We start from the raw sequence: 115343 nt of genomic DNA on the forward strand, positions 1-115343 counted from the left end.
AATAATACCTCCATAGGTATATTTAAACACATTTAACCATATTAAGCAATATATTTAGTTACTTATAAATTCCTCCTACATTTAAAGCTGCTTCCGGCACAGCTCTTTTACTTTATCCAGAACGCTGTCCATCGTTGCTTTTTCAGACATCCAACTCTGCATTCCAAGCTCATCTGTTGCCTGCTTCGTCTGTTTTCCGATGCATACTGCCCGGACAAGGGAAAAATCAAGCCCTTTGGTTGCCTGTGCGAACCCTCGCACGGTCGATGCACTGGTAAAGACCGCAAAATCAATTTTCCCCTGTTCAAATTCTGCCTTTTGATCGATCAGTTCTGAGCTTTCGTACAGAGTGCGGTAGGTTGGAACATCATCGATCTGCACATCCGGTACTTTCTGAAGTTCCAGTATCAGTTCCTGATTTGCAGTCTCTGCCCGCGGTATCAAAATCCGCTCTTCCCCCGTGCAGGCCCCGGCAAGGCTGGATCCCAGATGTTCTCCGTCAAAAATTTCCGGTTTTAAATCTGCCAGAATACCATGCTTTTTCAGTTCCTTTTCAGAACCGCTTCCTATAACAGCAAATTTCGCCGCCGCAAGTTTGCGGATATCCGCTTCATGTTCTGCCAGTTTTTCAAAAAAGACTCTCACTCCGGTCGGGCTGGTAAATACGATCCAGTCATAACTTTGAATAGCTTCCATACTTTGCTTCAGTTTTTGATTTTCTGAAATCGCTTCTGTTTTGATCGCCGGAAGTTCCAGCACTTCTGCCCCTTCTCTTCGAAGCTTTTCCGCCATTTGGGAAATCAGTTCTTTTGGTCTTGTGACCAGGATTTTACGTCCTGCAAGCGGCAGTGCTTCATGCCATGCAAATCTATCGGCCAGAGCACATACTTCGCCAACCACGATGATGGCCGGTGTCTGAATCCCCTGCTTTTGTACCTCTTCCGGCAGTGTTGAAACGGTTGCACTGATCCGTTTCTGTCCTGCCGTGGTTCCCTGCTGTAAAATGGCAGCAGGCATATCTGCAGGCATACCCGCCTTTAAAAGTCCATCGCAGATATCTGCAAGTGCCGTCACTCCCATCAGAAAAACCAGGGTTCCCTTTGTCCTTACCAGTGCCTCAAAATCAATATCATAGGTATCGCCTTTTTTCTTATGCCCGGTAATGATATGTACCGAAGAGCAGAAATCCCGGTGCGTGACCGGAATCCCGTTGTAGGCAGGGACTGCAATCGCAGAAGTCACACCCGGTACAACCTCATACGGTATCTGATGTGCCTTTAAAAGCTCCAGTTCCTCCCCGCCTCTGCCAAACAGAAACGGATCACCGCCTTTTAACCGCACAACCCTCTTGCCTTCCAATGCTTTTTTCACAAGGATTTTGTTGATCTCTTCCTGCGGCATCAGATGATGGCTTGCCCGCTTGCCGACATTGATCTTTTCGGCATCCTCCGGAATCATACTTAAAATAGCCTGACCTGCCAGTGCATCATAAACAACAACTTCTGCCTCCTGAAGCACACGCTTTCCTTTCAACGTAAACAACCCCGGATCGGAAGGACCTGCTCCTACCAGCCAGACTTTTCCCGGTTTTATATCATCTTCTTTTACAGCAGTGCAGCTTTGTGCATGACATTCTTTTTTCAGCCCTTCTGCGAGCAACATGCCCATTGTTTCGGCATCTTCCGGATTTCCTTCGATCTGACCTTTTTTATATATTCCGGTTGCTTCCTGGTAATACAGGCCACGGAGCAGAAGTTTTCCGTTTTTCATTTCTGCATAGGCAGCGATCGGTGAACTGCACCCGCCATTTAAATATTTTACAAAAGCCCTCTCTGCTGCCTGTGCTGTCTGTGCCGCCGGATCGTTATAGGCTTTCAGAAAAGCATAATCTTCTCCTTTTCTTCCCTGAACCGCCAGAATCCCCTGCCCTGCTGCCGGAATGATCTCATCCGGCTCAAAATAGCGATAAATGCGGTTTTCCAGGCCAAGCCTCTTTAAACCTGCTGCTGCCAGGATCAGTGCTCCGTATGCTCCTGACTGAAGTTTCTGCAGCCTGGTCTGGATATTTCCTCTCACCGGAAGAAAGATTACATCCGGATACAGCTCTTTAAGCTGCAGCATCCGTCTCTGGCTGGAACATCCGACCGGAAGCGTTCTGTCCCATTTTTCTGCTCCTTCCGGAAGCACCAACACATCTCTTGGATCCTCTCTTTTGGAAAATGCAAGCAGCGGCAGCTCTTCGGAAAGTTCCATCGGCATATCTTTTAGACTGTGTACGGAAAGATCGCTGCATCCATCCAGAAGTGCTTTATCCAGTTCCTTCACAAACAGACCTTTGCCGCCGATTTTCTCCAGCGTGCGATCCAGGATTTTGTCACCGGTCGTTTTCATGGTCAGAATTTCTACCTGACATCCCGGTTTCTTCTCTCTGATAAAATCCCGGACCATCTCACTTTGGATCACCGCCAGACGGCTTCCTCTGCTTCCTATGACAATGTTATGCTCTGTCATATTTTTATTCTCCTTTTTCATTAAAGTCAAACGCATTTGAAACCTGGCACGCATAAATCTCTTCCAGTCCATCTATGCACTCCCGAAATGCTGCATCGCTGATCCGTCCCCGCAGTTCAAAAAGCATTTTGTTGGTCACTTTCTGTGCCGCTCGATGGATCTGTTTTTCCAGTGTTTCTTTTTCAAATACTTCCATTGGAAGCTGATGCAGGATTTTATACAGACGCAGATCCAGGTCTGTCGCAACTTCTTCTTTGATCTTTCCGATACGCGGTATCACATCAAGGCATCGATACCAGTTGCAAAATTCTTCCATCTGCTCTTTCAGAATGGATTCTGCCTCTCTGATTCCAGCTTTCATTTTCTCGCTCAAAACATCGACTTTGAAATAGTCGATATCATAAAAACGGATGTACATCAGTTTCTGCACCTCCGGATCAATATCACGCGGCACCGCCAGATCTACAAGGATCAGTTCATGATCCAGATCAACTGCCTGAAGTCCTTCTTTTGTGAGCGTATAATTCGGGCTTGCCGTGGCACTGACTACAAAATCACAGGAACTGATCAGACCCATGCGTTTTCCATAGTCAATACGCCTGCATCCCTGCGGGATCTGCACGACACCGCTGCGGTACTGACGCACGGTAACGGTCACATCCGCACCTTCCTGCTGCAGAACGGTTGCGGCAAGTTTTCCCATCTCCCCGTTTCCGATGACCATACATTTTTTGCCTTTTACTTCCAGACCTTCCTGTCGAAGTGTCTGAAGTGCCCGGTGGATCACCGAATGATTGCCTGTGGAAAACGTCACATTTGTCCGCACTTTCTTGCCGGCAGTCACCGCCATGCGAAACAACACTTCCAGCACATTGTCCGCCGCATAATGCTCTCTTGCCGTCACAAGTGCTCCCTTTACCTGTGTCAGAATCTGATCTTCTCCTAAGATCCTGGATTCCAGTCCGCAGGCAAGACGGAACAGATGCTGCACGGCATCTTCTTCTTTTCGCTCCGTAAAATATTTCTGATACTCATCGTTATGGATTGCCCGTATCTTACACAGAAGTTCATAAAGGGTGATCACACACCCCTCTTCCGTGCTGACCCAGAGTTCCATACGGTTACAGGTCGATAACAGGACACAGCCACAGATTCCTTTTTCCTGTTTTATGATCTCCAATGCTTCCACTGTCTTTTTTTGTGTAAATGAAAAAACCGTCCGGATATCAATCGCAGCTACGCTGTGATCGATCCCTATCATTTGTATTGCCATAACATTCTTCCTTTGAAAAATAGATTCTGTAAATATCCTGTCAATCATAGCACAATTCCCGACAAAAATCTACTTCCGGAATTGACTTTTGAGATAGCGGATGTTACACTTCTTTTACTCATACGATTTCGTTTTTTGATCTGCAGTTACTGCACAGTCTCAGAAAACTTTTCTGCTATGCTCAAAAAGAAAGGATTTATCAGATTTATGTGTACGAATCAATCAACAACCAAAGCGATCCTCGTTGTAAGCTTTGGCACCAGTTATCACGATACAAGAGAAAAAACCATTGACTGTATTGAACAGGATATCGCACAGACATTTCCTCATCACCATATTTACCGTGCCTGGACCAGCAAAATGATCCTTAAAAAGCTGAAACAGCGTGACGGTATACACATCGATAATGTACGAGAAGCCATGGAACACATGCAGCGTGACGGCATTACCGATGTGACAGTTCAGCCAACCCATGTGATCAACGGCATTGAGAACGATCTTATGAAAGAGGATGTTCTCGCTTTTTCAGATTCCTTTTCCAGGATCACTTTCGGTGTCCCGCTGCTTACTTCCGAGCAGGACAGCCGTGAAGTCGTCAAGGTTCTGACTGATGCTTTTGGCGGGATCCCAAAAGACGAGGCACTTGTTTTCATGGGACATGGAACACCGCATTATGCCAATGCGATCTATGCAGCACTGGACTACACCTTTAAAGATCTTGGTTACCACAATCTTTTTATGGGAACTGTAGAAGCTTACCCGTCCATGGACTCCCTGCTGCGTCTGGTCGGCAGTCTGAAGCCGTCCCGCGTCCATCTGGCTCCGTTTATGATCGTTGCCGGTGACCATGCACACAATGACCTGGCAGGAGATGATGCTGATTCCTGGAAATCCCAGTTTGAGCAGGCCGGTTATCCGGTTCTCTGTCATTTAAAAGGTCTTGGTGAATACGAAGGAATCCGCCAAATTTTCCTGCGGCATATCCGCGAAGCACAGTAAAGGAGTTTTTTATGCATATGCATCATCATAACACCGGAGGTATTGCTATTGATTCTTATGCCTGTAATTCCAGGCTTCGGCATATCAGTGCGGGATTCAAAGCCGGATTTTCCATGCTTCTGCTTCTGTTCTGTATTTTTGCAGACCATCCTGTTATCTCTGTTTTGTTGATCTTATTTGCTGCTTCCGTCACGGTTTTTCTTGGCGGTATTCCTTTGCATGATTATCTTTCCGTGCTCGGGATTCCCGTTTTTTTTGTGCTACTTGGCGGCATCGCCATCGCTGTCGATCTCTCTTTACAGCCGACTGGCGATTTTTACCTGAATCTGTTTTTTTGTTACCTTTGTGTCACGTATGCCGGCATTCTGAAAGCGTTTTTTCTGATGCTGAAAGTGTTCGGTGCCGTAAGCTGCATGTTCCTAATGACACTTTCCACACCGTCACACGAACTTTTCTCGGTTCTCCATAAGATTCACTGCCCTTCTCTTTTTACAGAACTGATGCATATGATCTACCGCTACATTTTTATTCTGCTGGAGGTACAACATAATATGCAGATTTCCGCGGAAGCAAGGCTTGGATTCTGCGATTTCAGAACCTCCTGTTATTCTTTCGGGCAGATTGCAGCCAATCTTTTTATCGTTGCACTGAAAAAAGCGAATGCCTATTATGATGCAATGGAAGCACGCTGCTATGATGGAACACTTTGTTTTCTGGAAGAGAAAAAGAAACTGCCCCTTCCGTACATCATATCTTCCGGAACCTTTTTTCTGTTTCTTGTTGTTCTTTGGCTTTTCATAAGATGAATTTAAGATAGGAGATAATATGAAAGAATCCATTCTTGAAGTAAAAAATCTGCATTTTGCGTATGACGAACACCATACGGTTTTAGATGGGATCAGTCTTTCTGTCTTTGCAGGTGAGCGTATCGCCATACTTGGTTCCAACGGAGCCGGAAAATCTACATTTTTTCTGAACCTGAACGGAGTGCTCACTCCAGCCGAAGGCGAAATTTCATACCGCGGTACAAAAATCACCAGAAAAACACTGAAAAAACTGCGTCAGCATATCGGTATTGTCTTTCAGGATGCCGATAATCAGATCATTGCTTCTTCCGTTCTCGCTGAAGTCTCTTTTGGTCCTATGAACCTGAAGCTGCCTCGTTCGGAAGTCGAAGAACGTGTAAATACTGCGTTAAATTATATGAACATCTCACAATTTAAAGACCGCCCTCCCCATTATCTGAGCGGAGGTGAGAAAAAACGGGTATCGATTGCAGACATTATTGCCATGAAATCCGAAATTATTATTTTTGATGAACCAACTGCATCTTTAGATCCTCTGAATGCTGCCATGCTTGAAGAAGTCCTTGAAAAGTTAAGCCGGGAAGGAAAGACACTTCTGCTCTCCACGCACGACGTGGATTTTGCCTACCGCTTTGCAGACCGTATTCTTGTTTTTGACAACGGCCGCATACTTGCCGACGGCACGCCGCTTGAAGTTTTCAAGAATATTTCCGTCTTAAAACAGGCTAATCTGAAACGCTCGCTTTTGCTGGATGTCTGCGAAGATCTGGCTGCACATGGACTTTTTCCGAAAGGATCTTTTTATCCCAGGGATTTTTCAGAATTTCATACATATCTTGCACAGAGAAATTCTTTTTAATAAAAACTGCCGCACAGTTTGAATCCGTACGGCAGTTTTGTTTTCTTATTTTTTTTCTTCCTCTTTATCTTCCCATTTTTTCCGTTCATAAAATCTTCCCATCAGAAATGCGATCACACCAACTCCGATCCCGGTCTGTACACAGAAGATCAGACTTTCAATCTCTCCAGGCAGTTCACTTCCTGTAAGACTTTCTATAACCGGAGTAAACCATGGTTCATAAGCTTCTCCTTTGATTTCTTCTACCATAACACTGCCCGCATCATCGGAACCGCCAAATTCTGCTCCTTTTTTTGCAAAGAACGGAACAACTGCGAGCAGCACAGCTGCAACTAACAGAAGAAGGATTGTTTTTTTATTCTTCGCACTCATTCTTTTTCCTCCTCGATCTCAAAATCAATCGCTTTCAGTTCACTTTTTGCAAAACTCTCCAGTGCGATCACAACAACAACGGTAAGAATTCCTTCGATCACTGCCAGCGGAAGCTGTGTCGGTGCAAATATACCGAGAAATTTTACAGCAGATGCTGTTACCCCACCCTGTGCAGACGGATAGGCAAGTGCAAGCTGCACACTGGTTACGCAATAGGTAAACAGATCTCCAAGTGATGCGGCAAGAAAAACCGTGATACGGCGGTTGATCCTGGTTTTTGAAAGTCCCTTATAAATCAGCCAGGACAGGATCGGACCTGCAATCGCCATGGAAAAACAGTTTGCTCCAAGTGTTGTCAGTCCACCATGGGCGAGCAACACTGCCTGGAAGATCAGAACAATGATTCCAAGTACACTCACTGCACACGGTCCAAACAGGATTGCACCAAGACCGGTTCCTGTCATATGGGAACAGCTTCCGGTCACAGAAGGGATTTTCAGGGATGACAGCACAAATACAAAAGCTCCTGCCATTGCGATCAGTGTAATGGATCTGCGGTTTTCCTGCACTCTCCTGTTCAGCGATCGAAATCCAAATACTAAAAACGGCAGACAGACAATGCCCCATGCAATACAAAATACCGGAGGCAGATATCCTTCCATAATATGCATGGCATTTGCTGTCGGTGCCACAGCCAGAATAGCTGCCGCTGCATAAACAGCCTTTGCAAGCCACGATATCTTCTGATTTTTCATTTTTTCTGTGTTGTTTTTTTCTTTGCTTCTTCATTTTGTTTTCCTGTTCCTTTTCTTTTTTCTTAAAAAACGTCTGCAAATGACTCTGACACAAACCAGCTGTCACATATTATAAAGCAGTGCATTACAGATGCAGGCTGCGATGTTGCTGCCTCCTTTGCGTCCTCTTGCTACAATATACGGCACATCTGCCTGCATGATCAGTTCTTTTGACTGTACGACGTTGACAAAGCCGACCGGAACACCGATCACAAGTTCTGGTTTTAACTTTTTCTCTTCGATCAGCTCATAAAGCCGGATCAGGGCAGTCGGTGCATTGCCGATTGCAAAAATCAGCGGTCTGTTCATGGCTGCCGCCTTGTCCATACAGGCAGTTGCTCTTGTCGTCCCGTTTTTCTTTGCCCTCTCTGCCACATCTTCATCTGACATAAAGCAGAAGACTTCTCCGCCGTATGCTGCCAGTTTTTTCTTATTGATCCCGGATTTTGCCATCTGCGTATCGGTCACAATGCAGGCTCCGTTTCGGATCGCTTCTTTTGCTTTTTCGACAACACCTTCGGAAAAACAGAGATTATCTGCATAATCAAAATCTGCACTAGTGTGAATGCAGCGTTTGATGATCGGTTCTTGTTCTTCCGGAAAGGTTCTCTCCCCAAGTTCTTCTGTGATCAGTTCAAAACTGCGTTTTTCAATTTCCCGTGGAAGTACATTTTCCAGTTCAATCTTCATCATCTGTCCCCTCTTCCATAATTTCATAAATACGCGAAATATCCATATGTTTGCGAAGTGCATCTGCAAGAATATTGTACTGGATTTCTTTGAATTTTGCAAAATCCACGCCTGCGATCTGTGTCATATCCAGTCCTTTGGCTTCTCCGATGGCTGTTACGATCGCTTTTACTACTTCTTCTTTTTCAAAAATTCCATGTACATATGTTCCATAAACATTTCCATGACAGACGCCATCTGCTTTTGCCGCACCTTTCTCTTCTCCGGCAAAGCTTGTGATTTCTGTAAAAGCAGCTGTCTGTTCTCCCAATGTCGTGCTGCCCATATGGATTTCATAACCTTCCATTTCCATATCACTTAGATTTTGCAATATTCCGCCAACCTTTTTGAATCTTCCGGTTACTCTTGTCCTGGTCTTTTTCTCGGTAAATACCGTGTCCGTATCCAAAAGCCCGATGCCTTTCATCTCACCTCCGGCCTCCACTCCATGCGGATCTTTTAAGGTTTTTCCAAGCATCTGATAACCACCGCAGATCCCGAAAATAATCTTTCCCTCTGCCGTCGCTTTGCAGATGGCATTTTCCAGTCCGCTCTGCCTCAGCCATTTTAAATCTTCCATGGTATTTTTTGTTCCCGGAAGCAGGATCATATCCGGATTTTTCAGTTCAGAAACGGAAGTCACATAACGCAGTGAGACACCCTCCATGCTTTCAAACGGATTGAAATCGGTAAAATTGGAAATCCGCGGGAGGCGGATCACTGCAAGATCAATCGCAGCCACTTCCTGGTTCCCGCAGAAACGTTCGGTCAGGCTGTCCTCGTCCTCCACTTCAATGTGCAGATACGGCGTAACTCCGACCACCGGAATCCCCACACGCTCTTCCAGCATTTCAATGCCCGGATCGAGAATGCTTTTATCCCCACGAAATTTGTTGATAATAAGACCTTTGATGCGAGCACGCTCTTCTTTTTCAAGCAACTCCACCGTTCCGACCAGCTGTGCAAATACGCCGCCGCGGTCAATATCTCCGACCAGAAGCACCGGTGCATGTGCCATCTTTGCCATGCCCATATTTACAATGTCCTCGGATTTCAGGTTGATTTCTGCCGGACTTCCCGCACCTTCGATCACAATGATATCGTATTCTTCTGATAACTTATGAAAAGCCTTCAGGATATCCGGCACCAGTTTCTTTTTATAACGGAAATAATCTCTCGCACTCATCGTCCCAAGCACTTCTCCGTTTACGATCACCTGCGATCCGACATCGTTTGTCGGTTTTAAAAGAATCGGATTCATATAAACACTTGGTTTGATGCCGGCTGCCTCTGCCTGCATGACCTGTGCACGCCCCATCTCCAGACCTTCTTCGGTGATAAAGGAGTTCAGTGCCATATTTTGTGATTTAAAAGGAGCTACTTTGTAGCCATCCTGTGCAAAAATGCGGCAAAGCCCGGCTGCCAGCAGACTTTTTCCTGCATTTGACATCGTTCCTTGTACCATGATTACTTTCGCCATCCGTATATCGCCCCACTTTCTTTTTGTTTCTCCCGGATAATATCCTGAAATATTTTAATCAGCTGATCGTTCTCTTCTCTTGTCCGCACTGCAATGCGGAAATACCCTTTTGAAAGCCCCCGGTAATTGCTGCAGTCGCGGATCAGAAGCCCTCTTTTTTGGCATTGCTCTTCCAGATCTTCCGGGCCTTTGAAAAACAGATAATTTGCCTGAGAATCAAATGTCTCCATCTCCAGAAGATGCAGTGCCCTTGCCAGATATTTGCGTTCTTCCCGGATCAGCCAGCGTGTATTATGTACGTAAGTATCTTCCGAAAGTGCCGCAATGCCTGCCTCCTGTGCCGGTATGGAAACGCTCCATGGCTGTATGACATCCCGGATTTTTTCCATAAGATCTGCATCTGCACTTAAACCATAGCCAAGACGCAGCCCCGGTATGGCATAAATTTTCGTAAAGGCATCCACAAGAAACAGATGCGGAAAACGCTCCAGAAACGTTCGCATGCTGTAACTGTCCGGTGCCATCAGAAATTCGTGGAAACATTCATCCAGCAGAAAATGTATCCCATACTTTTCACATTTCTCTGCAATCCGCACCAGAAGCGGCTGCTGTATCAGAACACCGGTAGGATTGTTTGGATTGCACAAAATAATCATATCCAGATCATCTGAAAGTGCTTCCAGATAAGCAAGATCCAGTGCATAGCCCTTCTCTTCCCCCAAAGGATAATAAAAAATCTCGCATCCGACTGCCGAAAGTGCAGCCTCATACTCCGCAAATCCCGGCTCCAGAAGCAGTGCTTTTTTCGGTTTTAAGGCCGCTGCAAAAGCATAGAGCAGCTCAGACGCACCATTTGTACAGATCACCTGCTCTTCTTTTACATATTCATGTTCTGCGATCGCATGGCAGAGCTTCCGGCACTGTACATCCGGATAATTTACAATCTGTTCCATGCTCCGATAAACCGCCTCAATTACAGAAGAGGGCGGTCCGAGTGGATTGATATTTGCGGAATAATCCAGAGTGCAGGCCTCTGAATAAATATCTCCACCATGTTTGTGACGCTTGTTGTTCATGGTATGTTCCCTTCCTGGCATCATAACAATGTGAGTATGTTAAAGCTGCAATAAAGAAGCATAACAACGATAAGAAGCAGCCCTGCAGACGCATACATCAGCCTGTTTGCTCTTCTGATATCCTCACATTCCACGGGACGCAGTGCATCTCCGATCGTTTTCTTTTTATATAAAGTTCCAAAATACCAGGCATCTCCGGCAAGCTGCACGCCGAGTGCCCCTGCCATGGCTGCCTCCGTCTGTGCCGAATTCGGGCTGGCATGGTTATAGCGGTCTCGTTTGAAGATCTTCCAGGCATTTTTTGCCGACAGACCGGTAAGTCCTGCTGCCGCCACCATAAAAAGAGCAGACAGTCTTGCCGGAATGTAATTGAATACATCGTCCACCTTTGCTGCAAAACGACCGAAATACAGATATTTCTCATTCTTATATCCGACCATAGAATCCATCGTGTTGACTGCCTTATAAAAAGCTCCGAGTACAGGCCCGCCAACTGCCAGATACAGAAGCGGTGCCATCACTCCATCTGAGGCATTTTCTGCCACTGTCTCTACTGCTGCTTTTGTTACACCTTCTGCCGTCAGCTGATCCGTATCTCTACCAACAATCATGGAAACAGCACGGCGTGCTGCCTTTAAATCTTCTTTTTTCAGTTCTCTATAAACCTTCATACTCTCATCTTTCAGAGATTTTGCCGCCAGCATCCAGTAGCAGAACAATGCCATCACAGCCAGATGCAGATACGGATGGATTTTTCCGGCCAGATACAGCACAGCTGCCACCGCTCCGGCTGTTACGCTGCAGACGATCACTGACAGAAATACACCGGCTGTTTTTTCGCCCTGTTCTGTCTTTGGAAAAACCGCCCGAAGCCCTTTTTCCGTAACGGAGATCAGATTGCCGACCAGCCGGATCGGATGATAGAAGCAGTGCGGATCACCGATCAACAGATCAAAAAACACACCGAGCAAAAGTGCCATCATCCCTTCTCTTCCATATATCATGATACTTTTTCCCTTTCCAGTTTTTTTGCCATACAATTTTCCAGGAACCGAAATGCGAACATCGGATTAGAATAATAATATAGGTGCGGAAATCCCATCAGACTGCCATCTTTTGCATAACTGCAGCTCCAGCTTCTTTTCCCGGCCGGTTTTTTTGCCAGACAGGCACTTCCCGGATCGGTGCTGTCAAAATAGTGGAATTCATGGGCACGCACCGGAAATCCCTGCTGCCATATGTTTCTTGCCTCTGCCTGTTCTTCGTTCAGATCCAGTGTGATATATCCAAATCTTCCCAGCTTTTCGGTGCGGTACGCAACTGCGTTTATCACGCCTGCCATCGGATATGTCTTTCCTTCCATGTCCTGCATTTCCTGATGAAGGTACATAAAACCGCCGCACTCTGCCAGGATCGGAATCGCTTTTTTTTCACAGGAGCGGATCGATGCAAGCATTTCGCTGTTTTCGGAAAGCCCTGCTGCAAACAATTCCGGATAACCTCCCGGCAACAAAAGTCCATCTGCGTTTTCCGGCACTTTCGCATTATGGAGCGGCGAAAAGAATGTGATCTCTGCCCCCAGTTCTTCCAAAAGCTTCAGGTTGTCTTCATACAGAAAGCAGAATGCCTCATCTTTTGCCACTGCGATCTGTGGTCTCTGAGTGCGTATCTTCTGAACGTGTGGATCTGCAAAAAGCTGTTTCAGGGATTTCGGCATATCGTCCTCCATCTCTTTCGCACCTTCCGCCATCTGCAAAATGCTTTCAATATCCAGCGTTTTCTCCAGAATATCCGCCAGACGCTGCATCTGCTCTCTTAAATCGCTGATCTCGTCCGGGAGTACCAGACCGAGATGACGACTCTCCAGATGCCAGTCTGCAATTTTCGGGACATATCCAAACACACAGATTCCCAGTTCCGATTCGATCTTCGGTGTCAGCATGCGGCAGGTCATCTCAGAAGTTTGATTTAAGATCACGCCTTTTATTTTACTGTCTTTCTGATAATCCAGAAAGCCTTTGATCTGGGCAAGGATGGACAGGCTCATGCCTTTGGCATTGACGATCAGAATGACCGGCGTGTCGGTGACCCTGGCAAGATCATAGGAACTTGCCTTTGTGCGGATGCCGCCAAGTCCGTCGTAATAGCCCATCACACCCTCGATCACGGAAAGATCGGTCTGCCGTGCCGTTTTTGCAAACAGACAGCGTGTCATCTCTTCTCCGGTAAAAAAAGTATCCAGATTCCTGGAGATGGTACCGAGCACTTTTGTGTGAAACATCGGATCAATGTAATCCGGTCCGCATTTAAAGGAAGAGACACGATATCCTCTGTTTTTTAATATTTGCAATATCCCGCAGGTGATCATCGTCTTTCCGCTTCCGCTTGACGGTGCTGCAAGCATAAATCTTGGCTGTTTCATGCTGTTTCACCTCCTGTGCAGGAGAAAATATAAACCGGATTCTGCCCCATCATCATCTCATAAGAGCCCAGTTTCTTTCCCTTTGCCACCGATACCTGTGCGATATCCACATCGGTAAACGCCATGCTCTTCAGGCACTGCATCGCTTCTGCTACCGTCTCCAGAGCAATCGCATTGATGACAACACGCACCCTTGGATTCTGTTCCAGCAAAACTTCCAGGATTTCTTTTAAATTTCCAGAAGAACCTCCTATAAAAGCATGTGTCGGTGCCGGCAGCCCCTCTAATGCCTCCGGAGCCAATCCTTTGATGATCTCAAGATTGTCTGTTCCGAATTTTCGTTTATTCTGCTCCAGCAGATCAATGGCTTCGTCTTTCTTTTCAATCGCATAGACACTGCCGTCTCTTGCAAGGAGTGCCGCCTCAATGGAAACGGAACCGGTTCCGGCTCCGACATCCCAGACAACAGCATCTTTGTGCAGTCTTAATTTTGACAGCGAAATGCTCCGCACTTCGCTTTTTGTCATCGGGACTTTCCCACGCAAAAACAGATCGTCATCCAGTCCGTGACCGATGCGTTTTTTCACATCCGGATTGCAGATCAAAAGCACACTAAGCGGTGCAAAATCCTCTTTCATAAGGCTTTCTGCTGTTCCCTGTACGATCCGCTCCTGTTCATAGGACAGATCAGTCCCGACTGCAACCTTCACATCGCCAAGACCATATTCTTTCAGTTTACAGCAGATTTTTGGAATTCCGTCTTTTTCACCACATAATACAAATACTTTCTCATGATATTTGACTGCATCGATCAGATTCTGTTTTCTGCCATGCAGGCTCAAAAGATGGACATCCTCCCAGGAAACGCCCAGTTTTCCGCAGAAATAGACCACCGAAGAAATGCCGCTGACCGGGTAAATTTCCATCTGTTCCAGTCCTTCCGTGCGTTCAATCGCATCGTACAGTTTTTTTGCTCCGCTGTAAAAACCGATATCTCCGGATAAGAGTACCGCTGCCGTCTCATACTGCGGATGTTCTGCCAGATAAGCGGCAATCTCGTCCGGTTTATAAGATTCAAAGACTGCCTTTCTTTCTGTTTTCACGGATTGCAGCATTCTTCTGGCACCGATCAAAAGATCCGCCGACTGACAGATCTGTTCTGCCTCCACGGTGCGGTTCTTTTCATTTCCCATGCCAATCCCGACCAGATACAGCTGTCGTTTCGGACAAATGCCAAGCCGTTTACCAAGAAGGCTTCGGATCTGTCCTTCATCACATATTGCATATAAATTTTCTTCCTTTTGATCTTCCGCAATTTCTTCGGATCGCTCCCCCGGTCGTTTTATGACGACCAGCTTTGCTCCTGCTTTTTTTGCCGCACGCAACTTTTCCAGAAAACCTCCGGCTTTTCCGGATTCTTTTGTCACCATCCATGAAGCCTGTGCCTGCCTGAGCATCGCCACATTCAGATCTTCCGTAAACGGTCCCTGCATACAGATCAGATTCTTCCCGGAAAATCCTAGCATGGCACACTCCGATACTGCCTCCGGGGTGGAAAGCACTCTTGCCACCACCCGGTCCTGATAATCCGGGATCACCTGATAGGCAGAAAGCTCTTTGCTTCCGGTCGCCGCAAAGATCCGCCCCTCTTTTTTTGCAAGAAAAGCTGCCGCTTCTGCCACGCTTGCAACTTCTGTGACATCCTCCATCTCCTGTTTCCAGGAAGCGTCCGTCTCTTTTCTCGCAAGACGGATGTACTCTGTTCCCGTCCGGCTGCATGCCCTGCGGATATTTTGAGATACGATCACCGCATACGGATGCGTTGCATCTATGACCAGCGTGATCTGCTGCTTTTGGATCTGCTGCTCCATCTCTGTTTCGTCCAGTCTTCCGGCGTGGACATGAAGATACTTCCCTTCTTCTAAGAGCGTCTCTCCATACTGCGTTGCCACACAAACTTCCGTCGGTATCTGATTTTTCTCCAGAAATTCTGCCAGATTTCGCCCTTCTGTCGTCCCTGCAAACAATAAAATCTTATCCATGGATATAACCTCTTGGTGTGACCATTTTCCCATTCAGCATTTTGGTCTGAGAATTTCCGATATAAACCGTTGTAAACATATCCACCCTGGTATCCCGCAGCTCTTTTAACGTCATCACACGAAACGTTTCTCCCTCACGCCCGATATTGGAAACCGTTCCGCACACGGTATCCGGATCTTTGCTTCTCATCATCAGATCACAGGCCTTCTGCAGATAGTCGTGACGTTTTTTGCTGGATGGATTGTAAAGGCAGATCACAAAATCCGCTTCGCTTGCACAGAGCAGACGTTTTTCAATCTTTTCCCACGGTGTCAGCAGATCACTTAAACTGATCACTGCGAAATCGTGGATCAATGGTGCTCCAAGCACAGCTGCCCCGCCATTTGCCGCTGTCACACCCGGGATCACTTCCACTTCCACATGCGGATACTCCTGACCGATCTCCAGCATCAGACCGGACATGCCATAGACTCCGGCATCGCCGCTGCAGATCATCGCAACGGTATAACCTTTGTTTGCTTCTTCAAATGCCAGACGGCAGCGTTCGATCTCTTTTTTCATCGGCGTTGTCATGAAACGTTTGTTTGCAAAATGTTCCTTTACAAGCTCCACATAAACGGTATAGCCCACGATCACATCACACCTGCGAAGTGCTTCTGCCGCCCGCATCGTCATCTGCTCATAAGCTCCTGGTCCAATTCCTACCACATATATCTTATTATCCAAAATCCACACTCCAATCTTTGAGAGCCAGTGCGACGGTCACGCCGTTTGCCCCCCGCTTTTTCAGAAGCAGCTCTGCACCGCCTCCTGCAAGAATGGCACTTCGTTCACAGACACAGTCCACACCGGTTGTCTCTTTTACAAATGCTGATGCCGTGAAATCTCCTTCGAGATCCATCAGTTCCTCTTTCGTATAAGTACAAAATGGAATCGCATGCTTTTCACAGAACGCAAGGATTCCCGCTTCTTCTTTTTTCAGATCAATGCTGGCTGCCGCAAAAATGCTGTGTATCGACACATGACAGCTTTGCAGTGCTTTTAAAACTTCCTGCTCGATCGTCTCCTGCGGTGTGCCTTTTTTGCAGCCGATCCCAAGGCTTACGATCCGTGGGATCAGGTGCAGCGTCACAGAAAACGGGTTCTTTTCTTCGTTCAAGGAAAGCACCATACCGCAGTTTCCCTCAAATCGCTCTCCATCCGCAAGTCTTTGCAGTTCGCATGGGATTTCGCCTGTCACCGGAAATTCACTGAAAAATCCGACCGGCTCTTCATCGAGCACCGCCGCAGAGACTGCTTTTGCCGCTTTCAGATCTGAGATCCACAGATTCTGCTTTTTTGCAAACACATCGACCGCAAAACGTCCGTTGATATCGGTTGCTGTCGTAATGACCGGAATCGCACCGGTCAGATTTGCGAGCACCGCTGTCAGCTCATTTGCCCCGCCCAGATGCCCGGAAAGCAGGGAAATCGCAAAAATCCCCCTCTCATCGAGAACAACAACGGCCGGATCTTTGTCTTTTCCCTGAAGATAAGGTGCTATGCTCCGCACCGCAATGCCGCACGCACCGATAAAAAGCAAAGCATCCATGCTTTGGAACATTTTTTCTGTCCACGCTTTTGCGGAAACCTTCAGTGGAAACAGATGATATTTTCCTGCATATTTTTCCGCTGCATAGGACTCGCATACATATCCGGAACGCTCCAGCATTTCCCGCAGCCGCTCATTTAACTGACTGCCATGCTCCGTAAAACTGACGATCCCAAGTTTCTGTCCCATTTTCCTGTCATCTCTCTTTCGTTGCCTGACGAAATTCTGTTGTAAAGGCCGGATTGTAAAGCTCCGAACGTTCATAATGGCTGTGCGTTACCGCATCTCCGATGATCATCAGTGCAGTCTTCGTGATGTTGTTTTCTTCTGCTGCCTTTGCTAATGTTCCTACGGTGCAGATCACCGCTTTCTCATCTTCCCAGGTTGCTTTATAGACAATCGCTGCCGGCGTATTTTCCGAATAACCTCCTGCAATCAGACGCTTGGATAATTTTTCTGCCATACCGGTGCTTAAAAAGATTACCATCGTTGCCTGATGTGCCGCAAAAGAAGCGATCTCTTCTTTTTCCGGCACCGGTGTACGGCCTGCCATGCGTGTGATGATCACGCTCTGTGATACACCCGGAAGCGTGTATTCCATATTTAAAGCAGAGGCTGCCCCACAGAAGGAACTGACACCTGGGCAATAGTCATAAGAAATATTTTCTGCATCCAGTACATCCATCTGCTCACGAATTGCACCGTAAATGCACGGATCTCCGGTATGCAGACGCACCGTCGTCTGTCCGTCTTTTTCTGCCTGACGCATCACATCCAATACTTCCTCCAGCGTCATCTTTGCACTGTCATAAATCTTGCACGCCTCTTTTGCATAATTTAAAAGCTCCGGATTGACCAGAGAACCGGCATAGATGATCACGTCCGCTTCTTCCAGAAATTTCCTGCCTCGAACAGTGATCAGATCTGCCGCTCCGGAACCGGCTCCGACAAAATGTATCATTTTAATTCTCCTTTACGATAATAAGCGAATAATATCCGGCATTTTCCGGAATCTCATCCACCGTTTGATAGATTTTTTCATTTTCCATACCGCAGTTTTCGATCATCATCGCCTGCATACCGGCTTTTTTCAGAAGCTCTTTCACCTGTCCGATCTTTCTTCCTGCTTTCATCAGGACTTTTGTTCCGGGCAATTTCAGGGCGTCTTCGATCTGATAGGATGCCGGTATCACATGAAGCTCTTCTGCCTTTTCTACAAGACCGATATTGAGCTTTGCCGCTACTGCACAAAATGAAGTGATCCCGCTTGTCAGTTCCGTCCTGTAACCACGCTGTGCAATCCGTTTATGTACATAAAGATAAGTGGAATACACAGTCGGATCTCCAAGTGTTAAAAATACTACATTCTGTCCTTTTTGCAGACACTCCTCCACGCGGTCTGCCGCCTCTTCATGACTTTTTTCCAACAATTCCCTGTCTTTTGTCATCGGCATCGGCAGTTCCAGAAACGTTTTCTGTTTTAATTCTTCTACTGTCTGCACGGCGATCTGGTATGCCACGGTTTCTTCTGCTTTTTCTCCGGGCAGGGCAATGATCTCATTGTCACGGATCAGTTCCGCCGCCCGGAAGGTCATCAGTTTCGGATCTCCCGGTCCGATCCCGACGCCATATAAGGTACCTGTATTCATTGTTGCGTATACTCCTTCTGTTTTTCCATTTAATACGTTTTCAGTGTTCAGCGTGTCAATAAGTCTAAAGTGCTCATTTGTTTAAGCACAATCACACTTTCGTCTTCTGACACTTAATCATATTATTTTATAAGTCATATTTGAATTTTTCGGCAAGTTTTTCGGCTCCTTTTGTCTCACCAAGATAGCCAAAACGGTTGGAAAAGAGGATCGCCTCTGTCTGGATTGCACCCTCTACCCGGTGCTGCATATACTGATGCACCTTTTCTGCCATCTGCTCCATCACCGCATCCTGAAGTCCGTGCATCCTGATAATCTCCATGGCTTCTTCTGTAGTGATGGTCTCAAGGATCGCTTTTGCCGTCTCAAGATCAGCTCCGGATCGCAGGGCATGTGCACACATCAGCTCTGCCCTTGCATCTGAATGTCTGGAATGCGTGTTCATAATGCCACCGGAAACCTTGACGAATTTCCCGATGTGTGCCACAAACAGCACGCCCAGAAATCCTAATTCCACTGCCATATCCAGCGTCTCACCGACATAATTGCTGCACTTCATCGAGCTTTCCACATCAAGCTTTGTGTTTTCTTTCACAAAATCGGCACCGTAATTACCAGGTGTCAGAAGCAGATACTTGGCACCGTTTTTTCGCTTCATCTCCATCTCCAGACGGATGCTGGCAATCAGAGCCTTTTCACTCATCGGCACGACAATTCCGCTTGTGCCAAGCACCGACAAGCCACCTTCAATCCCAAGTCTTGGATTAAACGTTTTTTTTGCCACTTCTTCGCCGCCCGGTATGGAAATGCAGACCTGTATTCCTTCTGTATACTCACACATTTCGCATACTTCACGCACTGCTTCCGTGATCATCTTTCTGGGAACACGGTTAATCGCTGCCGCTCCGACCGGCTGCTCAAGCCCCGGCTTTGTGATCCGCCCGACACCTTTTCCGCCGTCAATAAAAACCTGCTCCTTTTTTGTTTTTCCGCATTTTGATACGACTGCATAAACCAGCAACCCATCTGTCGCATCCGGATCGTCTCCGCCATCTTTCCGGATCGCACAGGAAGCCTGCTGTTCATCAAAGCAGACATCCAGCGGCATCAGATGTAATAAAATGCCGCGTGGCGTCAGAAGATCGATTTTTTCAATCTTTTTCTGTGACAGAAGCATCCAGGTTGCCGCTTTTGCCGCTGCTGCTGCACAGGATCCGGTTGTATAGCCATATCTGAGCTTTTTACTGCCTTTTGTCACGAAATAACCTTCCAGTCCATTCTTCTGTTCTGCCACTGCATTTCCTCCTTCTTAATGCCGTTTCCGACATACTTTGCAGTAAATAATTATAAACTTTTGCTTATATCATGTCAACGTTTACAGTCCCTGCACGCATGCAAAATTTCCTCACATCACTTTTTTCTGTCATGAAAAAGCAGGATCCATTCCGGTAAAATACAGGTAGCACTGGATTTTTCAGAAAAAACGTACTACAATGGCGTTGCGGTACATAAATTCAGGAATGCCTCCGGCATTCTTGCCCTGCTATTTTGAAAGAAGGTGTTTGTATGACTCGTTACTATGTCTCTCACTATTTTGATTTTAAGAATATCGGCATTTTTCTGCTGGTTTCGCTGATGGGACTGATCGCCGTGCTTGCCATCGTACTGATCACAGCCAAACTTCAGGTTCACAGGCGGCTGAACTATGAAGGGCTGGACGAATGCGATGTGGCAGAGATCACAAGAAGACACCGGTTCCGTGAGATCGGCATGATTGAAAGCTTTTACGAAATGACATTCTCCAGTACCTCGGTTCTTCTGTTTCTTTCCCTTTACTATATCATTGACGCAAGGATCCCTCAGGCATTTTTCTACTGGAGTAAATATCAGGATTTTATCCTGTTGCTTTTTCTGATCCTGTCCGTATTTTTCACCGGATGGCTGGATCGTTTTTTAGTTCCGCTTGAGTATCTGCCGCCGGATCAGAAATCTTCCGTAAGACTGGTGTCGTCCTTTTATATTATTTTAATTCTTATGTACATAAAATTTATTTACGACGATTCCAACTACGACGCCCTGATCCTGTATTTTGTTTCTCTGGCGATCGGCCGATTCGTCTACTTTGATTTTACGGCAGAAGATTTTATAAGTACCATCTCAAAACTGTTGAAAAATCTCTACCTGCTGATCCTGATGGGCTGCTATTCCGGCTTTGTCTGCTGGTTTGGCTTCCACGTCGGTTTTCTGCTGACTTCAAATGGCGTGATCGTCAGCACACTGCTCGCCCATCTGTTTATGGATGCCTCGATCTTTGTACTCGACAGAACCCGTCTGATCCGGTTTGTCCTCTGAAAAAAACAGATATCACAAAAGACACAAAAAGATCCCCTGTAAAGAGCATGGCATTAAACTCTTTGCAGGGGATTTATCCTTCGGTATCGATCGATACGATCAGCGATTCAATGTCTTTTAATCGATCAGATCATTCTGGAAACGCGACAGATGCTCATACGGCAGAATCAGTCTGCCATGGTACAGTCCGCAGCCATCGTTGATCAGGCTCTTGCTCATCGCCGTGAACATATTAACGTCTATTTTTGTCAGATCCAGATTCAGAAGCTTCATGCCTCTTTCATATGCTTCATCAAAATAAATGCATTCACCTTTCGGGATCGTGTCTCGCTGGATACGTTCCTTTTCCTGGCGTTTTTCGTATTCCAGATGGTTCGCCGGTCCGATCTCGGCAATGTCATCCATCCGCTTGGTACGCAGCTGCAGTTCCATATAGCTTCTGGAACTGTTGTCGTAAAATGTAATATGAAGGGACTGATATCCATTGTGGCTTTTGTTGCATACATAATCGCGATAATACGGCTTTACATCGTCATTTAAGAGTGGGGAAGTGCTCAGTTTGACTCCTTTTGCATCTTCTGCATCAAAGCCACGCTCTTCAAGAAATCCCGGCAGAGCATTGGCGATCTCATAGAGGCACTTCAGCTCCTCCGTTTCCAGATCTTCTCCCTGTTTCAGGTGACATTTCGGCATACAGATCACGATGCGGTATGCGATAAAATCACGAAAACAGCTCAGGCGGCTCTTAAGCTTGTTCACTGACGGGTACTTACCGTATTTTGTATAGTAGTCATAAATATAAGAGACAATATAACCGTTGAATTTTTCTTCTGCACGGATCAGCGATTTGATCCTTCCTTTAAAAGTAAAAGCAAGATACGGATACTGTTTTGCCATATATTTATAAAATTCCCGGATTTGCTGTGACTGAGCAGTAAGGAAATCATTGTGCTCCAGCAGCCCCTTAATCAGAATCAGAAAATTGCTGTGTGCCATGTCAATCTCATTGTGACTTTTTCTTGCCTCTTTTCGCAGTGCATCGGTATACTGCTGCAGAATACGGAAGATCGTATCTCCGGAATATAAATAGTCATTTAAAGTAATCATTTGTTTCTCCTGAATGTTAAAAAGTTACTTTGTAACGAAGCAATTCACAGGCATCTTCTGGTGTCTGGTAATGTGCTTTGGCATTTTAATTTTATTCTAACAGAATTTTTTCATCCGGTCAAAGAAATTCGCTTGTCAGGAAGAAGAACAGGGCGTATAATAAGGTGCTGCATGTCTGGATTCATACAAATGAGGAGGATTTCTATGGAACAAAATAAGGAAAACACATCTTCCGTTTCCCGTACTTTAAAAGAATACTTTATTATTACCGTTGCCGTACTCATTATGGATATCGGCATCTATGTTTTTAAATTTCCAAATAATTTTTCTTTCGGCGGAGTATCCGGAATGGCTGTTGTTTTTGCAAAATTTCTTCCCTTTACCGCCTCTGTAATCAATCTGGTCATCAACCTGGTTCTTTTGGTGGTCGGTTTCGCTTTTCTTGGAAGAAACTTCGGACTGAAAACAGCCTACGTCACCGTTCTCTCTTCGGTACTATTAAATGTTTTTGAGCATCTTTTCCCGATGTCAGGACCGCTGACCGATCAGATTTCGCTGGAGCTTTGCTTTGCGATCTTGCTGCCGGCAATCGCAGCTGCCCTGCTCTTTTTCGAGAACGCCTCCGGAGGCGGGACAGACATCATCGCCATGATCATCAAAAAGTACTCCACGATGAACATTTCCACCGCTTTGCTGCTCTGCGACCTGCTCATTGTAGTTATGGCATTCTTCGTTTTTGACACTCTGACCGGACTTTGTTCCATCCTTGGGCTGATGGCAAAGACACTGGTCATCGACAAAGTGATCGAACGCATGAAGCTGAACAAGTTCTTTACTATTGTATGTGATCACCCGGAACCAATTTGTGATTTTATTACAGAAGAACTCGGTCACACTGCAACCACTTATCATGCCGAGGGAGCCTACTCTCATACACAGAGAACCGTTATTTTGACCGTTGTCGATGTCAATCAGGCAATTCTGCTGCAGCGTTTTATCAAAAAAAATGAACCCACTGCTTTTATTACCGTTACCAAAAGCAGTGAGATCATCGGAAAGGGATTTTCCAATTACATCTGAGTTCCCTTATTTGGGCATATTCGCCTGAGAGTAGAATTCTTCATAATATTAAGTCCTCCCTGCACCAGAAGATATTCTTTTCCATTTACCGATACTTCCTGATACAGGTAAAGTGGACATTCACAATCCGCTTCGCGACTTGCTCATGAACGCAGTCGCTTCGCGATCTGTCAGTGGGAGCTTTCAACTCCCACTGACATAAGCATCCCCCCTTCACTCACCGCTTAGTGCTCTGCACACTTGAAGCGGGGGGAATGCTTCTCTGCGTTCAAACTCCGTAAGATATTCCAGGACCTCCTGCTTTTTCAGCTCTGAAACTGATCCCAGTTGGTATTTTCCAAAATTTCTTTAAAATCAAACTCAATATCTCTGAGTTTATTGTACCATACCGTCCCCAGTGCATCCGGCGAGCGATAATTCTGCGAGGAACAGATGATCACCGGTATCGGATGCTCTCTTTGTTTCATCTTTTCCAGCAGAATAAATCCTGCCTCTTCATTTTCCTTTTCTCCTTTCGCCAGTGGATAGTGCATGTCTGTAACAATCAGATCTGCTTCGCTTGTCTCCAGATATTCCCATAAGGCCTCCTGATGGTCAAACATCACAATATTTTCCACACCACAGAACTGTAAAGCTCTTTTTATATGTATCGATTTTACAGCTGCATCATCAACGATCACTGCCTTCAGATCTCGAATTTTCATTTGTTTTCCTTTCTTTTTCCAGATATTTTGCCACTAAGCTTTGTCTTCGGGTTCAGTCCTTTTTGACCGGAGAGACGATCTGCTTTTCTTTTTCCGACAATCGATATTGCATACCCCTGTCTCCTCCCTCATGACTTTTACTGTTTTAGCTTTTCCAATCTAAAATCTGATTTTGTCTATAAAAGTCCTGATTATAGTATATCTCCACCGAATATGTTCGTCAATGGTGATCTATTACTACTTCTTCCGGTGAAACATCAACCTTTTTTAATGCATACAAAAAGCTTTGTAAGAATTATTTCAATTTCCTGCCTCTTCTGTGCTATACAACGATTACTGTTGACAAAATGTGCATCTGATCCTGAAATATTCCGGGCTGCCATACTTTGCTCGATTCTCTGCAAAAAATTTGTCTGATGCATGGAACAGACATCAGCTATTATAAAAAACTGTTTCAGACAGTCGGGAATATCTTGCGGATGATAGAAAAAGATAATCTGACCAAGTACCTGCTGTTTCTGGAGTATGTCTTCCCATATATGGAGAAATACCAGTACAAGAAAGATATGAAAGAGATTATCCTGGAGATGAAGCAACTTTTGAAAGACAATGAAAATAGTGCCGTTACCGACTGCTTTATACCAATAACAGCATTCCCCAAATCAACAATTATGCTGCCTTATTGACAGAATTGCAGGAACCGGAACGGGCAATGGCTGCTCTCCGGAAACTTGCCCAGACCATCAAAGAATACAACTCCGATACCTGTCTGGACTATGCCCTGGTACAGGAATCCAGAGCTTTAAACGATGAAATGGAGATGCTTGCCAAGGATGCTTTGACGAGTTAATTTGTAAAAGTATAAAACTCTAACAATGGGGAGGTTCCCCTCCCCATAAAATTTTTTCTTAAAACTTACACAAAAAACTTGATAAACCCGGTTTTTTCGCAATTTCTTTCGGATTCTTCTATCGTCTATTTTTTGATCTTCACAGATTTCTTCTGCCCCTTTCCTTTGAACAGACGCTTGTAAGACTTCAGTTGTTTCTTCGGTACTTTAATAACGCATTTTCTGTTGATGCCTGTGAGAGCACCTTTTCCGACTTTCTTTAATTTTGTACTCTTCACAGTAATCTTCTTGAGGTTCTTGCAATTCTTAAAGGCATTCTTTCCGATAGAGGTTACATTCTTTCCAATCGTTACGCTCTTTAACTTTTTGCAGCCTTCAAAACTGCCGGTTCCGATCTCTGTAACCGTGTCAGGAATTACAACTGTCTGCAGCTTCTTACTGTTCTTAAATGCTTTTGCCGCAATGCCTGTCACCTGATACTTCACATTGTTAATTGTAACGGTTTTGGGAATTGTAACCTTCTTTGCCTTTTTCTCCTTGGCAGACAGCTTTGTAAGCGTTACTGATGGCTTACTTTCAGAACCATCTGATTCTGTCACCTTAAATTCCCTGCCTGTTTTCTCTTTCAGAGATGTTCCAGCCGCAGGCACATCTGGTTTCGGTCGTGAATAGTTACAGTGCAAGGTAAAAGGAATTGAGATATTTTGACGCAAGTCTTCATCATAAGCTCCGAAAACATTTAATGCATCACCGCCACTACCAAAGCTGATTGCATTCCACTGTTCCTGTGTACCTGTATAATATACATCTTTTAATCCGCTACAGAACCAAAATGCAAGATCCCCTATGCTCGTTACACTCGACGGGATCTCTATACCGGTTAACCCGCTGCAGTCATAAAATGCATAATTCCCTATGCTCGTTACACTCGACGGGATTTTTGTGTTTTTACAGCCCTGTATAAGAGTATTCGTCGCTTTTTTTATAATGGCATTACAGTTATCTCTGCTGTCATAGACCTCATTGCCAGCTTCTACGTTTATACTTGTTAACCCGCTACAGCCAGAAAATGCAGCTTCCCCTATCTTCGTTACACTCGATGGGATCTCTATGCCGGTTAACCCGCTACAGCTAGAAAATGCATAATCCCTTATGCTCGTTACACTCGACGGGATCTCTATGCCGGTTAACCCGCTACAGCCAGAAAATGCAAAATTCCCTATGCTCGTTACACTCGACGGGATTTCTATGCTGGTTAACTCGCTACAGCCAAAAAATACTTCATTCCCTATGCTCGTTACTTTAATATCCTTAATTTTCGTGGGTATTTTTACAGCTCCCTTTGCATTATAATCACACCTTGTTATTTCCACATATTTTGTTTCATCCGGTTTCTGATAAATGCAATAGGACAGATATCCTTCTTTTCCATCCTCAACCTCTGTATCTTCCGTTTCTGCTTGATCTGCTTCCAGCTCCGGCTTTTCTGCCGTTTCCTGTTCTGCTGCTGTATCTACAGTCACGGCTGTTTCATTCTCCGAAACGGTCTCCGCAGATACCGGTACTGAACTGCAGATCAATGCTGCAGTCAATGCCATCGTCAACATTTTTTGTACGTGTCTCTTTTTCATTTGGTCCCTCCTGATCTCTTTTTATATGATACTGAAAGTATTTTAGCTTTTATCATGTATCTTCGATACATGACAGCACACGTTCGGGTGAAACTTCTTCTCCGCAAGATGCGTATCCCCTTTTTAGATAAATCCGTTTTTAATATATATTTCACCTGCAGACAAGTCAAGCTTTTTTCCGTTTTTCTTTTATGTGTTTTTTTCTAAAAAATATAAGGAAAATAAGGCTTTCCACACTTTTATAATAGTATGATGCCAGCGAAACTCTGGCATTGTACTCCTTTTTCCATTGCTCACTGTCACGAGTCGGTATATTTATAAGATGTGGATTATCTTTCCTGGATAAATGTACAGTTCTTCCGTATTTTGAACCAGAACACGAAGAGTCGCAGGAACAGCCATATTTGCGGCTGACAAGGGGACAACGGCTGCCGGTTTTGCAGACAGGAATGCTATCCTTTCCAATGGTAAAGTCGTCTTTGTATTTTTCCTTAATCCTACGTTTTTCATTCAGGTCGATAAAAGGTATGATACCGTTGTGCTTGCAGTACTGATAATAAGGCATTGCGTCATGGGCGGAATCAAGCAGGAGTTTTTCTACATGAAAATCCGTAAGAAAGCGTTTCATCCTGAAAAAGCATTAAGAAATCCGTGGGAATCATGCATGGATGCAGGATGAATGCATATTCCGCAAGAACTGCGCATCCGTTCCAGAGGAACGGAGCGCCATTTCGCTTCAAACTGAGCAAAGCTCAGCAGGTTGATTAATTACTATTGGTTATTCTGCGATCCCTGCCAGGAAATTCAAGGCGATATGCCTTAGATGTCATTCGACTTAAGCAGGCATCTGCGTAGGTGGAATCCCCAAAAAGCTGATACCATCCGGATACTGGAATCTGTGAGATAATAATAGTTGCCTTGCAGCAGTCTCTGGACTCGATGATTTCAAATAAATCGCGGCATTTCTCGATGTCCAGATCCATTAAGCCGAAATCATCTATCACCATGAGATCATAAGCGGCCATTTCATTCGAATACTCAAAGTAAGTACCTTCCTGCCTGGCATGATCTGATTCCTTTAAGAGCGTGTTCGCACGTATGTATTTAACAGTACGGTTCTGATGCATTGCTGTGATACATAAGGCACAGGCGATGTGCGTTTTCCCAGCACCGGCCCCTCCGGTCATCAGCAGGTTATTCGGCTCATCGATCCAATCACACTTGGCCAGAAGTTCTATGACGTGTGTATTCAGCTGACGTTCTGGATCATAGATTGAACTGTCAAGATCAGCTGCAGGATATTTCAGGGTCGCTTTCTTCATGAGACGTTTAAACTTTTTACTCTCACGCTGATCCCACTCCTGATTTACAATAGCAGCAAAGCGGACTTCAAATGGTTCGAGACCTGTGTTTGGTTCCAGCAGCTGCTTTTCAAATGCTTCAGCCATACCGGACATGCGAAGTTTATACAGCCGATCCATGAGTATGTTCTGTTCCTTTGTGAGTTTATCGTTATAAAGATAGTCTTTTAATCGGTATGCCATAGTACGTCACCCTTACTTATAGTAGTCCTTTCCTCTGATATTTTCATGATTGGGCAGTGTTCCTGGTGAATGCTCGGGGAGTTCCTTCACATCCATCTTTTTCAGCATCTGCTTGAAGGTAAAATACTTACAGGAATTGATCTCTATACATTTACGGGCAACTTCTTCAGCAGCACCTTTCGGGATTGTTTTTACTTTATGCAGGATACCTGCACAGGCATTATAAGACTGCTCTTCATGTTTTGATGATTTAAGGAGTCTGTCAATCAGTTCTGACATCGCAGGACCAATGGCAGAAGCCCAGCGGCGGTAATAATTACCATCCTTTGAATTGACTTCTTTGTAATAAAGGTGTTCTGGCGGCATATGTTCATCTACCGTGATATACAGCGGAGACTCTCTATAAGACCGCTTATGTGTACAGATCAGCCGATTATACTGATCACAGATTCTGATCTCTGAAGCGGTTGCCTTCAGGATTGCAGGCTTGCCACAGTAAGAGTACAATACGGAGTAGTAGTGGCCGTCATACTCGATGTGGTAGTTGTTGGGAACTTTTAGGACCGCTTTATAGTCACAAGCCGTGTAACATCCGCCTGGCAGTGGTTTCATACATGGTTTGTCATACTTTTCGAAAGCATCCTGTCTTGAGAAATCCTTGCCTTGAAAAGATCGTTTATTGAGGACTGCTACTATTTTTTTGATTTCAGCATTCAGGTCTTCAAATGATATATATATCTTTTCTTTCAGTTTCGCAACCAGGTGTATTTCAAGATAACGTACATGATTTTCAACTGTAGGCTTGCCTTTCGGCTTTCTAGCGGGTGGTGGAAGAACTATAGTTTCATAGAAATCTTCCAGATCTGCAAATGTAGACTGCAGGATAAGTTCATCCTTTGTGTGCTTGGTTACAGCAGTTCGCAGGTTATCGGGCACAAAGTATTTCGTAACAGCACCATAAAATGAAACAGCATGGGCACAGCCTTCTATAAAACATGGGAGCTTCTCATTTGGAAAAGCTTCTGCATAGATCAGGCTGCTGACTCCAAGAGTGGTCGCAAAGATATGGACTTTTTTGATCTCGCCCGTTTCGGTATCTGTTAACAGTTCCGGCTGATCACCGACCCAGTCGATATACATCTTTTCACCCGGGATTCGGTTTACGGCCATTGATACCTTCTGGCCACCATAGTTTTCTGCTATGAATCGGTTGAAGTATTCGTAAAACTGTGACTTCTCATAACCATCAGGATTCTTTTCTTTATAATCCAGCCAACAGAACGAAATGTTCATGCGGCTCCCTGGTGCATGGATTCTGTCATAGTAATACTGGAAATCTGGAAGTGGGACATCTTTCCTCTGTAGATTTTTCTGCGGATAGAAAAGGTTCTCAACTTTCTTAGGTGCCATCATTCGGAGTTCCTCGATTGGGATTCCGTTGGCATGGTATCGGCTCATGATCAGATTTAATGTACCTGAGCCAATCTTGTAACGGTCCATAACGGACCTGGTCTGGCATCCATTCAAACGCATCTGGATGGAGCCGATAATCGTGTTGTAGTCTTGCATAGTTATGCCTCCTTTCGCAATCATTTGATGACTACGAAAGAACTATAACACGTTGAAAACTTATTGATCAGCTGAAGCGGAAACGCGTTCAGTTACATCCGGAAAGACTGATCAGCTCTTAGCGGAATGCGTGGTCAGATGAGCCGGAATTTGCACCTTTAATTCTGCTTGCCATACAGCGATACCCCCTCTCTTAAAAAAGGACATGAAAAAAGTCCGGATTTCACCAAGCCGAAAGAAAGCACCAACCTCACGGCTGATGCTCCTATATAAAACAAAATTATTTTTTATTATAATATTTTATCAAGACCAGTAATTCTATCTTGAATAATCCCTTTAAACAAATTTCCTCCTTTCAGATTTATGCTTTTTGATTTAATTTCTATTTTTCCTTCATACTTAGTTAAGTCAATTTGTGTTTCAAACGTGCAAGCACTAAAAATTATTTTTACATCCGATGGTTTAAATTGTTCAGCTATTATATTAATGTTTTTAATAAGGCATTTCTCAAAAATCATCTGATCTCCATTCCGGAAATCAATATTAATATGCTCAACAAAACATCTAATAAATCTACACCGCTTCCGCGAAGTCAACTCCATTTTTTTGACAATACAATCTCTAAATAATACGCTATTATCCTCTTCAATTTTTTTAGTTTTCATATTTACATCATTAAATTCGCATAAATCAAATGTTATTTTGCCTTGCAATTCTGAATCTTGTAGAGAGGTATCCATTAATTTGCACTGCATAAATCGTGAATCTCGGATGACGCTTCCTTTAAAATTAAAATGTTTGAGGTTTACACGTTTCAAGAAAATATCAGTTAACACATTTCGCATAAAATATCGCTCTACCGTAAATATTTCTTTACTAGACATGTTTTCGTGTGAATATGTTTTATACGCATTTACATAAAAAATCATTTCTTTAAATATATGCCCATATTCATCCGAAAAAGTATTCTTACACAACTTAAAGAACAAGATATACATCATCAAGATTTGCGCAAATGTTTCCCCTATTTCTTTAGTATTTTTTCCCGCGACATCTATACGATTTCTAATATCTCTATTCAAAACAAAGGATCTCAAATATACCCTAAGAGCTTTTTTATCGCCCGATGTGCTGATTTTATAAAGAACATAATCTATTACTTGTGGGTAAAAATCGATCACATCCAATCTGTCTAAATCGCATAAATCAAACGCTTCTTTTTCCGTCAATTCCATCAACTGTAAATATATCCTCTCCGATGCCAACGAAAACAATATATTTACATCTGTAAAAAAAATAGTATTACCAACAACCTTCAAAAAATAGCAATTAATAAAGTTAGCCTTATCAATACTTTCTGATTTAAGTTGATCAAAGCACTCCTTTGTTGCTTGTGAAAAATCTTCAAATGTTATGCAAAATTTATGCTCTTGCAGTTTTTCTGCTAATAGCGGTTCATCGTCTAATACTTGTAGTGGGTTAATAATACTCCGAATTCTATTAGAATTTGTATTCAAAATATCATATGCTATTTTCTGCAATAAATTTTTATATTTTTTTACATTGTCTGAAATTACATTCGCTCTACCTAAAGCCTCATAATGGTATTTCCCTTGTATTGTTTGATCTATAAATTTTTCATAATAATAATAATATCCCTCATGTGCTTTTATCTCTTTTGTTTCCTCATACTGTTTAATAAATGCATACAAAAACAGCGGATTATGGAGTGCATTTGTTATTTTTTTATTTTCATCTTTTATTATTCTCTTATTCAGATATACACCATTTTTCATAGGATATTTATCTATCCAGTTATTCACATCAGCGGCCTCAAACCAGGAGGCTTTTAAAAACTTCATCTCCTGATGGTTCTCCGTGTAATAAAAGAATTTTTCTGCAACCGAATCTTCTTTAGTATCACCTATATATGCATACTCACGTGATCCAACTACAAAAGAAATTCTTTTATTTCTCTTTAAATAATTGAACATGCATCCTATAAAAGTTTCGAGTAAGCTTATGTCGGATCCAGTAGAATGTGCAACATTTAAATCATCCAATGCATCAATAAGAATAATAGCATCTACATCACAAACACAATCAAAAAACCGATTAAATTCAAACTCACGTCCGCTACAAACAGTTTCGACTAAATCCCTCGCATCAAAGGCATAAACCACTGTTCCTCTTCTTCTATATTCAAGATATAGGCGTTTCAATAATGTTGTTTTTCCACTTCCATAGGGCCCTGTAACTAACAAATACCTTTGTCTATTAATAAGATCAATAATATTATTGAAACTTTGAATATGAGAGCTAGCTTCTTTTGATTCAATTTCAGTAATATAATAATTATTCAGCGTAAACACCGTTTCAACTTCACAATCATCACTCTCAAACAGATAAAAATACCTTTCTTGCTTTTGTTGTAATAGTTCCCTATCAAGAACCTCCTGTGTCCGCATATTTTTTACAACCTTATCTGAAATATGCTCTACAATTGAATCTGGAAGTTTCTTAATCTCATCCTGAATATTCGCAAAAATATTCATCGAAATCCAACATTCTAATTCTTTATGAATTGTAATAAGATTGAGTATTTGGTTTCTGAATTTCTTTATTGCTACTTCAGGAATATTAGTGATCTTATAATCAAAATATTCTTTTTGCTCTTCCGAACACACGAATAATTCCTTAATTTCTTCTGTTGAATAAAATCGTTCTCTAAATTCTTCAGTTAGAGTAACGTAATTTCTTCTTACCACATCTATTGAATTAAAGGAGATAAAAATATCCTCTTCATTTTCTTCATCATATAAAATATCATACAAATCTTCCGAAGCGTTTTTTTCAAATAGATCAATTACATTTTCTGCTTCCAATTCCTCACATATGGCTTCAAATAAAGAAGAGTAAAAACTTAACTGATATACAGTTTGCATTCTGATATACATTTCTTTGTCATATTTTTTTGATGCAAATAAATCATTAAGAGCCGATCCTAAGATATTAAAAACACCAGCTCCGACAAGTGTAGCACCTGTGGCAATTTCATTAATAAATGAGTGATATCCCGTATATTTTGCAAATGTTACTGGTAGAAAAAGCATACCACCTATGCAAATATTCTTGACAAGACTTTTAAGTTTACTACTTCCGCATCCATCTATATATTCACAAATATCATAAAATGATATCTGTTTTCCTTCAAAAGTTTTTTCCATTATATTTTATCCGCTAATCATCAAGTAGACAATCAGAACTGTCCTTTCTGTTTAATCTCAAAGTGTTAGGCTTCTTTAATTCTCCTAACACTTTGATTCTACCATAAAAACTTATCAATCAACATCAGAATTTATCAAAATCTTCCTGCGTTGCAATCTTCTGATATTTCACACTGTCATTGCTCTTCTCTGACCAGATATCAAGAACCAGGCCAATACTGAGTCGATCCAAATCAGAAATGGAAATCCCAATCTCTATACAGCGCAGGAGGAATAACGGAGTTGTCATCTCCCTGCTACTTTTTGGAAGTTTTTTTTAGACTCAATATCTGTCTGGAGATTGGAGCCCCACAGTTCCAGAATCTCCGGTAAAATCTCATAAATGGAGAACATTTCGAACTGATCCAGCCATTCATCGATGTTGCTCGGAATACTGTTGTCCGCATGATAAGCCATCACATAGGCAACATTCTCGAAGATCTCCAAATCATCGATCTGAAATTCTGCTCCTTCGTTTGCTTTCCCCTTATAGGATTTTTCCAGCTTCGCCAGATCCTTAAAAATATCTCTACCAAATTTCAAACGATATAATCTCGGAATGGTGGCAGAGGAGCGAAACATTACCTCCACTCCATTCACATTCACTGTTTTCTGTAACATCCTTTCGTCCTCCTTACTCAGTCTCTTCGCTACCCGCATCTACTGCAGGAGCATAGACCGTTTTGTACCAGTTTGCATAAGCATTCGCATCTGTGGTATCTCCGGTACGGCTCTTTACCAGGCCATCTTCTCTCGGATCCGCTTTCAGCGTCAGTTTCTCTGTTCCAGGCTCGATGCTCTCCTCCTTGGTTTCGGATTCGATCGAAGGACGAGATGCTGTGCAGTTATACATCACATGACGGATTGCCCTTGCATCACCATCAAACTCAAACAGAAGAGCAAACTTCTCTGTCTGCGCAAAGTCTGAACGCTCCACCAGGACACCATTCTTATCCAACTGCTCTCTCAGGATCTCGGTACGGAACCATTCTGGAATCAATGCGATCTCAAGCTCACCGCTGTATCCGTTATTGGCTACCGAACGGAAATACACGATACCATCTGCATAAAACGGATTGGTATCTCCTTCTGCGTCCAAGCTGATACTTACTGCACCAGGGATAGCCTTTGGAGTTTCATATTTGTAGGATGTAACTCCATCTACGGTTTCTGTGGTCAGCTTAGCAGCATGGACATTTTTCAAATTATATTTAACTTTATTTCCCATGACTCTTATGCCTCTATTTCAAAGGAATATAGGACTTCATATAGTTTCTCGCTATCTATCCACACCTCGGATCGATCATAAAAAATGCCATGCTTATCCAGCACAGCTTCCAATTGATGCTCTATCTCCAGGTCCTTGCTGTCAGTATAGAGCTCAATATGCACTTCATTGATTTTGTAATACACTCTCCCGTCTGCACCAAAGTGATTGGTACCGGGAAGCAAATAGCAGATAAAAGGTGGATCCGGAGATTCACCCTCTGCAAAATGATCATAGGCAAACGGGATCCCCGCTTCCCCTAAGATCTGCAGTAATTTATCCATTCCGAATACACCTCTCAATCTCTTGTTCCAATTGCTGGATTCCTGATTGCTCCGCTGCAGCAATGTGAGGTCTGGCAGCCACCCTGCCTCCACCCCTTTTTGCATGACCATACTCCAAAAGGTGTGCCAACTGATACCGGTTTCTGGAATGAACCGTCACCTCCAAGGAATGAGCGGTTTCCTTTGTATTCTTTGTGGCCCAGCTCTTTTTATAAGCACCGGTTGCAGAGGAAGCTCCCGCCTGTGTTTCTGTTTTGACGGTCTTGGCAGCCTTTTTTACTGCGGACTTCACACCATCTGAAGTCAAATTCGCATATTCATTTAGCTGCTTCATGACCGCACTTGCCATCTGATCGACGGAGACTCTTCGACTCATGCCTACCGCCTCGCTTTCTTCACACCGAACTTAAGTGCTTTTCGCTTATGATTCATGTGATCAATATTGGTGATGTTATACAGCTCATCGCCACATACAATCCGAAAATCATCGGTGGTTACCGCTGCCACATCTTTACAATATCGAACAGTAAATGCAGCTGTTCCCGTTGGAATTGTCTGACCGGCAGTAGCAGTTTCCGTACCACTTTCTCCACTGATCGTGGCATAGCAGGAAAAATAATCCTCCCATGTGTTTTTCCGGTTTCCAATTTTGTCTGAGACAATCACATTTTTCTGAAAAGTGATCCTGAGATTTAATAATGCAATGTTCATTTAAAATCCCGCCTTTCGATCTCCCTCCAGAAGTGTCCGGAGTGTAAGCGTGAGTGCATGATGATCCGCTTCTTCTCGATGCTCATAAAGGTATGCGATAGCATACATCACTGCCATCCTTCCCTTATCGGAATCCGAAAGAACCAGGATATCATCGGTACGAAGAATATCCATACACAGGCTTTCCGCAGCAGTAATCAGGTCCGTCAACAATTGATCATCTTCGGAAAAATCCACTCGCAAATACTGCTTCATCTCTTCCAGTGTTACGATCATCTGTCGCACCTCCTAAAATAGCGGTGACAGATTTACTCCATCACCGCCACACGTTTCTTTTTTTAGCCTGCTGCAGTCCCCTTCATCTGAAGAACTTTGATTGCTTCCGGAAGGATCAGCTTACCATCTACACGCTTGGATGCAAGGAAGCCTACCTGACCGTAATCGGCATATCTTTCATTCAGACGTTTAAAGGTAATACCCTGGCGATCTCCGATCCAGTAGTAAGAAAGATCTCCGAACATGACAACCTTTGCACCGGAGGCAATTTCCGGAACATAAGGAGAAGTCAGGATCTTTTTACCCATGAGTGTTTCATGCTCTCCTTCATGGAGTGCAGGCTGCCAGAGATACTGACCATTGGAGTCCTTCAGCTTACGAACTGCACGAACGGTTGCATCGTTTAGTACCCAAACGGCATTCTTACGATAAGGAGCCTTGATACTGTAATACAGATCAATGATCTCATCCGAAGTGATCGCTTTATCACTGGCTGCAGTAACACCGATATCCGCGCCACCCTTCTTGCTCAGAATTCCGGTCGGCTTCTTGCTGCCATCGCCTACCAGGAATGCCTCCTCTTCCTTCGCACCGATTCTGCGGGCAAACTCCTCCTGGAAGTATTTCTCCAGATCAAATGCAGAATCATTTAACAGCTCCTCGGAAACCTTAATGATGGTACCAACCTTATGAGCATCGATCTGCTCCTGGCCGAATACATCATCGCCATCTCCGTAAACACCACCTTCATCGATCCAGTTTGCGGTTCCCTTTGTGGTCACCACCGGAATCTTATGCACACCATTGGATGTGGTGAACACATGTGCATTCGGACGGATGCAGCTCTCTTCCTCCAGTCCCTGAACCAGAGTATTCTCAAATTCATCCGGTACCAGATATCCACCTTCGGTATCCACACCCTCAGAAAGAGCATTTCTGACCTCGTAAGATACACCACCTTTGGCGCGTACCTGGTTCCAAAATGCTGCTTTATAAGAATCGGAGGCTCGTCCAACTTTCTCCTCTTTCTTTTTATTCTCCGGCTTTGTTGTAATCGGAGTAGATACCGGAGCTGCCATCTCACGCTCCATTGCATCCATTCTCTCCTGACGTTCGATCTCATGGCCCAGATCTACGATCTCCTGCTCCATAGCCTCATAGGTTTTGGTATCTTCCGGAGAAAGAATTCCCTTATCGTTACGATGGGAATCTAAAAATGCTTTTGCCTTATCCCAGCTCTTTGCACGCTGTGCTCTCAGTTCATTAATCTTAGACATTGTAATAATCCTCCTTAAGGTTTAATCAAATTGAGCCTTTTGGTCAGCTCGTCAATAGGTGTTCCCATCTGTACCTCTGGCTCGGTCTTTTTCACCGGCGTCTGGTAATATGCCTCCAGACGATTCCATAGATGGGTTTCAGTTTCCTTTGCAGAAAAAGCAAATGCTCCCGGATCGAAGTTCTCTCGCTTCTCATCGTTCAGCACATCATCTGCAAATCCATATTCAATTGCCTTTCCTGCATTCATCCAAGTTTCAGAATCCATCAAATGAGATAACTTGGCTCTGGACATACCGGTACGAATCTCATACGCATTCAAAATGCTCTCTCTGCTGCTCGTTTCCTGGTTATTCCAGTAAATTCGATCTCGACGCCGAATTTAAGATTCTTCATGGGTGACTTCCATTCTTCTCGTCTGATACTTCAGCTTGTGGGCCTCTTTCTGCTCTTCCGTTCGAAAAGCAGTATGTCCGCTTAAGTGACTCAGAAGAAGTTTTCTGGAAGTCTTATATTCATTTCCATCGAATCCCAATCGAATGAACCACACCCGAAAAGCATATTTTTCATTCTCGATCGGTTCTCTCTTCAATCGAATGTACTTACTCTCTTGAGCCAGGATATTGATTTTCCCTCCCAAATCGGTGTAGGCCTTTACCCAATCCGCATCCTCCGTTGGGGGAAATCCAATCAGGCTGATGGTATCCTTGGAAAAGAGGATTCCTCTGGTTGCATTCATCCCGCCCACTCGCTCCCAAGTGGAAAGAAAATCTTCTGGTGTCTGCGGTGGTGTTTCTGCCAGGGCTTCCATCAGCCGATCCGCAATTTCAAATGCTCTCGGTGTCTGGATGGCCTTATTGATGAGTGTTCCTTTTGTATAAAACAAGGAAACCAGGTTCACCAAACTGGTGGCTGTATGCCCTTCCATCGGAAAGCTAATCGTCAGTGTTTCCCTCTCCTCATCCCAGGTATTTTCAATCAGGTGCTGCCCCGTCAATGTCTGGAGCATTTCCCTTCTCGCATTCACATCCTCAACAACGAGGGTTCCATCTTTTAAGACCGTAAGCTCCTCCCATTTGTAAGCGTAACTTGGTGGTCCTTGGTACTTCATTTTCCCACCGGTGATTGTATTGATCGCGTCGACCAACTCTTTTCTGTCTGCTGCCAAACACATAAGTTCCATGCTCTGTTCCTCCTTTTCTTTTGGTAGTACATATATCACTCTACCGAGGATAAATAGCAAGTTAAATATGCATATCTGCAGATATATTTTCAGAAACAGGCTCAATATCTTCATAGGCAATTTTCTCTCCGTCGCGGATTACAAAAACATCCTTCGAAGAGCCTATCTGTTCCACATATCTCTTTACAATGACATCCATGAATTTCTCATCCAGCTCAATACCATAGCAGATCCTGCCAGTCTGTTCGCAAGCAATCATTGTCGATCCAGATCCCAAAAACGGATCCAGAACAATGCAGTTGCTCATGCAGGAATTCTGAATCGGATATGCCATAAGTGCGACCGGTTTCATGGTCGGGTGATCTTTGCTAGCCTTCGGACGATCGTACTCCCAGATCGTTGTCTGCTTGCGATCCGAATACCAGTTATGCTTCCCACCCTTTTTCCAACCGTACAAACAAGGCTCGTGCTGCCACTGATACGGACTCCTTCCAAGCACCAGCGCATTCTTCTTCCAGATACAGCATCCAGAAAGATAAAAGTCTGCTGCTGCAAATGCTTTTCTGAAATTCAGCCCTTCGGTATCGGCATGGAACACATAAATGGATGCGTCATTCTCCATCGCCTGTTCCATGTTGACGAAGGCAGCGAAAAGGAAATTGTAAAAGTCCTCATCTGCCATGTTATCGTTTTTGATTTTTCCAGCGGTCTCTTCTACATTTACGTTGTATGGAGGATCCGTCAGCACCATATTGGCTTTGCGTCCATCCATCAAAAGGTCATAAGTCTCCGGCAGTGTACTATCTCCGCAACAAACTCTGTGTCTGCCAAAAAGCCACACATCCCCTGCTTTAGAAAAAGCCGGTTTCTGAAGTTCCTCTTCTACATCAAAGTCATCCTCGGTGATATTCTTATCATGCACGCTATTAAACAGCTGCTCGATCTCCGGAGGCTCAAAACCGGTAAAAGATACATCGAAGTTACTGCTCTGCAGATCCTTGATCAAGTCTGCCAACAGTTCCTTATTCCATTCACCGGTGATCTTGTTCAGCGCAATGTTCAGCGCCTTTTCCTTGGTCTTATCAATTTCGATTACAATACAATCGATATCTTCATATCCCAGATCGGAAAGAACGGTCACTCTCTGATGACCACCAATGATCGTCATATCAGAATTGACAATCACTGGTTCCACATAACCAAATTCTGTAATACTGTTTTTGATCTTCTCATATTCACTATCCCCAGGCTTCAAAGCCTTTCTGGGATTATAGGAAGCTGGCACCAGGTTAGCAATTTTTATTCTGCGAAACTCCATTCCTATTTCTCCTTTCACATCTCATCATAACCATTTACGAAATTCTCCGAAGCACCATCTTGGTATCTGCTGCACTCTTGGCTTCTTCCTGCCGCCTTCGAATTTCGCTCGGACCAGGCTTCTCATCCGGATCTGTCCAAAATCGATGCTTCACATAACACTCTCTGCTGCAGTACTTTCGATCTGGCTTGTCATAAGAAATGAAAGTCCCATGGCAATAGGTACATTTGCATTCATACCGTTTTTTCTTTGACTGTGCATCTCGGTCCGGATTATTCTTCCACCAGCTTCTCCGACACGCATCACTACAAAATAGCTTCACTCCAGAATGTGTATTGCACACCAACTTGACTCCGCAGTTCTTACAATGATTCGGCATCTCACGGTGCAAGTCGTAATTCATCGTAACCAGTGAGGCGCTTCCGGATAATCCGTGTGTCTTGCAGTAGTATCGAACACTCTCTTTCGATATGGTTCCGATCTCATTGGCTATGGCCTTATATCCCAGTCCCTTCAGGCGAAGCTCCACAATGCGTTCTTGTTCTTCATTTGTCATTGGCTTCTCCCTTCCGGCTAGGCCATTTTTCTTTCAAAATAAAAAATCCCGGCGCACAGATTTGCCCGGAATTTCCATTCAACTTCTATATAATGCGACCCTTTTTGCTGTATTCCCCGCGTACAGTTTCCCTTACCCCTTTTCAATTTCGCGAAAATGCACGTTTGAGGGAGCATCGGTCCTGGGGAATTTGCCCCACAGAGATTTTGACCGCCCCTCCCCCTTCGACCAAATTTTGAAATTTTTCAATAATTCAAAATTAGAATCGATAGGTCGGATTGCGGTCCTCATTCCATGTTTTTTTATCATGGCAGCTTTTACAAAGCGGCTGCCAATTGCTTTCATCCCAGAACAGCTTCTGGTCTCCTCGGTGCGGAATGATATGATCCACAACCGTTGCTTCGGTCAGCTTTCCTGCCTTTTCACATTCAGCACAGAATGGATGTCGCATCAGGTAATGCTTCCTGGCTTTCTGCCACTTGCTTCCGTACCCACGCTTGCTGGCATTCTCTCTGTCATCTTTGTGCAAAGCAGCATGCTCCTCACAATACTTTCCACATCCGGATGCGACCAGCTTCGGACACATAGGATGCTTACATGGAACGCTCGGTCTGTATGGCATTGTCATCTCTCCTTTCAAAAGGGTGCGGCGAAAGGATGAAACTCCGCACCCCAGACCTAGAAAATGGCAAAGAAAAAGACGCTGTGAATCGCTCACAACGTCCTCTGTCTTTTCTTCTCAGTATAATAATATCACACCGAATTTAGCTTTTCAGTTTCCTTTTTTTGAAAAAGCCCTCACAAAAGTTGGGCTAGGCAATAGCAATGAGGCAATGCTTATTTATTGCAATTTTTTCTTTTCAATCTTCATCATACGAAAGCCTTCTCGCCAATATGTATATATTTATAATTCTTAGTTTCCAATTGTTCTATGGCGTGTTCTATTTCCTTGCTGTTAATTGTGATACCGATAATAATCTGGCTATTCTTAGACAAAGATACAATTGTATCAAATAGCGCCTTAGCATCCTCAGCTCCGATACTATGCTGTGCTGGCTCATCGAATATTATCAATCCTGGATGATTTCCTTCAGTCTTTAGTGATGTTTGCAGTAATGCTAAAGTATACGCCCAGATAGCACGAATATTATCACTTGCAGAAGAATCAAATTTCATATCAAAATTATCAATTATCGGCATATAATTGTCTCTAGATATTTTGATACCCGCAATGTTTGACGTACTGGTATAATTAAATCTTTTTAAATTATCTTTGAAATTTTCCTCCAATGCATGTACTTTTGTCTCATCCGCATCAGCAATTCCTTTTTTAGGCAATTTAGCTTTTTCCTCTAACAAAGCTTTCCATTCATCGCTCATATGTATGAATTGCTGTACAAATGTATCGACCTCGTTACGAAAATCCTTTAAGTCTGTAATATGGCGCTCAATTTCCATTCTTTTATAAATAATGGTCTCCGAAAGGTCTTCATCGATCGAATATAAATCTCTACGGATTGTTTTGCCCAGTCTGTAAAGTGTTGCCACGTTACTCCGAACACTCTGTAATTGATTTTCTAATTCTGTAATTCGTTCTCGGTGACTATTTAATGCAAATTCAACCATCTTTTTCTGTGCTTCGAGATGTTTTATGGTCTGAGTGATAGACATTGTTGCTGTTTCATGAAGCACCGGTAACAGCGAATCTGCTATTTTTTGATTACAGGTTGGACAAGTTCCTGAAAAGGATTTTCCCTGCAAATTGCTGCCTAAACGCTGCAATTTTTCTGCATCCTTATTATTTGCAATATCCTGATTTAGAACCTCCATATTGGAGTTTAGACTAGTAATTTTCCTTCTTTCAATTTGTATTAATCGAGAGAGTTCTCCAGCCAGTTCCTGATAATCAGATAAATCTGATTCAACCTGATTCAATTCATTTTGTAACTCGTCAAAATTATCAATAACCTTAGGTTTTACAGTTTTTAATGAATCATGCTCTTTCTGCAGCTCCTCAACCCAATCATCAATATTAATTCTATCTCCTACGTTACGCACAATTTTTACATTATCAGCAAAAGAATCCTGCAATATTTCCGGCACCGACGGAATATTCTTTACAAAGCACTGACTCCTCTGTTGTAATGTTCCTAGCTCCTTATAAAGCAGATTCCATCGATCTTTTTGGTACCGCTCTTTATTTGCTAATTCATTCCTTTTTCTTTCATTTTCAAATGTATTTAATCCTATGACAAACTCTGTAACTCTTTTTTTAGGATTCTGAATTGCCAAATATGGCATACCCGAATATATGCTATTCCATCCGTTTTTCTGTTCAATAAGCATTGAGGAAAAAATCAACTGCAAATACAATTTTCTATCTGCTCCATCTGCAGTTGGTATCAACGGCAACTTTAGTTCTAAAAATTCTTCCAAAAAATGATGAAATCCCTTTTGATTTTGGGCTGAATTTTTCGAATGAACATAATATTCATCTATCATTGTATCATCATTGAATATTTCCGAAAGCTCTGAGAAATATACCGTAATCAACTTAGAATCTCTCGTCTCGTGTTTGGCGCTTCTATATATTGTAATGACATCGTGTCCATTAGTTATTTCAAGATAAGCTCCCGATTCCAAAACTGGCCAGTTTTCTCCCCCGTCCTCAATTTGTGTTTTATATGCAGATGTTAATACTTTCTCTCCCCTACCTCCAATTATTTCTTCAAATCCCAAACAATAGTAAATGGCAATAAGGACAGAGCTTTTTCCTCTTGTGTTATCATCACTTGCTATAAAATTCAATCCAGAATTGAATGTTTCATCGAATGAATACTCCTTCTTTGAAGAAACAATTCGGATCTTCAGTCTGTTAATTTGTAGCATCTTGATATCTCCACTCCTCTGTAATTTTCTTAATTTTATCGTCTGTCAGCTTCTTTGATATTACTTCCAAAACTGCTTTCTCTGTGGAAAGTAATTCTTTATCTGACATAATCGCCTTCACCAGATTCCGTCCCTTTTCCAACAGCTTATATGATCCGTTGGCCTGAATTCCAATCATTTCATCTGCAATCGCATACTCTAAAGCCCTATTTACTGTTGGATCAAATCTAACAATAAGATCACTTGCTATTGACGATGATAAATATTTTATAAGCTGTCTTTCATACCTTTTATTTGAAAGCGCAGCTCCCAGTAAATGCAGTTTTATGAGGGAACACCCCTTTCGGCCACAACATATATACATCATAAGGCAAATAATGGATACTTTATAACTAATACGATAGTTGTATGGTATCGCATCAGGTTTTGCCTGAAAAATAACATCTTTTTTTTTCAAATCCTCTTTTTTTCTCATGCTTATCACCTGATTTTAAATTGCATTGAACAATCTGCTAACCAACTACTAATCATGTCATCTTTCAGTTCTGCAATAGAGCTGCTAGTAATGAATGGAAATTCCTTTTCTAAAACTTTTTGAAAATCCTCAAGAATTTCATTAAATAACTTACTATTTATCGAACTATCTGTATTAGTTTTGGTCTTTATAGCCACTTGCCTCTTATATGTGTTTTCCAAATTAAGTATCTGTTCAAATAGTTCCACCTGCTCAGCTCTTAACTTTTCCATCAATTCCAGGCCTATAACATAAGATTCAATATAGATATTCACTACCTCTTTATAATCTTCATCATCTTCATCAATACCATTCATCACAGCCTTAATTTTTCGCTTAACATTACTTACTTTTTCACTATCGCATTCTGTCCAATTAATCGGTTTATCTCTGACAACTGTAAAATCCAGCTTAGGCCCAAGCTCACTTCTTATTATCCTTGACAACTCGAGTGTGAAATCATTTGCAGTTTTTATAGTAATGGTGAAATCATCCTGAATATAAGAACACTGTTCCGGATGCTCTGCTCTATAGGTCAATACTTCATTTCTTTTTTTCTCAGCATGCTCTAACAATCTGCGATCCGTATAATATGGTATTACAAAATGCCATTCTCTTATATCACGTACGCCTAACCCCTTAAGGATCTTTTCGTAACTTGGACTAATAAATTTTGCTATATCTTTTGTCATCTTGTCACGCATATGCTCATATAACTCGTTGCCAGAATACTCTTTCTCTGGGCAATAGCATTGATAGACAATTCCATGTTTAGTAAATCCCTCTATTCCTCCATCTCCCCTATACTGAGCCGGAATTTCCTGATATCCTTGTTCTTGGTATCTCATTCGATAACAAGAATTGCACAATTTCTCCCACTCTTCTCCTGTTAAGTTTGGTTTTAAAAATTCAAGCATTATTTTTCTCCAACCATGCTATCGAAATAGCATTTTCCATTTTATTTTTCACGGCGTATTTATCGACTATGTGTGTTTTCCCTGTAGTTAATATTCTAACTTTATATTTACCAAAAAGGGGATACGTTTTTATAATTTCTATTTCTCTACTACACCAATACAGCACGTTTCTCGTATCAGTCATTCATACTCCCCCTTTCCTATTTTCACGATATACATATTTTCTACAAGATTTGCACTAAAATATATACACTTTTTACACAATAATTACCTTTATAATAGCATATTATGAATTTAACGTGTATAAATAATATAATATTTATTTTTGAATTGTAACATGATATATTAAAACCCGTAGCATTAGTGGCCGAAAAGGACGTGCCAATGAAAGATAGACATTTAAAAATATCCGAAGCCTGCGGTCATAAACGCAAAGTTCCAAGAATTATTCTCCAGGGTGACTGGCTTGCTTCTCTCGGTTATCACGTAGGGGTCCATATCAAAATTTCTTTTCAAGATAATCAAATCATTATCGAACCGGAACCGGATGTTCCTTCTCCTCATGCCTAACCTGGCAATTTTTACACAAAAGAAAACCACAACTGAATAAAATTCAATCATGGCTACCTTTTGCTACTATCCAAGCATATATGCTTCCATTTGTGATTCACGGATCTGATACTTTCTCTCCAAGCAGCAGACTGCAAGCTCTCTCTTTTTTGCAATGCACTTCCGACTAAGATAATAGCTGGCTTCAATTTCATCCCAGCTGTATCCGTCCAAGAATAATGCAATGCTTATCTCCTGCACATCCATCGGCAAGTGTCTCACGCAGTATTCAAAGAACTCGATTTCCTCATCGATTCTCGCCAGCTGCTTCATCTTTGGAGCGACCAGTTCTTCATTGATACGGTCAAGCCGGCTTTCATAGCACATGGCAATCCTTGCAGTCTTATCTGACAAATCACTACTTTGTACTCGTTCCCCTTCTGGATGAGAGAAGCTCATAGAACTAATCAGATCTTCTGCAGAAAGGAATTCTATTTCTTCGATCTGCTTTCTCAGCGCTTCTCGCTCTCTCACCATGCGGGGATATTCTTTTATCATTTTCTCAACATATCCTTTCATGTGAAAAACTCTCCCTTCTAGGATGCGATCCTTGCTTTCACAGCTTTTAAGAGCACCTCCTGACTCAAATCTTTATTTTCCAACGCAACCAGCACATCTTCATCTATGGTATCCTTGGTCACAATGTGCTGAATGATTACTGTTTGCTTTTGGCCCTGCCTCCAGAGTCTGGCATTACACTGTTGGTACAATTCCAGATTCCAAATAAGATCGAACCAAATCAGATGGCAACCTCCTGCCTGCAGATTCAATCCATATCCTGCACTCGCCGGATGAATGATCGCAACCGGGATCTCACCTTTGTTCCAACGATCAATGCTCTCGGAATCTTCAATGAGCACGGCTCCGAACTTCTCCATCAAACACTCCTTGGAATTTTTGTACCAAACAGCAACCATGACAGGATTCCCATTGGCGGCTTCGATAAGATCCTCCAGTGCATCCAGCTTCCGATCATAAATCCTCCGGACCACTCCGTTCTCATCGTAGACTGCTCCACTTGCCATCTGCAGCAGCTTATTATTCAAGCCAGCTGCCGACTGTGCATCAATATCTCCACCTTCCAATGACAAAATCAAATCTGCCTTCAAACTATCATACATGGAACGTTCCTTTTCATTCATCTCCACTTCTACATTCGATACCACCAGCTCCGGCATCTGAAGATAATCCATCGCCTGCATGCTGATACAGATATCCGAAATCTTCTCATGGATTGCTTCCTCTGCTCCAGGCTTCGGCTTGTAGGAAAAAATCACATCTCGGTTCCTTTTATCCGGCATAAAATATCTCTCACGGTACCCACCGATAAATCTTCCCAATCTTTCTCCCATATCCAGCAAATTGATCTGTGCCCACAAATCTATCAAACCATTCGGGGACGGTGTTCCGGTCAAGCCAATCACTCGTTTTACTTGGGGCCGGACTTTTCGAAGTGCTTTGAACCGCTTACTCTGGTGATTCTTAAAGGAACTCAGCTCATCGATACAAACACAGTCAAAGGAAAACAGCTTATTCTCAATCAACCAGGTAACATTCTCGCGGTTGATGATATACACAAAAGCGGGGCTTACCAATGCTTCCCTTCGCTCCTTCTCCGTCCCAACAACCAGAGAATAGGTCAGTCCATTCAGGTGATCCCACTTTTCGATCTCTTTCGGCCAGGTATCAGTTGCCACTCGAAGCGGAGCAATCACAAGGATCCTCCCAATTTCAAAATAGTCCAGGGCAAGCTCCCATAGGGCGGTCAGGCTAATCACACTTTTTCCAAGTCCCATAGAAAGCAGCAACCCACTTTCCGGATGCTCAATAATAAAACTCGTAGCAAATGCCTGATAGCTATGTGGCTTGTATTGCATCCAACATCACCTCTACTTCCTCTTTTGCATCCAGGCAGAAAACCAAAAATCCTAATGACTCCAATTGGCTTTTTCTCTTTTCTTGCAGGATTCTCATCTTTTTCCCCGGAGCCTTCACTTCAATAAAACCAATCTTCCCATGAGGAAGTAATACGATTCGATCCGGCACACCGGAAAGGCCAGGGCTTACAAACTTGAATGCCAAACCCTTTCTTTTCTTTGCAGCTTTTCTAAGTGCTGCCTCTACTTCTCTTTCTCTCATAAAACCTCCATTGCCAATAGCTATTGCTATCTGCTCTGAAACTCCTTACGCGTATATAGAGGTTATACACGTCCCTATTTCTGTATTTTCTATCTCATTTTTATTTATCAATATCATCGGCAATATAAGCAATAGCATAGGAAAAAGCCTGTTAAACTCGGACTTTGCACCATTGCTATTGCTGTTTCTATTGCTCATTTCTTGGCTACGAAACCGCCTACCGGCAATACCGCCTTTGTTTAGCAAAATGGAAGTGCGGCCTCACCCTCCTCTATTGCCAAACGTACATAAGCAATCTGTGGACCATATTCCTGAAATGATAACTTCCCAGTTTTCTTCTGATCGCGAACTGCTCGCACTGCTTTCTTCATTTTTTCCTGCATTTCTGGAGAAGGTGTTCTGGCTACAATTTTTCTCATGCAGTCACCTCCTCTGGTACTGGAAACTGAGAGATCGGTCGTCGGATCATAAGTCCCAACTTTTCCAATCGAATCATCATCGCGGAATGGGATACTCCAAACAGATGACAGATCTCCTCAAATAACTCCTGATCCCACTGTGTCATCCTTCCATCATAGGAAATCAGACGATACCATTGAAGCAAAGCTGACAAACTATCCGCAGGCATCAACAGTGCTGCCCCCAGCGCATTGGCCTGCCATTCATTCCAATCCTCACGGCTCTTTAACTCCCTGCAGGAATAGGATCTTCTTTCTGAATATTTCTTTTTATGAAGCGCTTTCGCCTCTTCAGATTCCAGGCCAAATAAGATCTGATGTGCACACTCATGAGCCAGGGTAAATCTTCTCTTTCCACACTGACTCATACAATGTTCCGGCGTGTCGATAAAGCTGCTGTCCAAAAGGACATCATTCGCCTGAATCGGATACACATACTCCCGGCCATCCATGCGAACAGAATAATTCGTGTCTGCATAAGCAGTCAGCCCGCAGATACTTCCATCCTCAGAGAGCTTGGCAAACTTTACACTCAGTCCCAGGTAATTGGAAGCAAACTGATCAATCGGTGTGAATACGGTCTGCAGCCCAGTTGTATTACGAAAATTATGTAGGATAGCTGCCGCCATATCTTCAATCTGCTGTGTCGTTAAGTACATGAGGCAAGCACCCCTTTCTTCATAAGATCCGGAACCTGCTTGATATCGTAGACAGGGATATTTACCATCTTCTTACAGTTTTTTGTCTGTACCACATTCAAACAAGACTCACACTCCATAAGTCCTCCTGTTTCCTCCAGGTCCAGGAATTTATTTTCATGCCCGCAGATCGGACACAGGCAATTATAGGTATAACTTTTCTTCATCCTTTATGACCTCCTTTCTGGATTATGAAGCAACCTTAGCTTCCACAAACCACTTTCCATTTTCATCAAATAAATAGCTCTCATGTCCTCGGATCACAACGGTGTATCTCGTTCCGATGCCTCCGACTTTCGTAGACTCTGCATGGCGAACATCCTTCACCTGCTCCACCACATATATGGAACCATCCTCATAACGCAAGCGACGCGGTCGCACTCTACCATCCTTCGTTACATCTAAGGAAACATCCACATACACTTTTCTACATTCCAACCGAATCCCTTCCTTCTTTTCTCTAAAAATAGAACTTTTGTTCTGTGAACGATTGACGAACAATAGTTTCTATGTTATCTTGTGAATAGGAACTTTGTTCGTGTTCTGTTCACATGATAGCAAACATGAAAGAGACTGTCAATCACTTTTAAGAACATTTGTTCGGTTTAATTTTCAAAATGGGAGGTAAGGAAGAATGAAGTTTCAGGATCGACTGAAAGAAAGAAGACTTGAAATGGGGATGACCCAGGTTGAATTATCCAATGCAACCGGAATCACAACGAGAACATTACAATACTATGAGAATGGAGAACGACGTCCAAGAAATCATGCGATCGTAGAAAAGCTGGCTTCTGCTCTGAATACAACTTCAGAGGATCTGCTCGGTGTTTCCGGTAACTACGTGATCGAAGCCCAGGAGAAAGGCGGAGCAAAAGCCTCCAGAGATATTGAATCCCTGGTAGATGAAGTAGTTGGTCTCTTCGCCGGTGGATCCATGGATGAAGCTGCGATGGATGGTGTGTACCGTGCACTTTCCGATGCATACTGGGATGCCAAAGATCGCAATAAAGAAAAATATACTCCGAAGAAGTATCGGAAATAAAAAGTCTGACTTTCGCTGTCCCGACAAATGGACAGCCATTTTGCTAGACTGATACTGAGGAGGTGTTTTCATGCAATCAGACAAGCTCATCATGGTTGGCGAGAGGCTCGTCAAGAAGTATGGTACCAGAAATCCGTTTGAGATTGCCGAATGTCTTGGAATCATTGTAAAGGAATGTCCAGACTTCGGACCTCTAAAGGGAATGTATACCATCATCAAAAGAAATCGATTTATTCTTCTTAATGATACCCTGGATGATGATATGAAACGTATCGTCTGTGCTCATGAAATTGGGCATGATCAGTTACACCGAGATATCGTCAAACGAGGAGTCATGAAGGAATTTACGCTGTATGATATGAAATCCAAACCGGAATACGAAGCCAATATCGTATGTTCGGAAATCCTACTGGATACGGAAGAAGTCCTCACGCACATATATGAAGATCACTACACTGCGGAGGAAATCGCTCAGATCATGCATACAGATATCAATCTCGTAGTGCTGAAGGTTGCACACCTAAGTGCTCTGGGATATGGACTGAATCGACAAGACTATAAAAGTGATTTTCTAAAATAAAAGAGGAAGGAGGAACCGTTATGGCAGACAAGAAAAATCGTATCTATATCGCAATTGATCTGAAATCTTTTTACGCTTCTGTAGAATGCGTGAAACGTGGGTACGATCCGCTTACCACTAATCTGGTCGTGGCTGACAAAAGCCGCACCGAGAAAACCATCTGCCTAGCTGTATCTCCATCCTTAAAAGCACATGGTGTTTCCGGAAGAGCCAGGCTCTTTGAGGTCATACAACGGGTGAATGAAGTCAATGCGGATCGCAGACGCAATGCTCCCAGACGACAATTCACCGGAAAGTCTGTGTTCGCTCCAGAACTGCAGGAGCACCCGGAATGGGAATTGGACTACGTGGTGGCTCCTCCACAAATGGCACACTACATGGAATGGAGCTCCCGGATCTACGGTATCTATCTGAAATACATTGCTGCCGAGGACATTCATGTGTATTCCATCGATGAGGTCTTTATGGATGTCACCGATTATCTGCAGACCTACAAACTTACCGCCCATGAACTGGCTATGAAGATGATTCATGATGTTCTGGATCAAACCGGCATTACTGCTACTGCTGGTATTGGAACCAACCTGTACCTGTGTAAAGTAGCCATGGATATCGTGGCCAAGCATATCCCTGCCGATAAAGACGGCGTGCACATCGCAGAGCTTAATGAGCACAGCTACCGGGAACTCTTATGGGATCACCGCCCTCTCACCGATTTCTGGAGAGTAGGAAATGGTTATACCAGAAAGTTACAGGCGCTAAGCCTTCACACCATGGGAGATGTCGCGCTCTACTCTACATCGGAATACGGACGGGATCATCTGCATAAGCTCTTCGGAGTCAACGCAGAACTTCTTATCGATCATGCGTGGGGCTATGAGCCATGCACCATGCAAGCCATCAAAGAATATGGCGCTGAACGAAAAAGTCTCGGATCCGGCCAGGTTCTTCCTACCGCATACACCTGCGAGAAGGCTCGCCTGGTTACCAAGGAAATGGCAGACGATCTCTCCTTGGACCTCGCCAAAAAACATCTGGCAACGGATCAACTTGTTCTGACCATCGGATACGACAGGGAAAGTCTCACGGATCCTGCGATTGCCAGCAAGTACAAAGGGAAAGTTTCTCTGGATCATTATGGCAGGAAGGTTCCAATCCATGCACATGGCACTATAAATCTTTCCCGACAGACAGCATCTACTATGATGATCACAGAGGCTGCTATCGAATTATTCGACCGAATTGTCAATCCTGATCTCCTGATCCGCCGGATCTCAATTACGGCTGGAAAGGTCATCCAAGAATCAAAAGTCCAGGATACTTATGAATTTGAGCAATTGGATTTATTTACAGACTACGCTGCCCTGGAAGAACAACGTAGAAAAGAAAATGAAAGACTGGAGAAAGAGAAAAAACGCCAGAAGGCAATTCTTAGTCTCCAGCAAAAGTATGGAAAGAACATCGTTCTCAAAGGAATGAACATGATAGAAGGCACAACTATGATCACCAGAAATGGGCAGGTCGGTGGCCACAAAGCATAGGAGGTAGTTATGGGAAAATATGATCAAATCATCAATCTGGATCGTCCTTTTGATTCCAAACACCCTGCCATGTCCATCCATAATCGTGCTGCGCAGTTTGCACCTTTCGATGCCCTAACTGGCTTCGGTGGCCGGATCCATGAGGTTTCCCGTCTCACAGATGCTAGAATAGAACTAACAGACGAGATAAAACAGGTCATCAATGACCAGCTTCGCCAGATCGAAGCACACATAAAAGAGCAGCCGTTGGTAACGGTAACCTACTTTCTTCCAGATAAAACAAAAGACGTTGGATCCTATCAGACCCTCACCACCCCTGCTGTAAAAATCGATACTTATGATGAACGTCTCCACCTGGAAGACGACATCAGCATTGCTTTTGATGACATTATAGATATTGTTATTGGTGCCATATAGAAAAAATATATGGACTGATATGTTAAGAAATTAAATTATTCCTCTTTATATCTTTCCAATTTTACTATAAATTTATCTTTTGCATCCTCCGTATAATCCCGTATATTACCACGAAAGTAATCTACTGCTTCATCGATTTGTCCTTCTTTTGCTAATAAAATTGCTTTAAAGCTAATTATATTATTATGGTATTTATTTTTGTATTCTGGCTGTTCGAAAAACTTTATAATCTGGCGCATATCATCAAGCATGTCAAATCGCTCACATATATCAAATTTTACAATTCTTGCATAATGAATGTTAGGATTCATCTCTATTGCTTGTCCTATTAGCGAAAGCGCTTCTTCCTCGTTTCCATCATAAAATGCTTCAACCTGAGCCCGACATCTTAGCGTCATTTCTTTTGCAACATCAGTATTTATCTTTTTCAATCCATCTATAAGTTGGTTTAGTATTTCTCGGTTTTCTTTACTTTTTTCTGATTTTATCAAACAAGAAAAATACGCCTGAATATGGTATGGATTATCCATATAATTATAATAATTTTCTTTTGCTAAGTCCTTGGCAGACTGAAACTCCTGCATACCAATGTATACCTGTACCTTTTCTCTCTTTGCTTTTGAAAAATTATTTCTTCTCTCCATACTTTTATCAAGCATCTCAAGAGCCTTATCAAACCTTCCAATCTGACGATAATAAAATCCATACAAAAAATAATAATTCGGACCAGATATTTTCTGTACTTCATCTTTAAAACGATTATCCCTTAATTTCGCTAATGCAGAACACAACAAATATCGTATTTCAAAAGCTATTCGAGGATCGGTAAATTCCTCTTTTTCTAACGCCTTATATGCGAAGTTAATAACTTCCTTATTTTTTCTATTATTGTATAACTCTATCATAGACTTTAAATACAAGGAAGGGATCAAATAACTTTCATCAATTGCTTTTCCTCGGAGCAATGACTCTTTCAAAGAGAATAAGTATTCTGGAACATCATATTCACTCATAGACATTCTATCTAAAAATTTATTAAGGTTCTTGTCCATGTTAGCTCTATGCTGATCTTTTATTTGATAATTATTTCTAGTCACGTAATCCTTTATCGTTTCATTAACTCTAATATACTCTTTAAGAACACCAACATATTCACAAATAGACTTTGAAATAAATTCATCAATATAATGTATATATTTAGGATCCCCTTCAACAATTTCATTTACAAATTTAAGACTTATATAATCAAATCCTGATAACAATGCCAAAAATGAAATTTTCTCCACATCGCTTTCCATATCCTTTAATAGTATGCTTGCTTTTTTATTATTATACTCTACAATTTCAAATGTGCTTTTTCTTAAATACTCGATCCCTTTTTCTTTTATCAGTTGTACAGCAAAAAAAACCTGCTCTGGATATCCTGACAGCAAACCAGAAATCAGCCGCATATCATTTATTTCTAATTCTATATTCTCAAATTTTAAATATCTAGAAAGCAAGCCATCTCTTTCTTTTTTATTTAATTCAGACACTTCATAGTGAGCTATTTTTTCTTTTGTACTGTAAGATATTTCCCCCGAAAAAGTCCTTAATCGATAACGTGAAATAATGCATACAGAAAATTTATCTTTAATCTTTTCACTCTCAATTGTTTTAGAAAACCATTCTGCAAATTCTCCATCTTGATTAATAATGCATCCGTTGTCATCGATAAATATAATATCAGACAATCTCTGGATAGTTGCCAATAAATCTGCCGCTAATGATATTTTTTCAGCAAGTGGTTTTGTCATTAAACCTTTTATGTCCAGATCATCTTCAAATCCAAGATCATATATTTTTAATATAAAATCCTCGACACTCTCCGCATAATTTAATGAAATTTCTGGAAATGGATAACTATTCTTTTTAATATTGCTCTTATAAATGCAGTGCTTTAATAGCGTTCTTCTTCCAACACTTTTGATACCTGAAGCAACCATACACACTGGTTTACTTTTTTCAAAATCATCCATTCTTTCTTCAAACAACCCTATTAGATCGTTTCTTCCTACAAAAATCTCATTTCTTTCTTTTAATCGAGGATGCTTTTCAAATGATAACTCAATCATTCTTTGCTCGATTATTTGTTCTGCTTTCGTCGGTCGACTTACATATTGCAAATTATAATTCTCCCTTAACCAATCAGGTATTTTGGGATTATCATATGTTATTTTTTCACTAATTATGATTGGGCAAATCTGATTTAGTCTTTTTTTATTCCAAAGTTCCTCTACTTTGAATATTTCTTCTTGCACCCATTCCGATTCAAGAGAAGTTTCTGATATAAACAAAACAAATAAATCTGTTTCATTTAGGCCTTTATCAATTTCTTCTATAGTTTTTCGAGCCTGTTGGAATGTAATCTCATCTAATATTACATTTTCTTCACCAATGTTATTTATCAATTTCTTTGCAACAATTCGAACATACGATTCTTTGTCCGCACTGCTATGAGATAAAAAAACTTTCTGCATTTTAATTTGATGATAAAATCATCTTCTCCTTCCGTATATTTAATGTCTTTCATTTTCAAATTAATGAAATCCTATTCTTCCGTATAGAAATCTTCCATCACATATGTAGTAACCGGTGTAATAAACAGTTCGTACTTGATGACCAGCCTAACAAGATCATTTCCATCAATAAGTGTAATCGGAGTACCTTCTCTTGCTGCCTCACGTGCTTTATTAGTAAATCGGCTATTTGTAATAAAAACACCGTAATCCGCTTGAAATTTATTCATAGCTCCAAGGAACTGATTGATATCCGGCTCGCTTACAGGATTTGCATTGAACCTTTTACACTGGATGACCACCCTTGTCGTTCTAAAATCATCATCATCGATGTGATATCCATAGCCATCAATACCACCATCATTAGAAATCTGGACTCCCTTATTCGTAAACTGAACTCCCATCTTTGTGAGAAGAGCTCTAGAAAACTGCTCAAATTTTGCCGGTGACATATTCGCAATCGCACTCTGCAATTTTACCTTGAAGTCATCCAGCAACTTATCCTCTGAAGATTCGCTATCCTCATCTTCTTCTACGTCCGATATTGCAGCCATTTTACTTTTTACCTTGTTTTTTGAAGAATGTTCTTCCCAATAGGTACGAGCCTTATCTCTTACTTCTGTTTTTACATCAAAGTTCGAAAGATCTATATTCGCGCCTTCCTGTGTAAGTGTAATCACCGGATTATATTTCACATAAGAAATAAGCCCAACATATCCTAGCTCTTTAATGGCAAAATTAAATTTGAAATCAAACTTCTTGTACTGATTTCCTGTCTTGTTGGAGGTATACAATTTCTGTTCAAATTCAGCTATATGCTCATCCAACTCGCTAATCCTATTTCTAATTTCAGAACGCTCTAACTGTCCGCCAGCCGCTTGAAGAACTTCAAGAATCGGTTTGATGAGGTAGGACACTTGTTCTTCTGAATTTAACTTGTCATAATACATCAGCGGATCCTCCCTAATTTATTTCATATCACTATGAACACTTGGCTCATTATCTGTCCACAGCTCACACTGGCTGATTACAGTGCTAATTGCAAAATCATAATCTTCTGGCGGATACTTATACTTTTTGAGTAATCTCTTAACCATCTTTCTCATAGATGCCCTAGCTGTTTCTTTCTTCTGCCAGTCGATGGTACGATTCTTTCGAAGCATTTCCGTTAATTCTTTAGTAAGCGCAATCAATTCATCATTCTGATAAAAATCCTTTATATGCTCTGGCTTAGTAAGGGCATCATAAAAGGCTAATTCTTCCTGAGACAATCCAAGTTTCTTACCATTTTTATATAAGTTCGTAATCTCCTCAGCGGTTTTTAAAAGTTCCTTTATTACTTCTTCATTCGTAATAAGGCCATTATAATAAGAATTCATTAACTGAGCAATTTTCTCTGAAAACTTCTGGGACTGAACCACATTTGTTCTTCTATACAATGACACCTGTTCAGCCATAAGTTTTTTGAGAATTTCCACTGCAATATTCTTTTCCTTCATTCTGGAGATCTCATCCAGAACTGCAGGATCAAACAGACTAAAGTTTTCGCCACCTGTTTTGCTGCTGTCAAATAAGCTGATCACACCTTCACTCTGTACTGCCGATTTCAAAAGGTTATTGATCTGCTCGTTTATTTCTTTCAGTGACAGACTCTTACCGCCTGTACCGCCATATGTAATTTTAATAACAGTGGAACGAACTGCCTCCATATAGGCCGCTTCGTGACGTTCTCTTTCAGTTGTCATACTCGAGCACAGAGAATGTGACTGCTTTAACAGCATAGCCTCTTTTAAGAACAGATCTTTTCTGTCCGGAGCTTTTGCGTCGAGTACAAAGTTAACGCCTCCGCTGATCAATTTTGCCATGGTTAGAGGAGAACCACTGATAAATCCACTGAAATCAAAACCATATAATAAATCCTTACATACTTGCAGTTTTTCCTGGAATTTCGGATATGCTACTTTGGCAATATTCATATCACCATATCTGGACTGATCACGTTTCGTATATTCCTTCATTGCAGCTTTCAGTGCAGAAGCAATCCCCACATAATCTACAATCAATCCGCCTTCTTTATCCTTAAATACTCTGTTTACCCGGGCAATTGCCTGCATCAGATTATATCCATGCATTGGCTTATAAACATACATTGTTGCAAGAGATGGAACGTCGAAACCGGTGAGCCACATATCTACAACAATGGCGATCTTCATCGGATCATTATTGTCTTTGAACTTTCTGGCCAGCTCTTCCTTATGCGACTTTGTGCCAATGATCTCCTTCCAATCTTCTGGATCATTATTGCCACTTGTCATTACAACGCCGATCTTTTCCTTCCAATTCGGACGAATCTCCAGGATGTGCCGATAAATCTTCATAGCAATCGGTCTGGAATAGGCAACTATCATTGCTTTTCCGGTCAGCAGATTGGCCCTGTATTTTTCATAGTGATTAACAATATCATCGCACAAAGATTCAATGGTAGATTGCGCGCCAAGAACACTCTCCATCTGGCCCAGCATCTTTTTACTTTTCTCGATGGTTTCTTTATCTGACTGCAGCTCCAGAACATCATAGGTAGAATCAATCAGTGCAAGCGTATTCTCATCCAGCTTCAGATGTACAACCCGACTCTCATAATATACCGGTCTTGTAGCTCCGTCTTCCACAGCCTGAGTCATGTCATACACATCAATATAATCACCAAATACCTCTCTGGTGTTTCGATCTTTTGCAGAAATTGGAGTTCCGGTAAAACCAATAAATGTTGCATTCGCCAATGCATCATGAATAATTCGTGCATTACCTATAACCGTACGTGCTTCCTTCTCTCCGGCTTCATTTTCTGAAATAACAATTCTTTCATCAAAACCATATTGGCCACGGTGTGCTTCGTCCGCCATGACTACAATATTTCTACGCTCAGAAAGAGGCCTTTCCCCACGCTCAAATTTGAACATGGTTGTAAAGATAATTCCATTCGCCGTTCTGCCATCCAATAATGATTTCAGGTGCTCCTTACTCTCTGCCTGCACCGGCGTCTGACGAAGAAAATCCGCACACTGCGAAAACTGCAAATAGAGCTGATCATCCAAATCAATACGATCCGTCATCACTACCAGGGTAGGACTATCCAGTGCCTCCTGAAGCAAATGAGCATAAAACACCATAGAAAGCGACTTTCCAGATCCCTGGGTATGCCAAAATACGCCACCCTTTCCATCCGTTTTTGTTGCCACTTTTGCTTTTTCTATTGCTTTACGCACGGCAAAGTATTGATGATATCCTGCTAAAACTTTGAATCTTCCAGTACCGGATCCAGAGAAAAGAATGAAATTCTTTAATATATCCAGTAAACGCTTCTTCTGAAACATGCCTTCATAGAAGGTGTCAAACTGCGCATATGCTGTGTCTTCGTAATCTCCGTCCTTGGTCTTCCATTCCATAAACCTATCCAAGCCAGAAGTAATGGTACCAGCCTTATTTGTGGAAAGATCACTAATAACACAAATTGCATTGTAATAAAAGATTGAAGGGATATCCTTCATATAGTTACGGATCTGATTATATGCATTCTCTGCCCCTACTTCATCTTTAGATGGACTCTTTAGCTCCATCAGTACCAGTGGAAGTCCATTGATAAAAAGTATCACATCCGGTCTACGGTTATTTCCGTTCTCCAAGAATGTAAACTGATTCACGACGTAAAACGAATTCTTTTTCTCATTCTCATAATCAATCAGCCGGACTATCGAAGACTGTTCTTCTCCTTTCACAAAAAGCTTAACCGTGATACCATTCTGCAGATAATCCATAAAGATAATATTTTTTTGCAGTAAGCTTCCCGTATCAAATGTTTTTAATTTTAACAAAGCCTCATCGATGGCTTCTACAGGCAGATCACGGTTAATACGTACCAGGCTGTCCCGCAAAACAGCATCTAAAAGTGGACTGGAATAATCTCTGTCCAAATCTGGTGCGTAGAGGTGATCATAGCCCATATTTTCAAACAGTTCTATGATTGCCTGTTCATATGTATCTTCTGTAAATAAAATAGGCATGTTCTACCTCCTGTTTCTCTAGTGATTTATATAGGTTGTATAGTTTTAAACAATAATTTAGCGGCTTAGAAATTAATGTCGGAGACATCGATTTCACCTGACATTAGTTTTGGAAGCAAAGAATCTCTTAAGTCCGCAAGCCGAATGTTTTCATTCTGATTTGAGATTATGAATTCTGTGATTGGCTTTACGACAGAGTTAAATTGATCCAGTGCATTTTCATCCGGCAATAGCAGTTCAAGGCCTTTTACTCTATCTCGTGGTAATTCGGTCTGTCCAGTACTTCCGGTGTGAAGAGATTCAATTTCTCGTTCGTGTAGAATTCCCCATATGCCGATGTAATAAATTAATTTTTCATTCTTCGGCCTTACAATTGTCACATGAGAATCTACAGTCATATTCACTGGATCAAACCAAATTTGTGCAGCACGACCAAGCGTACCTTGACCTGTGGAATTAATAAGGAAATCTCCCTTCTTTAACCACTTTTCATTAATCTTTTTAGGAAGATGTTTTCTTGCCGGGGATAAATCGAGCATATGATCTCGGATACATTTTTGATTTATAACAATTTGGTCCGATTCATCACTGTATTTTGGGGCTATTCCGCGGGTTACTAAGGAAGTAATATCTTCCAAGGTTACCATCTGCCAATCTTCATGTTCTGAAATGTCAGGATCAATGAACCAGGCTTTGAAAATCGATGACGCTTGCTGAAGTAAATTATTGTTTATTTTTGTATTCAAATTGATCTTATTTTCTATTTGTTGAAGAATTGAAGCCACCCTATTTTGGTCTTCAAGCGAAAATATCGGAACCATAATCTGTTTCATCATTCCGAATGTTATCGCAGGCATAGTCGATGAACTCTGCCCGTTCATTAACATATGTTTAATTTCAGATGAAGACAAATAATAAAACATAAAATCAACGTTGAACCGCTGGTCCTGCACATCAACTTGAAACATATTATTAGCGATTATTCCCGGTATCCCCCTCACTATTGTGCCAGCAGTTTGAGATCCATATCTGATCATAACAATATCCGATTTATCCACCCAATACCGTTCTCCGAAGTCTTCAATATATCTTGGCGATTCGCTTGTATTCGTATAATCTACAATCCGCACAAAACGCACCATATTATCCTTTTTTACTAACGATTGCTTATCTATTGGCACTTGTTTGCCTTGCTTAAATACCGCAATCTTATCTAAGCTTATGTATTCCATAGTATTTACGCCTCCGACATATAATTCTTCAAGCTGCCATGGTAATCCATCGGAACTTTAAGAACAACCACTATATTTTTTTCTGGCACTAATTCCATTATTAATTTTTGCAATCTACCAGTTTGTATTGAATATCTCGTCATGTTCAATATGTAATAATTTTCCATTCGCTCGAATATAGGTGTACTAAAATGAATAAGCTGGTCACCTTTTATCTTGAGATTTCCTGGTGAACTACTCGATCCAGTTATTCCTTCAATCGACCCATCTAAAAATTCATTAATTAAAGTTTTCATTGTTTTATTCACATTCTCACCTACCCGATAAATTTTCTATGTGCAATTTTTACATTGCTCTGTTTTACCATTGCATATTGCAAAGTTGTATCTATCTTTCTATGTCCTAATAGCTGTTGTAGTTGTTCAATCGGCATCCCTTTATCTATTGCCATTGTGGCTAATGTTCGTCGAAATTTATGCGGATGTACTTTTATCATTCCAAGCTTCCTACCAAATTCTCTCAACCTAGTTTCCACTCCGCCAATCTTCAGACGTTCATTTGGCTCTCGTAATGAGACAAACAGTGCTGGATTATCATCCTTTCTGCTAGCCAAATAATTCTGCAAATGAATCTTAGTCCGTGCATCAAAATAGACTACTCGCTCTTTACTGCCTTTACCAAAAACAACGCATTCTCTTTCGTGGAAATCAATATCTGATCGATTTAGCAATACCATTTCTCCTACACGCATTCCGGTAGATGCAAGCAAATCAATCATCGCTAAATCACGGATCTCATCGCAGTTATCACGCATCATTTCTAGTTCTTCATCAGAGTACGTTTCTTTTACATTGGTTACTGTCTTAACCTTATGAATACGACGTACAGGACTTTTTAAAATGTAATCTTCATCCTCAAGCCATGTGAAGAAACTAGACAAAATTCTACGGATATTATCGATTGTCACCTTACTGGATCCCCGTTCCTCTTGGTATACAGTTAAATAGGAGCGGATATCATCTGTTGTAATATGGTTTGCATCCTTGTCAAGCTTATCTAGCATTGCACATATCGTCTTCTCGTAATATTTGAGTGACTTCTCGGAACACCCCTCTATTCGCTTCGCGGCCAGAAACAGCTCAACATAGTCTTTATCTCCTGTAGTCTCTATATTTCCTGCGTATTTTGCAAGCACAGAAGTTAATGTAGCTTTCAATTTTTCTGCTTGCGCATTGTCAAGAAATGGCAACATCTCCTGGACAACATCTTTAATAACATCTTGATTCATAGTTGTTCTCCTTTTCTTTTAGAGAACAACTATGGGTGGGTTCCCAGTATTAACCTCCGCCACCTACGAAGATTATGGGTTCTGTGTAAAACAATAATTTAGAGCAACAAGCTCAGGCATATTTTAATGAGCTATTCGTCACAAACGCTGATCCTTTGTGGGCTGAAGGAACTCTGTCTGATATTGGATCAATTGTTGCGGGTGGAACTCCTTCTAAATCCAAGACAGAGTACTATACTGACCATGGAATCGCATGGATTACTCCAAAAGATTTATCAAATGATAAGTCGAAATATATTTCTCATGGAGAGATAGATATTTCCGAGCTTGGATTTTCCAAGAGTAGTGCAACTAAGATGCCAAAAGGAACAGTTCTCTTCAGTTCTCGTGCACCCATCGGCTACATTGCTATTGCTCAAAATGAGGTGACGACTAACCAGGGCTTCAAATCAGTTGTTCCTAATGAGAACATTGGAACCGCATTCGTATATTTCTTATTGAAGCAATTGCTTCCAACAATTGAAAATATGGCATCCGGATCTACTTTTAAAGAAATTTCCGGTTCTGGAATGAAATCCGTTCCGGTGGTAATTCCAGATTATGCATCCATTCGACTTTTTAATGACTTTTGTCTGCCGTTGTTCAAAGAACAGGAAGCATTGGAAGCAGAAAACCGCAGATTGGCAAATCTTAGAGATACACTCCTGCCAAAGCTGATGTCCGGAGAAATCGATGTCTCCGATGTGGATATCTAAGCTGCTAAATTATTGTTTATTTGCTCATTTAATATAATTTTTTCTTCAATGCTCTTTAAAACAGATGCAACTAACCTCTGCTTTTTGAGTGGAACATATGGAATTTTTAGCTGTTCTAGATGAGGAATACGTAAATTACTTACTGTAGTTCCTGTTCCTTCACTCCATGAAATTTGATGCTGAACAAACTTGGACTGAAGACTGTACAATAGATAATAATTATCGCATATGTCTGGATTTGTCCTTAAAAGAACCATCCGCTGGCCTAAGCAACACTCTATTCTCTCTGGGATCATTCCAACCTCTCCCATTGGAGCTTCTCTTGTAATGATAATATCTCCAGACCTAGGTATTGCTCTTTTCACTCTCAAATTAAAATGTTCATCATCTGTATACGAAGGCGAAGAGAAATCAATTCTACCTTTTTTAATATTATTATTTCGAATCACAATTTTTCCAGATGTAGTCCATTTAGGGGTAGAGTGCGGACAGTCTACAACAATATCACAAAGTTCCCTTATAGTCTTAGTCTCCATCATTTTCTTTCCCCTTTAACTTAATATACTGCTTCTTCCAAGAACGAGAAGGTATCATACAAATATGATCTTCCCGACAAAACGCACATACCGTATCCAGCATATAATTTTTACAAATATTAGGATTATTTGCCCTACAGCCAAATGTTTGACTCTCGGTATCCAATGGATGAAGAGGATCCTTAAAAGCTTTCTTTACATCAGACTTCATACCCAATTGCCCCCAACTTTCTTCGTATTTCATCTTCCAGCTCATGCGATTTTCTGAACATTTCAGATAGTTCTGACGTTAATCGTTCCATCTTTTTCTCGAATGGCTCTCCATCATCTTCCTGCTCTTCAATGCCAACATAACGCCCCGGTGTTAAAATATAATCCTGGTTTGCAATTTCTTCTGTATCGGTTACAGAACAAAATCCCTTTACCGCTTCTAATGTTCCATCAACAAATGCACTGTAAGTATCTGCTATTTTAGCTATATCCTCTTCTGTCAGTTCACGGAGCTTACGACTTACCATTGTTCCCATCTTACGAGCATCAATGAACAGTGTCTTTCCTGATTGCTTTTTCTGCTTATTCAGGAACCATAATGATACAGGAATCTGAGTTGTATAAAACAACTGTGTCGGCATTGCAATAATACACTCCACCAAGTCTGCATTGATGATGTTTTTTCTAATTTCTCCCTCACCACCACTCTGTGAAGAAAGGGATCCATTAGCAAGTACCATACCAATTCTACCAGCAGGTGCTAAATGATAAATCATATGCTGAAGCCATGCAAAGTTTGCATTTCCTGCAGGCGGCATACCATACTGCCAACGTACATCATCCTTTAATTTATCAGCACCCCAATCAGACAAATTGAATGGAGGATTTGCCATGATGTAATCTGCTCGAAGCGTCGGATGGCGATCATCTAAAAATGTATCCGCAGAGTAATTTCCCAGATCCGGTTCAATTCCACGAATTGCAAGATTCATCTGTGCCATCTTCCACGTTGTCGGATTAGAATCCTGACCGTAGATGGAAATGTTGCTGATATTACCACTATGATTCTCAACGAAACGCGCAGACTGAACGAACATGCCTCCAGAACCGCAGCAAGGATCGTATACTCGACCCTTGAACGGTTTCAGTACCTCTACAAGAGTTCGTACCACACAGGATGGTGTGAAGAATTCTCCACCACGCTTACCCTCCTGCTCTGCGAACATAGAAAGACAATACTCATAAGTACGTCCAAGAATATCTTTTTCACTGCCGTGTTCAATCATCTGAATGTTGGTAAAGAGATCTACGACATCGCCTAATCTTCGCTTATCCAGCTCCGGGCGTGCAAAGTTCTTCGGAAGGATATCCTTTAATCTCTTATTCTCTTTCTCAATGGCACGCATGGCATCATCAATGACCGTTCCAATCTCCGGAGTATGGGCCTTTGCTGCAATCTCATTCCATCTGGCTCCTGCCGGTACAAAGAAGATTCCTTCCGAAGTATATTCATCAATGTCTTCTTCGAAGCCATCGCCCTCTTCCAGAAGCTCCTGATATTTGTCATCAAATCGATCTGATATGTACTTCAGGAAAATAAGTCCCAGTACAACGTTCTTATATTCTGATGCATCCATATTTCCGCGAAGAACGCAGGCTGCGTCCCAGATTTGTTTCTCAAAACCAATATTGGCTGTGTTTTTATCCGCCATCACAATTACTCCTTTGTATTCTATATTATTCGACTGTAGTGTCTGTTGATTTATTCATCTTTCGTGCCTTCCTCGGATCAATTGGTTTTTCCGCATCTGCTGGAACAAGCCACATGTTAGCTTTTTGTATTGCTCCCGGTATTCTACCCTCTTTGCAATATACAGAAACACGTCTCCGTGAAAGCCCCCATTTTTCTGCTATCTCTGTTGTTGATAAGTACTCCATCTTCTCCTCCTTATCAGCAGAATCGTACACTTTTCCTAAACTACATTATAGTCCTATCCAGGAATAGTTTCAACGAAAATTAGTCCTCCTTAACGAAAAAAGTATAAAATCCGCGGACACGCTTTAGCCCGATAAATTCTCGGCGCACAAGCCCTGTCCGCGGATTTTAGTCCACCCCTTGTTGGGAAATCTTCAATTTACATTATTTTTCGCTAAAAGCACAGGTTCATATTCGAGCAAAAAGCCCGAAAACCCGCGTAAAATCAAGCTTTTTTCGAGAGAAGCGCGACGGTTTCAACATGAGTACCAAATCAGAACATATCCCCACAAAATTGCGGAAATATGGGCAATATTTATACAATACTAATACTGCTCGTGCATCCTTTTTCCCACAAAATATAAATTTACAATATTTTAATATAATTATAATATAAGAAAATCACATTATATATTAAATTCCCAAGAAAGCACATATCTATTTCCCTGAATAGGTCGTTGTATTGTAACATCTATTGGACCATCACAATTCAGCACCTTATTTTCCATAGGTATTCGCGAGGCCGTCGCGGAAAAATTTTGTAAGACTGCTTTAGCTATCTTCTGTGACAGATTTGTTTCAATTTTAAAAACAATTAATTCTATTGGAATATTAACAGCACAGCTAACATATCTAGGGTCGATATTTTCACTATTATCTAAAGAATATTCTATTTCAATTGTATACTCCTCGCCTCTACTTAATGGGTGGTCAAATTGTAAAATGCATGCCGTATATGTCAAATTTTCTTGAAAAGACTTAAGCAAAATTGCATTTTCTATATTTTTAATTACAGACTTCCCTTTCCAACCAAAACGGTCTATCATACAAGAATAATCATTAATCAAAGAACGTATCGTTAATATCTTTTTTACCAATATTTCCGAAGAATCCGTATAACAAAATTGTATTTCATATTTCGTAACAATATGAGGCCACCCTTTATCTCTAGCATCTACTAAAGGATTATTAGTAAAGTATGATATTAAATGCTCAAGAAGCAACTGTTTAAATTGGGGTTTACTCTTAAATTCTGTATATAATCCCTTTTTCCCATATTTTTTCTTAAAATCTCGTACCTTCTGTACTTCTTCCAATATTAAATTATTTGTTTCCGTGCTTTTATTTTGAAAATATAAAAAAATTTGTTTACCAGAAGATATCATTTTTTCTATTTCTTCTTCCGTTCCCGAACCATATCTTGATGTTGCTGTTCCAAAAACATTACCAAAAACCGCAATAACAGCATCTGCATTATCTACTATTTGACGATTAATAATATCTTGCGGTGTATCACCATATTCAGGATATGAACTATCTTTCCAATAAAGAATCCTTATTGAAACTCCTATTTTAAATCCATAATTTGTATTAAAATTGTATACTATGTCTTTTATGGTATTTACTATATCCGATGGACAAGAAATAAGTACATCAAATTGAACCAAATCTCTCATATAGCTTCCTCTCTTTGAAAACTTCCAGTGTTAAAATATTAGCCACCTAATTTTATTAAACTATTTTAAAGTATTTCAACGCATCCTTTATCGCTTCCACTTTCTCCGCCGTCGGATGCTTCCTCGGTTGTTTCAATTCTTCTACCGCATTAGGAGCATCGTACATTGGCAAGCCTAAATCTCTCTTTACCTCTGCGATATATGCGGTATGTACTTTGAAGCCGTATTTAGCTTCTATGTACTCCTTTATCATTTTGTAGGTCACTCGTTCTTTGGGCTTATAGCTTTCCGCTCTTTTAGCAATATTATCAAGTGGAACTTTTCCCTCACCCTTGCCAAACTCAACTTTTACGTTGATATGTCCGTCTGGCTTTTTGTGGGAAAGCAGTACTACCGTCTCCACATGTGTTGTCACTAACATAGGAACACACATCTTTTACCTCGTTTACGATATGGGAACACAATTCTTTAGCTTTGTCCCCTACGCTCTTAGACTTGTCGAAACGTTCCTTTGCGTTTCCAATTTCATTCTTAAATCCTGTTTTATATATGAAAGTTATTTTATAGGGATCTTTTTCTCCGTTTTCATCGTAACCGCCAACAATTACCTTTTCAATTATACTCTCGAATATGCCTCTGTCAAATTCTTCCAGTACCTCATTATGAGACAGTGCTTTCTTAAAGTCTGCAATCCTTTTTTGCAGCGAACTTTCTTCATCCGCCTGCTGTTGAAAATACTCCAACTTAGCCTTTGCATTACTTAAATCTGTTTTGAGACTTACGTCTGTTTCTTCATAAATATCCTGCTCAACAATGCCGCTCAAATAATTATCCAACAACTTCTTTCTCTTGTATGAAAGATTATCAATCTTTTTTTGCAGCTTGTTTAACTGATCTTCTACGGAATTTTCTCCAAGAGCCTTTTCGGTACGCTTCAAAAATTCTTCCAATACGTCCTTATTGTCTCTGCAAAGCATCCGATATGACTCAACAAAAGCTTCCTCGATCACCTGCTCAGGGATTCCTTTACTATCCGGACAGAAACGCTTACCATCTTTCGTAGCTTTCACACACTGCCATATCGTTTTCTTATACTTTGAATTGCTGTGCCAACGTCTGCGTGAAAGATTAGCTCCACAGAATCCACATTCCAGCAAACAGCTAAAAGCATACTGTCGGCTGAATTTTTCTCTTTTTCCCGGTGTAACACCATGCTTACGGTTTCCGTTTCTACGGCTTCTGATTTCCTGCGCTCTGGCGAACATTTCTTCTGAAATAATCGGTTCGTGATGATCATGTATATAATACCGATCTTCTTCACCCAAATTCTCCAACCGCCTTTTCGAGATCGGATCAACCGTAAATGTCTTTCCTAATAAAATGTCACCTTTATACTTCTCGTTGTTTATAATTCCCATAACACTGGATGACACCCAGGGATTTCCTTTAATTGTCATTATCCCCTGTTCATTTAGTTCTCTGGCGATCATAGTGCTTCCTGCTCCCGCTACATACCGTTCAAATATATAGCGGACAACTTTTGCGCCTTCCTCATTAATGGAAATGGATTTTGTTGCTACATCATAATCATATCCCATGCAGCCCTGAAAACCAACAAGTTCTCCTCGTTTCATTTTCATCTTTAATCCTTTTTTCACATAAGCAGAAGTATTTTCAACCTCCTGCTGCGCCACAGAACTTAGGATCGTCATAAGAAATTCGCCGTCTTTTAAGGTATTGATTTTTTCTACTTCAAAGTAGACTGCGATATTTCTCTCTTTCAACATACGGACATATTTTAAAGTATCCAGCGTATTTCTAGCAAATCGTGGGATACTTTTTGCGATGATTAGATCAATCTTCCCATCCATACAATCCTGAATCAGCCGTTGAAATTCATCTCTCTTATCCGTTTTAGTTCCTGTAATGGCTTTATCGGCATAAACACCTGCAAAAATCCACTCTTTGTTATTTTGAATGAGATCCGTATAGTATCTCACCATAGAATTATAACTTTTTATTTGATCTTCATCGTCCGTACTTACACGGCAATAAGCGGCAACTCTTAATCGCTCGACACGTTTTCTGGCAGAGCCTTCAGAAAATTCATTTGCCTTAATCAACTCTATTTCCATTTTCCGCTCCTTTATTTTTGTATTCCTATCATAGTGTTGATTTTATTATAGATCAGCACAAAAGATTCGTCAAGCGGTAATATTGGAAACAATGCCATAATCTTTCATCAGTCTTTTCTGTATCAACGAATACTCATTTTCATCAATCAATTTCTTTGTTAAAAGCTGTTTTAACATAGCCAACTGCATTGTATATCGCAGTAATTTTTTTATATCCATTTCATTCTCCCCTTTCGCCACTGCAAAAAATCCTGCAGGCGGCTGTCGGGGAACAGCCTCATTGGTATCTCACCATCTTTTCAGACCGGAGCAGCCTCCCCGGAAGTATCATTATGAGAAACAGTGTCTTCGCCACAAAGTTCCCACACTCTGCCCGCAGCATGATATTTCTTCGCTCCTATCCATCTTCAAATTCCGTATCTGTCTATAAACATGAACTTTACGCCATAATGTCGCAAAGCGAAAATTGAGATTGAATCATCCTGGCGTATCTGCTGCCCGGCTCTACTGTTTCCTTTCGTCCTGCAGGATAAAATATTCAGTTTTCAATGTACAGTGCGTTCAGAATCAGAAATAGAAAGGGAATATTTCTGTCCTGTGGTTATAGCCGGATCTTAAAATCCAGAATTTTTGTAATCAGCTTTGTCTCCATCCGCCTTTTCATATATTCATCAGCCACATAATGAACTCTCCCAAATTCATCCTTGTATTCTCTCTTACACTCACTGTTGATAAATGGCTGAAAATAGGAAAGCACCTGATTGATTGCTTCGGCGTCACCCTCTATAGCCGCCTGGATGGTTTCAAACTCCGGCGGTTCTCTATGCTTCTTAGATCTCATATGTAGATTCACTCCATCAATTTTCTCATAAGCCTTAAAGAATCATCTTTGTGATAATGTACGGTACTCTGCACTAATTTTAGGCAGGCAGCAATTTCTTTTTCCGTCATATCCAGAAAATAAAGCATCAGAATAATTTCCCGTTTTTTTATAGGAAGTTTCTTCAATGCTTTACATATCCATTCATCACGGACTGGAACCTGCCTTCCCATCACTGTAAAATTCTCTGCCATATCATAATCATCGCAACAGTACAGCGTCTCCAGATCTTTCTGAAGAATTTCAGAAAAATTTACTTCCCGCTTTCTCTGCCGCTCCAATTCATCAAGATAATTCAGTGCCTCACCACGCAGAACTTTAATGCAGTAAGCACAAAATTTTCTCCGCACGATTTCTTTTTCCTGACGGTTCAGTTTCAAAGGGGATCACCTCCCCTCTGCTTAAAGCCGTAGTAAAAGACGTCTGATCCTCCCTTTCACAGCGAGGACAGGAGGTAAACTGATAAAAAATCGAAAAAGCGGGAAAGTATTTAAAAAAACTTTTCTCCAACTTCTCCAAAACCTTTCATCAGAATCTTTTTCCGATGACTGGTGGCCCACGGTTCCGTGGTTTATGGAGAAAGTTCCACAAATTTCGACAAAAAATAACGCCAGGGAGTTTTTTGAGCTTCCTGACGCTACTTTTTAGCTTTATTTCATATGGGATTTTATGCCAGTGAAATAGGTATGATAATGCTCTTTGAAGAGTGTACGGTAGTCCACCCGCAGATAAAATTTTTTTAACTGATCATCTAGGCTAAGCCTTTTTCTTTTTTTCAAAACAAAACCATCCATGTTTCTCCTGACGGCAGAACACAGATGGGAAACACAAATAAGCCCTGCCGTGAAAAGCCGTTTTTTTTTAATTGACCTTTCACCAGGGCTATAAATTCATTTTATATCAGCATAATATTGCCTATTAAATATGCAAGATAAGGTTATGTAAAAACCTTAATCGGCAAGATAGAATATATGTGATGTGAATGATTATGCCGAAAGATAAACTGAGTTATCTGGGAAACTGTATTCGCCAGGCAAGAAACGATTGTAATCTTACACAACAAGATCTCGCAGATCAATCCCATGTGGCGATTAAAACAATCCAGATGATTGAAAAAGGAAAAATAAATCCTTCCTACGAGATCCTCTATCCATTAATCAAACGTCTTGGTATTTCTGCCAACACTTTGTTTAACCCGGAAATATCTGATGCGGACGAGGAGATCCAGCGGTTCATAGGGAAATTCCAAGCCTGTATCCCTGAAAATCGAAAGATCCTATTAAACACACTGGATTATCTGGCGGAACAACTTCTAACACTTCAGCATAATCCCAGTGAGAATTTAGAGTAAAACCAGCAGTGCAAAGACTCATCTTATTACTGCTGGTTTCTTTTGCTCTATATCCCATTTTCAAAATCTTTTAGATTGCAGTTCTTACACAATCTGTCACATAACCAAACATATATTATAAATTTTATTTGTGTCCTTTCAGCGCAAAATTTCTTTAATTTCGGTATAATTCTAAAAGAACTTTTCGCAATTTTCTGTATCCTCTCTTTTCAATTAAAGAATCTGTCCATAATATACTCATTTTTTAACTGCTGCTTTCATTTTTTCAAAACTCTCTGAACTAATTACATGCTCCATCCGGCAGGCGTCCGCCTCCGCAATTTCAGGGTCAACGCCTGCGGCGATAAGCTACTCAGTAAAGAAGCAATGGCGCTCGTAGATTTTTTCGGCAACCTTGCGGCCCACATTGGACAGATGGCTAAAGTGATCTTCGTCCATTGTGATAAAGCCGCCATCTTTTAGGGTATTGACCGCCACACATACACTCGGCTTCGACACTCCCATGTGCCGAGCCACATCTACGGAGCGCACCATACCGAGTTTCTTTTGGAGAACAAGGATGGTTTCCAGATAGTCCTCTCCAGACGCATGAAGTTTCATCAGTACCTCCTTATTGCAAGCTAAACGCTTAACTTCCAATTTGCAGAAGCCGTCTGCAAATCGACCAGCCTGTGATATAGCCCGTTTTCCTTCATAAGTTCCTCATGGGTTCCATTTTCGACTACAATGCCATCCGACAGTACAACGATGTTATCAGCAGCTTCAACCGTTCTCATTCTATGAGCGATAATAAGAACCGTCTTTCCCTTGACCAGCTTTGAAATTGCATTTTGAATTTCTGTTTCATTGTCTACGTCAAGAGAGGCAGTAGCTTCATCCAGGAGAATAACAGGAGCATCTTTCAAAAGGGCGCGGGCGATAGAAAGGCGCTGGCACTCACCGCCAGATAATGTTGAACCGTTTTCTCCAATCACCGTCTGATAGCCGTCCGGCAATTTTGAAATAAATTCATCACACTGAGCCGCTTTAGCTGCAGCAATCACTTCCTCGTCCGTAGCGTCTTTTTTGCCAACACGAATATTCTCCATGATGGTGTTGTTAAAAAGTACAACATCTTGAAAAACGATAGAGAAATTTTTCATCAGCATGGTTGAATTGAGTGGGGCAATATCGGTTCCGCCTAAAAGTATTCTTCCTCCATCCAGCGGATAGAATTTTGCTGCCAGCTTTGCAACGGTACTTTTGCCGCCGCCGGATGGGCCGACTAATGCTGTGACTTGTCCCTGCTTTGCGGTAAATGAAACATCCCGCAGCACTGGCTTGTCTTTTTCATAAGAAAACCGGACATGGTCGAAAGTAATATCGTATCCGTTTGTGTGAATCTCAATCTCGCCGGTCTCTTCTGGGTATTCTTCAATTTCTTTCAAGCGATCCACTTGAAGTTGTACGGAAAACAGCTCTGCCATATTTGCCATTGCCCCGGAAAGCGGATCATACAGGCGGGATGCAGCAATCAAAAACAGGATATAGGTAAACAGGGATGTATCTCCATTTACCACAAGACTGTTACCCACAACAATTACCGTTGCCAAACCAAGCCGCAGGAACATCTGTCCAGTTGTCAGCAGGCTTGCTGTCGTCATTTCAGAGGAAATCTGTGCCTTTTCCGCAGCATCCATCTTCGCATCCAGTTTGCGGAGATAATCTTCCTCCTGATTGCAAGCTTTTATATCCTGTACGGTTTCCAAACATTCCTGAATGCCTTCGGCCAGTTCTAATCTAGCGTTCATGTGCTTTTTGCTAAGTTTTTCCTGGCATTTCCGGGACAGGATTACGATTGCAAAGGAAATCGGAGCTACCCAAAGAAGGGCCAGACCCATTTGCCAGTTAAAGATCAACAAGCCAATACAAACAATGCCTGTTGAGATAACAGCTCCAAAGAATTGCGGAACTGTATGGGAAAATGCGTGTTCAAAATTTGCACAGTCCCCCATAATTGTACTTGTCAGATCAGCAAGATCGCGCTGATGGAAAAAGGTCAGCGGAAGGGTACGCAATTTTTCCGCAAGGCCAATACGCCGCCGTGCGCTTTCGTCATAGGTTCCGAGATATGTTGCAGTGTACTGGCAATAGTGGAATATAAAAACTACGGCTAAAATCACTATTCCAATCACCGTGTAAACGACGGCGCTAATCTCCGGTGCAGTTGTTCCCAAAATGGGCGCAAGAAGTTGATTAAGGACGATTGCCAGCAGAATAACCGGAAACATAAGACTGATATTTGCCAGTACGGAATAAATAATTCCTTTCAGCAGGTCTTTTGCACCCTGATTGCTTAACGCATACTTGTTCTTCAATGCTTTAATCATGCTGTTCGCCCTCCTTTCCGACCTTCCATGCAATTGATGTCTGGTAATCCTTCCACATGGAGGAATAAATTCCATTTAAGTTTAATAGTTCTTCGTGTGTTCCCCTTTCTGCAATCTGTCCATCCTTAAAGACCAGAATGAGGTCTGCATCCTGTATTGTAGAAAGCCGGTGGGCTATCATCAGAACAGTTTTATTTTGGGTCAACCGCTCAAAGGCAAGCTGTATCTGATGTTCGTTCTCGGCGTCTGCAAATGCTGTGGCTTCGTCAAGCACGATAATAGGAGCATCTTTTAAGATAGCCCTTGCCAACGCAATCCTCTGGTTTTCGCCGCCTGAAAGATAAGTACCTCCTGTTCCAACGAGCGTATCAAGTCCATCCGGGAGCCGGTCAATAATATCTTTGCACTGTGCTTCATTGGCCGCTTTCATCACTTCTTCCCTGGTGGCGTCTGGACGGGCCGCCTTAATATTATTAAGTAAGGTATCTTTGAACAGGCGGGTATTCTGAAACACAAAAGCAACTCTTTTCATCAGTTCTCGTTTTTCAATATTGCGGACATCCACGCCGCCAATCGTAACGGAACCTGACTGAACATCATAAAATCGGGGGATGAGGCTTGCCGCCGTACTTTTACCACTGCCAGAAGCTCCAACAAGCGCAACCGTTTTCCCTGCTGGAACCACAAAGCTGATATGGTCTAAGGCTTTTTCTTTGGCACCTGGATAGGAAAAAGACACATCCGAAAACACAACCGAAGCGTCTGCCGGAATCATAGGATGCTCCGGCTCCTTTAATGGCTTTTCCTGCAAAATTTCGTCCACTCGGCTGACTGCGCTTTTTGCGGCCATAAGCTGCTCACTGGCAAACATGATACGGTTCATCATAGTTGCACAGACCGGGGTAAACAGACTATAAAACAGGAAATCCAGTACAACATTTTCATAAGCCGCCTGTCCGCTGATCCCAGATAGAATAAACATAACCACCGGAATGAGCAAAACAAATGTGCCGTTCAGCGTTACTGTAAATCCGGTAAGAGGAATACGACATTTCAAAGCATACCCGGAAGCAAATTTCTCATATTCTTCTATCGCTGCATGGAAATTTTTGAAGGAGTAAATTGTCTGCTGAAACACCTTTACAACAGGGATACCGCGAATGTATTCCACGGCCTCTTTGTTCATTGTTTCCAATGCGGTCATATACTTGCCCATAAACTGTGCATTATCTCCACCCATCATCTGTTTCAAAAAGATGACGCTGATCCCCATAGGTATCAGACAGCAAATTCCCAGCCGCCAGTCAAAGAGGAAAATCAAAACAATAACCGCAACCGGCATGACGGCTGCACCGGTCAAATCCGGGAGCTGATGGGCCAGGAACCCTTCTGTAAGTCCTGCATTATCATCAATGATTTTCCGCAGCTGTCCACTGGCATTTTGGCTGAAATAGCCCAACGGCAGTGTCACAATATGGTGAATTGCTGTTTTCCGCATATTGGTCGCTGTACGAAACGCCGCCAGGTGGGTACAGTTCAAAGCGATGAAATAAATTAAAATACTTGCTGCTGCAAACACGACTGCTATCCACGCATAACGAGTACTTTCCGTTGCACGAGATATATCCCCCGCAGCGAATGCCTGGATCAAATCACGGATAACAAGCCATATACAAACAAAAGGCAGCATAGAAAAAATGGTACTAATCCCGGAGAGGACACAGCCCAAAATGGTCAGAACATGGTAATTCCCTGCGTAACTGAACATTCTGGACAGCTCTCCATTTTTTTGCTTATCCATAAGCAAGGCTCCTTTCGCAATAATAGGTGGGTTAGCATTTTCTAACTCACCTATTATTATAAAATCATTCAGTTGTTTTTGCCACTCCATACAGGGCGCGCCTATCCAATCAGACACATAACTCACTGACACATGAGACAGGAATATAACCGGGGCAGACTTCCTTGCAAGGGAAATGTTTCTGCATGACCTTCATCAATGAAGTGAAGAACTCGATTACAAGTCATAGCGGCAAATTCATAGTCATGGGTAATGATTAAAATTGTCTTTCCTTTTTGAGCCAGCGCCTTCAAATGCTCGGATATTCGCACCATATTTTTGTAATCAAGACCGCTGGTGGGTTCATCTAAAATCAAAATGGGTGTATCTATCCAATCAGATACAGCAAGAGTGAGCCGTTGCTTCTGCCCGCCGGAAAGGATAGCTGGGTGCCTTTCTTTCCACTCAAACAGACCATACATTTTCAGCAGATCATCCCTCTGCTCCTGCGTGCTACCTTTTCCGTTCAAGAGTAATTCTTCCTCTACACTGTCCCCAAATAACTGGCAATCTGTATTCTGCATAACAAAATAGGCAAAGTTTTTTCGTCTGCCTTTAGAAACATCTTTCCCGCTATATAAAATCTGTCCTGCTTTTTCTTTTTGCATTCCGCAAAGGATGTTTGACAAAGTGGTTTTTCCTATTCCATTATGTCCTATAATCGCAATCAGATCACCGGCATACGCCTGAAAAGATATGTCATGGAAAACCGGATGTTTACGGTAGGAAAAAGCCAGTCCCTTTACCTCCAAAGTCACATCCTTTTCTTTCCTGGAAGGAATGTCTACTTCAATGTGGCGTAAATCCGCAGCCCGTATTCCGATATCCTTTCTTTTTGCCTCTGGCATGGAAAGCAGTTCTTCAGGTGTCCACTCTGCTTTTATGCTCCCGTTTTCCATGTAGAGGAAGCGGTCAGCAAGGCCAGTAAGATAATAAAGCCTGTGTTCAGCGACAATGATTGTGTGACCTTCTTCTTTCAGTTCACGCATCAGATTTTTCAGCGCCTCAACGGAATACATATCCAGATTGGCTGATGGTTCGTCAAACACGTAAATTTCCGGATCAACAGCGTTGACGGAGGCCACCGCTATTTTCTGCTTTTCACCGCTGGACATGGGATAAATCTCTTTCCCACGCAGCATATCTCCGTTAATGCGTTTGATGGCATTTGAAACTCGCCCATCCAATTCCTCATAAGGAACGCCGTAATTCTCACAGCCGAACGCAATTTCATCCTCTGTAATACTGGCAAAAAACTGGCTCCTGGGATCTTGAAAAATCGAGCCTACTTTTTTACCAATTTCATACAGAGGATATTCAGATATGCTACGCCCCAGCAATGTAACGCGCCCTTTCAGCGTCCCTTCGTAAAATTGTTCAGCCAATCCGTTTATCAGCCGTGTTAGTGTTGTCTTTCCACAACCACTTCCGCCAGTCAGTACAAGAAACTCGCCTTCTTTTACATCAAGGTCAATATGATGGATGCTTTCTGTTTCCGCTCCCGGATATTCAAAAGATACATCTTCAAACTGGATAACGGATCGTCTTGTCTTGAAATTTTCCATTACGCTACCGTCCTTTCCAGCACAAAATAGAGTGCTGTTACGCAAACAGCAATCACGCTCATGATCCAATCCCGTTTTTGAAATTCTATCTTTCTGCGGCAGGTATGTTTCCCTGGATTGGATATTCCCCTGCTTTCAGCAGAAGCAGCAAGTTCTTCTGCTATTCTGGATGAGCGGAAAATAACAGGTGTAACAATATACTCCATCGCGTCCAGAGGGTGTTTCCATGACAGTAGTTTCCGCAGCCGAAGGGCGGCAAAAACATCGGCGAACTCGCTACGGACGGTGGGAAAGAAGCGCAGCATAAAGGTCACGGGTAAAGCAATTCCATCGGGAGCATGTATTTTCTTGAAAACGGCCACTACTTCTCCTGGCGACATACCAATCACAGGCTGCGCCGCCATAACCATCATTAAAATACGAAGTACCATGAACAAGAACATTTCTGGCATAAGAATCGTAATGCCTTGTCCTCCTGAAATCAGCCTCAGTACAATAAAAACACCGCAGACAATCAGATATTTTATAGTCTGCCTGCCAAAGCCCTGAATAATCAGATACACACTTAAAACTCCCAAAAGCGTGTATATCAAAATGTCGCTTGTGAGCACCGCCACAAGCGACATAGTAAGAACTATGACAAGCAATTTGGTTCGGAAATCAAATTTCATGTTCATAGCTTATTTAATCGCGCCACTCTTTCTGAAGTGCTTCACAATCAGTTTGTTGCTAATCATACAGCCGAGGACGGCTAGAATAGCGGTAACAGCCAGGCTCAAAAGGACGTACTTCGGATCGGTGTAATACTGGGTCTGGACCTGAACCTGCTGCTCGCTGACACCAGTGGCAAGGAACGCATCTCTGAAAAACCAGATTTCTGACATACCATGTGCAGCACGAACCAACGCCGTGATTACCCACGAAATAGACACACGCTTAATGTCATGGTAAGCATTCTTTCCGCACATGGAAAGTTCTGCAATGATGCCGCCGCCCAAAAACCACGGAATCATAAACGGCCCCATCATCAGTCCGGCGATAATCGCCCACATGATATTGTAAACAAGGGCAGGGCCATGCTTGCCGACTTTCATGCACATGTAAATATAAAACGGCGCGAGGATAAGTGCTGCGCCAGCGGCATTGAAAATCATGGAGTAGAACAGAGAAGCGCCGGTCAGGGTTGAGTAAACCATAAATACCACGAACATAACCGCGCAGAAGATACCGATGATAGCCGCATCTTTGACAGTATATTTGTTACCTGTCGATTTTTCATTTTCCATTTGGAAATCCTCCTTTGTCTTTTAGAAAGTTAGCACTATCTAACCGGCTATTCAAAAAATAGGCCAGCTTCAAGCGTTCTTTCTGCTTTTATCTGACAAAGGATAGTTTAATATAGCTCAGACTTCTTCGCCACTCCATATAGACCGCTTCTATCCAAACGGACACTCTTTCTGAACTCTGTTGGAGAACAGCCATACATTCCCTTGAAGGCAGAAGTGAATTTGTTCGGATTTTCATATCCGATTTTGCTTGCAATCTCCGTCACTGACAACTCTGTCTCCAGCAGCAGCTTTTGAGCGACTTGAAGCCGGTAGGTACGGAGATAGGAATAAACAGAGGTTCCATAGACACCCCGGAAGCATTTTTTCAGCGCAGTTGTAGAAATCCTAAATTTTTGAGAAAGCTGCTCAATCGTGTGGTGTGTCGTTAAATCCTCCGTGATATATGATGCTACTGCCTTAATCAAGGCAACTTGATTTTGATTGAAATAATCCGTCTGCAAAACCTCTTCTGCTGTATTGAGGTCACTTAAAAACAGAAGCAGTTCCAGCATTTTAATTTTCATGTATCCCGGTTTTCTCTTTTCCCGGACATGATAGAGTTCCGAAAAAATATGTTCAATAGACGGGTTAGCCCGCATAATGCAGCAGCGGTTACCTTCACATATATACTTTTGTATGTAGTGCAAATCAATATTTAGTAACTCCATGATTCGCCGCACCTCCGGCAACAACTCATCCAAATTGATGATAATGGAAATGCCGTGATAGTGGTTCAGCGGAAAACACGAATTTGACTTTTTCTTCATCATTGAGCTGATGGATAGATCGCCTTCCGCCATATAACAGCAACTGTTTTCACCAAAACTGCACTCGAAACGTCCAATCAAACAGTGGTTAATCTCTATCATATTTTTTACGGTGGCCTGGTTTTGGTTGCAATATTCCATGTGCATATCGTTATAGTAAAGCTCTATTCCTGTAAACACTCTATAAACCGTAATTTCCCCATGTCCAGTTTCATTTGAAAGCTGATAAGTCATCCCTGTAATATTCTTTTTTTCTACCTTTTGTATATTTCCATATATTTTTTTTCCTGACATATCTTGACATTTGGTGTTATTATGAATTAACAGTTTAAGTGTGTCAGAAATTTCTTGTCGATCTTCATTTTGCATGATACCATTCCTCTCTTGGTATATTTTTCAATTTTCCAATAAAATTTTTGCAACTTCTTCTGGATGACTAATCATAACATCATGTGGCGCCGTAAGTTTAATAATGGATTTTATATTTCCAATGTTATTCATATATACTCTTTGCTGTTTTGGATTTAGAGCCCTATCTTTTGTTGGCAAAATCCATTTTATTGAAGTTTCTAGTTTACACTCATTTATTCTTTCAAAAAGCAGATTTGTACTTTCTCCACATAAGCTACTATACAACTTTTCTCGTTGCTTTTTATTCATCCCATTTCCAAAAATGGCTAATGCTAAAATTTTAGGGAACCTTTTTACCACCTGAATTTTTCCTGCACAAAATGAAGCGAATGAATGTAACGGTCCCTTCAGAATATCTGACATAGTTTCTCCAGCAGCTGGTATACAACAAGCAACACAATAGATACTCTCTATTTGTTCTTTTCCAATCTTCTTATATGTATCATATATAAAAATTCCCGCCATGGAATGAAATACTAATGTTAATTTTTCATCAGTTTCTCCTATTTGATTAATTATACTTTCTACACAAGTTGTCACGTTGATGTCTTTTAACCGTTCTATATCTGTTTCATTATGTCCTGGAAGTAAAACAGATGTGACCTTTTTTCCATTCTTCCTCAATATCTGTTCCACATCATGCCAACACTTATTATTATGAAAACCTCCATGTATTAATACATACATAGTTCTCCTCCTTATGATATCTCGTGTATACCAGCCGCAAAGCCAGTAAACACGGCACTTTTACTTCGAGTACACCGTACTCCAACTGTTCCTTCTTCCCTAGATGTAGGGTATTTGACCTCACATGCCCTGTAAAGGGCGCTACGCACCGCTAAGCGGCTTTGCCCTTGACAGGCTATATTCGCCCAAATCATGGGCATTCAAGGAAGAAAGGATAACTTTATGCACCACAACATATAGTTAGAGTACGCTTTTTCTTTTGACCGTACTCTAACTGGCTTTTACATCAGTTCGAGTACTTCGAGTACTATATTTTTGGTACACGAGTTATCTTTCACAGTATACCTGTTTCTTCGCTTTCTTCGTAAACAGCAGAAACTTCCTGCGTTTCCTTTATGAACACACCTTCTTCTTGCAATTTTTCAAATACATATTGCATCTGAATAGTCTCATATGCGTTCCAAATTCCGCTTTTTCTTTTTGTTTGAGCACTCCTAATAGCTAGCAACGCTGCTACTATTCCTGTCATTTTATACGCAGAGGTATTTGATATCTCTAATTTTACTAATATCTGCCCGACTTCTGCGTCATCTGAATTAAAAGATATAATATTCCAATGCTCCGTACTTTTCCTTGTGATTTCTTCAAACTCTTGGATCTCTGTAGCAATATCATTTCTCTGTAGCAACTTCTGATATGCCTTCTTCATAATAGCCATATGCTCTTTATTGGGCAATATATTATACCAACGTATTGTCTCTAAATCATTCTCTTTTGCAATCTGGAGAATTTCATCCGGCAAAAACAGTGCAATATTTTTCGTTTTTTGAAGTTGTGGGATATATATTTCTTCTATCTCTTTTCTTTTAGGCACTTTTATTTGACCGTGTTTCCAATATGCATTTTCTATTCCAAACCCATATAAACAGCTATATAGCAAATCTTCTGCTGCTCCAGCGCCTATCGGCTCGTAACTTCCTGCCATGCCCTTCCACTTCTTAATGCTCGGATATTTCTTTACCAGATAGTTCATTGCTATACCTGTTAGGCCAGGATAAACCCCTGCTCCTAATATATAGCATCCTGAATTTACTATATCTCTATTTACAAGCTCTTTCTTTAATTTGCCTGTTCCATACGTATCAATATATATTGCCCCTACTTCATGTGCCATAAACGCCAGGTTTAAATTTATGTTTCTACTAGAGCCTATACAATTTATTATTATTTTACAGTCTCTGCAAAATTCAAATAACTTTTGTTTATCCTGTATATCTACGAACTGCCACCTGAGCCGTCCGTTAAAAAGGAAGGGTATAGTTTTCCTATACCCTGCTTTCACTATATACCCTGTATTCCTTACCAAGTAATCACATACTAACTGTCCCACTTTACCACTAGCACCTAAAATACCTATTAGTGATCTTTCCATGTTTTATATTCCCTCAATTATCAGATTAATGTTTTCTTTTATGTATGGAAATTCCATACAGGATATGTGGTCACCTTGTACCTCCCCAGTCACTATATCCTTTACTTTTGATTTTCTCCACACCATATCATCTTCTGAAAATCCATCAATCATATTTATAAAAAAATTTTCCGTCTGATTACAGCACCTTAAAAGCTTTATATTTCCACAATAATCCGTCACTTCATAATATAAAGCCGCCAACAAATTATGCTTAAAGATTTCAAAAAGTACCTCTCTATCTTCTTTATTCTCGGCATGTCTCACTTTACCTTCTCTGGCGCTAAACAAACTTCTCAAACGCTCTTGGTGAGAGCTTTCTAACAATTTTTGACACATATTTGCAACCTCTTGATACTCCCCTGTCAATTCAACTAATTTTTCTTCTACAAACTTTCCTTTTTGACAAATAACACGAATAGCCTCCATAAGCTTGGTATCTGTTATCGTAAATCCACTTTTACGGACATCTGCACCTATAAGCCGCCCAAATACCTTTTCTAATATCAAGTTCGATTGTAATATTTGAAAATTTTCCTCCCGCTTTTTATCATCTCCATCATAAATATTCGTACTAATCATAGTAACCAAATCAACCTCTGTACCTTGTTTTAAAAGTTCCTTAGCTGTCTCTATCGCAATCAGTCCACCAATACAATGACCAATAAAGTATAACTTATAATCCTTGTATTTTATTAACAACTCAGCATACTTTTTCCCTAATTCAACAAATAGATGTTCAACTGGAAGTTGCAAATACTGATCCTGTTCTATACAAGGAATCCCCAGTATCGTATACTTAAATTCCCTTTCCCTTAAAATTTTTATCATATCAAGATAGGGTACTAAAGACCCTGTTCCAGCATGAAAAATCACATAAACAATCCTGCTTTCAGATGTCCCTTCAATGAGAGTAGTAATCGCCTCATGACTCTTTTCTTTTGTTTCAATTTTATCCGCCATCTCTGCAATTGTAGGTGTTTCTAATATTTCTCTCATCAAGTCGCCCCAACTCCAAGCTTTCGTCTCCGGAAGACTATCCCACATTTTTGCTATTATCTGAGATAATAATAACGAATCACCACCTATTGCGAAAAAATTTTCATGGCGTCCTATGCTTTCCTTATTTAACACTTCTCCCCATATTTCTTCTAGTTGCATTTCAAGTTCTGTTTTTGGTTGCTCAACACTTACTGTTTTCTCTTTTGTTTTCGGAAGCTTATTCATTAATTTTCCATTATTTAAAAATGGTACTATTTTAATTTCATTTGGCAACTCATATTCTTCTAGTTGCTGCTTTAAATACGCACGCAATTCTTTTGTATTTATCTCCATATGATGGTTCTGGACTCCCAAAACAAAAATTCCCTGCCCCAGACCGAAAAAAGCCTCTCCTTCTTCAGGATACGCCGCAACAATATCTAACCCTACCTGTCCGAACATATACTCCCATTGCTTGCGTTCAAAAAAGGTACTATCATCTTCATTCCTAAAATCATCAAAATCACTCAGTCCATCATTAAATTCAATAGATGTCAACAAATAATAAGGTTCTTTTATTGCATCTAAAATAACTAATAGCCCTTCTTCATTTATTAGTCCCCTTAACTGTTGCAACACAGATATTCCGTTTTTAGCATTATGCAGAACATTGGCACAGATAATTAGATCAAACTTGTTTTCTTCCATACCACCTTTATTAATATCAAAAATTTTATATTTAATCCAATTTTTTCCCCGATACCGTTCCTTCGCTTTATTCAAAAAATATGTAGATACGTCTGTATAATAATATTCTACATTTTGCTCTGATAGTCTTTCGATAATACCATCACTGGTTCCACCAACCCCTGCCCCCACTTCTAAAATCCGGAAAACTTTACCCTTCTTCTCAGAATACGCTTCCAAAACTGCACACTCAGCCATGTGGTTTAGTATTTTACTTGACAACGTTTTCTGATATGTATCAACTGCCGTCGTCATTTCACCATGTGGAAAGAGTAATTCTAATGGAGCAATTTCATTTCGAAATAATTGCGTTAGGCTTTTACTGCATTTTTCTAAATACCTTACAAAACCTTCTCCATAATTTAGTTGTTTTTCCACCCCCCATAAATAATCCCATTCCGCAGCCACATCAACTTTCCAACTTTTAGAGGTTCTACAAAAACCGTCCTGTTCTTCCTTGATAAAATTTTCGTTTTCGAAAATTTTAAGCCAACGTCTAAAAAAGCGTTTGTATTTATCAGCAACCCCTATCTTACTCTCCATTTCTTCTACCGTGAAGTGCTGTCCCTCTGCTACAAAAAAATCATGCTCCAGCATTACCTTCCACATTTCGCCAAGAGCTACTCTTTCTGCCGTTTCTATCCATTGCTTTAGTACAGTAGCATCGATATCAGCATTTTCGCTTTTCCAAATTTCTGACATTTTTTCATTCAAAAAAGCCAAATTATATATTTTATAATTCTGTCGTATCAGCTCTGGTTCTACCTGGAGTAGAAGCCCTTCTTCTCCCCATTTAGCTTCTGCTACTCTTATTTTATCATTTCTCTCCGCAACCTCCACTATGCGTTCACACACTTTTCTTTTTAAAAATTCTACAATTTTGACCTTATTTTGCCGTATCTCTCCTGCCAGTCCTGACGATAATGCACCTTTAGGTGCTCTATAATGCAATTCTCCGTCTAAACCAATCCATAATTTTATTTTTCTTTCATTTATTTTTTCTATCAATTCTTGCATCACAAAATTCCCTCCTGATAATTATTATCTTCACTTATTAAAAAATCTCCATTTTCTATAAGCCAATCCAGAAGATTAGAATACTTATATATCATATTTTCTATCTGTGTTTCATCAAGTAATCCTTGCAAATAGTCCCAATTTAAATACAATGCACCTTGTCTCTCTTGGATTTGGTAATCCAACCACACTTGAGGCGTTTGTGTAATATTGTAACAAATTTCTCCGAAAAGATTATCATTTTCATTTTCCATACCTAGAGTGCTGGTATACACAAATGGAATACCATACCGGAATTTCTTTCCGTCATATTTTGATAATTCCCTCTGGAATTTGATACCGCTAAAATCAGAATGTTCCAGATCTTTCATCAGTTGATTCTGTATTTCATGAGCCAATTCGATAAAAGTCTTTTTCTCATCTATCTTTATTTCAAGCAGTATGTTTCCTGTAAAGTCTCCGATAGTATGTCTTAGTTCCTTACTCAAATTCCATCTTTTATCAATCGTAATATTTAAAGCAAAATGATTACTCCCACTCTCTTCCCATAACATAAGTGCATATGCTGTGAGAAGTATATTTGAGGCTGTAATGTTTTGCTTTTCACCGATCTTTTTCAGCAGCTCCCATTTATGTTTTGTCATTTCTTTTGTATACCTTTTAAAGACTTGCTTAGTAATTTCCTGTGGCATTTTCTTAGTCGGGATTTTCGGATACGCCGGAAAGTGGCTGATTCTGCTTTCCCAATATTCTTGGTCTTTAAGCAACATATTTCTCTCATTCATTGCACACACATAGTCTCTAAAACTTACGGATTCTAATTTGCTTTTATTATTTCCCACATATCGCTGTGTCCACTGATATAAAATTGACAAAACACTTCTTGCGTCCATAATCAAATTATCTATTCCGACATGTACTATGTTCTTATCCTGGCATATAGAAACACGTATATCAAATAAAGGCCATTGAGATGCTTCCATTATTTGTTGCGACATATCGTCCCTAATAGATTCAACTGTTTCTTTGCCATCCAGGTCTGTATTATATACTTTTAAATTGTAATAAGGTACGCTTTCCAAAACCTTCTGTCTCTTTCCATCTTTTGAAAAGACCAATCTAAGTGCATCGTTCTCTATGATCAGTTCATTCCAAGCCCTCTCTAATCGTTCTATAGAAAGATTTTTGCTGACTATTTCATAATAACAATAAGAAGACACATTTCCTAATGCATATACATTTTGCCGGCCTATCCAATACGCATATTGCATTTCAGTAGTCAGAAATTCTTGAAAACGTTCCTGCTCGTTGTGCTGAACTACCTCTATATTAGGCTTTCTTTTCTCTTTTATACTAGAAATTCTTTTTGCTAGGGATTCTACTGTATTATTTTCAAATATGATTCCAATACTAACTTTAACACCAAATTCTGCCTCTATTTCTGCAGTCATTCTAACCGCTAATAAGGAATCGCCACCGCATACAAAATAATTATCCTTTTTCGTAATATTATCATTACCAAGCAACCGCTTCCATATCTTCAGCATCCTTGTTTCGCATGGTGTAAGCTTCTCCTCATTTTCTATATTTCTATCCTCATGCGCTTTTATCCATCGTACTACTTCCTTTCTATCTTGTTTCGCATTTTTTCCAACTGGAAGTTTATCCTCAAATATTATTTTTGTCGGGAGCATATAAACAGGAAGCTTACTTTTTAAATTTTGCATAAGGAACTCCTCATTTATATTGGGGCTCTCTTTTACAACAACTGCCACCAACATATTTTTTCGATTATTGTGTTCTACTGCACACACTATACTTTTTTTAACCCCAGCGATTTTATTTAAGATTGCTTCAATTTCTCCTAATTCAATCCTATGCCCTTTTACCTTTACCTGGAAATCCCGCCTTCCTCTATATTCTATTGTTCCGTCGTTCCAGAAGCATCCATTATCACCTGTCCGATACCAACGTCCAAAGCAATCCATAATATACTTTTGTTTTGTTAATACCTCATCCCCTCTATAACCTTTTCCTACTCCCTCACCTCCAATCCATAATTCTCCTTCTACCCAAAACGGACAATCTCTTCCGAAGTCATCCACTACTCTATATGCCTGATTCTCTAACGGTCTTCCATAGGGAATAGTTTTCCAGTTTTCTGGAAGTGGCAGTTTCACTATCTGTTCATTTGACCAAATGCCTGTTTCTGTCGTTCCCCCTAAAACAATCAATGTCCCATCTTCTACAGCCTCATAAAACATATCAACCATATACAATAATGTCCAATCACCTGAATAAAAAGCCGTACGGAAAGGAATTTTTTCCTTTTTTTGAGCTTTCCAGCATTCAAATAACATCTCTCCTAAAATCGGCACTGAATTCCAACGCGTAATATGATATTCGAATATCATTTTTAACCAATAATCGGGATTTTTACTTTCTGATTCAGGAATTAAAATTATTTTCCCACCTGCGCTTAATAAACCAAATTGGTCATATACGGATAAATCAAAATCTAAAGCTGAAACTGCTAAAATTGCGTCTGTCTGGTCTACACAATATTTACGATTTATATACTCTATAGTATTCCAAGCATTAGCATGTGACATTTCAACCCCTTTGGGCTGTCCCGTAGATCCAGAAGTCATAATAATATAGGCCGAATCTTCCGGATATATTTTCGGATAATTTTCCAACAGTTCATTTTCCAACAGCTTTTCTACACACCAAATCTCCACATTCTCCGGCCATTCTATCTGCTTTTCTTTTTCTGCTGTAGTAATTACATAATGAATATCTGTTTTTTCATGTATTAATTTCCGTCTTTCAGAAGGTTGTTCGCAACTAACCGGCACGTAAACATTTCCTGATATCAGAACAGCAAGAACAGCCACAATCTGTTCATAACCTCTTGGTATTGTAATTGCTATACTTTCTTCTTTTATATTCCGCTTAATAATTCCTGCTGCTACTCTCTGTGCCATTTCCTTTAATCTACTGTAGGAAATCTCTAACTCTTTTCCAGTATCTATTATTGCAATACGTTCTGGACTACGTTCGACATTTTCGAAAAATTCCTGAAATAATACTTTCTGTTCAGAAGCAGCTGGTATTGTACATTCCTTTCTCACAAAGTTCTTCTGTCTTTCTGGTAGTACATCAAATCTTTGGTTCCAATCTTCTTTCCTCAAATTATGTAAGAGCTGTTCAAAACTTGTCAGCATATCATCTATCATATCTTCTGGAAAAAGTTCATCTATCGTATCCCATGTAAGCTGTACTCCATTTTCATCCTCATAACTTTGGAAATCATTCCATACCTGTGGTGTCTGAGAAATCATGTACGAAAAGCTTCCAAAGTTTTCCGTAAAAGTACTATTTACCAATTCAGTTCCAAGATTACACGCAAATACAATTGGTGCAATAGCAGAAATGTCCCCATACATCTGTGTCAAATCTCTTTGAACCTGTACGCCGGAATAAGTGGTATATTTCATATCTTCATGTAATTGCTTCTGTATCCTGTCTAAAAGCTCAAGAAAAGTAGGGTTCCCCTCACAATTAATTTCTAAAAGTAGTAGCGTAGTAAAATCTGCGATTACATCCTCTAATCCCTTATATTCTGTCTTCCTATTAAAAAATGGTATGTTAATCAAAAAACTCTTATTTTTACTCCAACGTTCTAAAATTGCAGAATATGCAGTAAGCAAAAGCATTGCCGGTGTGGTTTGATACTCTTTTGCCCGTCTCTGTAAACAATCCCATTCTTCTTTTCCAATCCTCACGACTCTTCTATGAAATACCGGATTCTTTACTTCTTCTGGTCGTTTCGCTAATGGCATATCTGGTCCCTGAGGCAAATTTTTAAGACGAGCAGACCAGTACTCCTTCGCTTTTTTCCGTTCTTCTCTATCTTCCACATTTTGTTGCTCTAAATAGGCAGCAAAATTCCAATCTTTGGATTCTTCCGGTAATTCAACTCCACTGTAAACCATGGCCAAATCACGCAATAATATTTGAAGACTCTGCACATCTGCAATTAACAAGTCCAAATCTATATGCAATCTTGTCTTATTTCCTGGAAGCAAGGTAAGTTCTAGACCCGCAACTTCTCCTTCCTCTATCTTTAATTTCCGGTGTGACAAACGGCGTCTTACAGCCTGTGCTTCTTGTTCAGCTTCTGTCTCTGTTAATAACGAAAAATCGTTAATTTTTATCTTTTCAGAGTATGGTTTACTCTCTATTTTTTGCATCCCATTTTCAGAAAAACTAGCTCGCAACATAGGATGATGATACTGTATCCGACTCCAAGCTTCTTGAAGGCGTTCAGGGACAACTCCATATCCATCAAATTCCAAATATGCATGGCAGCCAATTCCCCCTAATACCTGGTTATCCTCTCTTCCTACCCAATAAGCGTACTGCACATCTGTTAAAGGAAATGGCTTCCGCATATCTCTTTCCATTATGATATCCCGTTTTTCTGCTTTTGCTTTCTTTCCCTTTTTCTTCGTACCTTTCTGAATAATCTTCCACCATTCTTTCAGGGTTGGATGCTCCATCAGGGTTCCAAAAGCAACCTTTACTCCCTGTTTTCTCCACTGGTTGACCAGCCTCATGATCACGATAGAGCTAAGTCCTAGCTCTAAAAGATTTTCAGAATCTCCAAATTCTTTCTGTACCGGCAATTTCTGTTTGATCTGTTCTTTTACTTCACTGTATTCCATCTCTATAATCTCCTCGTTTTTCCTGTGCCATCTGTACTAACACTTTTTTATCTACTTTTCCCACACTGGTCAACGGCCATTTTTCTATAATCTCTACCTGATCCGGCAGTTTATAAGACGCAACACCAATTTCTTTCAAAAACTGGTGTACAGCCTGTACATCCAGCGCATTTCCTTTTTCCGTCAAAATAAACGCACATATCCGGTTTCCTAATGTCTCATCCGGCACGCCTACAACAGCGGCTTCCTTAATGTCTGAGTGTTTACACAAATATGCTTCTATTTCCGCAGGCATGATCTTTTCTCCTGCCCTGTTAATCTGTTCTTTGATTCTTCCTCCCATGCGGAGGTGCCCCTTTCCCGTCCACATGGCTTTGTCCCCCGTCCGGTAGAAGCCATCTTCTGTAAAACTTGTCCTATTGGTTTCTTCCGCCATATAATATCCGTCAATCGTATAAGGCCCTCTCGACAACAATTCTCCAAAAACTCCTGTCGGTACTTCCTCATCGTTTTCATCTACGATTTTTACTTCATCTGCAGGAGATACCGGAGTGCCCTGACATCTTGCTATTACGGTCACATCATCATCCGGGCTGGTAAAAGATAGAAGCCCCTCCGCAGTCCCAAACACCTGCATCAGTGTACACGGCCATTCTTCTATAATCTTATCTGCAAGGGAGTCTTCAAGCATCGCTCCTCCCACCTGTAAAATCTTCAGGCTGGAAATATCATAGTCCTCATCGTATTCCAGCATTTCCATACACACCGTAACCATGGCCGGAACTAGGGCTGTAATGGTTACTTTCTCCTCAGTAATCGCCGTCAGGATATCATCCGGACTGGTTGTTGGCGCCAATACAACTTTTCCTCCTATATCAAAGGTTCCCAACAACCCCGGACAGCAAAGTGGAAAATTATGCGCTACCGGAAGCGCCGCAAGATAAACACTGCTTTCATCCAACTGACAGCGCTTTGCTGACATTCTTGCATTGTACATATAGTCTGTATGGGTTCGGGGAATCAGCTTGGGAACACCGGTCGTACCGCCAGACAACAGCAATACTGCCGTGCTATAACTGTCTACTTCCGGAAATACTCCCTGTCTCTCTGTTTCCGCCTCATACCATGCTCCCCTTTGCGTTCCATCTACAAAAACATTTTGTATGCACGGGAATTTTTTCTGCATAGCCATTGCCATTTCCACATAATAAAAACCCAGGTATCTTTCAGCTACAATGTATGCTGACGGCTTTGCAAGCGCTATGATTCCTTCTAATTCTGTTTCTCTGTGGGCTGGCAACATCATAATCGGTACTGCCCCAATCTTTGCAAGAGCAAAGAGAACCACGACAAATGAAATCCGGTTCGGTAACTGCACCAGAACTTTATCTCCTTTTTGAATCCCCTTCTCCATAAAATATTGGCCTGTACCGATTGCTTTCTGATTCAATTCCGAATAGGTAATTTCCTCCTCGCTGTCTGTGACCGCTATCCTGTTTCCATATCGTATTGCCCATTTATCAAGTTGCATTCCTAGGCTTAACTTTTCCCAGCCTTCTAGATTTTCATATTGTGCCATATTCTTTTTGTAGCCTGCCATTTTGTATTACCTTCCTTTCTCCTGTACCGCCGCATATGCGGCATAATCTTTTATCAGAATCGGATATAATTTCCATCCAGATTTTACTTTTCCATTTTCTATAATCCTGTTCCCCCTGACAGAAAAGAAGCCCATTCCCCGATTTAAGCCGATTCCCAACGCTTTGAGATATGCCTCTTTTGCTGCCCAGTAATGATAGAACCGTTCGGAATTTCCCGCTTCCCGGATTTCCGCCGCTTCTTCTGTTGCAAAAAACTTTTCGGCAATTTCCATATATTCAGGAATTTCTCCTATTTTCTGCACATCGATTCCCACAGCCTGTTGGCAAGCAAATATTGTCAGTACCCATTCTCCAGAATGCGAAAGGTTAAATGTGATTTCCTTTTGTCCAGGCGGCGCTTTCCAGTACAGTTTCCCGTATTTTCCTTTTCTCAAAACAATCTTGTCCACGCCTGAATATTCTTTCAATAACATTCTCACAGCAATCTTTCCTGTAAGGTAACGCATCTGATCTTCATAAAAATGATAATGTTTCACTTTCTGGTATTCTTCCTTTTCCAAAAGAGGCTTATGCCACTCCCAAAATGTTTCCAGTTCTCTCCATCGGAGTTTCCAGATGTGTACCTCCCCTGTATGCAGTTCCAGCTTTCCCATATGCATAAGTTCCCGGTTTCCGTATGATTCAATTTTCATCTGGAACACCCAGAAGGCATTTCTGTACTTCTGACAGGACATCTTCTTCCTGTTCCCGGATGTAAAAATGCCCACCTTCAAACATATGGCAGTGGAAAGCCCTCTTTGTATATTTTCTCCACTCTTTCATCGCTTCTTCATCTGCTTCGCGGTCTTTCCGTCCTCCAAATGCTTCAATCGGGCTTTGCAAGACAGTAAGTTTCTTATCATGATAGGTTTCGTCCATCGTAAAATCAGCCCGCAGCATAGGCAAAAAGAAATCCAGAAGTTCCTGATTCTCCAGTATTTCCTTTGGTGTCCCTTCGAATCTTCCGAGCGCTTTTTTAAATTCATCGTCAGGAAGATGATAGATTGGATTTCGTTCTGGGATACTTGGGATACGGCTTCCGGACACCAAAAAACATTGGGCTGTCTTTCCTCTCTTTTCCAGTCTTTTTTCTAACTCATAGGCAATCTTTCCGCCCATACTGTGTCCCCAAAATGCATATGGTCCCCGTATGCATTTCCATATAGTTTCTTCCAATTCATCCAGCATATCTGTCATATTGTTATATGGCTTCTCCATAATCCTCTCTTCCCTTCCTGGAAGTTGAATCGGACAAACGGTTACTTTGTCTTTCATTTTTTGAACCCAAGAGTTGTATGCAGACGCTCCTCCTCCAGCAAAGGGAAAACAAAATAACGTAGCCCTATCTGGACGTATTTGATTATAATTTTTTACTAATTTAATGTTCATCGGCACTCCTTATTCAATAATCTTTCATATTAACAATCAGCATGTTCGAAGCAGCTAATTTTAATTAGTTTTTTCTAGCCTATGTATAAAATATATATATGCAAATTCCTTTCTTCAATTATTTATAGACTAACTGTTGACATAATCATGCCTCGGCTCTTTTAGTTAGTCGCAACTTACTTTATTATATCATCATTTTTCCGAACTATCAATATGCTTTCTAATTATTCCAGCCTAATTCGGGATAAGATTTCCGTTTTTTTATATTTTAAATTGTTCTCAAATTTCCATCCGATTTGGCTTTATATTAGATGCCACTCTTCCAGAGCAAGTTTCGCAACGTAGCACAATAACCCTTTCCGGGCTATTGACCACTTGCAACTTGATGGGGATTTCGTTTCCCCATACCCTCGCCCACAATCACAGATATGTGTATTGGTTTCCATTTACATGGTCACAGTGCGATAATTTTTCATCACTCACTTTCCCAGCAGGCTACGAAATTTGGATTTTCTTATGAAACCACTACCACGTAAGAAAGGAAGTTATCAATGACAAGACCTAAGAAAGAGGAAACTCTTGCAAAAACTAAAGATGTGCATTTACGCATGAATGAAACTGAATATGATCTTCTTGCAGAAAGAGCCAAGGCTAACCGCATGACGGTTTCTGATTTTGTCCGAAGTGCCCTGGACAACCAGAAAGTCATCATCAAATACGAAATTACCGCAGATGTCCCCGAAATAAAAAAACTTATTAGCGAGTTTGGTAAGATTGGCAGCAACTTAAATCAGATTGCCCGGTATTTTAACCAGGGTGGAATTATCTCCACTGAAATGAAAAATGAAATCAGAAAGTCCCTTCGGGATATTTATGAAATGAAGTATGAAGTGATGAAAATGGCAGGTGATTTCCGTGGCAGTAATTAAACATATCGCAAGCAAAAACTCTGACTATGGAGAATCGGAACGGTATCTTATCTTCCAACACAACGAGTATACCCGAAAACCGATTCTTGATGAAGAAGGGCATATGATATTGAGAGAAGAATGTTATCTGGACGGTCTGAACTGTGATCCATTCACTTTTGCATCGGAATGTCAGGAACTGAACAGCTACTACCACAAGAACAAAAACTTCAATGAGATAAAATCCCATCACTATATCATTAGCTTCGACCCGAAAGACAGAGATGAATGTGGATTGACCGGTGAACGTGCCCAGCAACTCGGATTGACTTTTGCAAAGAAAAACTTTCCTGGTCATCAGGCTTTAGTCTGCACTCATACCGATGGTCATAACGAAAGTGGAAATATCCATGTACACATCGTAATCAACAGTCTCCGTAAATATGACATACCACAAGAACCCTATATGGAATTTGACTGTGAAGCAAAAGCCGGATACAAGCACCATCTAAGCACAGCATACCTTATCCATTTAAAACAGGAAGTTATGGATATGTGTAAAAAAGAAGGACTACATCAGGTTGATCTGCTCACTCCTGCTGAAAGAAAAATCACAGAAAAAGAATATTGGGCACAACGCCGGGGACAGGAAAAACTCGATAAGTTAAATCAGAAAATGAAAGAAGATGGAATCACTCCAAAGGGAACTCGTTACCAGACAGAGAAACAATTTCTTCGTGACGCTATTGATGATGCTGCAAGTACCGCCCGATCACCAGAAGAATTTTCAAAAATCCTTGATGAAAAATATCACATTATCTTCAAAATCAGTCGAAACCGGTACAGCTATCTTCACCCTGGCAGAAAAAAATATATCACTGGAAGAAATCTTGGAACCAGATACACAGAAGATTTTCTCTTGAAAACATTTGAGGAAAACACAAAATCCCATAAAGAACAGAAAGAAGAAATTCTGGAACAGCAAACTCCGAATACTTCCACAGATTCGCCAACTGTTCCTTTCTCCGATACTTCTGCTATCCCTGCACCATTCATTTTCATAAAATCAGATCTCCGGCTTGTCATAGATCTGCAAACCTGTATTAAAGCACAGCAGAGCGAAGCCTATGCTCAAAAAGTAAAGCTCACCAATTTAAAGCAGATGGCTCAGACTGTTGCCTACATACAGGAACATGGCTATGATTCTCTTGATGATTTCCATGCAACACTCGATCAAGCATCAGACCAGACCAGTGCTTCCAGAAAATCTTTAAAAGATACTGAACAGCAACTTAAAGATATGAATGAGCAGATTCATTTTACCGGACAATATCTGGCATATAAAAATGTGTACGCAGATTATCGCAAAAGCCGAAACAAGGAGAAATTTTATGAAGAACACCAGGCAGAACTTTCCCTGTATGACACAGCTCTCCGAACACTCAAAGAAAAATCTGGCGGGAATAAATTGCCTTCCATGAAAGCTCTATATGCTGAAAAGGACCGGCTTGTTGAATTGAGGAATAGACAGCGTGAAGATTTTTTTAATCACCGGGATTATGAACGGGAACTTCGCACTGTGTCTGCTAATATTGATATGATTCTTAAGAAGAATTACGAGCAACTACATGATAGAAAAGAGCCAAATTTATAGAGACACATTAAAAGGGACAGATTGTTCCTCTGTCCCTAAAAATATATCTCTATTTTTCTAACTGCTCATACCAATCTTCTGGAAACCCTATATGTCTCAATGATATATCATTCTCATATTCTTCTACAATAGCTTTTAATTCTATCAAGACTTTGTTGATCCATTCTTTTTTATTTGGATATAATAATTTTAATACAAGTATTTGTGAAAACAATTTTCTGTTTGGTGACATTTCTAATTCCCTTGGCATTTTGGGTAATGCGGGAAATGACCAATAATACAGCCTTGAATAATGTGCACAACGGTTTCTTAAATCAGTGATGCAACGTAACCAGCTTTTTAAACAGGCCACTGATGTACCATATAATTCTTTTGCTAAATATTTCTGGTCACCAGACTGCAAATCCGCATAAAAGTAGGACAACATTCCCATTGAAAAAAATTCAACAATAACCCATATAGGAAAATTTCCGCCATACTTTTCTTTATGGTGCTGAACTACTGATGTACTTTTATTTTCCTCTATACATACATTTAACAGTTTCACGAACTTTTCATGATTGTGCCTGTCATTGTAAATAGCCCCATCCATATATCCTAAAGCCCCATGAACATGTCCACTGTAATAGGCTAATTGCGTTCTTAAATATAATTCAACTTTTTCTATATAATTAAATAATACACCACGCAATCTACTGTCAAATTCATAGATTCTTTGAATTCTGTGAAAGTTTATATTTGAAAAATACGTCCCATCCTTTTTTCTAAACGGAAGGAAATAAGCAGATAATCTATAATAATTCGCCTGTTTTAAAAATCCGATACATTCTGTATCATTATCTATAATAAAACCCTTTTCTTTAATAATTTCGACTTGTTGAGCAAAGGTTTTCGGTTGTTTCATTACCTGTACAGTTGCTTCATTATTTTGCAACTTTTCATTTTTAGTTTCACTTGTATTCACCATTATTTCTCCAAAAATAAAAATGTCTCCCCATGGGACACATCACTTGCGTGAGAGGTGCGGGGAGTCCTGTTAGTGTTATGATATGATATTTGAGAGAAAAAATCAACCATTTTTTATATATTGCCCTCAAAAATTCCGGCAAGACTTTTTTACTTCTTCTTCCTTTCCATCTCTTCTTCCATCGCCTTCTGTTGCTGTGGCTGTCCTTTCCCTTGACTGGCTATCTTCTTCTGATGATTTCGGAGCCGTTTAAGTACCGATCTCCGTGGAGCGTTCTTATCCTTTTTCTTTGGAGTGTTATTCATCAGTCCGTCAATCATATTATAGTTGGCTTCTTCTGCCATCTCTGCACTGCGAAGATATTCTCCATTATCCATAACCTTCTGCCAGTTTGCCAGCTCTGGTTTCTTCTTTTGTGTTTCTCCAGATTGTGTCTGTCCGGTCTGGGCTTGTGCCTGCATTTCCTGTTGTTTTTGCTGTGCCTGCTCTGCCTGTTGCTGCATGAAATTCTGGATGTTCCGTCTGGCTTCTTCATCAAAGCCGTTGTAACAGTCATTCATAACTACGGTACCTTCTTCACTGAGAATCACATAGGCTGCTCTTGTCCCATACTCCTCATGTTCCATCAGAAACCATTTCTTTTCGTTCATCAGGATATAATCCTGTGCAAGCCATGTCCCTTTCTTTCCTTCGATTTCGTACCCGATCGTATCAATGGAAAGTCTGGTATCGGAAGAACTTTTGATTGTGAGAAATTCCGGAATGATGATAAAACCATCTTTGTTGACATAGTAAGCTGTGGTTTTTCCATCATCGGTAATGATGATCACATCGCTGCAACCGATGGAATGACCTTTGAAGTTCTTCGGTCGTTGCTTCTGTAAACGGAGTTTAATATCAGCCGGAGTTTCCCCCGGCTGGATTCTTCCAATGTACACCTGCTGATAGTTTTCTATCTGGACTGTTCTTCCTTCGCTTTTCAGTTTCTCGTAAGAACGGAAACGCACATCCCGGTACTCTGGGGTATCTTTTACCTGATATACTGCACACTGACTTGTACTCATTCTTCGTCCTCCTCTTCCAGTTCCATTTTATATTCTTCCAGATCCATAAGAAAAACTTCATATCCTTCATCGCTCATACAGAACAGTTTTCTTATGGTATTGCAGACAAGCCCGATCATATCTGCATCGCCTTTCAGAAAAGGAATGATATGATCGATTGCCTCCATCGTGTCATTTCTGTTTCCTTTATCAAACATTGCTGTTACTAAACATTCATCCGCATCAAAGTTCATCGCCAAATCCATCATAATTCCACTTCTCCCTTCTTATGTGTCTTGGATTTCTCCGTTGTCTTATTCTGCTCCTGTGCTTTTGCCCTTGCCTGAAAATCTTTTAAAGACTGCAGCACAGATTTCTTCACTTCACCTTTTGCTCTGCTTGCAGGTTCTGCCTTTTGTGGCTGGCTCCGATTTACAGATACCGGTTCCTGCTCTGCCCTTCTGTCTGCCGCAACCGCAGAAGGTTTCTGTCCACTTCCTATTACTGTTTCTGTCGTATATTCCGTTTCCTTTACCCTTCCATGCTTTTCATCCAGATACTTTTCCATGTCTGCGATTGCTTTCTGCACCAGAGGGCTTTCTTTATAGTGTGGAATCATATCTATCAGATCACGCCGTATCCGGTCTGCACTCATCAACTCATATTCTCCGGAATAATTTTCATCACCATCTTGCAGATCAAATCCGATTCCTTTAATCCCATGCAGTCTCTCTGCTGGGATACTCTCATATATTTTAATGGCTTCTTCTAAAGTGAGGTTGTTATGGTACTCTCCCATGACCGGAAACTCCATGCACTCTGCGACATAAAAACTGATCGTGGCTTCTGGCTGTTCCTGCTCCGGCTGTTTGTCAAAAATAGAAAATCGCTCTGTATCTTCCAGACGGGAAAGTAAAGAACGGGCAGTTATAACATCGCTGTCTATATCGGATTCCTCGGATACCTCAAGCAGCCAGTCCTTGATAGTTTCTGTTTTCTTATTCAAAATATCCTCCGTGAGTTTTTCCACCTGTTCTTCTCTATTTTCAACTGTATCGTTATACTCATAGGTATCAACGTCATAGCTAAAATTATCCAGGTCCACAGCGAGCTTTTTAATCTCCTGCTGGTCAAGATATTTTTCGGATTCTTTTATATACTCTGCCAGAGTGATTCGCTCCTCTGCAATCGGGTTAATATCCACCTTAATTCCTGCCATCGCTATACCAGATTCATTTAAGGCATTGAAAAAGCTATCTTCTCGAATATCACCTTTATAGGAAAGAACCACATCAAGGTCAGAATCTTCCCGGTAGAGGTCTTGTCTGCTTCTGGAACCATACACTCTTGCAGCAAGCAGCTCTACCTCCTGTTCCATTCCCATATCTTCTAATACTGCCTGTGCATGATACAGGACACCTCTTTCAACTTCTGCCCTGCTCAAGCTATTTAATGCCAGTTCATTTCTTCCAATCTCAGAAGTCGCACGAAGTTCCCCCTCCTGCAATAAATCCTTAGAGTGCTGGATCGTCATTTCTTCAAATTCTTTATAATCCACTTTGACACATTCCAGGTCATCCATTCTTTCACTTTTAAGGATTTCATAAGCAGCTTCCTGAATGGATGCGTCTGGATTATCGTAATCACCACTCTGGATTTCATGCAGATCAGAGTCATAAAAAATAAACGAATATCCTTCTTCTGTTGCCTGTATGGTCAGATACCCTTTACTCCTGATAAACTGCATTGCGATTCCTTCATAGGTTTGCATTGCTTCTTCCCTGCGAAATCCTTCAAAAATACTTGCTGGGCAGTTTTTTTCTAATTGTATCCGCTGCATCTGTTCTTCCTGAACTTCTTCCACATCTGCCATCAGTTCTTCATAATCCACTACTTTTGCGTCTTCCAATGAGTACCCTTTATCTTCCAAAATATCACTGGCAGCTTCATCTACATAAATTGTCGGATTGTCATAGATTCCTCCATCATCCTCCTGATAATCTTCATTGTAAAATGTATAATCATAGCCATCTTCAGCAGTCTGGATTGTAAAGTATTGTTTTCCAATCTGATATGCAATCTGTACCTCATTCCAGTCCAGCATATTTTCCATTTTATTTACCGCTTCATATATTTCCGGATTCAGCCACCCTCCGATCTGTTCATATGCATGGGTCAGCTGATCTATTCCGTTTTCACATCGGATAAAATCCATGCTTTCCTGCATTGTTTCCGTATTCTGGATACCAAGCACTTTTTCCTGATGATTTGGCAGGCGTAAATATTCCTGCATCGCTTCATCCAGTGATTCATACCGGTTTACTTTTACTACACCCTCTGCATTTACATCTTCCATCACATAAAAATTATCAACGTAATGAATCTCTGGCATTTTCAACTTTATGCCTTCTGGCAGCTGCACCTCACTGACTGCATGGAAATTAAACCGGACATCCGTTCCAGATTCATTTTTTCCTGCCATCGTTTCTTCCCAGGTATCTTTCTGTACTGCCTGTATTTCTTCGATTGTAAGTGTCTGTCCACTCCGCAGGGTTACAACAGAATCTTTCGGGAATTCCGTCAAGTCATAAAGTGTTGTTCCATTTTCCTGCAAATATTCTGATACAGCTTCTAACGCTCCTGCATCAAACCCATTCCATAAATCCTCCGCTACAAGCTGTCCATTTTCTGCTACGATAATCCCTGCCACATCGGAGCCAAATTCATCATGTTCCATTAAGAAGAACTTCTCCCCCGCATATTCCTTTTCATCAACCGTATGCCATGTCCCGTTATGTCCTTCTGCTTCATATCCTCTTGTCTCTGCCGTGATTGTCACTTCGTTTTCTCCTATCGCCTGTTCTATCCTCTGCATCCGGATCTCAGCTCTTGCCATGTCGATAAACCCATCTAAAACTGCCGGGTGGCTTTCGATCACATAATCCAGGTTCAGATTTCTACCCCGGCTGACATTTTCCGGGACTTCGATATGCTCCGCCCAGTCTTTGTTCTGTCTGGAAAATCTTCCATCATGGGAAAGTTCACGGATGGTATTTGCCATAACAAAATTCATACGTTCTTCCCCGAAGCGTTCCACGACTTCTTTTGCCGCATCCTGCTTTAAGTGCAGCCCGTCAAAATTCTCCCGGATGGCTTCTTCGATTGCTTTCTTACAGTCCAGGTTTAACTTTCTGGAATCCAGATAAGCATCCACATCCCGTTCTCCCATTGCCTGTTCCAATGTTCCTTTATAAACTGGCGGATATGCCCTGACGGAATTATGTTCCAGCATGTTCATTCTCTGCTGGACAAACTCCGGAAGTTCCTGAAATCCAAAAGAATCTACATAATAGGCTGTGATCTCTGCACCCCTGTTTATCACGATCACATCACTTACCGATAAGGAATGGCCACGGAAATCTTCCGGTCGGTCAATGTTAAAGCGTTCAAATATATTGTCTAACGTGATCGTTGGCATCCACGGTGCTGCATAAACCATCCTGTAATCCTTTCCGTCAATGGTATAGCCCAGACTCTTTGCGGATTCCATTCCCATAAACTGATAAGTATGCTCATCTCCGGTATCCATCTGATAAATGGCAAACCTTCTGCTTTCTCCATGCAGAAGAAGTGTCTCATCAATCTTTTCTGCACTCTGCTGTACCAGTGCTTCCTGTTTTGTAGCAGATATTTCTCTCTCTTTCTGCACTTCCCATTCTGTTTCTGTGATTCCAAAGATACCGTCATATCCAAGGATCTCACTTTCCGTCTCCACAAGCATCTGTTCTGCCCGTTGTGGATTCTCTGGATTTCCGTGTAAGATATAAATTTCTGCCCCTCCACGGTACAGTTCATATGCCCGGTCTTTCGTAAGCGGGAGCATATGGTCTAACTGAATTCCTGCCTCGTGCATTTCCGTAAAACCGATCATGCCATCCGGGAAATTGTCAATCTGTGCCTGTGTTTCATTCATAAGGCTTCTCGTATATTCACTTCCCGGTCTGCGGATTGCGGTCATCATACGGTTCACCAGTCCAAGCACTTCGTCTTTGTCATCCATCTTATATGCAAAATTCACAATAAGATTTCTCTGGGAATCTGTGAAATTTCCTGTATTTGCAGCTTCTGCCGTTTCAATCAGACGGTGAGCATACTGCATGGCTGTTTCTTCTACAATCTCCGGTTCTTTCACTGGGAAGTTTGCCCTTGCTGCCTGGATTACTTCATACACTAGCTTTGAACCGGCTTCATCGTAAGATTCCCTCATGTCCCATACCAGGTCATTCAGTCTTTCCACCCGTCCGGGGAAAGTTTCTGCATATTCATTTACAAATGCCTTTTCTTCTTCTGAAAAAATATTTCTTGGAAACTCTGCTTTATGCACCAACATCTCTGCCTGCTCTTTCGGAGAAAGGTCAGAAAAATAAGTAACGCCTGTGTCAGCATCATATTCCACATCATAAAAATCAATCGGATAGTTCTCTCCGTGCCCACTGCTGTCATAGAGTGGTGTGACGGCAGCACCTTTTTCTTCCAGAAAACTTTCCAGTGGTTTCTCATTTTCCTCTATCTCACCACTTTCCAGAAGGCGGACGTATTCACCCACATTCTGTTCTAACTGTTCCCTGCTCATATTTTCGATCAGATCATAAGTAAACTCGGAACCCATGCTGCCCGAAAGATGCAGAATCAAATCTTCCTTATGGAAGGTATCCCGGATTGGTCTTTCCATTTCCAACTCGTACATCTGTGCCTCGATATTCTCAATGATCTCTGCCGATGTTTTTCGGATGGTATCCATAGATGCTTTCAACGCCTTCATATCCCTGCTCTCGCACCAGCTGGCGATATAGGTAAACGAATATTCTGAAGTATCCAGACCAAAATGGTTGCAGACAATATAAGCAATACTTTCTGCTTCCACTTCCTTTGTTGTCTGGTCTTTTAAGACTCCTTCCGCATCCATTACTTCCCGGTCATGCAGCAATGCGTGGCTCACCTCATGGACTCCGGTTTTCATCGTCTGTACATTACTCATATCTTCCTTTATCGCAATATATTTTTCTGTCTGGTGATAATAGCCTTTTGCATCCCCTTCCACATTCATCATACGGATCGGCACAGGAGAAATATTCTGCAATGCCTGCATGAACGTATCATAAAACTGTACACTTCCGGTAAGCTCCGGCACCTCCAGTTCTGCGATCGGTTCCCCCTCTGTCTGGCTGACATCAAACACTGTCGTTACACGGAATCTCGGTATCACCATCTCCACGATCTCTGTTTCCGGCTGTCCATCATCCCCGATCACAGGCTCTTTTGTTACCGGGTCGATCTTTTCAATCTCCTGTTTCTCCCGTATCGGTGCTGGTGCGATGATCTGGATTCCTTTCTCTCCACGTTTTACATGACGGTTAAATTTCTTCTGCCATGCATGATACCCGGCCACCAGTGTTGCTTCCGGTTTCTGCATGGTGATCAGCAGCGTGTTATTAAAGCTGTAATTGTGGAACTTTGACATGGTATTCAGATATTCGGTATATCTCTCCGAAGTAAAGATTTCTTTTACTCCCTGCTCCAGCCGTTCCGATATTTCTTTTAACTGTTTTTCTATATTATTTGCCATAAACAAACCCTCCATTTTATGTCCCGCCAGAGAAAACTCTGACGGGACATCTTTTATAACTCCTGTTCGTGTTTTTTCTTTGCAGCTTTCTGTGTAACGGTCGGTTCCGCTGTATTCTGCTGTGCCTTCTCCTGTTTTAAGCGTTCCAGAATAGACGGCTTATGGATTCTGTCTGCTGTTTCCGGAAGTTCTTTTTCTTCTACGGCATCCCTGCTGTCTGTGCTGCTTCCTTCTCTGCCAATATCCTCATCTGCCATAATCGTCTCATTACCCTTTTCATCCATGTTCAGCAGGGCATTTAACTCGGATAATCGTTCCATCTTTTCATTCAGCTCTGCTTCTTTCGGGAATGGCTTCTTTACCTCTTCCTGTGCAGTAGCAAGCTGCTGTTGTACAGTTTCCAATTTCTGCTCACTTTCCGTCAGCTTCCTGTCGATAGAAGAAAGGGTGTTATGGATACGCTGCATATTTCCTACCGGGTCTTTTCCAATCTCCAGCTTATAAGAGCATTTTCCTTTGATCGTCAGTTCAAACGCATTGGAAAACATATTGTAGGAAGCAGATAACGTAAACCCATGATATTCCCCAACTTTTCCGCCGGTGCTGACGGTTTTTAACCCTGCACAGGCGGCAATCAACGCTTCGCCTGCTTCTTTCTTATCTTCATAAAGAACATTCCCTACCGTCATGGCAAACGTGTCATTATCCTGTAAATCCACGCTTTTTACTACCTGCGAATCCACCTGCATCCCGGCAATCCGCTCTTTCAATGCACTGATCTGTACCGGGAAATTCTTTGCAATATCGGATTCCAGACGGTAAATCTGACTGGTATGGTTTGCCTTTAAGAGTTTCAGCTTACTCACCTGCACATCCAGATCCATTTTTTCTTTAATGTACGGATTGCCTGTGGCAAGTGCCTTTATTTCCGCATAGGACAGTGCCGTATCATCCACATCTTCACAAGCCCTGACTGGTGATTTACTGGTCATGATCTGGCTGATGAACTTCTGCTTATTCTCCAAAATCTGCCACATATACGCATCAAAAGTGTTCTCCGTCACATACCGGAATATCTTTACTTTGTCATTCTGGTTTCCCTGTCTTAAAATACGTCCTTCCTGCTGTTCCAGATCAGACGGCTTCCACGGACAGTCAAGGTGATGGAGGGCAATGAGCCTGTCCTGTACGTTGGTACCAGCACCGAGTTTTGGAGTGGAACCCATAAGGATTCTCACCTGCCCGGCCCGTACCTTTGCAAACAAATCTGCTTTCTTTGTCTCCGTGTTGTATTCATGGATAAACGCAATCTCTTCTTTCGGGATTCCCCTGGCAACCAGTTTGTTTCGGACATCATCATATACATTGAAAGTCCCATCCCCTTTTGGAGTAGACAAGTCACAGAAGATCAGCTGTGTTGTCCGATCTGCTTTTCCCTCGTCCCATACCTGAAAAGCATTTTCCACACAGGTATTGACCTTGCTTTTTTCTGCATCCGGAAGGAGTTCATTTAATAGCCTCTGATCCAATGCACATTTTCTTCCGTCATTGGTAATCTTGAGCATGTTGTCCACCGTTGGATTCACAAGACCGGCTCTTACTTCTTCCGCACGTTCCGAAAAGGCACTGACCATTTCCTGCTGTTCTTCACTTGGTTTTAAGACTTCATTGATAAACTCTGCTTCCGGTACAGGAAGATTCAGCATATCCGATGTCTGAATATCCGCAGCTTCCTTAAAAATGGAGATCAGCTCTGGAAGATTAAAAAAACGGGCAAACCGTGTTTTCGCACGATAGCCCGTTCCTTCCGGTGATAATTCGATTGCGGTTACTGTCTCCCCAAACGTTGCCGCCCAGGAATCAAAGTGTCCCATACCCATACGCATGAGTGTGTCATACTGGAGATAACGCATGATAGTGTAAAGCTCGGTCATACTATTTGATACAGGAGTACCTGTAGCAAAGGTGATTCCTCTGCCGCCTGTCAGTTCATCCATATACCGGCATTTCATAAACATATCCGAACTTTTCTGTGCATCCGTCTGTGAGATACCCGCCACATTCCGCATTTTTGTATACAAAAAAAGGTTCTTAAAACTATGGCTCTCATCCACAAACAGCCGGTCTACACCCAACTGCTCAAAAGTTACCACATCATCCTTTCTGGTCTGGTCATTGAGTTTCTTCATCCTCGCCTGCAGACTCTTCTTTGTTTTTTCCAACTGCTTGATGGTATAATTCTGCCCTGCCTGATGTGCCGCTTCTTCAATGGAAAACGTAATATCTGCGATCTGATCTTCCAGCATGGCAATCTGCCGTTCTCTTGAAAGAGGGATTTTCTCAAACTGCGTATGGCCGATGATCACGGCATCATAATCCCCTGTCGCAATACGGGAACAGAACCGTTTTCGGTTTGCCGGCTCAAAGTCTTTCTTCGTTGCCACCAGGATATTTGCTCCCGGATAGAGACGTAGGAAATCACTGCCCCACTGCTCGGTCAGATGGTTTGGCACAACATAAAGATTCTTTTGTGAGAGTCCCAGCCGTTTTGATTCCATACCGGCTGCGATCATCTGGAACGTCTTTCCTGCTCCTACGCAATGAGCCAATAACGTATTATTTCCATACAGCACATGAGCCACTGCGTTTTTCTGATGCGGCATCAAGGTGATCTCCGGGTTCATGCCGACAAACTGAATATGGCTTCCATCATATTCCCGTGGACGGATGCTGTTAAATCGTTCATTATAAATTTTACAGAGATCTTCCCGTCGGTGCAGGTCTTTAAATATCCACTCCTTAAATTCCTCTTTGATCAGCTCCTGCTTCTGCTGTGCCAGCATCGTTTCCTTCCGATTTAATTCCCGGTGTTCCCCATCGGCATCCTGTACCGTGTCATAAATCTTGGTATCTCTAAGGTTTAAGGCATCTTCCAAAAGGCGGTAGGCATTGGCTCTCTGTGTTCCATATGTGGAAGTAACAAGGGCATTTCCGTAGCTGTCCACATTTTTTCCCATAACATTCCACTGTCCGGTCACTTCGGCATACTGGACTTTGACCTTGCTCCCTACATAATATCTTGGTGTATGGAATGTTTCTGCCATGAACCGTGTAATGTAATCCTCGGAGATCCAGGTTGCCCCAAGTCTTGCTTCAATCTCTGATGCATCCAGATCTTTTGGCTGTACCTGCTCCAAATACTGCACATTCACCTGATATTCCGGGTGATCTTCTGCAAACTGTTTTGCGATCTGCAGTTTCTCCCTCACATTTCCAGAAAGATATTCATCCGACGGCTCCCATTTTTCACTGATCGGATTCTTAAAGATCACCCCTGCCAGTTCTTCGGTAAGCTCTGCTTCTGTTTTCCCGGAAAGCTGTGCCATATAGGAAAGTTCAACACCTGCCCTCTCACCAATGGAAACAGCAAGTGCTTCACTGGCAGTATCCACAGAAGTCACCGTTTCTGCCCGGCGGATCGTCCTTTTGGTAAAAATATCCGCTTTCCGTTTCAGTTCTCCCTTATCATCCAGAAATTCCAGAGAAGTCAAAAGACAATAGCTGCTGTCCTGACTAAATGCCCGCTTATTGGCATTGCTGCTGATAAGACCATATTTTGCTGTAAAGGTATCGTATTCTTCATTGAGTTTTCCCTGCAGCTTTGTGATCTGTTCATCGCTTCCCTCTTCCATCTGGCACTGGATCAGTTCATTCGTAATATCACGAATCTTCACCATCCCTTTGACACGTTCCGCTGTCATTGCCGGAAGCTCCATGCGGTTCATCACAGAGTTTTCCCGGTAATAAACTTCATCATCTACCACAGTAAAACTAAAATTCTTTACCTCCGGGTCTGCCGGGATAGAGACAACCTCCTCCTCCAGCTCTGTATCCGAAAGTTCCAGTTCCGTGATCGTACCATGGATATTCCTAATCGCTTCTTTTAACTGTTCTTCTAAGGTAATGCCTTCTTTTGGTTTTACGGTCACTTCCTGCTTTCCGTACTGGGTACTTTCTGTAGTAAAATCACCAAGCACCATTTCCGGATGCTCTGCAAAATAAGCATTAACCGAATAGCCTTCCGGTATTTCCTTTAGATTTAACCATTCCGGTTCCTCAATGGATGCCCTGTCCCTTTTCTGGAAAAACAAAATATCAGAAACAACACTGGTATTGGCATTTCTCTGAAACGCATTATTCGGTAATCGGATAGCTCCAAGCAGTTCTGCCCGGTTTGCGATATACTGTCTCACTGCCGGATTCTGCTTATCCAGCGTTCCACTGGAAGTTACCACAGCAACTACGCCGCCCGGACGGATCAGATCAAGGGATTTTGCAATAAAATAATCATGGATCATAAAATGCTGCCGGTCATATCTTCGGTCACTGACCTGATACGCTCCAAACGGAACATTGCCTATCACACAGTCGAAAAAGCTGTCCGGATAACTGGTTTCCTCAAATCCCTGCACGGCAATCTTATTTTTCTGGTAAAGCTGTTTTGCGATCCTTCCCGAAACCGGGTCGAGTTCTACACCGTACATATTGGCTTTGCTCATACTCTCAGGGATTAGTCCCATAAAGTTACCGACACCACAGGACGGTTCCAAAATATTTCCCTGTTTCAGTCCCATATTTTCCAGTACTTCATACATACTTCGGATCACGGTTGGGGACGTATAAAAAGCATTTAAGGTCGATGCCCTTGCTGCACTGTATTCTTCTGGTGATAAGGTATTCTTTAACTCCAGATACTCATTCGCCCAGCTGCTGTTATTTTCCTCAAATGCCTGTGGGATACCACCCCAGCCAACATAACGGGATAAGATTTCCTGTTCTTCGGGTGTTGCCAGACGTTCTTCTTTCTCCAAAGTCTGTAACAAATGGATGGCTTCCATATTTGCCTTATACTTTGCCTTCGGACCGCCTGCCCCAAGGTCATTATCCTGAATCCGAAAATTATGCGGTTCTGTTACAATCTTTTCTACTTCCGGTTTTAAATATGGCTGGAATTCTCCCTCATATCCAAACAGTTCATTTTCTCCGGGAATATAATTGCGTCCGGTTTCCAGACACCGGAACACATCGGCAGTCGGTGCATTGCTGACTGCATAAAAATCATCATACGAATACTTTGGGAAATCTTCTGTATGGTAGGTTGATAAATGCAGTTCTGTATTGGAACGGGTCTGTGCAACCAGATCTTTTCCTTCTATTCCTTCCGGCAATACCCCTACTGCTTCAAAATGATACCCCTGATACTCAAAAACACCTTCATCCCAGGACTCCGCCAATTCTTCTGCTGTTTTAGCTGTTACCTCTTCTTCTGGTTCTTTCTGTTCCTGTCCCTCAGAAGTTTCTATTATTTCCTGCTCCTGACTCTCTGAAATAGATTCTTCAGCAGTAACCTCTTCCTCTTCTATTTCCTCTACATCTGACATATCTACTACGGTCGGTTCTGTCACTGCCTTCGTATCTAAGAAATCAAACATGGTCATCTGGTGCCCGGATGGTTCCACAAAAGACGGTTCTGCTTCCAGTGTCGGGAAAATCGTATAGGTTCCTTCTGCATACTGGTGAAGTTCTGAAAGAAGTTCTGTTTTCTGCTGGTAGTTTGTCCCATATGCCTCAAAATCTAATGGCAGAACTGCCAATGCTGCATCCATCTTCTGTAACAGTTCTTCTGCCTGCTCTGGATTCTCTAAAACTGCCACCATTTCTTTTCCTGGTTTTTCCCAGAAGAAATCATCCGTAAATGGTCTGTCTATCTCTTCCGGAAGACGGTCATAAAAGCGGAGTACCTTGTTTGCCATCTGTTCCCGTTCATATTCCGACATACGAGCATAATCTTCTGCCTGCAGGAACTGGTCATTCTTTATCAGATAAGCTACTCTATTTGCAACTTTATTCCAAGATAATAAAACTGATGTATATGGATTTCCATAAGCACCTCTTGCAAGAAACAATCCTTTTCCATCATAATTTGCGTGTGAATCATCGGCACCAGACAGTGCATGACTGCTTCCACCGATCCCATACTGTTCCTTGATAAAACCTGTCCTCGATCTTTCATCCTCATGCAGCAGATAAAAGGAATATGTCCTGAGTCTGCCTTCGGAATACGCCCCACCTCTGACAAGAAATGCGTCGATCTCGTCTTGTGTAATGAACATCTGCTGTTCTTTCCATGCAAATCCCTCTCTTGCCTGGTATGGGATCACTTCATCTGCAAACTTCTGGAACTGTCTGGAGATATTGACCGGATTATAATGATGGAAACGCATAATGGAATGATTTTCCTCATAGGCTTCTGCCAGTGCATCCAGTCTTTCATTCAGTTCCGAAAGCCACTGGGGATCTTCCAATTTTTCTTCCAGATAATCTGTGATCTCCGGATAGATACTGCGAAGATGTGGTAAGTCCTCTTCGTCAAAAACAATCTCCGCTACTCCTTCTGCCATATCCCCTTTCATATAGGCAAGAGCCTGGGCGTGTTCTTTTACTGCATTACTTCTTGCCGCATCCAATACAGACTGTGGTGCATATTCTCCCTGATTTAAAAGCTGATGGATACGTCTGCTGACATCTTTCCAGGATAAAAAGGCTTTATCCAGAATCTGGTCTGCCACCGTATGCCCGACTGCGATCTGCATCCCAGTTTCATCAAACCAGACGGAATACTCCCTTCCATCCATCTGAAAACCTTTGCCGCCTTTTCTATACTCACGCTTTACAAACTCCGTGTATTCTCCCGGTGACTGTTCACTCATAAAGTTATAGATGATACGCAGCTGGCTTCCTGTCCGGTTTCCTCCCGTCCTTAAAATATCATCCACAACACTTTCCGGAATAGGAATCTCCCCGGCATAAAAAGCAGCTACTCTTTCACCAATCTGCCTTTTCTGTTCATTTGCTATAGGATATTCGGGCAAAGATAAAGCAGAGGCAATTTCTTCCTCTGCTTTGCTCAGTCCATCTTCTCTTGTATCTTCAACTAGCTGTATACCAATTCCGTCAAGATGCTCTCTTCCGCTGTTGCCATCAGTGCGTTCATATGTGCTGTCCAGGCCATCGGGTCTGCTTCCTTGTCCGGTGCCGGATGGTTCTTCAGCAGTTTCTCCATCTGGCTGTCCATCCTCTCCTGTGCTGCCTTCTCGATCTCTGCCAGATGGCTGTTCAGCTTTCCTGTCAGGAACAGGCTCTGATACAGGCTGTTCTTGTGTTCCTTCAGGAATGTCCTCCGAAGCATCCCGTATTTCCCTATTGTCACTTCTTCCTCCTCTACGGTCAGGTTCGGAAACAGGTAATCCCCCTTGCGATGATATGTCAGTTCCATAGTCGGTTCCTCCTTCATTCTCGATATTTTCTTCTTTGTTGTTTTCTACGCCCTTATTTTCACGCATTAACGTGTTAAAGTTATTATAATTCCTTTCATTGGAAATTTCAACCTCTTTTCTGGCTTCTTCCAGAGAAATTTTATGTACCGTCCTTCCAATGTCAATCAGAACACTCTCACTGATCTGGCTTGCTGCATTTCCAAGAAAGGTCAGTACAGACAGCCGGTTATAATCGGTAATATGCATAAAATCCTCTTCTTCCAGAAGCTCCATCGGTTCCAGACCACACCGTCTGCAAAGCATGTAATATACACTGTCCGTTGCAAGCTGGCGGAAATCACTGCGGACCGTAACTTCATCCAGATCTTCCAGATACGTTCCTTCCGCTGCATATTCCAAGCCGTCCAGATATTCTTCCAGACTGTCTGCGACCATTTCCCTTGCAACCGCCATCAACGCATCCGATAAAGTCCCTGTATCTTTTTCTTCCAGACCATACGCTTCTGCCAGATGGGTAAGAATCTCTTCCTGCTGATGTTCCTGCATCTGCCACAGGTAAGGGCTTCTTCCGCCTGCCACCATGTGCGTATCTGAAATATCAAACACATACCGGAGTCTGGTATTATGACCATTCTCGTCAAGCAGGGCGATTCCCCTAGCTCCCCGGTTTACCCAGCGGAACATCTTCTCATTCCACAGTTCCAGGGACGCACAGGCGGTTGCCTGTGGATGCTGTGCGTGGATCAGTAACTGGTCTGTAAAAGGATACCGGTATAGTCTCGCTGCGGTATCCATATAACCCATCCAGTCCCTTGGCGAACTGCTCACCGATGTCGCATGTTCCTGTGCCAGTTCCCGGATGTCCTGTAATTTCGACATACTGCCTACCTCCTTGCCTTATTTCTTCTTTGGAAATTCCAGATGGAACCTTGGCTTTCCGTCCTCCAGTGTCAGTAAAAGGTCTGCGTCAAACTTTATATCTTTTTTTCTGGAATACAGCCCTTTTACATGGGTGCAGGCTTTATCAAGAAGCTCCACTGCCATCTTTTTATCCAGTGTTTTCTCCATGCTTCCTAAGAAACGGTTTTCTTTCCAAAGGGCAAAATCACACTGCCTGTTGGAGCAGTAAAAATTCTGCTTTCCTTCGTAGACATCAGAGCCGCAGACCGGACACTTACCAATCACTTCCCTTGCTTTCTGGAACCTTCTCCTTTCCGTTTCCGGTATTTCCCTGCACACAGAAAGAATCTTACCGACTAAAGAAGTGATCTCACCCATAAACTGTGTATCGGTGATCTGCCCTTTTTCCATCATTAAAAGCTGATTTTCCCATTCGGCAGTCATTGCGGCAGATTTCAGATAAGCCGGCATGACATTCACCAGTTCCCTGCCCTCTGTGCTTGGCAAGATCTGCTTTCCTTTTCTGACTGCATAGCCGGAAGAAACCAGTTTTTCAATGATACCTGCCCTGGTTGCCGGAGTCCCCAGTCCTTTCTTCTCTGTCTCCGAATCAAAGTCTTTATTCCCTGCGGTTTCCATAGCGGCAAGGAGGGTATCTTCATTGAATGGTTTTGGCGGGGAAGTAAAATGCACTGTCTTTTCTGCCTTTACCGGAGAAAGCGTCATTCCTTCTTCATATCCATATGGAATGGAAGTTTCTTTTTCCGTTTCTTCTTCCGGCTTGGCTTTCACGCACTGGTTCTTAAAGGCATTCCCCGCCGCTTTAAATCCCATCTGCACCGGCACTTTTCCTCTGGCGGTAAAATCATGTCCCTGACATTTGACCGTAATATCCGTCTGCTCATACTGATACTCTTCCCCTGTTGCCTGCACCAGCTGCTGGCAGACCAGCATCATCAGGTTCTTTTTGTCCGCTGTCAGATCAGAGATTCCTTTTTCTACGGCTTCTTTTGTTGGAAGAATCGCATGATGGTCGGATACTTTTGCATTGTTAATCACTCTGGTGATGTTATGTCCCAGCTGTCCATAATCCAAGAACGGAAGTAAGACTGGCATTTTCCCTACCAGTTCCTCTACGGTATCCCTCATATCCTCCGTCACGAACTGGCTGTCCGTTCTTGGATAAGTGACCAGCTTTTCTTCATATAATTCCTGCAGCATATCCAGTGTTTTCTTTGCCGTATAGCCAAAGTAACGGTTTGCTTCCCTTTGCAGACTGGTCAAATCATAAAGTTTGGGAGGAAACGCTTTCTTTTGTTCCCTCTTTACCTGTGTAATCACTGCTTCCGAATCCATACATAAGGAAGCAAGGAGATCGGCTGCTTCCTCATTTGCAATATTTTCAGAAACTACCGTAAGCCTTCCGTCTGTCAGTGCTACTTTATAAAAGGCTTCTTTCTGAAAATGCTCAATCTTATCCTGACGTTCCGCAAGCATGGCAAGCGTTGGCGTCTGCACCCTGCCCACAACCAGACGTTTAAAATAACAGGTCGTATATGCCCTGGTTCCGTTCATGCCGATCAGCCAGTCTGCCTGTGCCCTGCATACCGCAGCCATGCAAATATTCCGGTATTCCTCTGCTCCTTTCATTGTCTGAAAACCTGTCCGGATTGCCGTATCTTCCATGGAACTGATCCATAAACGCTTCACCGGTTTCCTGCATCCGGCAAGGTCATACACTCTCTGGAAGATCAGTTCCCCTTCCCTTCCTGCATCACAGCCATTTACCAGATAGTCCACATCTGCCCGGTTCATCAGGCTTTTTAACACATCAAACTGTTTCTTCTTATCTCTGGAAACTTTCAACTTCCAGACCTGCGGGAGAATCGGAAGGTCATCAAACTGCCATTTCCCATATTTCGGGTCATATTCCTCCGGCTGTGCATACTCTGCCAGATGCCCAAGGCACCAGCTGACAATACAGCTCTCCCCTTCTAAATATCCGTCCTCTTTTTTATAAGCTGACAGATTTTTGGCATAACTCTGTGCCACACTTGGTTTCTCTGCGATCACTAAAAATTTTGACATACGCTTTTTTTGTCCTTTCTGAAAAAAGGGCAGCCAAACTGCTCTGGCTGCCCCTGTCCTTATTTTGGTTGCTTCTTTGGAGATGGAAGTTTATTCTTCTTCCTCATCCTCTTCTTCATTTACATACGGTCCGTCAGAGAACTCCAGCTGTTCGCTTACATAGTCATCCTCTTTGCCACGTCCATGCTTTTTATAAACGGCGATACCTGCCACTCCAAGAATCGCTGCAAGTACGATTGCTCCAAGTCCTTTTACATTCATTCCTGTCTTTTCTTCTTTCTTCACTCCGGTTTCCTCCTCTGCTACCGGGGTAGTTTCCGGTGTGGTTTCCGGGATCACTACGGTTGATTCTTCGGTTTCTTTGCTCTTTTCTGTCTCATCCAGAAATTCTGCCAGGTCATTCTCATCGACCAGGGACATCATATATACATTTTCTGTATTGCTGGAACGGTCAATGACCATGTAAAATGTATTTCCCTTCTTGGTCTGGATGGTAAGGAACTGTTTCGTATCATCATTTTCCTTATCATCCACCAGCTGGGCATTTCCCGGAGTAGAAAAAGCAGAATTATCCCCTTCCCCGGTGACCCTTCCGGTATCCTCTTTCTTCTCCGTATCTTCTGTTGATTCTGTTGCCGTTTCTTCTACTACCTGTGTCGTTGTCTCCTCTGCCGGTGGGTTTGCATTTGCATAAACCGTAGCAATGGATGTCCCGGAGATCATGGTGACTGCCATGGCAATCATAAGCAGTTTCTTTAGCACTTTATTCCTCATCGTCTAAAACCTCTCTTTCTGTCATCTGACCAACAGGTGGTCTGTGAACTTCTGCGTTGTTTTCCTTTTTCTGCGGAGCTTTTGCATCCTCCACCGTGATACCACCGTCCTCATCCATCTGGATCGTAACGGTTCCTTTCTGAATCCCGTCAAGCAGGACAAGCAGGCTGCGGCTGTCCAGCTTCATGGAACGGAACGACTTAACGATCTCTATATCTTCCATCTGCTGTCTCAATGTATTCTGTCGCTTCAGGTGTTCCTGTAATTCAGCAATCTTATCCTCCGTTTTCTGAATATCATTCAGAAGTTTTTTTAATTTCATGTTCATCTGCCCTGTCACCTCCTTTAATGCAGACGACCAAACGCCATAAAATGTTCCTGCCAGTAAGCACTTGCAATGCTGGTATACTGGACAGGCTTGCCACAGTGGATCATCATGTTATTGCCGACATAGATTCCCACATGGCTTGCTCCCGGTGTGTCATAGGTTCCCTGGAAGAAGATCAGATCTCCCGGCTTTGCCTCCGATAGAGATACCTGCGAACAGTGTGACCGCAGCTCATCTGCAGTACATCTTCCGACATTCCATCCATTTCCACAGTTATTGATAACCCAGCTCACAAAACCGGAACAGTCAAAACCACTTGGGGAATAACCGCCCCATACATATGGAACACCCAGATATTTTTCTGCTTCCTGTATCATTTTTGCAAACTGTGGATCAGATAAAGCATCTGCCGGTATGTCATAACCAAATCCACTGCTTCCGGTGGGTATGCTGTTTAGATCAAACAGATAATCACGGTTGCCGTAATATTTGTTATACGCATCGTAGCGTTCCTGTTCTTCCTCTGTCATACGGCTCCTTAACACGGCATCCAGGCTGTGGTTTGTCATCGTCACATCCAGACGGTTCACCTCTTTTGTAGTCGTGACCTGCACTTCCTGGTTTCCATTGCTGTCTGCTATGTAGGCTTCCCATGTCTGGTGTCCATGTGCGGATGCCGCCGCATGATTGTCATAGTAAACATCGAACTGTACCCCATATCTTGCGAACGCTCCGGTATCTTCTACTACATATTCCACACCGTTCATGACTACATGGGTCCCGATCGGCACAAATGGATTCGCCGCATCCACGGCAATCGTATGGTTTGCTGTCGGCATTGCCCCACTGGCTGTCGGTCCGCCACTCCACTGGCCACAGCAGATCGGGCAGTTACAGTACCCACTTGTCACAACCAGTCCCAAGGACTCCCCTACCCGGACAGTCTTGGTTTCTGTAACTGTTTCTCTGGTAGAGTCTGTGGTGATTCCATACTGCTGTCGGAAGATATCCTTAATCTCCTCTGCCACTTCATCGTAAGTGAAGCCGCCGTATTTTACCGTAAGATAAGAGGTCAACTGATATGGGTTATGACCGATCTCATCAATCTGGTACCGGTATTCGTCATAATCCGGATGAGTGGATTCCATCTGATTGATCTGTGTATTCAGTGCTTCTTCCAAGGCACGGTACGCATTTTCAGCGGCATAAATATCTTCATCCGTACTGGAATAGCTGGTAGAGATGATTGCTGAAGAAGCTCCCTGCAAAGATGCCGTACAGCTGGTAAAACTGGCTGCGATCAGCACAAAGATCAGAGCAAAGACAGCTACCGTGGCAAAAATCCCCCGGTTCTGTGCCGCCACCATCTTGACGGCATCTTTCGCTTTTTCCGTAAACTTCTGTGCGGAAGTGATCGCTGCATCCTTTACTTTTTTACTCTGTCTGGCTGCCTGATACTGCTTCTGGTAACGCTTCTTCTGAAAGAGTTTCTGCAGGGCAGATTTCTTTTTCTTCTCTGCTTCTCTTTTCACTGCGTCCTTCGCTTCATTTCCATAGGCAGTCTCAAATATCAGCCTGCTCCTTTCTGCTTCATCCAGGACGCTTTCTTTTAATCTCCGGGATTCTTCCCTTCGCCCTTTCAGCCGTTCCCGCATGTAGATGGATTTCCTTGCAAGGCTTTCCCCGACAAGCTCTGCCCGGTGTGCCCCTTCCACTGCCGCATTTTCATCCTCTTCTTCGTGCGTTTTCCAGTGTGCTGCTGTGACTGCCGCATCTTTGACTGCCGATGCCGGATTCCGGATACCGATCCCGGCACCATGTACCATGCCGTCACCCTCATCACCAAAAGACAGACGGGAAACTTTTTTCCGCTGTTCCTTCAGCACCCGTTCCCTTTTGGACTTGCCTTTGATCTCCTCGTGGAACTTATCCAGGGAATCTTCCATCACTTCGGAAGTTTCCCGGTAACGGGCAGATTCTCTTTTGGCTGCTTTTTCTTCTCTGGAAGTCTCCTTTTCCTTCCTTCTTTCCTTTGCAGCATAATCCCTGACCATCTTTTTCTTCCGAAGATCCCGGCTGTCTGCAACTGTCTCCAGATATGCCCGTTCCCCTCTTGGCTGTCCACGGATACTCTCTGTACGAAAGGCAGATTTGGGGTTCTCGCTGCTATCGTCTGTAAGCCCCTCTTCTACATCCGCATCAGTTGCTATATCTTGTTCATCATCCAATATATCTGCATGTTCCCTACTATATCTGGGTTTTCTGGAACTCTGCTCCGGCTGTTCCATCTCCCGTTCTTCTTTCAGCCGTTCATGTCTGCGTTTACTAAAATCCAGTTCCTCTTTCTTCTCACTGCGGGAAATCTCGGTATCCGTATCCCGCCCGGTGATCCTTTTTTCTTCCTTGTTCCGGAGGTTTTCTTCCCGCAGTCCATCCCGGCTCATTTTCTGGACGGTTTTATCTCTCGCCTTATACTCATGCTCCTGCAACTTTGACCATCCCCTTTACTGCTTTGTCCCGGTTATTCTGTCTTATCCTGATAGTCCTCCCATTTCTCCAACACTTCATCTGCCATCCCTGCAATGGAATCCGTCAGCTTGTCTGTCATTCGCTCACTTAAAGTTCCCCTTACAGCCAGACAAGATGTAATTCCCATGAAATCAATCAGTTCCGCCAGATAGATAAGGTCATCCATCATTTCATCAGCCGTCACTTTTTCCTTTGTGTCCTTTTCCATTTTCAAAATCTCCTTTTCATTGTCTGCACAGATTCTTTCTGCAAATATGCAGCAAGGTTCGCCGCTGCATCTCTCCATGTTTCTGTAATCTTCCATCTTGTAATCCTCCATGATTTCCGGGCAGAAAAATTGCCGGAAGTATTCCTCCGGCTCATCCTCTACTCTGTTTTATTTTGTTTCGTTTATTTCTTTAATCGTCCCGTTCTCCGATACCAAGTTTCTTACGCTTTTCCACCTCATCCGGCTTAGAAGTCATCAGGGCATACAGCATCAGGGAATTATCAAACTTATCCTTGAACGGGATAATGGTGCTGCCATAAAAGACCAGTCCCTCACCTTCCCCGCTGTTCGTTACATAAGAAAGCTGGTGAGGGGAAATGTTGAGCTGTTTTGCAAGGATCTGTCTGTCACCAGATGCCTGGTTGAGCATCAGGATAAA

The 115343-nt window shown here is 41.9% G+C and carries 101 protein-coding genes and 2 pseudogenes (1 of these 103 running past the window's edge); 16 read left to right on the forward strand and 87 right to left on the reverse strand.

What is annotated here, in order from left to right; translation table 11 throughout:
* Positions 1-81: 81 nt before the first annotated feature.
* Both cobA and hemA read right to left on the reverse strand, forming a co-directional pair.
* The gene (cobA, locus tag LKD42_RS15175) at positions 82-2511 is read right to left on the reverse strand and encodes a uroporphyrinogen-III C-methyltransferase (RefSeq protein ID WP_331464717.1); all 2430 of its coding nucleotides are present in this window, start codon (positions 2509-2511) and stop codon (positions 82-84) included.
* A gap of 4 nt (positions 2512-2515) precedes the next feature.
* The gene (gene hemA / locus LKD42_RS00015; protein WP_248834448.1) at positions 2516-3784 is read right to left on the reverse strand and encodes a glutamyl-tRNA reductase; all 1269 of its coding nucleotides are present in this window, start codon (positions 3782-3784) and stop codon (positions 2516-2518) included.
* Positions 3785-3991: 207 nt separating this feature from the next.
* Here hemA and LKD42_RS00020 point away from each other — a divergent pair, with 207 nt between their 5' ends.
* Genes LKD42_RS00020 through LKD42_RS00030 form a run of 3 tightly spaced genes read left to right on the forward strand, consistent with a single transcriptional unit; the run spans position 3992 to position 6448 of the window.
* The gene (locus tag LKD42_RS00020) at positions 3992-4783 is read left to right on the forward strand and encodes a sirohydrochlorin cobaltochelatase (protein WP_147632595.1); all 792 of its coding nucleotides are present in this window, start codon (positions 3992-3994) and stop codon (positions 4781-4783) included.
* A gap of 11 nt (positions 4784-4794) precedes the next feature.
* Entirely contained in the window at positions 4795-5589 is a 795-nt protein-coding gene (gene cbiQ / locus LKD42_RS00025) for a cobalt ECF transporter T component CbiQ (protein ID WP_248834449.1), read from the forward strand.
* A gap of 19 nt (positions 5590-5608) precedes the next feature.
* The gene (locus LKD42_RS00030) at positions 5609-6448 is read left to right on the forward strand and encodes an energy-coupling factor ABC transporter ATP-binding protein (protein ID WP_248834450.1); all 840 of its coding nucleotides are present in this window, start codon (positions 5609-5611) and stop codon (positions 6446-6448) included.
* Positions 6449-6493: 45 nt separating this feature from the next.
* Here LKD42_RS00030 and LKD42_RS00035 read toward each other — a convergent pair whose 3' ends face one another.
* From LKD42_RS00035 to cbiD, 13 genes are all read right to left on the reverse strand, one after another.
* Positions 6494-6820: an energy-coupling factor ABC transporter substrate-binding protein gene (locus LKD42_RS00035; protein ID WP_022119094.1), complete on the reverse strand. Its 327-nt coding sequence runs from the start codon at positions 6818-6820 to the stop codon at positions 6494-6496.
* Positions 6817-7575 (reverse strand): energy-coupling factor ABC transporter permease, encoded by a 759-nt coding sequence (locus tag LKD42_RS00040; protein ID WP_248834451.1) that lies wholly within the window; start codon positions 7573-7575, stop codon positions 6817-6819. Before LKD42_RS00040 ends, LKD42_RS00035 begins: the two co-directional genes overlap by 4 nt.
* Before the next feature lie 102 nt (positions 7576-7677).
* Positions 7678-8304 carry a precorrin-8X methylmutase gene (locus tag LKD42_RS00045; protein ID WP_147632624.1) on the reverse strand — a complete coding sequence of 209 codons (627 nt, stop codon included), beginning with the start codon at positions 8302-8304 and terminating at the stop codon, positions 7678-7680.
* Positions 8294-9823 (reverse strand): cobyric acid synthase, encoded by a 1530-nt coding sequence (locus tag LKD42_RS00050; protein WP_022119097.1) that lies wholly within the window; start codon positions 9821-9823, stop codon positions 8294-8296. Before LKD42_RS00050 ends, LKD42_RS00045 begins: the two co-directional genes overlap by 11 nt.
* Complete coding sequence (locus LKD42_RS00055) at positions 9811-10899, reverse strand: pyridoxal phosphate-dependent aminotransferase (protein WP_147632597.1); 1089 nt, start codon at positions 10897-10899, stop codon at positions 9811-9813. Before LKD42_RS00055 ends, LKD42_RS00050 begins: the two co-directional genes overlap by 13 nt.
* A gap of 20 nt (positions 10900-10919) precedes the next feature.
* On the reverse strand, positions 10920-11903 hold the full coding sequence (gene cbiB / locus LKD42_RS00060) for an adenosylcobinamide-phosphate synthase CbiB (RefSeq protein ID WP_248834452.1): 984 nt from the start codon (positions 11901-11903) through the stop codon (positions 10920-10922).
* A complete protein-coding gene (locus tag LKD42_RS00065; RefSeq protein WP_248834453.1) occupies positions 11900-13321 on the reverse strand; it encodes a cobyrinic acid a,c-diamide synthase CobB in 1422 nt (473 codons plus the stop codon). The genes cbiB and LKD42_RS00065 overlap by 4 nt, the downstream gene beginning before the upstream one ends.
* Positions 13318-15363 (reverse strand): precorrin-6A reductase, encoded by a 2046-nt coding sequence (cobK, locus tag LKD42_RS00070; protein WP_248834454.1) that lies wholly within the window; start codon positions 15361-15363, stop codon positions 13318-13320. The genes LKD42_RS00065 and cobK overlap by 4 nt, the downstream gene beginning before the upstream one ends.
* Positions 15356-16099 (reverse strand): precorrin-3B C(17)-methyltransferase, encoded by a 744-nt coding sequence (gene cobJ / locus LKD42_RS00075; protein WP_334301360.1) that lies wholly within the window; start codon positions 16097-16099, stop codon positions 15356-15358. The genes cobK and cobJ overlap by 8 nt, the downstream gene beginning before the upstream one ends.
* Positions 16083-17144, reverse strand: coding sequence for a cobalt-precorrin 5A hydrolase (locus tag LKD42_RS00080; RefSeq protein ID WP_248834455.1), 1062 nt, complete (start codon positions 17142-17144; stop codon positions 16083-16085). Before LKD42_RS00080 ends, cobJ begins: the two co-directional genes overlap by 17 nt.
* Before the next feature lie 7 nt (positions 17145-17151).
* On the reverse strand, positions 17152-17916 hold the full coding sequence (cobM, locus tag LKD42_RS00085; protein ID WP_022119104.1) for a precorrin-4 C(11)-methyltransferase: 765 nt from the start codon (positions 17914-17916) through the stop codon (positions 17152-17154).
* A 1-nt stretch (position 17917) separates the two neighbouring features.
* A complete protein-coding gene (cobI, locus tag LKD42_RS00090) occupies positions 17918-18604 on the reverse strand; it encodes a precorrin-2 C(20)-methyltransferase (RefSeq protein ID WP_147632604.1) in 687 nt (228 codons plus the stop codon).
* Between the two features lie 127 nt (positions 18605-18731).
* Positions 18732-19898 carry a cobalt-precorrin-5B (C(1))-methyltransferase CbiD gene (cbiD, locus tag LKD42_RS00095; protein ID WP_248834456.1) on the reverse strand — a complete coding sequence of 389 codons (1167 nt, stop codon included), beginning with the start codon at positions 19896-19898 and terminating at the stop codon, positions 18732-18734.
* A gap of 254 nt (positions 19899-20152) precedes the next feature.
* Between cbiD and LKD42_RS00100 the strand changes: the two genes are divergently transcribed.
* On the forward strand, positions 20153-20956 hold the full coding sequence (locus tag LKD42_RS00100) for a hypothetical protein (protein WP_248834457.1): 804 nt from the start codon (positions 20153-20155) through the stop codon (positions 20954-20956).
* Between the two features lie 117 nt (positions 20957-21073).
* On the opposite strand, the gene LKD42_RS00105 is transcribed toward LKD42_RS00100, so the two are convergent.
* Positions 21074-22063: a nucleotidyltransferase family protein gene (locus tag LKD42_RS00105; protein WP_022118388.1), complete on the reverse strand. Its 990-nt coding sequence runs from the start codon at positions 22061-22063 to the stop codon at positions 21074-21076.
* A gap of 204 nt (positions 22064-22267) precedes the next feature.
* On the opposite strand from LKD42_RS00105, the gene LKD42_RS00110 reads away from it, so the two are divergent.
* Positions 22268-23143 carry a YitT family protein gene (locus LKD42_RS00110; RefSeq protein ID WP_248834458.1) on the forward strand — a complete coding sequence of 292 codons (876 nt, stop codon included), beginning with the start codon at positions 22268-22270 and terminating at the stop codon, positions 23141-23143.
* Positions 23144-23448: 305 nt separating this feature from the next.
* On the opposite strand, the gene LKD42_RS00115 is transcribed toward LKD42_RS00110, so the two are convergent.
* Positions 23449-23847: a response regulator gene (locus LKD42_RS00115; protein WP_215660075.1), complete on the reverse strand. Its 399-nt coding sequence runs from the start codon at positions 23845-23847 to the stop codon at positions 23449-23451.
* 479 nt (positions 23848-24326) lie between these two features.
* Here LKD42_RS00115 and LKD42_RS00120 point away from each other — a divergent pair, with 479 nt between their 5' ends.
* Complete coding sequence (locus tag LKD42_RS00120; RefSeq protein ID WP_248834459.1) at positions 24327-24533, forward strand: hypothetical protein; 207 nt, start codon at positions 24327-24329, stop codon at positions 24531-24533.
* A gap of 26 nt (positions 24534-24559) precedes the next feature.
* Positions 24560-24697 carry a hypothetical protein gene (locus LKD42_RS00125; protein ID WP_248834460.1) on the forward strand — a complete coding sequence of 46 codons (138 nt, stop codon included), beginning with the start codon at positions 24560-24562 and terminating at the stop codon, positions 24695-24697.
* Between the two features lie 125 nt (positions 24698-24822).
* On the opposite strand, the gene LKD42_RS00130 is transcribed toward LKD42_RS00125, so the two are convergent.
* The 22 genes from LKD42_RS00130 to LKD42_RS00230 form a co-directional block, all read right to left on the reverse strand.
* The gene (locus tag LKD42_RS00130; protein ID WP_248834461.1) at positions 24823-26328 is read right to left on the reverse strand and encodes a leucine-rich repeat domain-containing protein; all 1506 of its coding nucleotides are present in this window, start codon (positions 26326-26328) and stop codon (positions 24823-24825) included.
* Between the two features lie 764 nt (positions 26329-27092).
* Positions 27093-27872 carry an ATP-binding protein gene (locus LKD42_RS00135; RefSeq protein WP_248834462.1) on the reverse strand — a complete coding sequence of 260 codons (780 nt, stop codon included), beginning with the start codon at positions 27870-27872 and terminating at the stop codon, positions 27093-27095.
* A gap of 12 nt (positions 27873-27884) precedes the next feature.
* On the reverse strand, positions 27885-29441 hold the full coding sequence (locus LKD42_RS00140; protein ID WP_248834463.1) for a Mu transposase domain-containing protein: 1557 nt from the start codon (positions 29439-29441) through the stop codon (positions 27885-27887).
* Positions 29442-29731: 290 nt separating this feature from the next.
* Positions 29732-32668 carry an nSTAND3 domain-containing NTPase gene (locus tag LKD42_RS00145; protein WP_248834464.1) on the reverse strand — a complete coding sequence of 979 codons (2937 nt, stop codon included), beginning with the start codon at positions 32666-32668 and terminating at the stop codon, positions 29732-29734.
* 124 nt (positions 32669-32792) lie between these two features.
* Complete coding sequence (locus LKD42_RS00150) at positions 32793-32957, reverse strand: hypothetical protein (RefSeq protein WP_195982231.1); 165 nt, start codon at positions 32955-32957, stop codon at positions 32793-32795.
* Positions 32954-33328 (reverse strand): hypothetical protein, encoded by a 375-nt coding sequence (locus LKD42_RS00155; protein ID WP_195982232.1) that lies wholly within the window; start codon positions 33326-33328, stop codon positions 32954-32956. The genes LKD42_RS00150 and LKD42_RS00155 overlap by 4 nt, the downstream gene beginning before the upstream one ends.
* Positions 33329-33341: 13 nt before the next feature.
* Entirely contained in the window at positions 33342-33935 is a 594-nt protein-coding gene (locus tag LKD42_RS00160; RefSeq protein ID WP_248834465.1) for a major tail protein, read from the reverse strand.
* A 5-nt stretch (positions 33936-33940) separates the two neighbouring features.
* Positions 33941-34258 carry a hypothetical protein gene (locus tag LKD42_RS00165; protein ID WP_248834466.1) on the reverse strand — a complete coding sequence of 106 codons (318 nt, stop codon included), beginning with the start codon at positions 34256-34258 and terminating at the stop codon, positions 33941-33943.
* Positions 34251-34634: an HK97 gp10 family phage protein gene (locus tag LKD42_RS00170; protein ID WP_248834467.1), complete on the reverse strand. Its 384-nt coding sequence runs from the start codon at positions 34632-34634 to the stop codon at positions 34251-34253. The genes LKD42_RS00165 and LKD42_RS00170 overlap by 8 nt, the downstream gene beginning before the upstream one ends.
* A gap of 2 nt (positions 34635-34636) precedes the next feature.
* Positions 34637-34969: a phage head closure protein gene (locus LKD42_RS00175; RefSeq protein ID WP_248834468.1), complete on the reverse strand. Its 333-nt coding sequence runs from the start codon at positions 34967-34969 to the stop codon at positions 34637-34639.
* Complete coding sequence (locus tag LKD42_RS00180; protein WP_248834469.1) at positions 34970-35245, reverse strand: head-tail connector protein; 276 nt, start codon at positions 35243-35245, stop codon at positions 34970-34972.
* A gap of 62 nt (positions 35246-35307) precedes the next feature.
* Positions 35308-36522 carry a phage major capsid protein gene (locus tag LKD42_RS00185; RefSeq protein ID WP_248834470.1) on the reverse strand — a complete coding sequence of 405 codons (1215 nt, stop codon included), beginning with the start codon at positions 36520-36522 and terminating at the stop codon, positions 35308-35310.
* Between the two features lie 14 nt (positions 36523-36536).
* The gene (locus LKD42_RS15540) at positions 36537-36842 is read right to left on the reverse strand and encodes an ATP-dependent Clp protease proteolytic subunit (RefSeq protein ID WP_248834471.1); all 306 of its coding nucleotides are present in this window, start codon (positions 36840-36842) and stop codon (positions 36537-36539) included.
* The gene (locus tag LKD42_RS15485) at positions 36839-36916 is read right to left on the reverse strand and encodes an amidoligase family protein (protein WP_408610672.1); all 78 of its coding nucleotides are present in this window, start codon (positions 36914-36916) and stop codon (positions 36839-36841) included. Before LKD42_RS15485 ends, LKD42_RS15540 begins: the two co-directional genes overlap by 4 nt.
* Entirely contained in the window at positions 36903-37703 is an 801-nt protein-coding gene (locus LKD42_RS00195) for a hypothetical protein (protein ID WP_248834472.1), read from the reverse strand. Before LKD42_RS00195 ends, LKD42_RS15485 begins: the two co-directional genes overlap by 14 nt.
* Positions 37704-37764: 61 nt before the next feature.
* A complete protein-coding gene (locus LKD42_RS00200) occupies positions 37765-39021 on the reverse strand; it encodes a site-specific DNA-methyltransferase (protein WP_248834473.1) in 1257 nt (418 codons plus the stop codon).
* A gap of 34 nt (positions 39022-39055) precedes the next feature.
* Entirely contained in the window at positions 39056-39577 is a 522-nt protein-coding gene (locus LKD42_RS00205; RefSeq protein WP_248834474.1) for a helix-turn-helix domain-containing protein, read from the reverse strand.
* A 259-nt stretch (positions 39578-39836) separates the two neighbouring features.
* Positions 39837-40199 carry an HNH endonuclease gene (locus LKD42_RS00210; protein ID WP_248834475.1) on the reverse strand — a complete coding sequence of 121 codons (363 nt, stop codon included), beginning with the start codon at positions 40197-40199 and terminating at the stop codon, positions 39837-39839.
* Positions 40200-40447: 248 nt separating this feature from the next.
* Positions 40448-42466: a coiled-coil domain-containing protein gene (locus LKD42_RS00215; RefSeq protein WP_248834476.1), complete on the reverse strand. Its 2019-nt coding sequence runs from the start codon at positions 42464-42466 to the stop codon at positions 40448-40450.
* Positions 42453-42941: a hypothetical protein gene (locus tag LKD42_RS00220; RefSeq protein ID WP_248834477.1), complete on the reverse strand. Its 489-nt coding sequence runs from the start codon at positions 42939-42941 to the stop codon at positions 42453-42455. Before LKD42_RS00220 ends, LKD42_RS00215 begins: the two co-directional genes overlap by 14 nt.
* Positions 42942-42946: 5 nt before the next feature.
* Positions 42947-43897 carry a hypothetical protein gene (locus tag LKD42_RS00225; protein ID WP_248834478.1) on the reverse strand — a complete coding sequence of 317 codons (951 nt, stop codon included), beginning with the start codon at positions 43895-43897 and terminating at the stop codon, positions 42947-42949.
* Positions 43890-44081, reverse strand: coding sequence for a hypothetical protein (locus LKD42_RS00230; protein ID WP_248834479.1), 192 nt, complete (start codon positions 44079-44081; stop codon positions 43890-43892). Before LKD42_RS00230 ends, LKD42_RS00225 begins: the two co-directional genes overlap by 8 nt.
* A gap of 200 nt (positions 44082-44281) precedes the next feature.
* Between LKD42_RS00230 and LKD42_RS00235 the strand changes: the two genes are divergently transcribed.
* Positions 44282-44467, forward strand: coding sequence for a SymE family type I addiction module toxin (locus tag LKD42_RS00235; protein ID WP_248834480.1), 186 nt, complete (start codon positions 44282-44284; stop codon positions 44465-44467).
* A 66-nt stretch (positions 44468-44533) separates the two neighbouring features.
* Here LKD42_RS00235 and LKD42_RS00240 read toward each other — a convergent pair whose 3' ends face one another.
* The 7 genes from LKD42_RS00240 to LKD42_RS00270 form a co-directional block, all read right to left on the reverse strand.
* Entirely contained in the window at positions 44534-45025 is a 492-nt protein-coding gene (locus LKD42_RS00240; protein WP_248834481.1) for a hypothetical protein, read from the reverse strand.
* 17 nt (positions 45026-45042) lie between these two features.
* The gene (locus LKD42_RS00245; RefSeq protein WP_248834482.1) at positions 45043-46383 is read right to left on the reverse strand and encodes a DEAD/DEAH box helicase; all 1341 of its coding nucleotides are present in this window, start codon (positions 46381-46383) and stop codon (positions 45043-45045) included.
* The gene (locus tag LKD42_RS00250; RefSeq protein WP_248834483.1) at positions 46364-46645 is read right to left on the reverse strand and encodes a VRR-NUC domain-containing protein; all 282 of its coding nucleotides are present in this window, start codon (positions 46643-46645) and stop codon (positions 46364-46366) included. Before LKD42_RS00250 ends, LKD42_RS00245 begins: the two co-directional genes overlap by 20 nt.
* 239 nt (positions 46646-46884) lie before the next feature.
* The gene (locus tag LKD42_RS00255; protein WP_248834484.1) at positions 46885-47064 is read right to left on the reverse strand and encodes a hypothetical protein; all 180 of its coding nucleotides are present in this window, start codon (positions 47062-47064) and stop codon (positions 46885-46887) included.
* On the reverse strand, positions 47061-47762 hold the full coding sequence (locus LKD42_RS00260; protein ID WP_248834485.1) for an ImmA/IrrE family metallo-endopeptidase: 702 nt from the start codon (positions 47760-47762) through the stop codon (positions 47061-47063). The genes LKD42_RS00255 and LKD42_RS00260 overlap by 4 nt, the downstream gene beginning before the upstream one ends.
* The gene (locus LKD42_RS00265) at positions 47753-47968 is read right to left on the reverse strand and encodes a translation initiation factor 2 (RefSeq protein WP_248834486.1); all 216 of its coding nucleotides are present in this window, start codon (positions 47966-47968) and stop codon (positions 47753-47755) included. Before LKD42_RS00265 ends, LKD42_RS00260 begins: the two co-directional genes overlap by 10 nt.
* Positions 47969-47990: 22 nt before the next feature.
* Positions 47991-48239 carry a hypothetical protein gene (locus LKD42_RS00270; RefSeq protein ID WP_283094937.1) on the reverse strand — a complete coding sequence of 83 codons (249 nt, stop codon included), beginning with the start codon at positions 48237-48239 and terminating at the stop codon, positions 47991-47993.
* Between the two features lie 196 nt (positions 48240-48435).
* On the opposite strand from LKD42_RS00270, the gene LKD42_RS00275 reads away from it, so the two are divergent.
* The 4 genes from LKD42_RS00275 to LKD42_RS00290 all read left to right on the forward strand — a co-directional run bounded on the left by LKD42_RS00275 (position 48436) and on the right by LKD42_RS00290 (position 51381).
* A complete protein-coding gene (locus LKD42_RS00275) occupies positions 48436-48843 on the forward strand; it encodes a helix-turn-helix domain-containing protein (protein WP_248834487.1) in 408 nt (135 codons plus the stop codon).
* 70 nt (positions 48844-48913) lie between these two features.
* On the forward strand, positions 48914-49423 hold the full coding sequence (locus tag LKD42_RS00280) for an ImmA/IrrE family metallo-endopeptidase (protein ID WP_248834488.1): 510 nt from the start codon (positions 48914-48916) through the stop codon (positions 49421-49423).
* 20 nt (positions 49424-49443) lie between these two features.
* Entirely contained in the window at positions 49444-50964 is a 1521-nt protein-coding gene (locus tag LKD42_RS00285) for a Y-family DNA polymerase (RefSeq protein WP_248834489.1), read from the forward strand.
* 9 nt (positions 50965-50973) lie between these two features.
* Entirely contained in the window at positions 50974-51381 is a 408-nt protein-coding gene (locus LKD42_RS00290) for a YolD-like family protein (RefSeq protein ID WP_248834490.1), read from the forward strand.
* 35 nt (positions 51382-51416) lie between these two features.
* Here LKD42_RS00290 and LKD42_RS00295 read toward each other — a convergent pair whose 3' ends face one another.
* From LKD42_RS00295 to xerA, 6 genes are all read right to left on the reverse strand, one after another.
* Complete coding sequence (locus tag LKD42_RS00295) at positions 51417-53900, reverse strand: toll/interleukin-1 receptor domain-containing protein (RefSeq protein WP_248834491.1); 2484 nt, start codon at positions 53898-53900, stop codon at positions 51417-51419.
* Positions 53901-53971: 71 nt separating this feature from the next.
* The gene (locus LKD42_RS00300) at positions 53972-54889 is read right to left on the reverse strand and encodes a restriction endonuclease (RefSeq protein WP_248834492.1); all 918 of its coding nucleotides are present in this window, start codon (positions 54887-54889) and stop codon (positions 53972-53974) included.
* Between the two features lie 18 nt (positions 54890-54907).
* Entirely contained in the window at positions 54908-58000 is a 3093-nt protein-coding gene (locus tag LKD42_RS00305) for a type I restriction endonuclease subunit R (RefSeq protein WP_248834493.1), read from the reverse strand.
* A gap of 65 nt (positions 58001-58065) precedes the next feature.
* Positions 58066-59232 (reverse strand): restriction endonuclease subunit S, encoded by a 1167-nt coding sequence (locus LKD42_RS00310; RefSeq protein ID WP_248834494.1) that lies wholly within the window; start codon positions 59230-59232, stop codon positions 58066-58068.
* 5 nt (positions 59233-59237) lie between these two features.
* Positions 59238-59540 (reverse strand): hypothetical protein, encoded by a 303-nt coding sequence (locus tag LKD42_RS00315; protein ID WP_248834495.1) that lies wholly within the window; start codon positions 59538-59540, stop codon positions 59238-59240.
* Between the two features lie 8 nt (positions 59541-59548).
* Positions 59549-60520, reverse strand: coding sequence for a site-specific tyrosine recombinase/integron integrase (gene xerA, locus LKD42_RS00320; RefSeq protein WP_248834496.1), 972 nt, complete (start codon positions 60518-60520; stop codon positions 59549-59551).
* A 155-nt stretch (positions 60521-60675) separates the two neighbouring features.
* Here xerA and LKD42_RS00325 point away from each other — a divergent pair, with 155 nt between their 5' ends.
* Positions 60676-61275, forward strand: coding sequence for a restriction endonuclease subunit S (locus LKD42_RS00325; RefSeq protein ID WP_248834497.1), 600 nt, complete (start codon positions 60676-60678; stop codon positions 61273-61275).
* On the opposite strand, the gene LKD42_RS00330 is transcribed toward LKD42_RS00325, so the two are convergent.
* The 10 genes and pseudogenes from LKD42_RS00330 to LKD42_RS00375 form a co-directional block, all read right to left on the reverse strand.
* Positions 61272-61814, reverse strand: a complete 543-nt coding sequence (locus LKD42_RS00330; protein WP_248834498.1) for a restriction endonuclease subunit S — start codon at positions 61812-61814, stop codon at positions 61272-61274. The genes LKD42_RS00325 and LKD42_RS00330 overlap by 4 nt on opposite strands.
* The gene (locus tag LKD42_RS00335; RefSeq protein WP_248834499.1) at positions 61801-62055 is read right to left on the reverse strand and encodes a hypothetical protein; all 255 of its coding nucleotides are present in this window, start codon (positions 62053-62055) and stop codon (positions 61801-61803) included. The genes LKD42_RS00330 and LKD42_RS00335 overlap by 14 nt, the downstream gene beginning before the upstream one ends.
* Positions 62012-63514, reverse strand: a complete 1503-nt coding sequence (locus LKD42_RS00340; protein ID WP_248834500.1) for a class I SAM-dependent DNA methyltransferase — start codon at positions 63512-63514, stop codon at positions 62012-62014. The genes LKD42_RS00335 and LKD42_RS00340 overlap by 44 nt, the downstream gene beginning before the upstream one ends.
* A 25-nt stretch (positions 63515-63539) precedes the next feature.
* Positions 63540-63740 (reverse strand): helix-turn-helix domain-containing protein, encoded by a 201-nt coding sequence (locus LKD42_RS00345; protein WP_118169943.1) that lies wholly within the window; start codon positions 63738-63740, stop codon positions 63540-63542.
* 444 nt (positions 63741-64184) lie between these two features.
* Positions 64185-65234, reverse strand: coding sequence for a DUF4062 domain-containing protein (locus LKD42_RS00350; RefSeq protein ID WP_248834501.1), 1050 nt, complete (start codon positions 65232-65234; stop codon positions 64185-64187).
* Between the two features lie 55 nt (positions 65235-65289).
* Positions 65290-65646, reverse strand: a pseudogene (locus LKD42_RS00355) (23S rRNA (uracil-5-)-methyltransferase RumA); the annotation flags it as partial.
* Positions 65576-67369, reverse strand: a complete 1794-nt coding sequence (locus LKD42_RS00360) for a recombinase family protein (protein ID WP_248834503.1) — start codon at positions 67367-67369, stop codon at positions 65576-65578. The gene LKD42_RS00360 and the pseudogene LKD42_RS00355, both read right to left, overlap by 71 nt.
* A gap of 69 nt (positions 67370-67438) precedes the next feature.
* Positions 67439-67588, reverse strand: a complete 150-nt coding sequence (locus LKD42_RS00365) for an SHOCT domain-containing protein (protein ID WP_144094987.1) — start codon at positions 67586-67588, stop codon at positions 67439-67441.
* A 382-nt stretch (positions 67589-67970) separates the two neighbouring features.
* The gene (locus LKD42_RS00370; RefSeq protein ID WP_144094984.1) at positions 67971-68210 is read right to left on the reverse strand and encodes a helix-turn-helix domain-containing protein; all 240 of its coding nucleotides are present in this window, start codon (positions 68208-68210) and stop codon (positions 67971-67973) included.
* Between the two features lie 8 nt (positions 68211-68218).
* A complete protein-coding gene (locus tag LKD42_RS00375) occupies positions 68219-68629 on the reverse strand; it encodes an RNA polymerase sigma factor (RefSeq protein ID WP_144094982.1) in 411 nt (136 codons plus the stop codon).
* A gap of 602 nt (positions 68630-69231) precedes the next feature.
* Here LKD42_RS00375 and LKD42_RS00380 point away from each other — a divergent pair.
* On the forward strand, positions 69232-69600 hold the full coding sequence (locus tag LKD42_RS00380) for a helix-turn-helix transcriptional regulator (protein ID WP_306777804.1): 369 nt from the start codon (positions 69232-69234) through the stop codon (positions 69598-69600).
* Positions 69601-69837: 237 nt separating this feature from the next.
* Here LKD42_RS00380 and LKD42_RS00385 read toward each other — a convergent pair.
* From LKD42_RS00385 to LKD42_RS00450, 14 genes and pseudogenes are all read right to left on the reverse strand, one after another.
* Positions 69838-70200: pseudogene (locus LKD42_RS00385) on the reverse strand (metal-dependent transcriptional regulator).
* Between the two features lie 20 nt (positions 70201-70220).
* Complete coding sequence (locus tag LKD42_RS00390) at positions 70221-71969, reverse strand: ABC transporter ATP-binding protein (RefSeq protein WP_144094976.1); 1749 nt, start codon at positions 71967-71969, stop codon at positions 70221-70223.
* Entirely contained in the window at positions 71962-73770 is a 1809-nt protein-coding gene (locus LKD42_RS00395) for an ABC transporter ATP-binding protein (RefSeq protein WP_144094974.1), read from the reverse strand. The genes LKD42_RS00390 and LKD42_RS00395 overlap by 8 nt, the downstream gene beginning before the upstream one ends.
* A 122-nt stretch (positions 73771-73892) precedes the next feature.
* On the reverse strand, positions 73893-75374 hold the full coding sequence (locus LKD42_RS00400; RefSeq protein WP_144094995.1) for an ABC transporter ATP-binding protein: 1482 nt from the start codon (positions 75372-75374) through the stop codon (positions 73893-73895).
* On the reverse strand, positions 75374-76051 hold the full coding sequence (locus LKD42_RS00405; protein WP_173681659.1) for an energy-coupling factor transporter transmembrane component T family protein: 678 nt from the start codon (positions 76049-76051) through the stop codon (positions 75374-75376). The genes LKD42_RS00400 and LKD42_RS00405 overlap by 1 nt, the downstream gene beginning before the upstream one ends.
* 3 nt (positions 76052-76054) lie before the next feature.
* The gene (locus tag LKD42_RS00410) at positions 76055-76660 is read right to left on the reverse strand and encodes an MptD family putative ECF transporter S component (RefSeq protein WP_144094970.1); all 606 of its coding nucleotides are present in this window, start codon (positions 76658-76660) and stop codon (positions 76055-76057) included.
* A gap of 107 nt (positions 76661-76767) precedes the next feature.
* On the reverse strand, positions 76768-77838 hold the full coding sequence (locus LKD42_RS00415) for a helix-turn-helix domain-containing protein (protein ID WP_144094968.1): 1071 nt from the start codon (positions 77836-77838) through the stop codon (positions 76768-76770).
* Between the two features lie 27 nt (positions 77839-77865).
* Complete coding sequence (locus LKD42_RS00420) at positions 77866-78567, reverse strand: alpha/beta fold hydrolase (protein WP_144094966.1); 702 nt, start codon at positions 78565-78567, stop codon at positions 77866-77868.
* Positions 78568-78901: 334 nt separating this feature from the next.
* Positions 78902-79999, reverse strand: coding sequence for a saccharopine dehydrogenase NADP-binding domain-containing protein (locus LKD42_RS00425; protein ID WP_144094964.1), 1098 nt, complete (start codon positions 79997-79999; stop codon positions 78902-78904).
* 3 nt (positions 80000-80002) lie between these two features.
* Positions 80003-82783, reverse strand: a complete 2781-nt coding sequence (locus LKD42_RS00430; protein ID WP_144094962.1) for a methyltransferase — start codon at positions 82781-82783, stop codon at positions 80003-80005.
* Positions 82783-87513, reverse strand: coding sequence for a non-ribosomal peptide synthetase (locus tag LKD42_RS00435; protein WP_144094960.1), 4731 nt, complete (start codon positions 87511-87513; stop codon positions 82783-82785). Before LKD42_RS00435 ends, LKD42_RS00430 begins: the two co-directional genes overlap by 1 nt.
* On the reverse strand, positions 87500-89113 hold the full coding sequence (locus LKD42_RS00440) for a (2,3-dihydroxybenzoyl)adenylate synthase (RefSeq protein ID WP_144094958.1): 1614 nt from the start codon (positions 89111-89113) through the stop codon (positions 87500-87502). Before LKD42_RS00440 ends, LKD42_RS00435 begins: the two co-directional genes overlap by 14 nt.
* Before the next feature lie 6 nt (positions 89114-89119).
* Positions 89120-89806 carry a 4'-phosphopantetheinyl transferase family protein gene (locus LKD42_RS00445; protein WP_173681810.1) on the reverse strand — a complete coding sequence of 229 codons (687 nt, stop codon included), beginning with the start codon at positions 89804-89806 and terminating at the stop codon, positions 89120-89122.
* Positions 89796-90542 (reverse strand): thioesterase II family protein, encoded by a 747-nt coding sequence (locus LKD42_RS00450; RefSeq protein ID WP_144094954.1) that lies wholly within the window; start codon positions 90540-90542, stop codon positions 89796-89798. The genes LKD42_RS00445 and LKD42_RS00450 overlap by 11 nt, the downstream gene beginning before the upstream one ends.
* 551 nt (positions 90543-91093) lie before the next feature.
* Between LKD42_RS00450 and LKD42_RS00455 the strand changes: the two genes are divergently transcribed.
* Entirely contained in the window at positions 91094-91471 is a 378-nt protein-coding gene (locus LKD42_RS00455) for a plasmid mobilization protein (protein ID WP_005338443.1), read from the forward strand.
* Complete coding sequence (locus LKD42_RS00460; RefSeq protein ID WP_144094952.1) at positions 91458-93104, forward strand: relaxase/mobilization nuclease domain-containing protein; 1647 nt, start codon at positions 91458-91460, stop codon at positions 93102-93104. The genes LKD42_RS00455 and LKD42_RS00460 overlap by 14 nt, the downstream gene beginning before the upstream one ends.
* 49 nt (positions 93105-93153) lie before the next feature.
* Here the strand turns inward: LKD42_RS00460 and LKD42_RS00465 are convergent, their stop codons facing one another.
* From LKD42_RS00465 to LKD42_RS00520, 11 genes are all read right to left on the reverse strand, one after another.
* Positions 93154-94071, reverse strand: a complete 918-nt coding sequence (locus LKD42_RS00465; protein ID WP_005338446.1) for an Abi family protein — start codon at positions 94069-94071, stop codon at positions 93154-93156.
* A 149-nt stretch (positions 94072-94220) separates the two neighbouring features.
* On the reverse strand, positions 94221-95135 hold the full coding sequence (locus LKD42_RS00470) for a YodL domain-containing protein (RefSeq protein WP_144094950.1): 915 nt from the start codon (positions 95133-95135) through the stop codon (positions 94221-94223).
* Positions 95132-95383, reverse strand: a complete 252-nt coding sequence (locus LKD42_RS00475; RefSeq protein ID WP_004613327.1) for a transposon-transfer assisting family protein — start codon at positions 95381-95383, stop codon at positions 95132-95134. Before LKD42_RS00475 ends, LKD42_RS00470 begins: the two co-directional genes overlap by 4 nt.
* The gene (locus LKD42_RS00480) at positions 95380-100740 is read right to left on the reverse strand and encodes a DUF3849 domain-containing protein (RefSeq protein WP_227567350.1); all 5361 of its coding nucleotides are present in this window, start codon (positions 100738-100740) and stop codon (positions 95380-95382) included. The genes LKD42_RS00475 and LKD42_RS00480 overlap by 4 nt, the downstream gene beginning before the upstream one ends.
* A gap of 53 nt (positions 100741-100793) precedes the next feature.
* A complete protein-coding gene (locus LKD42_RS15290) occupies positions 100794-108956 on the reverse strand; it encodes a DEAD/DEAH box helicase family protein (RefSeq protein WP_331464728.1) in 8163 nt (2720 codons plus the stop codon).
* Between the two features lie 18 nt (positions 108957-108974).
* Entirely contained in the window at positions 108975-111065 is a 2091-nt protein-coding gene (locus tag LKD42_RS00495; protein WP_223474006.1) for a DNA topoisomerase 3, read from the reverse strand.
* Between the two features lie 90 nt (positions 111066-111155).
* Entirely contained in the window at positions 111156-111839 is a 684-nt protein-coding gene (locus LKD42_RS00500; RefSeq protein ID WP_005338474.1) for a CD1107 family mobile element protein, read from the reverse strand.
* A complete protein-coding gene (locus tag LKD42_RS00505; RefSeq protein WP_005338476.1) occupies positions 111829-112167 on the reverse strand; it encodes a DUF4315 family protein in 339 nt (112 codons plus the stop codon). Before LKD42_RS00505 ends, LKD42_RS00500 begins: the two co-directional genes overlap by 11 nt.
* 17 nt (positions 112168-112184) lie before the next feature.
* On the reverse strand, positions 112185-114656 hold the full coding sequence (locus LKD42_RS00510; RefSeq protein WP_227567349.1) for a C40 family peptidase: 2472 nt from the start codon (positions 114654-114656) through the stop codon (positions 112185-112187).
* 32 nt (positions 114657-114688) lie between these two features.
* Positions 114689-115000: a hypothetical protein gene (locus LKD42_RS00515; RefSeq protein ID WP_005338478.1), complete on the reverse strand. Its 312-nt coding sequence runs from the start codon at positions 114998-115000 to the stop codon at positions 114689-114691.
* A gap of 94 nt (positions 115001-115094) precedes the next feature.
* Positions 115095-115343 carry the final stretch of a VirB4-like conjugal transfer ATPase, CD1110 family gene (locus LKD42_RS00520; RefSeq protein ID WP_005338479.1) on the reverse strand. It continues 2571 nt past the right edge of the window, so the window shows 249 of its 2820 coding nt (coding positions 2572-2820); the start codon falls outside the window, past its right edge; its stop codon occupies positions 115095-115097.

The sequence above is a fragment of the Hominisplanchenecus faecis genome, from assembly GCF_020687205.1.
GTDB classification, from domain to species: domain Bacteria; phylum Bacillota; class Clostridia; order Lachnospirales; family Lachnospiraceae; genus Hominisplanchenecus; species Hominisplanchenecus faecis.

Bases quoted from the DNA above. Each gene is read 5' to 3' on its own strand.
- LKD42_RS00245 (WP_248834482.1), bottom strand. From the start codon at position 46,383: ATGCAATACAAGCCACATAGCTATCAGGCATTTGCTACGAGTTTTATT.
- LKD42_RS00170 (WP_248834467.1), bottom strand. From the start codon at position 34,634: ATGAGTCGAAGAGTCTCCGTCGATCAGATGGCAAGTGCGGTCATGAAG.
- cobK (WP_248834454.1), bottom strand. From the start codon at position 15,363: ATGGATAAGATTTTATTGTTTGCAGGGACGACAGAAGGGCGAAATCTG.
- LKD42_RS00125 (WP_248834460.1), top strand. From the start codon at position 24,560: ATGGCTGCTCTCCGGAAACTTGCCCAGACCATCAAAGAATACAACTCC.
- LKD42_RS00255 (WP_248834484.1), bottom strand. From the start codon at position 47,064: ATGAGAAAAATTGTAGCCAGAACACCTTCTCCAGAAATGCAGGAAAAA.
- cobI (WP_147632604.1), bottom strand. From the start codon at position 18,604: ATGAATACAGGTACCTTATATGGCGTCGGGATCGGACCGGGAGATCCG.
- LKD42_RS00350 (WP_248834501.1), bottom strand. From the start codon at position 65,234: ATGAGAGATTTGGTTCAATTTGATGTACTTATTTCTTGTCCATCGGAT.
- LKD42_RS00360 (WP_248834503.1), bottom strand. From the start codon at position 67,369: ATGGAAATAGAGTTGATTAAGGCAAATGAATTTTCTGAAGGCTCTGCC.
- LKD42_RS00400 (WP_144094995.1), bottom strand. From the start codon at position 75,374: ATGGAAAATTTCAAGACAAGACGATCCGTTATCCAGTTTGAAGATGTA.
- LKD42_RS00275 (WP_248834487.1), top strand. From the start codon at position 48,436: ATGAAGTTTCAGGATCGACTGAAAGAAAGAAGACTTGAAATGGGGATG.
- LKD42_RS00300 (WP_248834492.1), bottom strand. From the start codon at position 54,889: ATGTATTATGACAAGTTAAATTCAGAAGAACAAGTGTCCTACCTCATC.
- LKD42_RS00200 (WP_248834473.1), bottom strand. From the start codon at position 39,021: ATGGAGTTTCGCAGAATAAAAATTGCTAACCTGGTGCCAGCTTCCTAT.
- LKD42_RS00160 (WP_248834465.1), bottom strand. From the start codon at position 33,935: ATGGGAAATAAAGTTAAATATAATTTGAAAAATGTCCATGCTGCTAAG.
- LKD42_RS00140 (WP_248834463.1), bottom strand. From the start codon at position 29,441: ATGCAAGACTACAACACGATTATCGGCTCCATCCAGATGCGTTTGAAT.
- LKD42_RS00145 (WP_248834464.1), bottom strand. From the start codon at position 32,668: ATGGAAAAAACTTTTGAAGGAAAACAGATATCATTTTATGATATTTGT.
- LKD42_RS00465 (WP_005338446.1), bottom strand. From the start codon at position 94,071: ATGGTGAATACAAGTGAAACTAAAAATGAAAAGTTGCAAAATAATGAA.
- LKD42_RS00220 (WP_248834477.1), bottom strand. From the start codon at position 42,941: ATGAGAAAAAAAGAGGATTTGAAAAAAAAAGATGTTATTTTTCAGGCA.
- cbiB (WP_248834452.1), bottom strand. From the start codon at position 11,903: ATGATATATGGAAGAGAAGGGATGATGGCACTTTTGCTCGGTGTGTTT.
- LKD42_RS00445 (WP_173681810.1), bottom strand. From the start codon at position 89,806: ATGAAAATTGAATCATACGGAAACCGGGAACTTATGCATATGGGAAAG.
- LKD42_RS00280 (WP_248834488.1), top strand. From the start codon at position 48,914: ATGCAATCAGACAAGCTCATCATGGTTGGCGAGAGGCTCGTCAAGAAG.
- LKD42_RS00330 (WP_248834498.1), bottom strand. From the start codon at position 61,814: ATGATGGAGACTAAGACTATAAGGGAACTTTGTGATATTGTTGTAGAC.
- LKD42_RS00195 (WP_248834472.1), bottom strand. From the start codon at position 37,703: ATGGAACTTATGTGTTTGGCAGCAGACAGAAAAGAGTTGGTCGACGCG.
- LKD42_RS00050 (WP_022119097.1), bottom strand. From the start codon at position 9,823: ATGGCGAAAGTAATCATGGTACAAGGAACGATGTCAAATGCAGGAAAA.
- LKD42_RS00055 (WP_147632597.1), bottom strand. From the start codon at position 10,899: ATGAACAACAAGCGTCACAAACATGGTGGAGATATTTATTCAGAGGCC.
- LKD42_RS00115 (WP_215660075.1), bottom strand. From the start codon at position 23,847: ATGAAAATTCGAGATCTGAAGGCAGTGATCGTTGATGATGCAGCTGTA.
- LKD42_RS00225 (WP_248834478.1), bottom strand. From the start codon at position 43,897: ATGCTTGAATTTTTAAAACCAAACTTAACAGGAGAAGAGTGGGAGAAA.
- LKD42_RS00455 (WP_005338443.1), top strand. From the start codon at position 91,094: ATGACAAGACCTAAGAAAGAGGAAACTCTTGCAAAAACTAAAGATGTG.
- LKD42_RS00310 (WP_248834494.1), bottom strand. From the start codon at position 59,232: ATGGAATACATAAGCTTAGATAAGATTGCGGTATTTAAGCAAGGCAAA.
- LKD42_RS00230 (WP_248834479.1), bottom strand. From the start codon at position 44,081: ATGACTGATACGAGAAACGTGCTGTATTGGTGTAGTAGAGAAATAGAA.
- LKD42_RS00340 (WP_248834500.1), bottom strand. From the start codon at position 63,514: ATGGCGGATAAAAACACAGCCAATATTGGTTTTGAGAAACAAATCTGG.
- LKD42_RS00425 (WP_144094964.1), bottom strand. From the start codon at position 79,999: ATGGAAAGATCACTAATAGGTATTTTAGGTGCTAGTGGTAAAGTGGGA.
- LKD42_RS00180 (WP_248834469.1), bottom strand. From the start codon at position 35,245: ATGATCGTAACACTGGAAGAGATGAAGCAGTATTTGCGAGTGGATTTT.
- LKD42_RS00130 (WP_248834461.1), bottom strand. From the start codon at position 26,328: ATGAAAAAGAGACACGTACAAAAAATGTTGACGATGGCATTGACTGCA.
- LKD42_RS00495 (WP_223474006.1), bottom strand. From the start codon at position 111,065: ATGTCAAAATTTTTAGTGATCGCAGAGAAACCAAGTGTGGCACAGAGT.
- LKD42_RS00110 (WP_248834458.1), top strand. From the start codon at position 22,268: ATGGAACAAAATAAGGAAAACACATCTTCCGTTTCCCGTACTTTAAAA.
- xerA (WP_248834496.1), bottom strand. From the start codon at position 60,520: ATGAATCAAGATGTTATTAAAGATGTTGTCCAGGAGATGTTGCCATTT.
- LKD42_RS00475 (WP_004613327.1), bottom strand. From the start codon at position 95,383: ATGATGGATTTGGCGATGAACTTTGATGCGGATGAATGTTTAGTAACA.
- LKD42_RS00105 (WP_022118388.1), bottom strand. From the start codon at position 22,063: ATGATTACTTTAAATGACTATTTATATTCCGGAGATACGATCTTCCGT.
- LKD42_RS00395 (WP_144094974.1), bottom strand. From the start codon at position 73,770: ATGGATAAGCAAAAAAATGGAGAGCTGTCCAGAATGTTCAGTTACGCA.
- LKD42_RS00150 (WP_195982231.1), bottom strand. From the start codon at position 32,957: ATGACAACTCCGTTATTCCTCCTGCGCTGTATAGAGATTGGGATTTCC.
- LKD42_RS00285 (WP_248834489.1), top strand. From the start codon at position 49,444: ATGGCAGACAAGAAAAATCGTATCTATATCGCAATTGATCTGAAATCT.
- LKD42_RS00430 (WP_144094962.1), bottom strand. From the start codon at position 82,783: ATGCAAGAATTGATAGAAAAAATAAATGAAAGAAAAATAAAATTATGG.
- LKD42_RS00480 (WP_227567350.1), bottom strand. From the start codon at position 100,740: ATGGCAAATAATATAGAAAAACAGTTAAAAGAAATATCGGAACGGCTG.
- LKD42_RS00335 (WP_248834499.1), bottom strand. From the start codon at position 62,055: ATGAAATACGAAGAAAGTTGGGGGCAATTGGGTATGAAGTCTGATGTA.
- LKD42_RS00080 (WP_248834455.1), bottom strand. From the start codon at position 17,144: ATGGGACAGAAACTTGGGATCGTCAGTTTTACGGAGCATGGCAGTCAG.
- LKD42_RS00470 (WP_144094950.1), bottom strand. From the start codon at position 95,135: ATGAGTACAAGTCAGTGTGCAGTATATCAGGTAAAAGATACCCCAGAG.
- LKD42_RS00240 (WP_248834481.1), bottom strand. From the start codon at position 45,025: ATGAAAGGATATGTTGAGAAAATGATAAAAGAATATCCCCGCATGGTG.
- LKD42_RS00165 (WP_248834466.1), bottom strand. From the start codon at position 34,258: ATGGATAAATTACTGCAGATCTTAGGGGAAGCGGGGATCCCGTTTGCC.
- cobM (WP_022119104.1), bottom strand. From the start codon at position 17,916: ATGATACATTTTGTCGGAGCCGGTTCCGGAGCGGCAGATCTGATCACT.
- LKD42_RS00295 (WP_248834491.1), bottom strand. From the start codon at position 53,900: ATGCAGAAAGTTTTTTTATCTCATAGCAGTGCGGACAAAGAATCGTAT.
- cbiQ (WP_248834449.1), top strand. From the start codon at position 4,795: ATGCATATGCATCATCATAACACCGGAGGTATTGCTATTGATTCTTAT.
- LKD42_RS00205 (WP_248834474.1), bottom strand. From the start codon at position 39,577: ATGACAAATGAAGAACAAGAACGCATTGTGGAGCTTCGCCTGAAGGGA.
- LKD42_RS00030 (WP_248834450.1), top strand. From the start codon at position 5,609: ATGAAAGAATCCATTCTTGAAGTAAAAAATCTGCATTTTGCGTATGAC.
- LKD42_RS00420 (WP_144094966.1), bottom strand. From the start codon at position 78,567: ATGTATGTATTAATACATGGAGGTTTTCATAATAATAAGTGTTGGCAT.
- LKD42_RS00305 (WP_248834493.1), bottom strand. From the start codon at position 58,000: ATGCCTATTTTATTTACAGAAGATACATATGAACAGGCAATCATAGAA.
- LKD42_RS00365 (WP_144094987.1), bottom strand. From the start codon at position 67,588: ATGGATATAAAAAAATTACTGCGATATACAATGCAGTTGGCTATGTTA.
- LKD42_RS00035 (WP_022119094.1), bottom strand. From the start codon at position 6,820: ATGAGTGCGAAGAATAAAAAAACAATCCTTCTTCTGTTAGTTGCAGCT.
- LKD42_RS00155 (WP_195982232.1), bottom strand. From the start codon at position 33,328: ATGTTACAGAAAACAGTGAATGTGAATGGAGTGGAGGTAATGTTTCGC.
- LKD42_RS00390 (WP_144094976.1), bottom strand. From the start codon at position 71,969: ATGATTAAAGCATTGAAGAACAAGTATGCGTTAAGCAATCAGGGTGCA.
- LKD42_RS00045 (WP_147632624.1), bottom strand. From the start codon at position 8,304: ATGAAGATTGAACTGGAAAATGTACTTCCACGGGAAATTGAAAAACGC.
- hemA (WP_248834448.1), bottom strand. From the start codon at position 3,784: ATGGCAATACAAATGATAGGGATCGATCACAGCGTAGCTGCGATTGAT.
- LKD42_RS00020 (WP_147632595.1), top strand. From the start codon at position 3,992: ATGTGTACGAATCAATCAACAACCAAAGCGATCCTCGTTGTAAGCTTT.
- LKD42_RS00175 (WP_248834468.1), bottom strand. From the start codon at position 34,969: ATGAACATTGCATTATTAAATCTCAGGATCACTTTTCAGAAAAATGTG.
- LKD42_RS00210 (WP_248834475.1), bottom strand. From the start codon at position 40,199: ATGCCATACAGACCGAGCGTTCCATGTAAGCATCCTATGTGTCCGAAG.
- LKD42_RS00185 (WP_248834470.1), bottom strand. From the start codon at position 36,522: ATGTCTAAGATTAATGAACTGAGAGCACAGCGTGCAAAGAGCTGGGAT.
- LKD42_RS00410 (WP_144094970.1), bottom strand. From the start codon at position 76,660: ATGGAAAATGAAAAATCGACAGGTAACAAATATACTGTCAAAGATGCG.
- LKD42_RS00260 (WP_248834485.1), bottom strand. From the start codon at position 47,762: ATGTACTTAACGACACAGCAGATTGAAGATATGGCGGCAGCTATCCTA.
- LKD42_RS00120 (WP_248834459.1), top strand. From the start codon at position 24,327: ATGATAGAAAAAGATAATCTGACCAAGTACCTGCTGTTTCTGGAGTAT.
- LKD42_RS00135 (WP_248834462.1), bottom strand. From the start codon at position 27,872: ATGGCATACCGATTAAAAGACTATCTTTATAACGATAAACTCACAAAG.
- LKD42_RS00235 (WP_248834480.1), top strand. From the start codon at position 44,282: ATGAAAGATAGACATTTAAAAATATCCGAAGCCTGCGGTCATAAACGC.
- cobA (WP_331464717.1), bottom strand. From the start codon at position 2,511: ATGACAGAGCATAACATTGTCATAGGAAGCAGAGGAAGCCGTCTGGCG.
- LKD42_RS00515 (WP_005338478.1), bottom strand. From the start codon at position 115,000: ATGGAAGATTACAGAAACATGGAGAGATGCAGCGGCGAACCTTGCTGC.
- LKD42_RS00435 (WP_144094960.1), bottom strand. From the start codon at position 87,513: ATGGAATACAGTGAAGTAAAAGAACAGATCAAACAGAAATTGCCGGTA.
- LKD42_RS00250 (WP_248834483.1), bottom strand. From the start codon at position 46,645: ATGAGAGAAAGAGAAGTAGAGGCAGCACTTAGAAAAGCTGCAAAGAAA.
- LKD42_RS00380 (WP_306777804.1), top strand. From the start codon at position 69,232: ATGATTATGCCGAAAGATAAACTGAGTTATCTGGGAAACTGTATTCGC.
- LKD42_RS00370 (WP_144094984.1), bottom strand. From the start codon at position 68,210: ATGAGATCTAAGAAGCATAGAGAACCGCCGGAGTTTGAAACCATCCAG.
- LKD42_RS00450 (WP_144094954.1), bottom strand. From the start codon at position 90,542: ATGAACATTAAATTAGTAAAAAATTATAATCAAATACGTCCAGATAGG.
- LKD42_RS15485 (WP_408610672.1), bottom strand. From the start codon at position 36,916: ATGAAGAATCTTAAATTCGGCGTCGAGATCGAATTTACTGGAATAACC.
- LKD42_RS00215 (WP_248834476.1), bottom strand. From the start codon at position 42,466: ATGCTACAAATTAACAGACTGAAGATCCGAATTGTTTCTTCAAAGAAG.
- LKD42_RS00265 (WP_248834486.1), bottom strand. From the start codon at position 47,968: ATGAAGAAAAGTTATACCTATAATTGCCTGTGTCCGATCTGCGGGCAT.
- LKD42_RS00290 (WP_248834490.1), top strand. From the start codon at position 50,974: ATGGGAAAATATGATCAAATCATCAATCTGGATCGTCCTTTTGATTCC.
- LKD42_RS00500 (WP_005338474.1), bottom strand. From the start codon at position 111,839: ATGAGGAATAAAGTGCTAAAGAAACTGCTTATGATTGCCATGGCAGTC.
- LKD42_RS00405 (WP_173681659.1), bottom strand. From the start codon at position 76,051: ATGAACATGAAATTTGATTTCCGAACCAAATTGCTTGTCATAGTTCTT.
- LKD42_RS00040 (WP_248834451.1), bottom strand. From the start codon at position 7,575: ATGAAAAATCAGAAGATATCGTGGCTTGCAAAGGCTGTTTATGCAGCG.
- LKD42_RS00345 (WP_118169943.1), bottom strand. From the start codon at position 63,740: ATGGAGTACTTATCAACAACAGAGATAGCAGAAAAATGGGGGCTTTCA.
- LKD42_RS00505 (WP_005338476.1), bottom strand. From the start codon at position 112,167: ATGAACATGAAATTAAAAAAACTTCTGAATGATATTCAGAAAACGGAG.
- LKD42_RS15290 (WP_331464728.1), bottom strand. From the start codon at position 108,956: ATGTCGAAATTACAGGACATCCGGGAACTGGCACAGGAACATGCGACA.
- LKD42_RS00415 (WP_144094968.1), bottom strand. From the start codon at position 77,838: ATGCAAAATGAAGATCGACAAGAAATTTCTGACACACTTAAACTGTTA.
- LKD42_RS00440 (WP_144094958.1), bottom strand. From the start codon at position 89,113: ATGGCAGGCTACAAAAAGAATATGGCACAATATGAAAATCTAGAAGGC.
- LKD42_RS00065 (WP_248834453.1), bottom strand. From the start codon at position 13,321: ATGAAACAGCCAAGATTTATGCTTGCAGCACCGTCAAGCGGAAGCGGA.